General features: G+C 51.6%; 99 protein-coding genes (2 of these 99 running past the window's edge). 51 read left to right on the forward strand and 48 right to left on the reverse strand.

Annotated features, from left to right (window positions below):
• On the forward strand, nt 1-391 hold the 3' portion of the coding sequence (locus tag DFR42_RS15970) for a 5-formyltetrahydrofolate cyclo-ligase (protein ID WP_110256013.1). The gene continues 188 nt to the left of window position 1, outside the view; the window shows 391 of its 579 coding nt (coding positions 189-579); its start codon lies off the left edge, out of view; the stop codon is at nt 389-391.
• A gap of 35 nt (nt 392-426) precedes the next feature.
• Here DFR42_RS15970 and DFR42_RS15975 read toward each other — a convergent pair whose 3' ends face one another.
• From DFR42_RS15975 to DFR42_RS15985, 3 genes are all read right to left on the reverse strand, one after another.
• Nucleotides 427-3,225, reverse strand: coding sequence for a tetratricopeptide repeat protein (locus tag DFR42_RS15975; protein WP_110256014.1), 2,799 nt, complete (start codon nt 3,223-3,225; stop codon nt 427-429).
• Nucleotides 3,226-3,326: 101 nt separating this feature from the next.
• Nucleotides 3,327-4,436 carry a TatD family hydrolase gene (locus tag DFR42_RS15980; RefSeq protein ID WP_245936992.1) on the reverse strand — a complete coding sequence of 370 codons (1,110 nt, stop codon included), beginning with the start codon at nt 4,434-4,436 and terminating at the stop codon, nt 3,327-3,329.
• A complete protein-coding gene (locus tag DFR42_RS15985; protein WP_110256015.1) occupies nt 4,433-5,848 on the reverse strand; it encodes an alkaline phosphatase family protein in 1,416 nt (471 codons plus the stop codon). The genes DFR42_RS15980 and DFR42_RS15985 overlap by 4 nt, the downstream gene beginning before the upstream one ends.
• On the opposite strand from DFR42_RS15985, the gene DFR42_RS15990 reads away from it, so the two are divergent.
• The 7 genes from DFR42_RS15990 to DFR42_RS16020 all read left to right on the forward strand — a co-directional run bounded on the left by DFR42_RS15990 (nt 5,847) and on the right by DFR42_RS16020 (nt 13,869).
• Entirely contained in the window at nt 5,847-6,041 is a 195-nt protein-coding gene (locus tag DFR42_RS15990; protein WP_110256016.1) for a hypothetical protein, read from the forward strand. The two genes, DFR42_RS15985 and DFR42_RS15990, sit on opposite strands and share 2 nt — an antisense overlap.
• 264 nt (nt 6,042-6,305) lie before the next feature.
• Nucleotides 6,306-8,984 (forward strand): ferritin-like domain-containing protein, encoded by a 2,679-nt coding sequence (locus DFR42_RS15995; protein ID WP_170133551.1) that lies wholly within the window; start codon nt 6,306-6,308, stop codon nt 8,982-8,984.
• A 34-nt stretch (nt 8,985-9,018) separates the two neighbouring features.
• Entirely contained in the window at nt 9,019-10,278 is a 1,260-nt protein-coding gene (locus DFR42_RS16000) for a 3-dehydroquinate synthase (protein WP_211324326.1), read from the forward strand.
• Nucleotide 10,279: 1 nt separating this feature from the next.
• Entirely contained in the window at nt 10,280-11,536 is a 1,257-nt protein-coding gene (gene eboE, locus DFR42_RS16005; protein WP_110256018.1) for a metabolite traffic protein EboE, read from the forward strand.
• Entirely contained in the window at nt 11,533-12,480 is a 948-nt protein-coding gene (locus tag DFR42_RS16010; protein WP_110256019.1) for a UbiA family prenyltransferase, read from the forward strand. Before eboE ends, DFR42_RS16010 begins: the two co-directional genes overlap by 4 nt.
• A 22-nt stretch (nt 12,481-12,502) precedes the next feature.
• Nucleotides 12,503-13,402: an EboA domain-containing protein gene (locus DFR42_RS16015; protein WP_110256020.1), complete on the forward strand. Its 900-nt coding sequence runs from the start codon at nt 12,503-12,505 to the stop codon at nt 13,400-13,402.
• A 32-nt stretch (nt 13,403-13,434) separates the two neighbouring features.
• Complete coding sequence (locus DFR42_RS16020) at nt 13,435-13,869, forward strand: GAF domain-containing protein (RefSeq protein ID WP_110256021.1); 435 nt, start codon at nt 13,435-13,437, stop codon at nt 13,867-13,869.
• On the opposite strand, the gene DFR42_RS16025 is transcribed toward DFR42_RS16020, so the two are convergent.
• Both DFR42_RS16025 and DFR42_RS16030 read right to left on the reverse strand, forming a co-directional pair.
• Complete coding sequence (locus tag DFR42_RS16025) at nt 13,866-14,951, reverse strand: hypothetical protein (protein ID WP_211324327.1); 1,086 nt, start codon at nt 14,949-14,951, stop codon at nt 13,866-13,868. The genes DFR42_RS16020 and DFR42_RS16025 overlap by 4 nt on opposite strands.
• A gap of 99 nt (nt 14,952-15,050) precedes the next feature.
• Nucleotides 15,051-15,674, reverse strand: a complete 624-nt coding sequence (locus tag DFR42_RS16030) for a class I SAM-dependent methyltransferase (protein ID WP_110256023.1) — start codon at nt 15,672-15,674, stop codon at nt 15,051-15,053.
• A gap of 220 nt (nt 15,675-15,894) precedes the next feature.
• Between DFR42_RS16030 and DFR42_RS16035 the strand changes: the two genes are divergently transcribed.
• The 3 genes from DFR42_RS16035 to DFR42_RS16045 all read left to right on the forward strand — a co-directional run bounded on the left by DFR42_RS16035 (nt 15,895) and on the right by DFR42_RS16045 (nt 18,301).
• Nucleotides 15,895-16,347 carry a DUF1843 domain-containing protein gene (locus DFR42_RS16035; RefSeq protein ID WP_245936993.1) on the forward strand — a complete coding sequence of 151 codons (453 nt, stop codon included), beginning with the start codon at nt 15,895-15,897 and terminating at the stop codon, nt 16,345-16,347.
• Nucleotides 16,348-16,402: 55 nt separating this feature from the next.
• A complete protein-coding gene (locus DFR42_RS16040) occupies nt 16,403-17,881 on the forward strand; it encodes a GDL motif peptide-associated radical SAM/SPASM maturase (protein ID WP_110256024.1) in 1,479 nt (492 codons plus the stop codon).
• Nucleotides 17,882-18,001: 120 nt separating this feature from the next.
• Nucleotides 18,002-18,301 carry a DUF1843 domain-containing protein gene (locus DFR42_RS16045; protein ID WP_110256025.1) on the forward strand — a complete coding sequence of 100 codons (300 nt, stop codon included), beginning with the start codon at nt 18,002-18,004 and terminating at the stop codon, nt 18,299-18,301.
• A gap of 155 nt (nt 18,302-18,456) precedes the next feature.
• Here DFR42_RS16045 and DFR42_RS16050 read toward each other — a convergent pair whose 3' ends face one another.
• The 5 genes from DFR42_RS16050 to DFR42_RS16075 form a co-directional block, all read right to left on the reverse strand.
• Nucleotides 18,457-19,794, reverse strand: a complete 1,338-nt coding sequence (locus DFR42_RS16050; protein ID WP_110256026.1) for a lanthionine synthetase LanC family protein — start codon at nt 19,792-19,794, stop codon at nt 18,457-18,459.
• A complete protein-coding gene (locus DFR42_RS16055; RefSeq protein ID WP_110256027.1) occupies nt 19,791-20,828 on the reverse strand; it encodes a T3SS effector HopA1 family protein in 1,038 nt (345 codons plus the stop codon). Before DFR42_RS16055 ends, DFR42_RS16050 begins: the two co-directional genes overlap by 4 nt.
• On the reverse strand, nt 20,825-21,934 hold the full coding sequence (locus DFR42_RS16060; protein WP_110256028.1) for a phosphotransferase: 1,110 nt from the start codon (nt 21,932-21,934) through the stop codon (nt 20,825-20,827). The genes DFR42_RS16055 and DFR42_RS16060 overlap by 4 nt, the downstream gene beginning before the upstream one ends.
• A 181-nt stretch (nt 21,935-22,115) precedes the next feature.
• Nucleotides 22,116-23,261, reverse strand: coding sequence for a hypothetical protein (locus DFR42_RS29005; RefSeq protein WP_146218863.1), 1,146 nt, complete (start codon nt 23,259-23,261; stop codon nt 22,116-22,118).
• Nucleotides 23,262-23,485: 224 nt separating this feature from the next.
• A complete protein-coding gene (locus DFR42_RS16075) occupies nt 23,486-23,926 on the reverse strand; it encodes a hypothetical protein (protein WP_110256031.1) in 441 nt (146 codons plus the stop codon).
• A 50-nt stretch (nt 23,927-23,976) separates the two neighbouring features.
• On the opposite strand from DFR42_RS16075, the gene DFR42_RS29010 reads away from it, so the two are divergent.
• Nucleotides 23,977-24,213 (forward strand): hypothetical protein, encoded by a 237-nt coding sequence (locus tag DFR42_RS29010; RefSeq protein ID WP_146218864.1) that lies wholly within the window; start codon nt 23,977-23,979, stop codon nt 24,211-24,213.
• A gap of 328 nt (nt 24,214-24,541) precedes the next feature.
• On the opposite strand, the gene arsH is transcribed toward DFR42_RS29010, so the two are convergent.
• The 4 genes from arsH to DFR42_RS16095 all read right to left on the reverse strand — a co-directional run bounded on the left by arsH (nt 24,542) and on the right by DFR42_RS16095 (nt 26,780).
• Complete coding sequence (arsH, locus tag DFR42_RS16080; protein ID WP_425450885.1) at nt 24,542-25,234, reverse strand: arsenical resistance protein ArsH; 693 nt, start codon at nt 25,232-25,234, stop codon at nt 24,542-24,544.
• A gap of 10 nt (nt 25,235-25,244) precedes the next feature.
• Nucleotides 25,245-25,673, reverse strand: coding sequence for an arsenate reductase (glutaredoxin) (gene arsC, locus DFR42_RS16085; RefSeq protein WP_110256033.1), 429 nt, complete (start codon nt 25,671-25,673; stop codon nt 25,245-25,247).
• A gap of 17 nt (nt 25,674-25,690) precedes the next feature.
• Nucleotides 25,691-26,362: an aquaporin gene (locus tag DFR42_RS16090; protein WP_110256034.1), complete on the reverse strand. Its 672-nt coding sequence runs from the start codon at nt 26,360-26,362 to the stop codon at nt 25,691-25,693.
• Between the two features lie 88 nt (nt 26,363-26,450).
• Nucleotides 26,451-26,780 (reverse strand): ArsR/SmtB family transcription factor, encoded by a 330-nt coding sequence (locus DFR42_RS16095; RefSeq protein WP_110256035.1) that lies wholly within the window; start codon nt 26,778-26,780, stop codon nt 26,451-26,453.
• Between the two features lie 388 nt (nt 26,781-27,168).
• On the opposite strand from DFR42_RS16095, the gene DFR42_RS16100 reads away from it, so the two are divergent.
• Nucleotides 27,169-29,079: an ATP-binding protein gene (locus DFR42_RS16100; RefSeq protein ID WP_170133552.1), complete on the forward strand. Its 1,911-nt coding sequence runs from the start codon at nt 27,169-27,171 to the stop codon at nt 29,077-29,079.
• A gap of 67 nt (nt 29,080-29,146) precedes the next feature.
• On the opposite strand, the gene DFR42_RS16105 is transcribed toward DFR42_RS16100, so the two are convergent.
• Genes DFR42_RS16105 through DFR42_RS16135 form a run of 7 tightly spaced genes read right to left on the reverse strand, consistent with a single transcriptional unit; the run spans nt 29,147 to nt 36,814 of the window.
• Nucleotides 29,147-30,643: a helix-hairpin-helix domain-containing protein gene (locus DFR42_RS16105; RefSeq protein WP_110256037.1), complete on the reverse strand. Its 1,497-nt coding sequence runs from the start codon at nt 30,641-30,643 to the stop codon at nt 29,147-29,149.
• 9 nt (nt 30,644-30,652) lie between these two features.
• Nucleotides 30,653-32,512 (reverse strand): PP2C family serine/threonine-protein phosphatase, encoded by a 1,860-nt coding sequence (locus DFR42_RS16110; RefSeq protein WP_110256038.1) that lies wholly within the window; start codon nt 32,510-32,512, stop codon nt 30,653-30,655.
• Between the two features lie 15 nt (nt 32,513-32,527).
• A complete protein-coding gene (locus tag DFR42_RS16115) occupies nt 32,528-33,577 on the reverse strand; it encodes a TerY-C metal binding domain-containing protein (RefSeq protein WP_110256039.1) in 1,050 nt (349 codons plus the stop codon).
• A 23-nt stretch (nt 33,578-33,600) separates the two neighbouring features.
• The gene (locus tag DFR42_RS16120; protein WP_110256040.1) at nt 33,601-34,242 is read right to left on the reverse strand and encodes a VWA domain-containing protein; all 642 of its coding nucleotides are present in this window, start codon (nt 34,240-34,242) and stop codon (nt 33,601-33,603) included.
• Between the two features lie 14 nt (nt 34,243-34,256).
• Nucleotides 34,257-34,910: a TerD family protein gene (locus DFR42_RS16125; protein WP_110256041.1), complete on the reverse strand. Its 654-nt coding sequence runs from the start codon at nt 34,908-34,910 to the stop codon at nt 34,257-34,259.
• A 23-nt stretch (nt 34,911-34,933) separates the two neighbouring features.
• Complete coding sequence (locus DFR42_RS16130) at nt 34,934-35,572, reverse strand: vWA domain-containing protein (protein ID WP_110256042.1); 639 nt, start codon at nt 35,570-35,572, stop codon at nt 34,934-34,936.
• A gap of 54 nt (nt 35,573-35,626) precedes the next feature.
• A complete protein-coding gene (locus DFR42_RS16135; RefSeq protein ID WP_110256043.1) occupies nt 35,627-36,814 on the reverse strand; it encodes a helix-turn-helix domain-containing protein in 1,188 nt (395 codons plus the stop codon).
• Between the two features lie 327 nt (nt 36,815-37,141).
• On the opposite strand from DFR42_RS16135, the gene DFR42_RS16140 reads away from it, so the two are divergent.
• From DFR42_RS16140 to DFR42_RS16200, 13 genes are all read left to right on the forward strand, one after another.
• On the forward strand, nt 37,142-38,185 hold the full coding sequence (locus DFR42_RS16140) for a DUF475 domain-containing protein (protein WP_110256044.1): 1,044 nt from the start codon (nt 37,142-37,144) through the stop codon (nt 38,183-38,185).
• Between the two features lie 12 nt (nt 38,186-38,197).
• A complete protein-coding gene (locus tag DFR42_RS16145; protein ID WP_110256045.1) occupies nt 38,198-38,776 on the forward strand; it encodes a TerD family protein in 579 nt (192 codons plus the stop codon).
• A gap of 70 nt (nt 38,777-38,846) precedes the next feature.
• Entirely contained in the window at nt 38,847-39,422 is a 576-nt protein-coding gene (locus tag DFR42_RS16150; RefSeq protein WP_110256046.1) for a TerD family protein, read from the forward strand.
• 23 nt (nt 39,423-39,445) lie between these two features.
• Entirely contained in the window at nt 39,446-40,759 is a 1,314-nt protein-coding gene (locus tag DFR42_RS16155) for a VWA domain-containing protein (RefSeq protein WP_110256047.1), read from the forward strand.
• 18 nt (nt 40,760-40,777) lie between these two features.
• Nucleotides 40,778-41,500: a TIGR00266 family protein gene (locus DFR42_RS16160; protein ID WP_110256048.1), complete on the forward strand. Its 723-nt coding sequence runs from the start codon at nt 40,778-40,780 to the stop codon at nt 41,498-41,500.
• 33 nt (nt 41,501-41,533) lie between these two features.
• On the forward strand, nt 41,534-42,115 hold the full coding sequence (locus DFR42_RS16165) for a TerD family protein (protein ID WP_110256049.1): 582 nt from the start codon (nt 41,534-41,536) through the stop codon (nt 42,113-42,115).
• A gap of 7 nt (nt 42,116-42,122) precedes the next feature.
• Nucleotides 42,123-43,148, forward strand: a complete 1,026-nt coding sequence (locus tag DFR42_RS16170; protein WP_110256050.1) for an ATP-grasp domain-containing protein — start codon at nt 42,123-42,125, stop codon at nt 43,146-43,148.
• A gap of 29 nt (nt 43,149-43,177) precedes the next feature.
• Complete coding sequence (locus tag DFR42_RS16175; RefSeq protein ID WP_110256253.1) at nt 43,178-44,341, forward strand: phosphoribosyltransferase domain-containing protein; 1,164 nt, start codon at nt 43,178-43,180, stop codon at nt 44,339-44,341.
• On the forward strand, nt 44,319-45,071 hold the full coding sequence (locus tag DFR42_RS16180) for an HAD family hydrolase (RefSeq protein ID WP_110256051.1): 753 nt from the start codon (nt 44,319-44,321) through the stop codon (nt 45,069-45,071). The genes DFR42_RS16175 and DFR42_RS16180 overlap by 23 nt, the downstream gene beginning before the upstream one ends.
• Nucleotides 45,068-46,156, forward strand: coding sequence for a cysteine protease StiP domain-containing protein (locus DFR42_RS16185; RefSeq protein WP_110256052.1), 1,089 nt, complete (start codon nt 45,068-45,070; stop codon nt 46,154-46,156). The genes DFR42_RS16180 and DFR42_RS16185 overlap by 4 nt, the downstream gene beginning before the upstream one ends.
• Nucleotides 46,149-47,072 carry an HpcH/HpaI aldolase/citrate lyase family protein gene (locus tag DFR42_RS16190; protein WP_110256053.1) on the forward strand — a complete coding sequence of 308 codons (924 nt, stop codon included), beginning with the start codon at nt 46,149-46,151 and terminating at the stop codon, nt 47,070-47,072. The genes DFR42_RS16185 and DFR42_RS16190 overlap by 8 nt, the downstream gene beginning before the upstream one ends.
• The gene (locus DFR42_RS16195) at nt 47,059-47,433 is read left to right on the forward strand and encodes a hypothetical protein (RefSeq protein ID WP_110256054.1); all 375 of its coding nucleotides are present in this window, start codon (nt 47,059-47,061) and stop codon (nt 47,431-47,433) included. Before DFR42_RS16190 ends, DFR42_RS16195 begins: the two co-directional genes overlap by 14 nt.
• Nucleotides 47,434-47,456: 23 nt before the next feature.
• The gene (locus tag DFR42_RS16200) at nt 47,457-48,728 is read left to right on the forward strand and encodes a TerD family protein (protein WP_110256055.1); all 1,272 of its coding nucleotides are present in this window, start codon (nt 47,457-47,459) and stop codon (nt 48,726-48,728) included.
• 54 nt (nt 48,729-48,782) lie between these two features.
• On the opposite strand, the gene DFR42_RS16205 is transcribed toward DFR42_RS16200, so the two are convergent.
• Nucleotides 48,783-49,307, reverse strand: a complete 525-nt coding sequence (locus tag DFR42_RS16205) for a hypothetical protein (RefSeq protein WP_110256056.1) — start codon at nt 49,305-49,307, stop codon at nt 48,783-48,785.
• 158 nt (nt 49,308-49,465) lie between these two features.
• Entirely contained in the window at nt 49,466-50,470 is a 1,005-nt protein-coding gene (locus tag DFR42_RS16210; protein WP_110256057.1) for an aldo/keto reductase, read from the reverse strand.
• Between the two features lie 86 nt (nt 50,471-50,556).
• On the opposite strand from DFR42_RS16210, the gene DFR42_RS16215 reads away from it, so the two are divergent.
• Nucleotides 50,557-51,444: a LysR family transcriptional regulator gene (locus DFR42_RS16215; RefSeq protein WP_110256058.1), complete on the forward strand. Its 888-nt coding sequence runs from the start codon at nt 50,557-50,559 to the stop codon at nt 51,442-51,444.
• A 32-nt stretch (nt 51,445-51,476) separates the two neighbouring features.
• Nucleotides 51,477-51,767, forward strand: a complete 291-nt coding sequence (locus DFR42_RS16220; RefSeq protein ID WP_110256059.1) for a hypothetical protein — start codon at nt 51,477-51,479, stop codon at nt 51,765-51,767.
• A 267-nt stretch (nt 51,768-52,034) separates the two neighbouring features.
• Here the strand turns inward: DFR42_RS16220 and DFR42_RS16225 are convergent, their stop codons facing one another.
• The 4 genes from DFR42_RS16225 to DFR42_RS29245 all read right to left on the reverse strand — a co-directional run bounded on the left by DFR42_RS16225 (nt 52,035) and on the right by DFR42_RS29245 (nt 64,258).
• Nucleotides 52,035-58,781, reverse strand: coding sequence for a LamG-like jellyroll fold domain-containing protein (locus tag DFR42_RS16225; RefSeq protein ID WP_110256060.1), 6,747 nt, complete (start codon nt 58,779-58,781; stop codon nt 52,035-52,037).
• On the reverse strand, nt 58,778-60,562 hold the full coding sequence (locus DFR42_RS16230) for a hypothetical protein (RefSeq protein ID WP_146218866.1): 1,785 nt from the start codon (nt 60,560-60,562) through the stop codon (nt 58,778-58,780). The genes DFR42_RS16225 and DFR42_RS16230 overlap by 4 nt, the downstream gene beginning before the upstream one ends.
• A gap of 695 nt (nt 60,563-61,257) precedes the next feature.
• On the reverse strand, nt 61,258-63,747 hold the full coding sequence (locus DFR42_RS16235; RefSeq protein ID WP_110256254.1) for an adenosylcobalamin-dependent ribonucleoside-diphosphate reductase: 2,490 nt from the start codon (nt 63,745-63,747) through the stop codon (nt 61,258-61,260).
• A 241-nt stretch (nt 63,748-63,988) separates the two neighbouring features.
• Nucleotides 63,989-64,258 (reverse strand): hypothetical protein, encoded by a 270-nt coding sequence (locus DFR42_RS29245; protein WP_110256062.1) that lies wholly within the window; start codon nt 64,256-64,258, stop codon nt 63,989-63,991.
• A 305-nt stretch (nt 64,259-64,563) separates the two neighbouring features.
• Between DFR42_RS29245 and DFR42_RS16245 the strand changes: the two genes are divergently transcribed.
• On the forward strand, nt 64,564-69,867 hold the full coding sequence (locus DFR42_RS16245; RefSeq protein WP_110256063.1) for a two-component regulator propeller domain-containing protein: 5,304 nt from the start codon (nt 64,564-64,566) through the stop codon (nt 69,865-69,867).
• On the opposite strand, the gene waaA is transcribed toward DFR42_RS16245, so the two are convergent.
• Both waaA and DFR42_RS16255 read right to left on the reverse strand, forming a co-directional pair.
• Nucleotides 69,862-71,139 carry a lipid IV(A) 3-deoxy-D-manno-octulosonic acid transferase gene (waaA, locus tag DFR42_RS16250; protein ID WP_110256064.1) on the reverse strand — a complete coding sequence of 426 codons (1,278 nt, stop codon included), beginning with the start codon at nt 71,137-71,139 and terminating at the stop codon, nt 69,862-69,864. The two genes, DFR42_RS16245 and waaA, sit on opposite strands and share 6 nt — an antisense overlap.
• A 3-nt stretch (nt 71,140-71,142) precedes the next feature.
• Nucleotides 71,143-72,057 carry a DMT family transporter gene (locus tag DFR42_RS16255; RefSeq protein WP_110256065.1) on the reverse strand — a complete coding sequence of 305 codons (915 nt, stop codon included), beginning with the start codon at nt 72,055-72,057 and terminating at the stop codon, nt 71,143-71,145.
• 351 nt (nt 72,058-72,408) lie between these two features.
• On the opposite strand from DFR42_RS16255, the gene DFR42_RS16260 reads away from it, so the two are divergent.
• From DFR42_RS16260 to DFR42_RS16275, 4 genes are all read left to right on the forward strand, one after another.
• Entirely contained in the window at nt 72,409-73,407 is a 999-nt protein-coding gene (locus DFR42_RS16260; RefSeq protein ID WP_110256066.1) for a hypothetical protein, read from the forward strand.
• 62 nt (nt 73,408-73,469) lie between these two features.
• Nucleotides 73,470-74,315, forward strand: a complete 846-nt coding sequence (kdsA, locus tag DFR42_RS16265) for a 3-deoxy-8-phosphooctulonate synthase (protein ID WP_110256067.1) — start codon at nt 73,470-73,472, stop codon at nt 74,313-74,315.
• Nucleotides 74,316-74,401: 86 nt separating this feature from the next.
• Entirely contained in the window at nt 74,402-75,526 is a 1,125-nt protein-coding gene (locus DFR42_RS16270; protein WP_110256068.1) for a hypothetical protein, read from the forward strand.
• Between the two features lie 121 nt (nt 75,527-75,647).
• Nucleotides 75,648-75,836, forward strand: coding sequence for a hypothetical protein (locus tag DFR42_RS16275; protein WP_110256069.1), 189 nt, complete (start codon nt 75,648-75,650; stop codon nt 75,834-75,836).
• 19 nt (nt 75,837-75,855) lie between these two features.
• On the opposite strand, the gene DFR42_RS29250 is transcribed toward DFR42_RS16275, so the two are convergent.
• From DFR42_RS29250 to rfbB, 15 genes are all read right to left on the reverse strand, one after another.
• A complete protein-coding gene (locus DFR42_RS29250; protein WP_170133554.1) occupies nt 75,856-76,644 on the reverse strand; it encodes a PD-(D/E)XK nuclease domain-containing protein in 789 nt (262 codons plus the stop codon).
• A 558-nt stretch (nt 76,645-77,202) separates the two neighbouring features.
• The gene (gene waaC, locus DFR42_RS16290; protein ID WP_110256071.1) at nt 77,203-78,198 is read right to left on the reverse strand and encodes a lipopolysaccharide heptosyltransferase I; all 996 of its coding nucleotides are present in this window, start codon (nt 78,196-78,198) and stop codon (nt 77,203-77,205) included.
• Between the two features lie 176 nt (nt 78,199-78,374).
• On the reverse strand, nt 78,375-79,751 hold the full coding sequence (locus tag DFR42_RS16295; RefSeq protein ID WP_110256072.1) for a phosphomannomutase/phosphoglucomutase: 1,377 nt from the start codon (nt 79,749-79,751) through the stop codon (nt 78,375-78,377).
• Between the two features lie 25 nt (nt 79,752-79,776).
• The gene (locus DFR42_RS16300; protein WP_110256256.1) at nt 79,777-81,705 is read right to left on the reverse strand and encodes a polysaccharide biosynthesis protein; all 1,929 of its coding nucleotides are present in this window, start codon (nt 81,703-81,705) and stop codon (nt 79,777-79,779) included.
• 18 nt (nt 81,706-81,723) lie between these two features.
• Entirely contained in the window at nt 81,724-82,287 is a 564-nt protein-coding gene (locus tag DFR42_RS16305; protein ID WP_110256073.1) for a sugar transferase, read from the reverse strand.
• Between the two features lie 10 nt (nt 82,288-82,297).
• Complete coding sequence (locus DFR42_RS16310; RefSeq protein WP_110256074.1) at nt 82,298-83,254, reverse strand: UDP-glucose 4-epimerase family protein; 957 nt, start codon at nt 83,252-83,254, stop codon at nt 82,298-82,300.
• Nucleotides 83,255-83,257: 3 nt separating this feature from the next.
• Entirely contained in the window at nt 83,258-84,049 is a 792-nt protein-coding gene (locus DFR42_RS16315) for a glycosyltransferase family protein (RefSeq protein WP_110256075.1), read from the reverse strand.
• 21 nt (nt 84,050-84,070) lie between these two features.
• Nucleotides 84,071-85,492: a hypothetical protein gene (locus DFR42_RS16320; protein WP_110256076.1), complete on the reverse strand. Its 1,422-nt coding sequence runs from the start codon at nt 85,490-85,492 to the stop codon at nt 84,071-84,073.
• Nucleotides 85,479-86,726, reverse strand: coding sequence for an O-antigen translocase (locus DFR42_RS16325; protein WP_110256077.1), 1,248 nt, complete (start codon nt 86,724-86,726; stop codon nt 85,479-85,481). The genes DFR42_RS16320 and DFR42_RS16325 overlap by 14 nt, the downstream gene beginning before the upstream one ends.
• Nucleotides 86,726-87,862, reverse strand: coding sequence for a DegT/DnrJ/EryC1/StrS family aminotransferase (locus DFR42_RS16330; RefSeq protein WP_110256257.1), 1,137 nt, complete (start codon nt 87,860-87,862; stop codon nt 86,726-86,728). The genes DFR42_RS16325 and DFR42_RS16330 overlap by 1 nt, the downstream gene beginning before the upstream one ends.
• A 116-nt stretch (nt 87,863-87,978) precedes the next feature.
• Complete coding sequence (locus DFR42_RS16335; RefSeq protein ID WP_110256078.1) at nt 87,979-88,380, reverse strand: sugar 3,4-ketoisomerase; 402 nt, start codon at nt 88,378-88,380, stop codon at nt 87,979-87,981.
• A complete protein-coding gene (gene rfbD / locus DFR42_RS16340; RefSeq protein WP_110256079.1) occupies nt 88,377-89,354 on the reverse strand; it encodes a dTDP-4-dehydrorhamnose reductase in 978 nt (325 codons plus the stop codon). Before rfbD ends, DFR42_RS16335 begins: the two co-directional genes overlap by 4 nt.
• Complete coding sequence (gene rfbC / locus DFR42_RS16345) at nt 89,351-89,896, reverse strand: dTDP-4-dehydrorhamnose 3,5-epimerase (protein WP_110256080.1); 546 nt, start codon at nt 89,894-89,896, stop codon at nt 89,351-89,353. The genes rfbD and rfbC overlap by 4 nt, the downstream gene beginning before the upstream one ends.
• 3 nt (nt 89,897-89,899) lie before the next feature.
• Nucleotides 89,900-90,817 (reverse strand): glucose-1-phosphate thymidylyltransferase RfbA, encoded by a 918-nt coding sequence (gene rfbA / locus DFR42_RS16350; protein WP_245936994.1) that lies wholly within the window; start codon nt 90,815-90,817, stop codon nt 89,900-89,902.
• Nucleotides 90,814-91,881, reverse strand: a complete 1,068-nt coding sequence (gene rfbB, locus DFR42_RS16355) for a dTDP-glucose 4,6-dehydratase (protein WP_110256081.1) — start codon at nt 91,879-91,881, stop codon at nt 90,814-90,816. The genes rfbA and rfbB overlap by 4 nt, the downstream gene beginning before the upstream one ends.
• A gap of 616 nt (nt 91,882-92,497) precedes the next feature.
• Between rfbB and grpE the strand changes: the two genes are divergently transcribed.
• The 5 genes from grpE (at nt 92,498) to DFR42_RS16380 (ending at nt 100,520) form a co-directional block, all read left to right on the forward strand.
• Nucleotides 92,498-93,094, forward strand: coding sequence for a nucleotide exchange factor GrpE (gene grpE, locus DFR42_RS16360; RefSeq protein WP_110256082.1), 597 nt, complete (start codon nt 92,498-92,500; stop codon nt 93,092-93,094).
• Between the two features lie 152 nt (nt 93,095-93,246).
• On the forward strand, nt 93,247-95,190 hold the full coding sequence (gene dnaK, locus DFR42_RS16365) for a molecular chaperone DnaK (protein WP_110256083.1): 1,944 nt from the start codon (nt 93,247-93,249) through the stop codon (nt 95,188-95,190).
• A 279-nt stretch (nt 95,191-95,469) separates the two neighbouring features.
• The gene (gene dnaJ / locus DFR42_RS16370) at nt 95,470-96,588 is read left to right on the forward strand and encodes a molecular chaperone DnaJ (protein ID WP_110256084.1); all 1,119 of its coding nucleotides are present in this window, start codon (nt 95,470-95,472) and stop codon (nt 96,586-96,588) included.
• A 279-nt stretch (nt 96,589-96,867) separates the two neighbouring features.
• Nucleotides 96,868-99,846: an EAL domain-containing protein gene (locus tag DFR42_RS16375; protein WP_110256085.1), complete on the forward strand. Its 2,979-nt coding sequence runs from the start codon at nt 96,868-96,870 to the stop codon at nt 99,844-99,846.
• A 71-nt stretch (nt 99,847-99,917) separates the two neighbouring features.
• Nucleotides 99,918-100,520, forward strand: a complete 603-nt coding sequence (locus DFR42_RS16380) for a chalcone isomerase family protein (RefSeq protein WP_110256086.1) — start codon at nt 99,918-99,920, stop codon at nt 100,518-100,520.
• 182 nt (nt 100,521-100,702) lie between these two features.
• On the opposite strand, the gene DFR42_RS16385 is transcribed toward DFR42_RS16380, so the two are convergent.
• The gene (locus tag DFR42_RS16385; RefSeq protein WP_110256087.1) at nt 100,703-101,761 is read right to left on the reverse strand and encodes a tetratricopeptide repeat protein; all 1,059 of its coding nucleotides are present in this window, start codon (nt 101,759-101,761) and stop codon (nt 100,703-100,705) included.
• 501 nt (nt 101,762-102,262) lie between these two features.
• Here DFR42_RS16385 and DFR42_RS16390 point away from each other — a divergent pair.
• The 7 genes from DFR42_RS16390 to DFR42_RS16420 all read left to right on the forward strand — a co-directional run bounded on the left by DFR42_RS16390 (nt 102,263) and on the right by DFR42_RS16420 (nt 107,339).
• The gene (locus DFR42_RS16390) at nt 102,263-102,616 is read left to right on the forward strand and encodes a hypothetical protein (protein WP_110256088.1); all 354 of its coding nucleotides are present in this window, start codon (nt 102,263-102,265) and stop codon (nt 102,614-102,616) included.
• 87 nt (nt 102,617-102,703) lie between these two features.
• Complete coding sequence (locus DFR42_RS16395; RefSeq protein ID WP_110256089.1) at nt 102,704-103,339, forward strand: hypothetical protein; 636 nt, start codon at nt 102,704-102,706, stop codon at nt 103,337-103,339.
• A 7-nt stretch (nt 103,340-103,346) separates the two neighbouring features.
• A complete protein-coding gene (locus tag DFR42_RS16400) occupies nt 103,347-103,973 on the forward strand; it encodes a hypothetical protein (RefSeq protein ID WP_110256090.1) in 627 nt (208 codons plus the stop codon).
• A gap of 389 nt (nt 103,974-104,362) precedes the next feature.
• Complete coding sequence (gene modA, locus DFR42_RS16405) at nt 104,363-105,121, forward strand: molybdate ABC transporter substrate-binding protein (protein ID WP_110256091.1); 759 nt, start codon at nt 104,363-104,365, stop codon at nt 105,119-105,121.
• 15 nt (nt 105,122-105,136) lie between these two features.
• Entirely contained in the window at nt 105,137-105,811 is a 675-nt protein-coding gene (gene modB / locus DFR42_RS16410; RefSeq protein WP_110256092.1) for a molybdate ABC transporter permease subunit, read from the forward strand.
• Between the two features lie 9 nt (nt 105,812-105,820).
• Complete coding sequence (locus tag DFR42_RS16415) at nt 105,821-106,504, forward strand: ABC transporter ATP-binding protein (protein ID WP_110256259.1); 684 nt, start codon at nt 105,821-105,823, stop codon at nt 106,502-106,504.
• A gap of 22 nt (nt 106,505-106,526) precedes the next feature.
• Nucleotides 106,527-107,339 carry a TOBE domain-containing protein gene (locus tag DFR42_RS16420; protein WP_110256093.1) on the forward strand — a complete coding sequence of 271 codons (813 nt, stop codon included), beginning with the start codon at nt 106,527-106,529 and terminating at the stop codon, nt 107,337-107,339.
• Between the two features lie 48 nt (nt 107,340-107,387).
• Here the strand turns inward: DFR42_RS16420 and DFR42_RS16425 are convergent, their stop codons facing one another.
• Nucleotides 107,388-108,128, reverse strand: coding sequence for a hypothetical protein (locus DFR42_RS16425; protein WP_146218868.1), 741 nt, complete (start codon nt 108,126-108,128; stop codon nt 107,388-107,390).
• Nucleotides 108,129-108,202: 74 nt separating this feature from the next.
• Nucleotides 108,203-110,365, reverse strand: coding sequence for a gluconolaconase (locus tag DFR42_RS16430; protein WP_170133555.1), 2,163 nt, complete (start codon nt 110,363-110,365; stop codon nt 108,203-108,205).
• 163 nt (nt 110,366-110,528) lie between these two features.
• Here DFR42_RS16430 and DFR42_RS16435 point away from each other — a divergent pair, with 163 nt between their 5' ends.
• From DFR42_RS16435 to DFR42_RS16445, 3 genes are all read left to right on the forward strand, one after another.
• A complete protein-coding gene (locus DFR42_RS16435) occupies nt 110,529-111,239 on the forward strand; it encodes a glutathione S-transferase N-terminal domain-containing protein (protein ID WP_110256096.1) in 711 nt (236 codons plus the stop codon).
• 133 nt (nt 111,240-111,372) lie between these two features.
• Nucleotides 111,373-111,756 carry a YciI family protein gene (locus tag DFR42_RS16440; protein ID WP_110256097.1) on the forward strand — a complete coding sequence of 128 codons (384 nt, stop codon included), beginning with the start codon at nt 111,373-111,375 and terminating at the stop codon, nt 111,754-111,756.
• The gene (locus tag DFR42_RS16445; RefSeq protein ID WP_110256098.1) at nt 111,738-113,009 is read left to right on the forward strand and encodes an RNA polymerase sigma factor; all 1,272 of its coding nucleotides are present in this window, start codon (nt 111,738-111,740) and stop codon (nt 113,007-113,009) included. Before DFR42_RS16440 ends, DFR42_RS16445 begins: the two co-directional genes overlap by 19 nt.
• On the opposite strand, the gene DFR42_RS16450 is transcribed toward DFR42_RS16445, so the two are convergent.
• Nucleotides 113,003-113,650, reverse strand: coding sequence for an amino acid ABC transporter substrate-binding protein (locus DFR42_RS16450; protein ID WP_146218869.1), 648 nt, complete (start codon nt 113,648-113,650; stop codon nt 113,003-113,005). The genes DFR42_RS16445 and DFR42_RS16450 overlap by 7 nt on opposite strands.
• Nucleotides 113,651-113,846: 196 nt before the next feature.
• Here DFR42_RS16450 and can point away from each other — a divergent pair, with 196 nt between their 5' ends.
• The 3 genes from can to DFR42_RS16465 all read left to right on the forward strand — a co-directional run.
• Nucleotides 113,847-114,524 (forward strand): carbonate dehydratase, encoded by a 678-nt coding sequence (can, locus tag DFR42_RS16455; protein WP_110256100.1) that lies wholly within the window; start codon nt 113,847-113,849, stop codon nt 114,522-114,524.
• Nucleotides 114,525-114,607: 83 nt separating this feature from the next.
• Complete coding sequence (locus DFR42_RS16460; RefSeq protein ID WP_110256101.1) at nt 114,608-114,763, forward strand: DUF2256 domain-containing protein; 156 nt, start codon at nt 114,608-114,610, stop codon at nt 114,761-114,763.
• Between the two features lie 26 nt (nt 114,764-114,789).
• Nucleotides 114,790-115,343: the start of a cryptochrome/photolyase family protein gene (locus DFR42_RS16465; RefSeq protein WP_110256260.1), read on the forward strand. It continues 1,030 nt past the right edge of the window; the window shows 554 of its 1,584 coding nt (coding positions 1-554); its start codon is at nt 114,790-114,792; its stop codon lies off the right edge, out of view.

Genomic DNA, 115,343 nt, shown 5'->3' on the forward strand with positions numbered 1-115,343 from the left:
CTATTGGCCGATACAGGCAGAACCCGATCTACGGTCGTATTACCAGCAATTGCAGGAGCGGGGCATACAACTGGTTCTGCCGCTGGTGACAGCCAAAGACACCGCCTTGAGCTTTTTGTCCTGGCAGGCAGGGGATGCCATGACGGTGGATTCCTACGGCATTGCCATTCCTGCACATGGACGGCTGGTGGCACAGCCAGATGTCTTGCTGATACCTTGCCTGGGCTGGAATGCGGAAGGGTATCGCCTGGGGTATGGTGGTGGTTTTTATGACCGTACCCTGGCGGCTATACCAAGGCCCATGGCCATAGGTATAGGCTATGCGTGTACCCGGGCAGAGTTTGCCGCACAGGAGCATGATATTCCCATGGATTGCATTATCTCTGCCTGAGCTGGATTTTCCTTGTTGAATTTAGTTTCCCTCGTTTAATTTTCTTTATTACACCAGATTTTCCACATTTCACGATACGCATTTTCCACCTTGTGACAGAAGCCAGCTTCGTCCATCAAGGGGCTATTTTTCATTTGCATGCGCAAGCCTGCGCGTATGGCGCTGAGTTCAGGTAAATTGCTGGCCAGGGCGACAACCTTGTCCACATACTCTTCTTCTGTTCTGGCTATCCATTCTGGCCGTCCCAGACCGCTCAAGACGGTGCTGCCCAGCCTGCCCATGCTGGGGCGTGACGCCAGTGTGACAAAAGGGACGCCCAGATACAGGGTTTCAAACAAGGTTGTTCCGGAGTTGTGCGGGAAACAATCCAGTCCTATATCTATACTACGCACAATATCCCATGGTGGGCTATGAGCTCCTATCTGCAGGCGGCTAGGTTCTATTCCCAGAGCAACAAATTTGTCTTCCATGGACTTGCGCATGGCTTCGTCCTTGAAATTGCCGCTGTCTATCACCAGTCGCGAATTTTCCAGCCTCTTTAATATGCTGGCCCAGACCCGGATTACCTTATGGTTGATGCGCACGGCACGGCTAAGTGTACCTATCGTGACATAGCCATTGTTCAATGCTGGCAGAGGGCTGCACTCACCCATGCCTTCGGCCGGACGATAGACCAGAGACGGCGTGTCTACACGCCAGATTTGTTCTGCAAATAAATGATTGGCCTCCGGTGGCGCGAAAACCGCATCGGAAAGAAAATAATCGACTGCCCTCAAACCGGTGGAATAGGCGTAGCCCAGCCAGGTCAGGGATACTGGTGCGGGTTTGCGGGCCATGACACGCAAGCGGTTATTGCCAGTGTGGCCTGCGATATCCATGAGGATATCAATGCCGTCTGCGCGTATTTTTTCTGCCATGGCATCATCACTCATATTCCTGGTTGGTACCCAGTGATCTACCAGTGCGCGAAAACGTGTGCTGACATTATCTTCTGAAGTGAGTTCAGCATAGGCATAAATCTCAAACTGGCTCTTGTCATGCTGAGCCAGCAAAGGCTCAAGGAAGTGCTGTACCGGGTGACGCCGCATATCTGGCGACACATAGCCTATCTTCAAACGGCGTCCAGGTTCTCTGCTATTGGTGTGCGGGCGCCATAGCTGGTAAAGACGCGCAGCAAAGCGGCGCTCATATTCCTGATAGGCGGCAAAAATTTCCTCGGCACTCAAGTCGGGATGGTAATTCAGGGAAAACAGCAGATTGCCATAGGCTTCAGGAAAATCCGGCTGGTATTCCAGCGCCCGGCGATAGGCGGTAACTGCTTCCGGGATCATGCCCTGATCGTCGTACAAGGCACCAAGGCTATTGTGGGCATGGGCTAAATCCGGTCGGAGTTTAATCGCTTGATCGAAACAGGAGCGGGCTTCGGTCGCCCGGCCGAAAGTCATGTGCAACTGACCAAGTTCGAGCAAGGCAGGGATGGAGTTGGGGTCCAGTTGCAGGGCTTTTTGATAACAGGTCTGCGCATCGTCGTAGCGCCGCTGCTCAAAAAACAGTTTGCCCAGATAGCTGTGATAAATGGCATTGTCTTTATCAAGTTCCAGGGCTTTCCGGTAGCTGGCCTCTGCTTTGGAAAACTGCGCATTTGATGTATAGATTTGTGCAAGATTGACATGGGCCAGAGTAAATTTCGGATCATATTCCAAAGCACGCAGATTGCAGCTTTCTGCCTGTGCCAGATCTCCCTGCTCCAGAAATATCAGGCCAAGATTGCCTAGTGCATTGCTAAAGCCGGGTTGCAATTGCAAGGCGAGCTGGTAGCAATTTTTTGCAGCCTCAGTTTGCCCCTGTGCTTTTAAAACTACACCCAGGTTGTAGTGAAGGCTGGCCTCTTGCGGATGAGAGACCAGCATCTGACGATATATATTCTCAGCCTCGGCAAAACGAGATGTCTGCAAATATGCATTTAACAAGGCATCCCTGGCTGCCGTATTGGCAGGCTGGCGCGTCAGCAGGTTTTTCAATACGGTTTCTGCTTCTTGCTGTTTGCCTTGTTGCTGGTACAGATTGACCAGAAAAAAGTCAGCAGTTGTCATATCAGTCTGGCAAGCAATGGCTTGCTGGAAGCAAGGCTCAGCATCCTGGTAGCGACCCTGGGAGGCAAGTATCATACCGAGGTTGCAGCAGGCATAATAATGCTGGGGTTCCAGCTTCAATAACTCTTGATAATGATGTATAGCCTGGCTTAGCTGATCGCGCTGTTGCAAAAGTATCGCCAGATTGAAATGCGCATGTCCGAAATGTGGATTGAGTTCCAGGGCGCGCAGATAAGCCTGTTCAGCTTCCAGGTTTTGCCCTGTCAATGAGAGGCTGACACCAAGATTGAAGTGGGCAATGATATCTCCAGGCTGCTGGTTGATGACATGCTGGTAACAGGCTATCGCCTCAGTAAAACGTGACTGCCCATCAAGGCAGAGGCCAAGATTGATCCAGGTGGGCAGTGATTCTGGCTTGCTATCGAGAATGAGGCGATACATGGCCTCGGCTTCCGGCAACAGAAATTTTTCATACAGTTTGTCTGCCAGGATATCGGCAGCTAAATTTTCTGCCGGGTCCAGTTGCAGTTTTTCATAGGCGATGGCGATGGCATCACGCTGCTCTGCAAAGGCAGGCTCGGTAGTGTCACTGTTACTGTCACTGTTACTGCCATTGCTGGCAATACCCGCAGGCTCAGTCGCCGTCACAACGGGGGCTGGCGTTTCAGGAGTGGTGCTAACTTGTTGAGGTTCGGGCGTTTCTTGTGATTTTGAAAAAGTATTTTTAAGCCAGTTCAACATAAGCGTCAATCTTCTTTGCTAGTAGAAAATGAGGCTTATTTTAACCAGTAATTGTTTTAGCAGGCTAAAGTAATGACTAGCGCGCTTTTGTATTCAATGCATCAGCGGATAATATCGGGGTCCAGTATGTCTTCATCTACCCTCGGTGTTTGTCCGCGCAAGACAGAATTGCCACTATATAAAGTACGCTGGTCTATTTTCGCAGGCTGGCACCAGTGGGCTTCCTGCATTTCCTGGTTCAGGCCATAGACAGACAGAGCATTGGCATACACCACCTGATGAATGACTTCAGCAGAGATGCCGCGGCTGGCCATCAGGCGGGCAGATTTGGGAACTGCCAGCGGGTCAGACACCCCCCAGTCACAGGCAGAATTGACGATGATGCGCTCAGGGCCATATTGTCTGACGATATCGGCCAGCCTTTCATTGCCCATCTTGGTCGAGGGATAAATCGTGAAGGCGCACCAATAACCGCGGCCCAGCACTTCCTGTACGGTTTCTTCATTATTATGATCAATGACGCAGCGAGCCGGATCAAAGCCGCATTCCTCCAGCACATCCATGGTGCGTGTAGTGCCGCGTTTTTTGTCGCGATGCGGTGTGTGTATCATGATGGGTAATTCAAATTCCAGCGCCATGGCAATTTGCGCACGCAGGGCCTTGTCTTCCAGTTCGGTCTGTTCATCGTAGCCAATTTCACCAAGTGCCACTACACCTTCCTTGCCCAGATAGCGCGGCATGATATCCAGCACCGCTTCTGCCAGTGCCGGATTATTTGCCTCCTTGGGGTTGAGGCCGATCGCACAATAATGGCGTATGCCAAACTGCCCGGCGCGAAAACGTTCAAAGCCGGTGATGGTGGAAAAATAATCGATGAAGCTGCCTACATTGGTGCGCAACTGCCCCAGCCAGAATGCCGGTTCTATGACGGCGACAATACCGGCCTTGGCCATGGCTTCATAATCATCGGTAGTGCGGGCTATCATATGCGCATGTGGATCTATCATCATGCCATTACCACCGCTGGCCAGTTGCCGGAATGCGGCCTGGCCCTGCTGTAATTGCCCGGCCTGAGCCAGCAGATTTTGCAGCATCTGCGGCGTGATCGTGCCATTGCAGCAGGGGCAGGTGACGGCACGGTCGGAAAACATTTCATCCACGATGGTGCTGTCGGCGATGAAGTTTCCTGGGAATTGATTGTTGTTATTCATGTGCCTGCTCCTGAGCCTGTATTTTCAAACATGATCTTCAAAGCTATATCCTTGATATCCGCAGCATGGATTTCATTCCTGCCATCTGCCAAAGGAGCTGAGACTGGACGGTCGAGTATCAGCAATGGCCCATCGGCTGCATCATCCACTGGCCTGCCGTGCGAACCCTGCACCAGGCTGGCATCCAGGCCTATGACATTCATCAGGCTGCGAAAACCCAGCAGGCGTTTGCCCAACCGCCAGGCGACTGCCAGTTTGGGGAAGCGGATATTGGTATCGACAAACAACTCCGCCGGGTCATAGCCGGGTTTGCGATGGATTTCCACCGTACGCGCAAAGTCCGGCGCAAGTGCATCATCCTGCCAGTAATAGTAAGTGAACCAGGAGCGCTTATCTGCCATCACCACCAGTTCACCTGAGCGTGGGTGATCCAGCCCTATGGCTGCACGCTCACTGCCAGCCCAGATGTTTTCTATGCCAGCGATATTGCTGAGCAATCTGCGTACAGGTGCAATCAATTCCGGCCTGGAGATATAGACGTGGGCAAACTGGTGGTCCGCCACGGCGTAGGCGCTGGAGGCGATGGGGTCAAGCAATTCTGCTCCATCTTCTTCACGCACCACCACATAGCCAGCTTCGCGCAAGATGCGGTTGATGTGTACGGGACGGTCGACTGCCGTAATACCGTATTCAGACAAGACCATGACGCGGCGGCCAGCCTGCTGTGCATGGGCGATGAGATCGCCTGCCACTTCATCAATATCGCGCAGCGATTGTTGGACTGCCGGGTCGGTCAGGTCTGGTCCATGCCTTTGCAAGTCATAGTCCAGATGCGGCAGGTAGACCATGGTCAGGGTGGGATTTTTTTCCGTGATGGCCAGCTTGGCGGCATCGGCAATCCAGCGGCTGGACTTGATCGTGGTGGCCGGCCCCCAGAACTGGAATAGCGGGAAGGCACCGAGTTTTTGTGTCAGCTCACCCCGCCATGCCGGTGGTGTCGTATAACAGTCTGGCAGCTTGCGGCCATCTGCCTTGTAGATGGGGCGGGGTGTGATGCCATAGTCATGGGACGACGCCATGTTGTACCACCAAAACAGATTCGCGCAAGTAAACTTGGGGTCACGCGCCTTGCCAGCCTCCCAGATTTTTTCCCCGGAAACCAGCTTGTTGGATTGCCGCCAAAACCAGATTTCTGCGAGGTCACGGAACAGCCAGCCATTGCCGACTATCCCATGTTGCTGTGGCGACAGCCCGGTCATCATGGTTGCCTGCACGGTGCAAGTGACGGCCGGTGTCACGCTTTTGAGTGGCTGCATATGGCCGCTGGCAACAAAGGCAGACAACCGCGGCGTCAGCTCACCCAGCAGGCTGGGAGTGAGGCCAACGATATTCAATATCAACAAGCTTTGCATGAGTAAATTTTTGCTTATTCATACTACGTTGAAGCCTGGAAATGCAGCAAATCCTGCTGCCAGCCAGACGGATAATCACACCAGCTTACAGATGGATTGTTTCCTTATTATTAATTTAATCCCGGCTTTGCGCAATAGCTTATTGCTAAAAAGTATTTCTCAAAAGGAAATGTTGTGTGGAAAAGATATTTAAAGAAAAGATATCAAAAGGCTATTGCATATTTTGCACCATTGTTTCAATATTGGTAATTATGTTTTCTGCAATGGATATTCAAGGATGTAAGAAAGGCAGTGGATATTTCTGCCTCAATTGAGCGCAGCTTCACTGTTTTTCGGTATTACAACGGCAACCCCATGTACTTCATCAATCTGTTGAGAGCTAGCGCAAATCGTTCGTGGTCGGGACATGGTTTGCGCAAATCTGATGCCGCTTGATGCAACCACCACAGGAGAACCAATGAGCTACCTCAGTTTGCCCCGCCTGGTCTTTGCTGGCCAGTTCCAGGCCGATGTATCCACCATCAATAACGATCCCGAGCATTTCGATACGGCGCGTTTCCGCTCCAATTACCAGATGCCCGGGTCCGGTGCGACCAATGGCTGGTGGAACCCGAATGGCACAGGCTCATGGCGCTTCCGTAATTGCGTCGTCACCAGCGTGGTTTATCGTGACGGCAGCACTTGCTCTGACCCCAGTCTTGATCCTGTCATCGGTCTGGCCGTGAATGGTTCTGATAGCCGGGTAGAGGGCAAGCTGGTGGATCTTGATAGCGAACAGCAAATGGTGTCGGAAATCTGGGGCTTCTCGGTCAACCTTGGCAGCGAGGCGGCGGGCATGGGTTTCCAGAGCCGTTTTGCGGTCGCCCCGTTTGCTGATATCTGGGTTAATTATCCACCTGGCCAGCCTGATTCTTTTTTCTGCGCCTACTATCAATCGGTGCTGGAGCAAATCAAGGTCACCGGTGCCGGGCCTTCACGCTTCCTGAATGAATTGCTGGCGGAGAATAAAAATCCAGACAACTTCAGTATCAAGTTCAATGTCGACAGTTTTGACGACACCATGTCTTCCCCCAATTTTACTTTTGGCCGCGTGGTGGGCAGCATAGGTTTGCAAGAGACGAATGAACCGCGTCATTTTGTTGCCGGTCGCCGCCTGTGGGCTGTGCCAGGGCAAACAGCCAATGATGCCATAGGGCAGATCGTTGGCAATGTATTGACCCTCGATCTGGGTAACAGCCTGCCTATCAAGGAACTGGGCGGGCCGAGGGCAGATTCTGGCAGCCTGACCATCGCCCTGTTGCCAAATGAGGGCGCACCGCAATTGCTGGCCGAAGTCAATTACCAGGGCCAGCGCTGGTATGAAAGCACAGCGGGCATCGTTTCTATTCCCCTCAATAGTACGCAACTGGCAGCAGCGGCTACTACACCACTGGGCCTGGTGGCCAATGCTACCCAGCCCCTGCTGGCAGAAGCACCGAATGGACAATGGGTAAGAGCCGACAATTTCGTGTTCAGGTTCAACCCACCAGAAAACCAGGCTGTCAAATTTTATGCCACCAGCTTTGGCCAGCCGCTGGCAAATACCCAGATCAGCCTGGGTTATGACGCCAGTGCGATGGAAGGGCAGATCAAGCAGGGGCCAGTGGCTGGCCCGCAAAAAGTCGGCACACCGACTGAGGCGCTGGCTTTCCAGAACAGCATCATTACCGATAGCGATGGCACGGCCGAACTGACATTGAAAGCCACTGATCCTGGTAATCCGCGTGGCTATATTGATGGCCAGGTATATGGCATCACTTACCAGATAGGCAGCACCCAGCCCGCCATAGGCAGTGTGGGCAATGGTGCACTGAGCCTGAATGCACTGGTCTTCAGTGGCTACACCATCCCCGATAAACCAGACTGGTTATGTGATGTGCGCCCCATCTTCCAGCAATATGCTGACCTTTATCCCATCATGCACAAGATAGTTGATTTGTCGAATTACGCCAGTTTGACGAACAAGATTTTTGCACTGAAAAATGTTTTCAGGGCACCGGTTTCTGATCCCAACTACATGCCGGTGACACGTGACCTGTCAACGAAGAAACGCGAGATGCTGCAAAAGTGGCTGGATAAACCTGTCTACATGGAGCTCGATTCAGTCACCGATTTGCACCGCGCCCTGCAACAGGCGATAGAGCTGGAACATGCAACCATACCGCCTTACCTGACGGCGCTTTACAGTATCAAGCCAAATGCCAATATCGAGGTGGCGCAACTGATACGCAGCGTGGTCATAGAAGAAATGCTGCACATGGCCCTGGTCGCCAATCTGATGATATCCATAGGCGGTAAACCCAGTTTCAACAGACCCAAGTTTGTACCAGTTTATCCTGGCTCTTTGCCCGGTGGCTTGCGGGCTGACCTCAGTGTGCGCCTGCGCAAATGTTCCATCGATCAGTTGCGTGCCTTCATGAGCATAGAACAACCTGAAAAAACGGTGGAGCCTGTTCATTACCGCGCCAAGGCCGGTGACCCTGTCGATACATCGAAGTACACCATAGGCTGGTTCTATGATGAAATCAAACAGACACTGACAGACCTCAGCAATGCAGGGGAAATCTGTTTTGGCAATGCTGAGAAACAGGTCACTGAATGGCATGGCACAGGCAAGTTATTTGCCATCACTTCGCTGGCCGATGCCTGCCGTGCCATTGATGAAATCAAGCGTCAGGGTGAGGGCGCTGGAGCGCGTCATCCGGGTGATGGTGATGGCGAGTTGTCCCACTATTACAAATACGCAGAAATCGTTAATGGCCATCGCCTGGTCAGGAACGAGCATGGCTATGCCTACAGCGGCGAAAAAATCCCTTTTGATGCCGATGGTGTCTGGCCCATGATGGATGATCCCAATCTGGCGATTTATCCCCAGGGTTCACGCGCCCGCATCTTGCAGGAACAATTTGCCCGCACTTATCAAGCCTTGCTGAATGGTCTGCATATCGCCTTCAATGGCCAGCCAGAGACGCTGGGGCAAGCCGTGGGCCTGATGTTCTCGCTGGGACTGGCAGCCCAGCAATTAATGGAAACGCCCTCAGGCCTGAACGATGGCACAACAGCCGGGCCCAGCTTCCAGTTGCCTTTCCCCGGTTAAGGTTGGCGCATGTGGATAAACGAAAGGATGCATCGTGAAACTGGCTGAACTGAACCGGCTAGCCGATCTGGAAGTGCAGGCACCCGCAGCGACACGTGCTGGCTGGCAGCAGCAACATGTGCGTGTCGATTACGATTTTCCTGTGGTATCCACCCGCGATGCCTTTGATATTGCCAACCCTGATTTTCGTGCGGTAGTCAGCCTGCGTGAACCGCAGCGCAGACACAGGCTGGCGATTTTTCTGGATGAAGGTGTCGCCAGGGCCATGCCCGGCCTGGTTGAGCAAATCCTGGCCTATCTGCGCTTCCATCATGAGGCCATGGAATTAATCGGCGACATAGTCATGCTGCCCGGCGGTGAAGCCTGCAAGAATGATGCTGGCCTGGTAGAAAGCCTGTTGCAGGCCTTGTCAGCGCGTGCCATAGACAGGCATTCCTATTCCATCGCCATTGGTGGTGGTGCAGTGCTGGACGCGGTGGGTTATGCCTCGGCCATCTTCCATCGCGGGGTGCGACACATACGCTTTCCGACCACCGTGCTGGCGCAGGATGATAGCGGTGTCGGCGTCAAGAATGCGGTCAACTGGCAAGGTCAAAAAAACCTGATAGGTACGTTTGCACCGCCCTGGGCAGTCATCAATGATGCCCGCTTCATCGATATTTTGCCGGTGCGGGAAAAACGCGCTGGTCTGGCAGAAGCCGTCAAGGTCGCCCTGATACGCGACCATGCTTTTTTCCTCATGATGGAAAAACAATTGCCTGCCCTGGCCGCATTTGACAGCACTGTGCTCAACGCAGTCATCACCCGCTCCGCCAGTTTGCATATGCACCAGATTGCCCATGGTGGTGACCCGTTTGAAAGCGGCTCGGCCAGGCCGCTGGATTATGGTCACTGGGTTGCACATAAACTCGAACGCCTGACTGCCCATGCACTATCGCATGGAGAGGCAGTAGCCATAGGCCTGGCACTGGATGCCCGCTATTCCTGTCTGGCAGGTTTGTTGCCAGCAGGGGAAGATGTCCGCATCCACAAACTGCTGACACGACTGGGCTTTACATTGTGGCACCCACAATTACTTGCGCAAGATACAAAAAATGCGCAGGGCGAATTACTGGTGCTGCAAGGTCTGAGAGAATTTCGCGAACATCTGGGAGGCGAACTGACCATAACCTTGCTCGCAGCCATAGGCAGCGGGATCGAGGTGCATGAGATGGATGCAGGAATGGTGCGTGCAGCAATAGACTGGTTGCAAAGTCTGCAGGAAAATCAGGCTGTGATTGCGGGCAGAGGCTGACATGCAATTATCCCTGCCATCACAAAACGTGCACCTGACTTATTGCACGAATATCCATGCAGGTGAAAGCTGGGATGAAGTGCTCAGTAGTCTTGATGAAACCATCCCTGTGCTCAGGAAAAAACTTGAACTGGTCGAGGGCCAGGCCTTTGGCATAGGCCTGCGCCTGTCTGCACAGGCGGCAGATAGCCTCATCGTTCCTGCCAGGCTGCAAGAATTCAAGGAGCAACTGGCACGCCTGGGGGCCTATGTCTTCACCATCAATGCTTTTCCTTATGGGCCGTTTCATGGCGTCAAGGTGAAAGAGCAAGTCTACTTGCCAGACTGGCGCGATGTGGAGCGTCTGCGTTATACCAGGCAGTGTGCCTGTATCCTCGCCGGGCTTTTACCTGAAGACATGGAAGGCAGTATTTCCACCGTGCCGGGTGCTTATAAATCAGAAACACAAACAGCCGGTGCGCAACAACAGATTGTGGAGCAACTGGTTGCCGCAGTGGCCATGCTGGCCACACTGGAGCAGGACACCGGTAAATGCATCGCACTGGCGCTGGAACCTGAACCCTGCTGCTTCCTGGAAACCATGGCCGAGACCACAGCCTTTTTTTGTGGCCAGTTATGGGCTGCTGACACCATAGACAAGCTGGCAGGTTTATGCGACTGCAGTGAAGCAAGAGCCACCCGACTGATGCGCCGTCATCTTGGCGTTTGCTATGACGTTTGCCACGCCGCTGTCGAATTTGAAGACCCTGTGCATGCCATGCAAAGTCTGACTGATCTGGGCATACGCATACCCAAGATACAGTTGTCCTGCGCCTTGCGCATCCCCGTGATGCATGCAGACATGATGCATGAATTACGGCGTTTTGATGATGGCGTATATCTGCACCAGGTGGTTGTTCAGAATGGGGGGGACTTGCAACGCCATACCGATTTACCTGCTGCCCTGGCTGCGCATGAGGCAGGTCTGGCAGATGGTGAATGGCGGATACATTGCCACGTGCCGATATTCTGGGATAGTGAAGAAACGACGGCTTCCAGGCCAGGATCGAAACCTGAATCAGAATCAGGATCGAAGTTAGGATCAACCCAGGCAGATTTGCTGGCCACCCTGCAAGCTTTGCGTAAGCAAAGTTTTTCCAGCCATCTGGAAGTGGAGACTTATACCTGGGATGTCTTGCCTGCGCATTTGAAAAGTGTATCCAAAGCCCACGCAATTGCGCGTGAGTTGAGTTTTGTCATGAAAGAACTGCTGACATGAATACTGTAGTCATGAATAACAGCCGCATGGGCATTTATCTGCGCCTGGGCCGGGTGTCCAACCTGCCTACGGTATGGACCAATGTGCTGGCGGGTGCCATCGTTGCGGGCAGCATCACTGGCCGTCCTTTATCCCTCATGCATACGCTGCTGGTCATGCTGGCGATCTCGGCTTTTTATTGTGCAGGCATGTATCTCAACGATGCCTTTGACCGCGAAATAGATGCCCGCGAAAGACCGGGGCGACCGATACCTTCAGGCCAGATCAGCGCACGGGCAGTATTTGCCATAGGCTTTGTCCTGCAAGTGGCAGGCATTGCCATACTCAGCTATTACGGCACCTGGGCCATCGTCTGTGGCTGCGCGCTGGCTGCCACCATCCTGTTGTACAACGTCTGGCACAAGGGCAATCCGCTTAGCCCGCTGATCATGGGCCTGTGCCGCTCGCTCGTCTACTTTGTTGCTGCCGCCAGTGTCATGATGGTAGAACTCAATACTGCTGTTGATCCGCTGCAGACCGGCACTGTACTACTCAATACTACAGTGGTGCTGGCTGCACTGGCTATTTGGGCGCATGTGGTGGGCCTGACGTATGTTGCAAAACAAGAGAGCCTGAACCGCCTTGGCAGCCTGTGGCCCTTGCTGATACTGGCCTTGCCTGTGCTTTTGTATGGCAGCCGTTCCGTCATCACTGGGGCTGATGGTGGCCTGGCTTTGCTGATGCTGCTGGCACTGATCGTGGCAGACGTTATCGCTGTGCGTCTGTTGATTACCCGCCATATGGCAGGTTCGGTGCCAAAGGCCGTGGCGCAGTTGATTGCGGCAACATCCTTGCTCGATGCACTGGTGATTGCTATCGCCGGTGGTGGTGTTACGGCAGTCGCGTTTTGCCTCTGCGCCTTTGTCCTGACCAGGGTCTTGCAGCGTGTCATTCCCGGAACCTGATTCATCATTTGAGGCGGCCATCATGCGACATCCATCTTTAGAAGAAATGCAGGCTCTCACACCAACCGCTACGGCATTGTCGCAACTCGATATCTGGATAGCCGCACGCAGCACACCAGAAGCCTTGTTGTGGTTCCGCCTGCAATGCCAGCAGATCAGCACCGCGAAACAGGAGCGTGATGTTTATCGTGCCATGGGCATGGCTTCACGCAAACTGGGTAAGCTGGATTTGAATTTAAACGGCGATGAACTGGCCGAAGCAGGCAGGCTGCGCTCTGGTTTTGATCCCTCAGGCTGGAGTGTGGACATGACAGCCAGAGTCGCTTTCATACTCGCCAGTTATGCTGGTGATGAGGCACAATTCGCCAGGCAACTGGACAGTATCGCTGACAGTGCTGAAATCAATGAACTGATAGCCCTGTATTCCGGCTTTCCGCTGTATCCGGCAGCGATGGCGATAGAGCATCGTGCCCGTGAAGCCATACGCTCAAGCATGCGCCCCATCTTTGAAGCAATGGCGCACCGTAATCCCTATCCCATGCAGGCATTCGATGAAGCCGCATGGAACCAGATGGTCGTCAAATGTTTTTTTCTCGACAGCCCGCTGTGGCCAATACAGGGACTGGAGCAAAGAAATAATCCTGCCCTGGCCACTATCCTGATTGACCTCGCGCATGAACGCTGGGCAGCAGGGCGTGCAGTCAGCCCTGAGCTATGGCGTTGCGTGACCCCCCATCTTGATGTGCTGGGTGAAGCAGAATTGATGCGTGTTCTTGAACAAGGCAGCATGGCAGAAAAGCTGGCGATTGCGAAAAGCCTGCCAGGCCATGACAGCAAAATCTACAGGCTATGCCAGCAACAGAATCTGATCACGGCAGCGAAAGACCTGAGCTGGCAGGAACTGCTGGAAGAGTCACATTGATTGATATATTGATAGACGCAAGGAGAAGCATTATGTTTGAAAAAAACACAGAGCACCAGCAATGGCTGGAAGACAGCATCGCCAATCTCGATGCTGCCGCAGGCACTATCCATGTACAGCGCGGTGAAGACTTATACCTGAGTGCCGCCTTGCGCATACCAGAACCTGTACTCGCCATCGTCGCCCATGTCAGTCATGGCAAAGGCATGGCAGGTGCGGCGCAGTTGAGCAAGACGCCAGTGCAAACCTGCAATCTGCAAGACGATAAAAGCGGCTATATACGACCCGGTGCCAAAGCTGTTGGCGCGCAGGCGGCAATTGCCATTCCCTTGCTGAGCAAGGCAGGCGATGTGATGGCCGTGGTGGGTTTTGCGTGGCAAAAAGAAGGTGACCCGGCAGAGTGGGTGGCACAGGCACCTTTCCCCGCCAAACTGGCTGAACTGACTGCGCGTTTACAGGCGGTCTAGTTTTCAGGCAATATCAGTTTGCGCACATAGCCTTCGAGGACCACGGTTTCTCCATCTGCATTGGCGATGGGGCGGCCGGGCAAGCCCATGCCTTCGCTGATGAAGACAGTATTGCCTGCCACGCACAGGTTGGATGGTGTATCCAGATGTCTGGCAAGGCAAGTTACCGTGCGCTTGTCTAGATCAAAGCGAAGCAGGCGACCGGAATAGCGCTTGAAGCCACCATGCCAGGCGGTTTGTGGTACTTCATTTGCAGGCATGGGTTCTAAAAAATCCTCGCATAATTCCAGCACCAGCAATTGCCCTTGTTCAGTGAATGCCATGCCGGTGGCCAGCGTCAGGCCTGCTATGACTGTGCTGACTTCACCCGTAGCCAGATCGAGCCTGACGATCTGGCTGACGCCTTTTTCAAAGTTGATGCCCATCTTGTCGGCATCGCCTTGCAACTCTCCCGAGAACAGGGAAATCAATACGGGCTGATCGCCACTACCTGCTTTTGAATGTTGATCAAGGATAATCGTCACTGGTACGGCGTGTTGACCACCTGATAAATCTGCCAGCAAACCGACCACTGCTTCTGGCTGGCCATCAATGAATTCTATCGCCTGGTTGGTATCTGGCTTGACCGTCAGCCAGCTTCGTCTTTGTGGGTGATAGCAAAGCGCATTTAAATTGCCACTGCTTTGTATCAGTGGCTGAGGCGGCAAGCTAGTCAAATCAAGGATACGCGAACCGGCAACATAATCTGTCTGGCTCAACAACCAGCGACCATCACCATAAGCAATGTCCGCCAGGCCAAATATTTCATCCCTGCACATGCGTGCCTGCATATTCATGGAACGAAAGCCATCAGCAAGTACCTCGTACCTTGCATACCCGCCATCAGCATTTTGTTTGAATTGCAGCAGTCGTCCTGAGAATGGCTGACCTGCATCACCACTGCCTGCTTCCACCAGCAACAGGCTGCTATCTTGTTTGAGTTTGATGCCGCGTGGATTATTCAGACCGCGCAGCACAATGCTGGATATGCATCGCTGCTGCATCATGAGTTGCGGCACAAGGATGGGTAGCGGGTTTGCCATGTACTGAGCCTGAAATGAGTTCAATGCAGGTCAGTGTTTCACAAAAGATAATTGTGGTCAATATGATACGTATGCTTACACCTTTGTATTTTTGTAGCGTTACGATGTTGCACGTCTGAATGCCAGCCGTGTCCATGTCACTCCGCTTTGCTGGTTCAGTTTTTGTATTGACGCTGCCTCTATATGCAAAACAGGTTCCAGGTTTTGCTGAGCAGCTAGCTCTATGGTTTCTGCTGCGCTGACATCAAACATCCTTCGCCCGGCAGGCACGGGGCCATGGCGCAGCGACAGTATCAGGGTCGCAGATGCATTCATCAAACTGGCCAGTCTGGGCATGGCGCACTGGCGTTGAAGCTCGTCCAGATGCATCCACACGGCACTCAGCATGATGAGGTCGAAAGTCTCATTCCTGACGCTGAGTAATGACAAGTCTGGCAGGCTGTCATCCAGCCAGGTGATCAGAGCTGAGTCATGCAAGGCAATGCCAGGCAGGCGCAATTCACTGACCGGTTCTACGGCAACAACACGATGCCCCATCGCTGCAAAGGCCGCTGCATCACTGCCTATGCCAGAACCAATATCAAGTACACGGGCGGGTGATACCGGCAGCAGGTGCAAGACGGCAGCGTGATGTTCTTCGAAAGAAATTTCCTGCCATTGCTGTACCAGATAATCCGCCATTTCTGCATAGCCTTCGGTACCACTGACTTTATCCGTATTCATGTTCTGTTTGATGTTTCACCGGGTTGATAAGTGTAAGGCATCAGTCTGGATGATTCCTTTGTTCTTTAAATTTAATTAAAAAAAGAATAACGACATTGACTTTTCAATAATTGAAAATATACTAAGTAAGCTTGCCATATTGATAGCAGGCAGGTTTCCAGAATTCTATAGATACCCACCCTCAGTTTCATAAGCCGTACTCACCTTAAGGAGTAATTTTATGACTACCAGTAAAGAATCTTATGGCGGTTTTATCCCTCTGTATGCAGTCGCAATGAGCGATGCCATTGCCAGTGGCGACGCTGCAAAAATGAGCGCAGCACGTGATGCCGCTTTCAGCCACCTGGCAGCCGCTGCCGATGTTGCCCGTCTGCTGCCTGAGCTGGAAAGCGCGATCAAAAGCAAGGGCGGTGTCATCCGCCCTCTGTATGCAGTCACGATACAAGATGCCGTCGCCCGTGGCGATCAGGTGGAAATTGCCCGCATCAAATCTGAACTTGCTTCCTACGGCAATCTGCTCGGCGGTGCCAGTAACTCTGCCGCGGCTTTTCACCCTGTCACACCTTATGGCGTCGCCATACAGGACGCGCAGGCACGTGGCGATCAGGCCGAAGTGGATCGCCTGAAAGAGCTTGCCCAAAGCCTGCTGGCACAACTCAACGCCGGTAAATAAGCACCGCCCATGATCCCGGATGCCAGCTTGCTGGCATTTGCCACCGGAGCCAAGTATGGAACAAATTCTCGCATCTGAATCATCTACACCATTTCAAGCGTCGCAGCCCGCCAGGGCACGCACTCTGTCTGACCTCAATGGCCATACGCCTGTGCATGTGGTGTGGGAAATTACCCTCTCCTGCAATTTGAAATGCAGTCACTGCGGCTCACGTGCAGGCAAGCGCAGGGTAGGTGAACTCTCCACTGAAGAAGCTTTCTCGGTGATTGATCAACTGGCCGCTCTGGGCACGCGTGAAATCACTTTGATCGGTGGCGAAGCTTTCTTGCGCAAGGACTGGCTGCAACTGGTAGAACGCATAGCCGGTCATGGCATACGGGTAGGCATGCAAACCGGTGCCCGTAACCTCAATACTGCCAGGCTGGAAGCAGGCAAGCAGGCTGGTCTGTTTGGTATAGGTGTGTCCATCGATGGCATGAAGGATTATCACGACAGGGTGCGCGGTGTCATCGGCTCCTGGAATGATGCCCTGCGTGCCATGGAAACTGCCAGGTCCCTGGGGCTGGGTGTCAGCTGCAATACCCAGATAGGTGCAGAAACCATAGATCAGCTGGAGCCACTGTTCAACCGCATCATCGAAGCAGGTGCCACTCACTGGCAATTGCAAATTACGGTGGCCATGGGCAATGCTGTAGATAACGACCACCTGTTGCTGCAGCCACACCGTGTGCTGGAACTCATGCCCTTGCTGAACCGGCTTTACCATGAAGGCCAGCAACGCGGCCTGTTGCTGACCTTTGGCAACAACCTTGGCTACTTTGGTCCCTTCGAGCATCACTGGCGTGGCCTGGGGGATGAAACCCTGCACTGGACGGGATGTGCTGCCGGCCAGAATGTCATCGGCCTTGAAGCTGATGGCACCATCAAGGGCTGCCCATCACTGGCGACAGAAACCTATGGTGGTGGCAATGTCCGTGACACTGCCGTGGCAGAGTTGTGGAACACGTCCGAGGCTTTGCACTTTGGCCGCATGCGCAATATCGATTCACTGTGGGGCCATTGCCGCACCTGCTACTACGCCGATGTTTGTCGTGGTGGTTGTACCTGGACTTCAGATTCCCTGTTCGGCAAGCCTGGCAATAATCCCTATTGCCATTACCGCGCACTGAAGCTGGAAAAACGTGGCATCCATGAAAAAATCCGCAAAGTGGCAGCAGCGCCTGACAAGCCTTTTGCCATAGGCAGGTTTGAATTGTATGAGGAAGCCATTCCAGGCCGCCAGGTGTTACCTGCAGAACCTGAAGCAGCGCCACGCGTGGCAGAACGTACCAGCAGCAATCCCCTGCCTGAACTGGATCTGTGCCGAGGCTGCAATGAATACATCTGGCCAGATGAAACCGAGTGCCCGCATTGCCATGCCGATGTCGCCGCAGCTGCAAAAAAATACGCAGTTGAAGAAGCCAGGCGGCAAGCCGTCATGACAGAACTTAAGAGCGTACTCGACCGCTTGCAAGTGCTTACCAGCACAGCCTGATGGTCAAAGCCTGGCCATTATTTTTTTGATGGCCGGGATGATTTTGGTGTTGAAAAATATTTTCCTTAATCCGCATGGCAGATAACTGATTTTCTGCCAGCATTTCTTGAAGGAGCAGATATGGTTTCCCCAACTAACATCGCACCCACGGCCGCCTTGTATGGTGTCCCTATCCACGAAGCTATCGCCAGTGGTGATCTCAGCAAGATCGTCGCCATCCGCAACCAGGCACTCGATTATCTGGCCGCTGCATCAGAAATAGAACGTCTCTTGCCATCCCTTGAATCTGCCATGAAAGCCAAGGGTTTGCCACCACAGGCTTTGTATGGCGTTGCAATACAGGATGCTGTGACACGTGGTGACCAGGCAGAAATCGCGCGTTTGAAAGCACAAGTGGCTTATTACAGTCGTTTGTTTTAAGGTTTAAAAAGACAAACGTCAGTTTATCTCGTAGGTTGGGCTACGCTTCATCAGCCCAACACTTGGCCTAAACAAACGTAGACGTTATTTAAACGCCGAGTGTTGGGCTGATACCCCGTAGCCCAACCTACAAAATTACCATGATTTGTGACACATCAACCCACCACCTTCTCCGGCGGCGTCACAATCAACACCGAAGGCACAGCCTCAGGATTATAAAGACGCAAATAAAAATGCCCTATCCCCGCCGTCCCCAGCATCAGGTTAGGTGTCTCACCTGTACCTGCCACGCCGCAAGGCCAGGGCATGTCTGACTGGCCGTAATGCTGCCAGCCTTCCTGTCCTATTTTTTCTGCGATCTGGGTCAGGTCAGGGCGCTTCAGATATTGTCCTGCCATGATCATCAATTCAGCATTGCCGCAGGCACCATGGCAGAGTGAAAAATTACCTATGCCATGTACCCAGGCTGGCATCAGCGAACTGGCGGTAGTTTGTATGGCAGCGTTCAATTCCTGCATGAGCATGGTATCGTCCGGCATCAGGGCAACATTACGCAGGCGTGAAAGACCTATGCCGGGTGCGCCATGGCACCAGGCCATGTTATAGACAGGTGGGGCTTCAGCCTGGCTGGCGTCCATGATGCGCAAGTCCGGCCAGTTATTGTGCTGGGCGCTGAACAGGCCGCGTTCATAACGCAAGCCTTCATTGGCCCCATCCAGATAGCGCTGTTCACCCGTGGCGCGATACAGTTCCAGCAAGGCAGTGACTATGCCAGCTACGCCATGTGAATGCCCGGTCAGGTGTTTTTGTCCTGGCACATGCATGGTTTCCCATGACCAGCCAGCGTCGCTTTTGCTGGCATGCGCCAGCAAATAATCGCCGTGGCTTTGCGCCATGCTGATGAAGTCAGGGCGCTGATGTTCCATCCCCAGTTTCAACATCGCTGGTATGGCACCGGCACTGCCACCGATGACATCGATGAACATGGCATCAGGTGCCTGTTCTGCCAGGTTGGCCATTTCACGCAGACCGCGGGCGATCAGGGCTTCATTTTTTAATAATGTACCTATGCGTACCAGCACATAGGCAAAGCCGCTGCTACCTGCATAAAAACCACTGCGCGCTGCACCCTGCAGTTTGTCGGATAGCGATAAGGCCTGGTTCAATGCGCCTTCGAGTACCCGCTTTTGTTGTTTGTCAGCGCTGAACTGATGCAACTCAGCCAGGAACAAGGCGATACCGCTGGTGCCACCATACAAGTCACCGGCGAAGGAACGATAAGCGGGCACCCATGCCTGATTCACAGCTTCCATGGACCAGCCCAGCCAGTTGCAACGCGCGCCATCCCAGACGGCATCGCGGCATAAATTGCGGCCTATGCGGTCGGCCACGTCGAGATAAACTTCTTTGTACGGATTGATAACCACATTGACAGGTGCAGTCATAGGCGCAGTGACAGGTGTAGTCATAGGTACATTGATAGGTGCATTCATAACTGCAAGCCTCCGTTAAATACGGGTGTTTCAAATAAATTGACTGAATGGCGGTTCAGGTAAGGTGTGCGCATATCTATGCCATTGCTGGCAAAACGCTTTTCTACCGCATTGGCACGTGCATCCACATTCTGCGAACCCGCCAGCCATGCATCGACCATGCCCTCAGCCACCAGCCTGCATCTGTGCATGCCAAAGCTTTCACCTGTGCCAGGCTCTTCTGCCACGCCTACGCCATCGGCCAGGGTTTTACAAAACATGGGCGTGACTGGGCGCAGCTTGTTGCCCAGGCTGGCATGCAAGTCCTGTATCAGCGCAGCCACCATGGAGTAATGGCGTTTGGCGATATATAAAACCGCTGCATCAGCGCGGCGATAGGCACTGGCATCGACCAGGGTTTTATAACGGAAGGGCAGGGCATAACGGTTCAGTTGCGTAGTGAGGCCGTACAACAATTCTGCCGCTGCATGAGCTGGTGCATTGAAATAAAAACGGATGAGTTCATAGTCATCAAACTGATCAGACAGATTGCTGCCAAAGGCATAGTAAAAGCCCTGCTGCATATCAGCTGTGCCAGGATAGACGCGCAAGTTCACCAGTTCGCCTGCCACCGGAGCCATGCCCGGCCATTTGTTGGCGGCGTACTCACCAACGACTGCGGTACGGCTACGTTCACCTTTTTGTATCATGACGCGGCCATCGGGGCTTTGCTGGTAAATTTTCCAGCCGGGGTCCCAGCGGTCTGGTGTCTGGTTGGCCTGGCTCAGGTTCGGCACCAGGCTTTGTGATGGCTGTACAGGTTCACCCGCGGCATCGCGTACATAGTACATGCCATACAGGCTGGTATTGATGGCGCTGATCAGTGCCTGCACCGGATTGCTCTGGCCGTTTGCCATGGCGACAGGGATGGCTGTGCCGCCTGCAAATGCATAGCTATTCTGGCTGTGAATTTGCAAGGCCGCGTAGATGCTTTTTAATTCTTCATGTATGGTTGCATTGTTCGTGGCTGCATTGTTTGTAGATGCGTCATTCATGATGCCAACTCCCCGGCAAACCCATACAGGGCTGATGCAGCCTGGCGTGGGTTGCGTAAAATATTCTGGCTGACTTGTAATAAGATCGCTGCATGATTGGTCATGACGGGTGAGTAATACAAGGATTCAAAAGCAGTTTGCACCATGCGTGCCGCGCCGTATTCTATGCAGCGCATCAGGTAGGGGTAAGCCTGTGCCTGATCTATACCTGCCGTTTGCACATAGCTGCGCCAGAAGGCGTGGATGGACGGATACATGCCTTCCAGCGGATAGAGGGCCTTGTCAACAAAGCTGGATGGATTGAATTCCTGATACAGCGGCATGGAATATATCCATGATGTCAGGTAGGCTTGCAGGATCGCACCTATATCCCAGCTGGCATCACCATAGTCAACCAGTTCCCAGTCTATGATGCGAAATGTCAGTTCTCCATTATCGCCGGGATAGACCACACAGTTATCCCACTTCATGTCGCCATGGATGATGCTGTCATGACGCCAGCCCTGCGCCAGCCGAGCCAGGTTTTGTTGCAGGTCAGGGTATTGCCTGATGATGCTGCCTAGCTGTTGTACACCACCGCTCAGCGTATTGCCAGCCTGCATGCTGTTTTGATGAAAGCTTAAAATCCACGGCGTCATGCGCGGAAAATTCTTCAGGTCTTCTGTCTGTAAAGTCTTGCCACGCAAGGTCTGGTGATAGCTGCCCAGTGCTGCGCCCACCAGATGACCAACTTCAGCAGGAAATGACTTTTTGCGGGCATGAAATTCCGTCAGATTCTCGCCGCCGGGCAAGAGCCTTATGGTCAGGCAATGGCGGGCTGCATCATGCTCGACAAAACCGGGCATGAGGTTTGCCAGCGCTTCATAACCCTCTTTTTGCGCCATGCGATAACAGACAGCTTCGCGCTGCATGGTGGAGATTGCCATGGGCTCGACTTCCTTGATTTGCTTGACGAACAAGCCAGAGCCATCGCGCCGTATGATTTTGTAATTGCGGTTGCGGCGGCCTGCTTCTACCACCATGAAATCACCATCGACGACCACGGCGGGTGGTATCGTGCCTCGCGCCAGCAGATAGTGGGCCATATTGGAAGCGGTCAAAAACATTCCTGATACTCCTTAGGTTACAGCAAGAAATTTGGTTTGCCAGTATGCCGAAACCCCAGGTGCAAAATTTGCACTTGGGGTTTACCAAGAATGAGTCAGCCCACGGTCGGGAATATATCCCGACCGTTTTATTCAGACTGATCAAACTGCTCTGTACAGCTTTAGTTCATGCACTTTTCCGTTAGCAAAGTCCAGTTGCAGTGACATTGCCGCAAATTGGCATGTTGTGAGTAGGAATAACAGGACCTATCGTCATAGGCAGGCAAGTGTGGCCGCAAATTGGCATGTTATGGGTAGGGATAACCGGACCCACCGTCATAGGCAAGCAAGTGTTGCCACAAATTGGCATATGATTGGTAGGGATAACAGGGCCAACAGTCATGGGCAGGCAAGTGCAACCCAGCAGGTGCGTAGGTGCTACAGTTTGCGTACACACCGTGGCAGCTGTATGGCAAACAGCGGCAGCAACGGTGGGGCAATTCGGTGGTGCCGACAGCGGTGGCTGGCAACCATGCCACGCGGTATGACCGCAAAATTGTGGCGCGGCCGTGCAATGCTGGACACCGGTTGGACCGACTTGCTGTTGTGCCTCCAGAGTAGGTGGTGGGCAAACAAAGCAATGCGTAGCGGCAGTCGGATTCATTGCCTGAGCTTGTTGTGGTGCTGCCTGATAGGCGTCAACAGTGGCTGGAGGGCAAACGAAGCAATGGGTATTGGCAGTAGGATTGGTGGTTGGATGAGCCGCCATTTGTGCCTGTGGAGGAGGGCAAGCCTGCCACGCCGTATTGCCGCAAACTTGAGGTGCCGCAGTGCAATGCTGAACGCCAGTAGGACCAATCGGAGGGCAAGGCTGCCACGCAGTGTTGCCGCAAAATTGTGGAGCAGCGGTGCAATGCTGGACTCCTGTTGGACCGACATTGGCTTGTGCTGCATATTGTGGTGCAGGCGCTGCTGCACCCGCGAAATTTTGCGCTTGTGCCGGTGCAGCCAGGCCGCCATGGAGTACGGGTGTCTGCGTTTGTACGATGGTGGTATTGAAGGTCGTCGTCACCGGGATATGCGTACCCGCCTGGCATTGTATGCCGCACAGAGGGTTATTGTGGGTAACGATATGGCATATCACTGGGCTGGTGACATGCTGGCAAACCGGTCCGACCAGCGTCTGCGGCAGGCACTGAGGTGGCTGTGTCACATGGCAGATGACAGGTGAGGTATGGGGCAGGCATTGTGGTGGTTGTGTCACGATGTGACAAACCACGGGGCTGGTCTGTGGCAGGCATTGTGGTAGCAATGTCTGTATGTGGCAAATTGGTAATTGAGTAGTCATAGTAAACTCTCCTGAGAGTGGCGCTACAATTCATGAATGAAAAAAGGAACACAGAGGAAAACTACAGCAACAAACTGATGGCAACACTGCATGCCTGCAATAAAAATGAGGCAATGAAGCGCACCATGCTTCACACATTCGCATGAGAAAAAGGACATCGATCAAAGGACGCCAACCAAGGCCCCTTCACATCACGAATATTCAATTCAATGATTTCAATTTTTTTATTTAGGTGTATCCGGGCAGCCCTGCCATGCAGTGTTACCGCACTGGGCAGGGGCTTGTGTGCAGTTCTGTACACCCGTAGGTCCACCAGCCACCGCGGCCTGGGCCGCATTGGCAGCCGCTTGCCCGCTTTGTATCGGGCCACTGAAAAAGCTGAGTCTGGTGTCAGCCACGGTCTTGCCTTTGCGTATCAGTTCGGCATCTGCCTTGATCCAGACGTAGCTGGTCTCCAGTGGATTATTGGCGCTGGCAGATGCCGTGGCCGTATGTAAAATCGCCTCGCTGGGGATTTCATAATATTCATTCAGTACCGCATTCAGATAAAGGCGCGTATAGCCTTCCAGAGCGGAGTTACCCACAAAGCCATTGAGCAAAACCATATCGGGAATATTCGCCGGATCTGCTGCCAGTACCTCTACAAAATACTTGTCTTTCGCCATCACAGTTCTCCATTCGGTTGAAACTGAAACACACTCAGGGACAGGCTTTTTTGAAATCCCTGAAGCAGGTTTCAGAAATTGGGTGCAACACGATCAAAAACAGGCAGAAGCCTGGCATCTGCCTTGCAGCTAAAGCGCGCATCTGTTTATGCCAGAGAAGCAGTCAATACAGCCAATACCACCAGAAAGCGCGCCTACAACAAATCCCGGTGCCGGTGATGCAATGTCAGCTACAAAAAAAAGCGACAAAAATCCACCTGAGCTGGCTGGAGGCTGGCTCAAAATGATGTGACTGGATGGAAGTTTGCTTTGCCGGAGAGAGAAAATTTACCGCATATGCTTATTACTTTATTTGCATGTCAATTATGCAAGGTTAGTTTATTATTAATATTTGTCAAGGACGAAATGCGTAACAAATTATTACTATCTTGATTTGTCAGGAATATTGCTTTTAGAACAGGAATGCCATCGCAGGCAGGATTGAGATGGATGCTGACAACGAGGTGGTAGGCGATGCAAAAAGTCAGTCACCGGGACAATGATGGCCGTGGCTGGCACGTATGCACGTATGCACCAATGCCAAAAGTGGATGGCATTGGCGATGATATTTCTTGATCAGATACTGCGTTGATTTACTCGTTTGGCCAATTGCTCTGCAGTTTCTTTGCGTTCGCTATACCTGTCCACCAAATAAGGCGCAACGTCGCGAGTCAGCAATGTGAACTTCATCAGCTCTTCCATCACGTCAACCACACGGTCGTAATATGAAGAAGGCTTCATGCGCCCAGCTTCGTCAAATTCAAGAAAAGCTTTTGCCACCGATGATTGATTTGGTATCGTGATCATGCGCATCCAACGCCCTAATATCCTCATTTGATTGACGGCATTGAATGACTGTGAACCGCCGGAGACTTCCATCACTGCCAGCGTTTTGCCCTGGGTGGGCCGGACCGCACCAACGGACAAAGGTATCCAGTCTATTTGTGCCTTCATGATGCCCGTCATCGCGCCATGGCGCTCCGGTGAAGTCCACACCATGCCTTCAGACCATTGCGCCAGTTCACGCAGCTCACGTACTTTAGGATGACTGTCCGGTACCTCATCTGGCAACGGCAGACCGTGAGGATCAAAGACGCGAGTTTCAGCGCCCATTGCCTGCAGCAGACGAGCTGCTTCCAGCGTCAGCAGTTTGCTGTAGGAACGTTCACGCAATGAACCGTAAAGAAGCAGGATGCGTGGTGCATGACTGGCACGTGCCGGTGCAAATAATTGCTCAGCTTCCGGCAGCTGGAATAAATCCTGATGCAGGCTGGGCAACTCATTTGTTAAGGACACGATTACCCTCCTTGTCGATGACTTTTTCGCCGTCTTCCTTGATGAATTCGCTTAGCTGTGGAGCAGGCAATATATCCAGCACGACTTCTGAGGGGCGGCATAGTCTCGTACCCACAGGCGTGACTACCACAGGGCGGTTCATCAGTATGGGATGTGCGACCATGAAGTTGATGAGTTCATCATCCGTCCATTTGCCATCATCCAGATCGAGAGCTTCATAAGGCGTATCTTTTTTGCGCAAGAGTTCGCGCACCGGCATATTCATCGCGGCAATCAGCTCTTGCAGTTTTGCCTTGCCTGGCGGCTGCTTCAGGTATTCAATCACTTCTGGTTCTGCGCCACTATTGCGTATCAGCGCCAGGGTATTGCGTGAGGTGCCGCAATCAGGGTTGTGGTAGATGGTAATCGTCATATGCTTATCCAAAAAAATTAATCATGCTGGGGTTTTTTTAACGGATACAGCCAGCAAAATACTGCTGTGGCTACAGCCGCCCCCAGTAGCTGGGCAATAATGAAACCTGGTGTATCTACAGGGCGTATGCCTGCAAAAGTATTGCTGGCGGCGCGCGCCAGAGTGACTGCAGGGTTGGCAAATGAAGTTGATGCTGTGAACCAGTATGCCGCCGTGATGTAAGCAGCAACGGCAAAGGGTGTCACTGCCGGGCGGCTGCGGTTACAGGAAATGATGACGGCGATCAAACCAAAGCTGGCGACAAACTCACTCCACCATTGCGCCATGCCGGTGCGCACATGTTCCGATGCAAAAAACAGCGGTGCGTCAAACATGGCATGGGCTGCAGCGACACCAGCAAAAGCCCCCAGCACTTGCACCACAATATATGGCAGCACTTCCTTGCCAGGCATATTCTTCTGGTAAGCTTCCGACAGCGTAACTATAGGATTGAAATGCGCGCCCGATATAGTCCCAAACATCAATATCAAAGCGATCAGGCCAGCACCAGTGGCTATCGCATTCGCCAGCAAGGCGATAGCGACATTGCCTCCTGCCAGGCGTTCTGCCATGATGCCAGAACCAAGCACCACGGCCAGCAGGAATGCCGTACCCAGGCCTTCAGAAACCAGGCGTCGTGTCATGCTCATGATGGACTTTTCATTATGTGTGAGGCCAGTCTGAGGTCAATGTGACGCAGTTCATAAAATACTTTACTAAGCATAAGGGCAAGAGAATTTATTGAGGTATCACGCATTGCTGGATTTGCACTGGCGTGCAAGGATTGCCACCGCAGCAGTTCTCAGTCAGAAACCCTAGCATCTGGTTCATCGTTGACATATTTGCTGAATAAAACACAAAGCGCCCTGCCTGGCGTGAAATTACCAGGTCAGCATGTGATAACTCTTTTAAATGAAATGAAAGGGAAGAGGGCGGTATCCCCAGTTGCTCACTGATCTTGCTGGCAGCCAGACCGGCCGGCCCTACCTGCACCAGCAAACGGAATAAAGCCAGGCGCGATTCTTGTGCCAGCGCTGCCAGTGCTAGCAATACTTTTTTCGTTTCCATGATTGTCTGCTTATTTTATGCCACGCATGAATAATTGATTCTATATTTCGATAATAGTCGAAATATAGTTGTATGGCAAAGTAAATTTGATTAAGCCCAAAACTGCATGGCATTGATATGGGAAGAGGCCTGCCCGGTATCGTGCAAGGCGCCCCCTGAAATCTTGCCAGGGGGGCATGGGCCTATTGTCTATTATTAGCCTATTAAGAGCAGACGACATACAATGCCTGCTATTGCCATCAGCTCAGAGTCGGTTTTATATCTTCGTATGCAGACACTATTTTCAGCAAAGCGACCATCCAGCAAGTTAGCCATGTATGTGTTCATCGCCCTGGTTTGCATTGTACTGACGGGAAACAGCGCTTGGCAGATGTGGAAAACACATGAAATGGCAATGCATGCCGGTGATGTTGCAGCTGGCAACCTGGCACAGGCGATGGCCCAGCATTCTGGTGACACGCTCAGGGCTGTTGATGTCGCCATCCTGTCTGTCGCAGACAGGATAGAACAGGATGAGGGCTATTTGCTGCAAGCTGAAAAACTCAGGCTTTTGCTAAAGCGTGAGATGGAGAAATTGCCGCAACTCAAATTGATGACCGTGATTGCTGCTGACGGCAAGCTACTGGCATCCAGCAAACCAGACCCTGCACAGATCAGCGATCTGGAACGCGATAATCTCAATTACCACCAGACGCATGGCAGCAGTGACTGGTATGTCAGCAAATCAGCCAGACTCATGCAGGACGGTAGCTGGTCGCTGTTAATGTCGCACCGCCTCAATGACAAACAAGGTGCATATGCTGGCATAGTCCTGGCGCATATTGACGTTGATTTTTTGTTGAAATATTTTAATAGCATCAACCTCGGAAAAAAGGGCTCGATTGCCATGCTGACGGATGATGGCACCCTGATATTGCGCCGCCCGCTGATAGTCAGTGCCCTCGGTAAAAAATATGTCAATAGCCCTATCTTCCGCGAACAGCTTGCAGTGGCAAGCGCTGGCACATTTACCACCACTTCCAAGCTCGACCGGGTAGAGCGTATAGTCGGTTACAGCAGACTGGAACACTTCCCCCTGATTGCCGTGGCAGCTTTGTCCAAGGGCGAAGTGCTGGAAGCCTGGCGTTCCAGCGCCATCGTACAATTGATAGGCAATGGCGTACTCATCATCATCTTGCTGATCTTTGGTGGTGTGATTGCCAGTCAATTTGAGCGGCAATTACGGGCCGCAGCGCAGCTCTCACAGCTATCAGCGATCATAGACAGTTCTGAAGATGCCATCTTTGGTGTCAGCACAGAGGGTATTATCACCAGCTGGAATACCGGAGCAGAAAAATTGTTTGGCTATAGCGCCCGTGAAATCATTGGCAAGTCAGCCAAGTCCCTGTATGCCGATGATGAAGGGGAAGTCAGTTCCTTGCGACTCCATAGTATCGCCAGGGGTGAGCGCGTCAGTCATTTTGACAGCACAGGCCTGCGCAAGAATGGTGAGAAAATTCAACTCTCTATAGTCATGTCACCAGTACATGATGGTGAGCACAACGTCGTCGCTGCCTCAACAATAGCCCGCGATATTACCGAGCGCAAGCAAATGGATAATATGAAGGCGGCCTTCATTTCTACTGTGAGCCATGAATTGCGTACGCCGATTACCTCCATACGCGGCGCTCTGGGATTAATGGAGTCGGGGACTCTGGGTGAACTCTCACCCAAGGCCATGCAACTGGTGCGTATTGCCCACAATAACAGCAAACGCCTGACTGGCCTGGTCAATGATATTCTCGATATGGAAAAAATCACCTCAGGCTATATGCGCTTTGAAATCCAGCGGGTAGATTTGAAAGCCATCGCCATGCAGGCGATGGAAGCCAATGCCAGTTATGCACAAGAGCACCAGACTTCATTTGTGCTGACTGAATATCCCGAGTCTGCCTGGGTCATGGGTGACACTGATCGCATCATGCAGGTATTTGCCAACCTCTTGTCCAATGCTGCCAAATACTCGCCACCCAATGAGTGCATAGAAGTCCACATCAAGCACCTCGATGAAGTTTTCAAAATCGAAGTAGAGGACCACGGCGCAGGTATTCCAGAAGTATTTCGTCCCCGTATTTTCGGCAAGTTTGCCCAGGCAGAAGAGCATGGCGAGAAAAACCTGGGTGGTGCAGGGCTGGGCTTGAATATTACCAGAACCCTGGTTGAAAAAATGGGTGGCAGTATAGGCTTTGAATCCGAGCTTGGTGTGCGTACGGTGTTCTGGTTTACCTTGCCTGCATCTGAACAGCGCCGGACAAGCTAGCTGATCTGGAATGCAGTGCAAGAACGAAAATCTCTGCCTGCATCCAGATCGTCTCTATGCCCGATGTTTAGTTGAGCACCATCTGCACCACAATCAGGCGGCCACCATCCTGTTTTGACATCAGCAATTGCTTGCCATCTTCCAGCGCTATTTTTTCACCTATGGGCACCAGCGTTTTGCTGGCGACATCGGTCAGTTCAGGCATGCCTTCATTGACCAGATACCAGATGTCATTGTGATAGACGAAATAGCCAACCCGCTTTTTCTGATCATCCGTCAGGCGTTCATTGGGGACGATATTGCGGTTGATATGCCACTGGAACAAGGATTGATTGGTGTACACCATCAAGCGGTGATTGTCAGGGCGGAAGTTGGCATCCTTGCGTGAAGAATATAAATTCAGTACCGGCAAGGGACCAGAAAACGGCGTCTTGCAGAAAGGGCAAACCGCCTTCGTCTTATTGTCGAAGATATACCATTTTTGTTCGCAAGACTTATTGCTGCATGGTTGCAGTAAATCGATAGACTTGACCAGGGCATTTTCCCATTCATCTGCCGTAGGACGTGCATTTGGGTCTTGCAAGCCTTCGGTAAATGCTTTCAGTATCAGCTCAGACAGATATGGTCCGGTAATCTGGTAAGGGATCTTGCTGGTATCTTTCCACGGTAATTCAGATGGCTTGACATTGGCCAGCTTGATGCGGTTGCTGGCATCTGTAGGATGCTCGATGAACAGCGCATTCTTACCCATCGTCAATTCTTCATCCTGCTGGGCGTCAGCAGCATGTACCTTGTCACCACGCAGGGGATGGCGGAACAGCAGATACATATAGATGAGTACCGCCAGGGCATGCCTGTCAGTCACAATGGATGGCAATTTACGGTTGGGGTCATGCTTGTCCAGATGCGCCGTGGCGACACATTCCGGTGCGATGAAATCAGGCGTGCCAACCACATCCGGCGGGTATTTGCCAGGCACAACCAGGCCGTCGATATCAATCAGGCAGGCGCGTCCAGTCGACGGGTCTATCAAGACATTGCGATAACTGAGATCACTGTGAGCCAGGCCAGCCGAGTGCATGCGCCTCACCGCGCGCGCTATCATCAGGCATAGCTTGAGTTGCAGCATCCAGTCGCCCAGTTCACGCGGGTCTAGGAACTTATTGCGATTGCTGGCAGAGGCAAACCATTTACCTTCTTTTTCCTTGCCCTTGATTTGCAACATATCATTGTTGCGCGAACCAATCTTGAAGAAAAACTCAGGGTCGTAAAATGGCACGACCACACCTATCTTGCCATTGTATTCAACCATGGCGGTTGGCCAGCAAAACAGTTTTTTCCAGTAATCGCCACCAATCTGATTAAAAATCCGGTCGCGGTAAGTGCCGGTGATGACAGCGACACGTTCTTTGGTAGCGACGTCGGCTTCACCGCGAAAAAAGGCGACGACATAATTTTTGGTCGGTGAAAAATACACATCCTTCATGCCGCCAGATGCCTTGATTTCGTCGAAAAATTCAACGGTACTTCCATCAGAAGCGGTAAGGGAAACAATTTTACTCATCAGGCATCCTTAGTAAACAATTGCGATGGTGCGGTCGTCGTGATTTCCTTGTGACCAGAAATCCAGCCAGTCCAGTAATTTCTGTGCTTTTTCATCGGTTTCTTCGTCATGCACAATCGCTACCGTCGCATTCAGGTCTTGCCATAGCGCGTCCCAGTCCTTGCTGCGTGCCAGGCGTGCCTCAGTTTCAAATTTCGGGTCAGAGACGCCATCCGACATCAGGATGAAGGCGGTGACATCGTCATACACATCGAAACGCAGGCGTTTCTCCAATGCTTCAGCGGTGACTTCATCCTTGTCCAGAAAGCGCGTCTGTCCCGAGAATTCACCACTGTCCACTTCACCTAGCAAACTAACGCCTTTTGTCGCGCTATACACTCCGACAGCGCCATCGCCTACCCAATAGGCTGCGCACAAAGTGCCGAATGAAAATTTCTTGCAAATGGAAATCAATGCTGTACTGGAAAAATCCTTGGGCTTTGCATCAGCCACTTTATTGACTTCTTCCATAATTTTGACAACAGAGTGATAAGCCGCATGCGAGACTGTCAGGTATAACTCATTGCGTAGTTCTGACCACAATTTCTTGGTAAGGGCCGCATCCAGATTTTCCGTGCGCGCGCGTGAATACTTTTCAGCCGCAAGAGCGATGGAATCAGACTTGCCGGCATTCAGAGTGTTCCTGATATGCTGCAAGGCAGTGTCGCAAATAATCTGCGAACCACGACGTGAATAACTGCAACTACCAGCGCCATCTGACACGATGGCAATATTCCAGTCAGACTCTGCCAGATATTCTATGCTGAAATCATCATCGCGAAATGAACCCACATGCGCATGTGAACGACCGCGCTTGCTGGCAGCGACGATATTAAAATCCTTGCCCTTGACGAATTTTGCATCTTCATCAGGCTTCCAGTAAATTGCATCTTTATCAGAAGGCTTATTGAGCCACATGGATTTTGGATTAGGCGTCACCGTGATATTCAAGGTCGCCAGGCGATTTGATTTTTCATTGGTAAACCGGTAAGTGATGCGGATAGGGAAGTCCCCCTGAACCGCAGGTGTACCACTCAATTCTTCCAGCTCATCGTTGTATCTCAAGCCCAGTTGTTCAGGAATGACGATATCAAGTATCTGATAATTCTCGCTTTGCGGCTGGTCTGGTGTTACTTTTGAAGTATAGGCTTCCTGGCATCGCGCATTCGAGACCACAAAGCGGATATTCTTGTGATCTGAAACGATGACAGGAGCTTTCGTTGTAGGCATATCGCTGCTCGCAGTTGCCTGCGCGGTTGTCGGGGCAATTGTAGGTGCGATTGTCGGTGCGGCAGTGCCGGGCGCAGCGGGGGCCGATGCAGTAGCAGAGTCAGCAGCAGAAGCTGGGACAGGAGCAGAAGCAGTATCAATAGCCGGAGCCGGAGCAGGAGCCTGGCCGGTTACGGTATCAGGGGCAGGGCCTGTGTTGATATCGGCACCAGGAACAACTTGAGATGGTATTTTCATTGCATCACTTTCTGTATGACGCGCCAGGGCAGGGTTTTCAGGCCTGGCTTCTTGAGACTGGGTGGGCTTGGGTGGGGCGTAAGCAAGAGGAGGCAGTTCGCTAAATTCATGCTTTTTGACGCCGGCAGGCGTGGGCAAATCTCGTGGCGGGAAAAATTTCGATGCAGCAGAATGAGGATTGACCGATACAGGTATGGTCCTCTTGTAGGCATTGAAATCCTTGAGCATGTACTCCTCAAGTTTGTTGACAAAATTCTCAAAGCGTACATCACCAATGTATTGATCAATCTCGGATTTGCTGTTGCCATTTTGTTCCAGCAGTATGTGCGCATACAATCCTATCGCAGTGCTTTTTGAGCTCACAATATCTCCTGGACGCTAGCCGCGTGAACGATTGACATCAAAGCCATCGCCTTCACTATAGCCAAAATTACCCTCCTTGTTACAGGCCGGGCAAGTGGCTGCTCCCGGCCCTTTCAGGCACATGATCTGGCCACAGGCGCACATCGCAAAACCGATGGGGTTGCCGCAATGCGGGCAACCCGGGCTGCCGAGCAAGGCATCAGAATTGACGGTGCTGACCAGGGCACGCTGGTCTGAGTAATCATAATAATCTTTTTCCATGGGATAAACCCCGGTCAGATTAAACTGATCTATCTTGAATGCATGGCCTTCCAGTTGCAGATGGTTTTGCAGGCGCTCATATTTGATCAGGTAAGGCAGTTTATTGGTCGAACACTGGCCAGTGACTACGACAATATCTTCATCAACCACAGCCGCATCGACGATATCACCAATTTTTTTCATGATGGAATCATCCAGCTTGGCCAGATTGACACCCTCTACATTGCTCATGGAGACGCTGCGGCTTTGCGCAACCACCGACATGGTGACCCAGTCGACAAAGCGTTTGAAATCTTCTTCAGAATTGGTATCAAGCAGGATGACATTCTCGGTCAACTGGCGCAGTGTGCCCAGTGCCGCATGTTTGCCTATGCCTATCGCCACCAGGGTGACTTTGCTGGCATATTCAGCCTTCCAGCGTGTCATGGCCTTGCTGATGTCGTCGGTAGGTTTGCCATCGGTCATGAGATAGACTACCGGCTTCCAGTCGCCTTTTTTGTCCATGGTGCTCTTGACTACATTGCGGTCTATCTCATCCATCAGATGCATGAGGCCCGCACCCAGGGAGGTGCCGGAACCTACTGGCAAACGTGGCGGGTAGAAAAACACCAATTCCGTCAAAGGAGTCAGGGTGCGCGGCTTTCCCGCAAAGACAATGGTGGACAGATACACCGTTTCCAGTGCGTGCGGATCAGTTCTCAGCTTTGTCACAAGGCGCTCCAGGCCCTGCTGCAACTGACGCAGATTATCTCCGACCATGGACTCAGAAACGTCGAGCATCAGGAAAATAGGTAGGCGGCGCATCAAAAATCCTTGCAAGAATAATGTTAGAGAACGACCTGGACTTCTGGTGGCGGGGGCGGCAATTCCACTGCAGTAGTCGTACCCAGGCTGGTTGTACCCGAGGTGACGGCATCACTGACCCATTGGAAGAAACTGGAAAAACTATTGCTGTCCATGGTATCCAGACTGACTACAGTATCTGTCAGCGCCTTGAGTTGGTCAGGCACACTTTTAGGGCCAGCTGCACAGGCAATGATGGTGCCAAAATTTGCCTGCTTGACGCGTGGAATACTTTCATTGAATTGCAAGGTGTCCGACGGTTTGCCATCGGTCATGATGAACAACAGGGGACGCCAGTCACCCTTGGTTTCTTGCGTGGATTTCCTGACTTCGACAGCAGCCTTGTCGCAGATGAAATGCAAGGCCTCACCCAAAAATGTCGGCCCTGACTCAGGGCAGACTATTTCAGGAATGCGTACATCTTCAAGTGCAGTCATCGGCAAAATCTCGGTCACCTTGCCATCAAAAGTAATGATGGACAGGTAAACACTCTCCAGCGCAAATGGATTCTGGCGCAAGGATGCCAGCATCGCCTGTATGCCAACATTCACGGAGTGTATGGGTTCACCACGCATGGACCCAGAAGTATCAAGGGCTATATAAACAGGTAAGCGGCGTCCGGACATAGTGGTCTTTCAGTTTAAGTTGGGTCAAAGAGATAAGGACGGATGATTTGCATCAGATTGTCCGAATCCAGCGGCGTGCCTATGGCCTTGAATGCCCAGTTGTTGCCTTCACGCGCAAATTCTGCAAAAGTCAGTGCACTGCGGTTGTTGAATGAATTGTCACCACTGACGTCATAACGGCAGATTTCCTTGTTTTTGGCATCAACAGCGCGAATAAAGGCATTGCTGATCCTGCCAAAATGCTGCTTGCGCTCTTGCCCCTGATAGATGGCCACGATGAAGACGATGCGCTCATAGATAGCCGGTATCTGGTCGAGCTTGACGATGATCTGTTCATCATCGCCATCACCATCGCCAGTGCGGTTGTCGCCGGTCAGCCAGATGGCTCCTGAGGGATGCTTGAGCGAATTAAAGAAAATAACGTCACTGCCAGCAATGCTGGGCTGACCATTTTCGTCTTTGCCCAGATGCTGAATATTACCCTTGGGACCAAGCAGGACAGCTATCGCATCCAGATCAAATTCCTCTGCGGGGCCACTGAAGAGTTTTCCCAGAAAACCTTTTTTTTCTTCAGCAACGTCCCAACCAAGACCTATCGTCACTGTAGAAAGGTCATTTTCTTCCTTGCGCAGGCTGACGCCTTGTCCCTTTTTTAAACTGACTGCCATAGCTACTCCTGAAATGTAAGAAATTAAAGAACTACATTGACTTCGGGTGGTGGTGGTGGCAGGTCACTCAAACCTGTCGTTTCTTTCTTCTGCAAATCCACTTTCTGGCTGGTCGTCGCGATGGATGCGCTGACCCATTTGAAGAAAGCCTTGATGGTGTTGCTGTCAGCGGTGTCAAGCTTGACGACTGAGTCTGTGATTTGCGATAAATGAGTGGTGTTGGCATTTGGGCCAGCGGCGCAGGCAATAAAGGTGCCGACCTTGGCTTTTTTCAACTCGGCGATGCTATTGGTCATGTCATCAGTGGCTTCACCATCGGTCATCAGGAACACGATAGGCTTCCAGTCACCCTTGACTTCAGCACTGGTCACGGCCACTTCACGGGAAATACATTCCACCAGCAGGCTCAGGGCTGCGCCCATGGACGTGGTGCCGCTGGCAGTGATGCTTGGTATCTGGAATTGTCCCAGTTCTGTCAATGGCACGACTTGTTGTGCGGCATCTGAAAAAGTAATGACCGACAAATAGGCGGATTCCAGTGCATGCGGGTCTTGACGCAATGCAGCAACCAGCGTCTGCAGGCCATTGCGCACCGCTTCAATAGGCTCACCATGCATGGAGCCAGAGGAGTCCAGCAACAAATAAACAGGTAATTTTCTCATTTTTTTCTTCCTCAGGAAATGTAAGGGCTACAGAACAATTTTACGGCATTACTTCTACGACGAACTGACTGGTGAATTGAGCGCGCTCAAGCGGGCATTGAGTAGTTTAATCTGCGTACCATAATCCATTTTTTGGTAATCGAACTGATTTACAGTGCCAGTATGCGTTTTATTTTTTTGTATGCGCTTGAATTTATGCAAATGCTGGTCAAGTATCATGACCGAATGCATGACTTCATACGACCTGCGGGCAAACTGGCTGTTGATGGCACTGGCCAGGGTTTCCAGTTGCAGATGACACTCCTCTGAAATTTTTTCAAATAATGGGTATTGTGTCGCTGGAAACAAGGCCAGGGCCGACAATATATTCTTCATTTTACTTTTAATGGGCTTGGGGGGCTGCAATACCAAGGTATGCAGGCGCTGATATTCACTGGCAGATGGCTTGCCCGTCAACTGGCTGAAATGCTGCAGATACGTCGTCACTTCCTTGCTATCCGGAAAGCCTTCACGGATAGCACTGACCTGGCGCAGACAAACCCGGCTATCGAGCCGGAGCGGGATGGTGGCGGTCTTTTGAATTGCCTTGATCAGCACCGGGTCGGGCGGCACGATAATGTGTTTTGTATGCTGTGCAGCAATTAATTTATCCAGCGTCTCTTGCAGCGATGCTGCCTTGATGTTCCCCTGCATTTCATACAGCGTCAGTTCTGCCAGGTTAATCCAGATGCTGCGCGCATGCTTTAGCAGTGGGGGTGTCCATAGCAGGGCTATTTCAGGGGCAATGACAGGACTTTTGCCCTTGCGGTGATGCTGGGCTTCATTAAAAATATTGCGTATGGTTTTTTCGTCGAGCCGGTATTGCCTGGAAATCGCCGTAAATGACATCTGCAAGGCCAGATTTCCTATATGCTCGATAAATCTCTCGGTAGCACGGTGACGTTCGGAAATATGGCGAATACTTTCATTGAAAGTGCTCAGGCATTGCTGGCAGCGGAACCTGCGCCTTCTGATATCAAGGAACACCACCCGCGAACCCAGATTAACGTCGCGGATTTTGATGTTGAGCCGCCCGTAGCCTGTCACCCGGGCAGATGTGCAGCGCGGGCAAACGCTGAGCGTGTCGGAATTGGTGTCGGATGTTTCCAAACCTATGGTCAGCTCATCCTGATTGGCCTCTTCAATATGCAGTAATTCCATACCAGGCAAGGGCATTAACCAGTGATGACTTAGTTTATCCATGTTGACATCCTAGCACTGATTTTCTTTATTCACAATTACGGAATAATTTGTGTGTTAAAGAAAGTTTTTCTCCTATAGTGAGTTGCCAGAGCTTGAGCAAGCAAAGCACATCTGGATGAAAATTCAGAGTGTCATCAGGAAGTAATATTTGCTTACAGCAAAAAACTTGTAGCATAGTAAGCTTCTCCAGACGCAATCAAAATAAACAGATAAATCCGGATTGAATGGACAAAATTGCATTGCAACGGTAAATTCTTTGTTGTTTTACCTTTTTCAATTTTTATTAGCATCGTTACACTTCATTAAATTATTCTTTTAGGGAACAAAATGAAACATTTCAGGTTTTCCTTCCTCATAACGCTAGTCTGCCTGGGGCTTGCTGCTTATTGGGGTTATATCCATTCGGGCGTTGGCGGCGCTGTTACTGCCGTAAGCATCGCCGCGATTTTGGGCGTGATGGAGATTTCCCTCTCTTTTGATAATGCAGTGGTAAATGCTTCGGTTCTCAAAAACTGGAATGCGTTTTGGCAATCCATCTTTTTAACCGTGGGTATTCTGATTGCGGTATTCGGCATGCGCCTGGTGTTCCCACTGGTGATCGTGGCTCAGGCGGCAGACCTGGGTATGCTGGAAGTCTGGAACCTGGCATTGAATGATCCCAAGCAATTCTCTACGCATCTGATCAATCACCATGCTGAAGTTGCGGCTTTTGGTGGTGTGTTCCTGCTGCTGGTATTTTTGAACTTTATTTTTGATGAAGACAAAGAACTTCACTGGATGGGCAATGTCGAAGAAAAGCTGGCTGCATTTGGCAAAGTAGGTTCCGTCCCGATTTTGCTTGCCCTGCTGGTGGTGATATTCAGTGTCTCCATGGTAGAAGAAGCCAAACGTTTTGTCGTGTTGATGGCAGGTGTCTGGGGCATTATCGTCTACGTAGGCGTGGACTTCATCAGTGGCTTGCTGGAGAAGGAAGAAGAAACCGATGTCAATATCGGTGCCGTGGTCAAGGGTGGTGGTATTGGTGGTTTCCTCTACCTTGAAGTACTGGATGCATCCTTCTCTTTTGATGGTGTGATCGGTGCATTTGCGATTACCAATGACGTTGTCATCATCATGCTGGGCCTGGCGATTGGTGCGATGTTTGTGCGCTCCATGACGGTTTATCTGGTCAAGCAAGGCACGCTGGAAGAGTTCGTGTATCTGGAACATGGTGCGCACTATGCTATCGGTATCCTGGCGCTGATCATGTTTGCCAGCATGAAATACCATATCCCTGAAATTTTCACGGGTTTGATTGGTGTTGCATTTATCGTGGCGTCTTTGTGGTCATCCATTAAACACAAACGTCAATCAGTAGCAGAGAGTAAATAAACAGGAGCGTATATGGCTATCAGTTTGCAAAAAGGCGGTAACGTCAATTTATCTAAAACAGATCCTAACCTGAACAATGTGCTCATCGGCCTGGGCTGGTCTTCACGTGCCTCTGACGGGCATGATTTTGACCTCGATGCCAGCCTGTTCATGGTTGGTGAAAGCGGCAAGGTGCGTAGTGATAATGACTTTATCTTTTACAACCAGTTGAAATCCACCTGTGGATCAGTAGAACACACAGGTGACAATAAAACCGGTGCTGGCGATGGTGATGATGAAGCAATCAAGCTGACCCTGAGCCTGGTGCCTGCCGAAATCAAGCGTCTGGTGGTGGCTGTCACCATTCATGATGCGGGTGTCAGAAAGCAGAATTTCGGTCAGGTGCATGATGCCTATATCCGCATCGTCAACAATGAAACGAATGGTGAGATCGCCAGGTTTGATTTGTCAGAGGATTATTCGACAGAGACGGCCATGGTGTTTGGTGAAGTGTATCGCCACAATGGCGAATGGAAATTCAAGGCAGTAGGGCAGGGGTTTGCTGGAGGCTTGTCAGCACTGGCGACACAACATGGTGTACAGATCGCCTGATGACAAGATGTGTTAAGTGTGGTTAGCTTTTTTTTGCAATCAAATTCATCTAATTTACAAAGGAAATAAAATGGCTATTAGTTTACAAAAAGGTGGTAACGTCAACTTGAGCAAAGAAGCGCCAGGTTTGAAAAAAATCGTTATCGGTCTGGGCTGGGATCCACGTGCAACTGACGGTGCCGCATTCGATCTGGATGGTAGCGCCTATCTGTTGAAAGCAGACGGCAAAGTACGCGCTGATTCTGACTTCATTTTCTACAACAACCTGAAGTCCACAGATGGTTCTGTTACCCATTCCGGTGACAACACTACAGGCGGTGGCGATGGCGACGACGAAAAAGTACTGGTTGACCTGACACTGGTGCCTGCAGAAATCGACAGAATCGCTGTTTGCGTCACTATCCACCAGGCAGAAGAGCGCAAGCAAAACTTTGGTCAGGTAGGCAAGGCTTACATGCGCTGCCTGAATGGCGATGGCAATGCAGAAATCGCCCGCTTTGATTTGTCTGAAGATGGCTCGGTTGAAACCGCCATGATCTTTGGTGAAATCTACCGTGCTGGCGCAGAATGGAAATTCAAGGCCATCGGTCAGGGCTTCAAAGGCGGCCTGGGCCCATTGGCAAGATCCTTCGGCGTCAACGCTTAATCATCTTTAATTGAGATCCTGGTATGACACCGTTACTTAAAGGGCAGCGATTACCGCTTGCTAATATCCTGACAGATAATCGCTGCCAGATTGACATGACAGTGACTGGTCATGCCGTGGATTTTTCATGCTTTGCGCTGGATGCAGCTGACAAGCTGGTTGATGAAAGTTATATGACTTTCTTCAACCAGCCAGCTTCACCCTGTGGCGGCGTACGGTTTTCACAACTGAACGCCGTAAGCAGCTTCAACTTTCATTTGAATGTATTGCCCGCTACCATACACAGGCTGGTGATCGCCATGAGTATCGATGGCCAGGGCAATATGCAAGCGATACAGTCTGGTTCAGTGGTCTTGAAAGACCATGCCAGTTATGCGTTTTCAAAAGCAGATTTTGAAAATGAAAAGGCAGTCATGCTGGCTGAGCTTTATCGCAAGGACGGCCAATGGCGACTCATGATAGTTGGCCAGGGCTTTAATGGCGGCCTGGATGCGCTGGTACAGCATTTTGGCGGTGAAGTGGCTGCTGCCGAACCCGCAACGGCATCAAATAATGCCACTAATGAACAAAGAATTTCACTCGAAAAACGAGTAGAAAAAGAAGCGCCCCAATTAGTCAGCCTAGTGAAAAAAGCTGCCGTCTCTCTGGAAAAAGTGGGTCTGGGATCGCACAAGGCCAAGGTTTGCCTGGTGCTGGATATTTCGGGTTCCATGAATGGCTTGTACAAGTCGGGAGCAGTGCAGAAATTTGCAGAAAAAATCCTGGCGCTGGGCTGCAGGTTTGATGATGATGGCGAAATTGATGTTTTCCTGTTTGGAAAAAATGTACATCAGCCAGCGGCGATGGGCTTGCAGAATTGCCAGGCTTTTGTCCAGCAGGCTCTCCACACCTATCCGCTGGAAGGTGATACCAGATATGGTCTTGCCATGGAAGCAGTGCGCAAATTCTATGCGCCTGCCAATAATGGGCAGGCAGCAAGCCAGGTCAGTCCTGCCAAAATACCGGTGTATGTCATGTTTGTGACTGATGGCTCAACATCGGATCAGGCCTTTACTGAAAAACAGCTCAAGTGGGCTAGTTATGAACCGATTTTCTGGCAATTCATGGGCATAGGCAAGGGCAGGAAATCCAAGAGCAAAAAATTGCTGTCCTTTGCAAGTTCTGATTTTCCATTTTTGGAAAAACTCGATGAATTGCAAGGCCGCTGTATCGACAATGCCAGCTATTTCTCGGTAGCAGCACCTGATGAATTAAATGATGAGGAGTTGTATGACTTGCTCATGGATGAATATCCGCAGTGGATCAAGCTGGCCAAGAACAGCGGCATTTTAATTTAATTTTAGAAAGACTGAATCATGCCTACATTTACAACGACTGGTGACGTGGACCCATTTCTCCATGTGTCCATGAAAAGAGGTGAAAAAATCTATTGTGAATCAGATGCCATGGTCATGATGGAAGCCAACCTGGAACTCAAGGGCAAGATGCAGGGTGGCCTGATTTCCTCATTGATGCGCCGCATGGCGAATGGCGAGTCATTCTTCCAGCAACACATAGAAGCAGTCAACGGTGATGGTGACTGTCTGTTGTCGCCGGTATTACCAGGTGCGATGCAGGTAGTTGATATAGGCCCGCGTCAATACATACTCAACGATGGCGCTTTTGTCGCAGCGACCGCAGGTGTAGAAATGAAAACCCGCATGCAAAATCTGGGCAATGCCCTGTTTGCTCAGTCGGGCGGCTTCTTTGTCATGGAATCTTCAGGCTCCGGGCAAATGGTGGTATCCGGTTTTGGTTCCATGTTTGAGCTGGAAGTGGCTCCTGGAAAAGATGTGATTATCGATAATTCACATGTGGTCTGCTGGGACCATACCCTGCACTACGAAATATCCGTCACCACGGGTTCCACGGGTGGCGGCGTCGGTGGATTCCTGGGCAACATCGTCAATAGTGTGACCAGTGGTGAAGGCATAGTCTTGCGTTTTAAAGGTAGTGGAAAAGTATATATCTGTTCCCGCAATCGCGATGCTTTCGTGGAATGGATGCAAAAAGTAGCCGGTGGCCGTTCTGGCCGATAGTGGTAATCATCAATACAGAAATGGAGTAACAAGATGGCAGTGAATCTCAGTAAGGGACAAAAGATTTCCCTCGACAAAGAAGCAGGCACAACTTTGTCCAAGATCATTATGGGTTTGGGTTGGGACGCCGTGAAATCAAAAGGTTTCCTGGGCTTTGGTGGCTCTGCGCCAACCATCGATCTGGATGCATCCTGCCTGATGTTTGATGAACAAAGCAATCTGGTTGACGTAGTCTGGTTCCGTCAATTGAAATCCAAAGATGGTTCCATCGTCCATAGTGGTGATAACCGCACTGGCGAAGGCGATGGTGATGATGAACAGATCGCCGTGGATCTGACACGCGTTCCAGCCAATGTCAAAAGCCTGGTGTTTACTGTCAACAGCTTTACCGGTCAGAATTTCTCGCAGGTGGACAATGCCACATGCCGTATTTTGAATGGTGCAAATAACCAGGAAGTAGCGCGCTTCAATCTGACGACACTGGGCAACCATAGCGCGCAGATCATGAGCAAGGTATACCGCCACAATGGTGAATGGAAAATGCATGCTATCGGTGAAATCGGCTCCGGTCGTACATTCAATGATCTGATGCCACAAATCACACCTCACCTGTAAGCGATACATGCATCTTTGGTTTAACCGGACTTTTTCGTCTGTCTATGCAGCCATCGGCCTGATCAAACAGGCTGATGTGACAAACGAATTTACGATTACGTACAGTCACCCCAACCCACACGCAGCTGCGCAGCGTGTGGCAGATCAATTCTTGTCAGAGCCCAAGGATTTACGTGCTGAAGACTACGTAGACTGGTGCTTGCAAACATGTCTTGATCATAAAGTGGATTTGTTTTGGCCCGGCCATGAAGCCAGGCTGATCGCCGCCAACAAGGCGCGTTTTGAAGCCCAGGGCACACGTGTGATGAATGTGGCGACGCCAGAAGTATTACGGCTGCTCAATGACAAGGCAGCATTTTGCGCAGAAGTGCAAATGTCTGATGCCCTGCCAGCCCAATACCGCGTATTCACCAGTGTTGCTGAATTTGACGCTGCCTATGATGAATTGAAGCCACGTTTCCCGCGCTTGTGCGTGAAACCTTCCATCTCGGTATATGGCCTGGGTTTTGGCATTCTGGATGAAGAACGCAATGCCGCGCAATTATTGATTGCGGGCGAACAGTATAAAGTCGGTTTGCAGGATTTCAGACGCGGCCTGGCAGATATGGGTGAGTGCAAGCCCATGCTCTTGATGGAGTATCTGGAAGGGCCGGAATACAGTGTTGACTGTGTCGGCAATGCAGGTGAAGTAGTGGTCGCCATACCGCGCAAGAAGTCGCCAGTAGCAGGCTATGGACAAACCATAGAATGCGACCCCGTCATCATGCAGGCGGTCAGCGAACTGACCAGGCAATTCAAGTTAAGCGGCATCTATAACGTGCAGTTTAAAGAAACCCAGGGCAAGCCACGACTGCTGGAAATTAATGCACGCATGTCTGGCGGTATCGCCATGGCATGCCAGGCCGGGCCTAACTTGCCTTATCTTGCAGTCAAAGGTTTTGTAGATGGTTTTGACAAGCTGGAAATACCAGCAATAGCTCAGGGCATCCGTGTGATGGAAATTTCAGTACCAATAACGATGGCTTCTGTATGACGATCATGGCGCAACAATCATCACCCGAAATGAGTACAAAAATAAGACAGCAGTTGCCTACCGGCCTGCTGTCCGTGGCTGTGCACGAGCAATTATTCAGCCTGGACTCATTGATGGGTTTTGCCGCGCGTGCCAATCTGAAACGCGGTTTCCTGTTCCTCAGCAAGGTACTGGGCAAGCACTGGCCTGTCCGTCCCTCGCTCATGAAAGAGATACATGAAGCACTGGCGGCACAGATTGCTGCTGACTTGCCTGAGCCTGTGGTTTTTATCGCCATGGCAGAAACTGCAGTAGGCCTGGGCCAGGGTGTTTTTGAAGCATATCAGCGCATGCATCCAGAAAAGTCTGTGCTGTTCATTCACACCACCCGCTATCACGTCGCTGATTATGAATTGATCGAATTTGAAGAAGCGCATAGCCATGCACCGCGTCAGTTTATTCATATGCCCAAAGATGCGGCGATGAAAAACAAGATTATGCAGGCGCAGTCCCTGGTGATGGTGGATGATGAAGCCAGCACAGGCAATACTTTCTTGAATTTGAAAAACGCTTTCCAGCAATTCAATCCGAATATCAAGCGCCTGCATTTATCGACGATTACCAATTTCATGGGGCAGGAGAGAAACAATAGCCTGTCCGCCAGATTTGGGCTGGAAGTCACCATAGGCTCGGCGCTGACTGGTGAATATGAATTTCAACAGGGCGAATACCAGGTGCCGCACGTAGCTGCGCAAGCCTTCCAGGCTGCCGCAGATCGCGGTGCCAGCACCGAGTTTGGCCGGGTTGGCATGGAACGTGAGCTGGTGCTGGATGAGTCGCAAGTCAGTGCGCTGGCAATGGCCTTGCCGGCGGGCGCAAAAATCCTGGTGCTGGGCACAGGTGAATTCATGCATCCCGCATATAGCCTGGGCATTGCTCTCGAAGCACGCGGCCTTGATGTCAGGGTGCAGTCCACTACACGCTCACCCATCATGCAGTGGGGTGATGTCAGCAGCATTTTGCAATTTGCCGATAATTATGGAGAAGGTATTTCCAATTTCGTCTACAACGTCGCAGACCGCCAGTATGGCCAGGTGTTCTTGTGTCATGAAACCCCCGTCAATGCTGCACTGCTGGAAATAGCAAGACAGACTGGCGCAGATTTAATTCACTTCACCAAGGAGGCGCATTTTGAAAAAATTTCTCTTTGTTGATCTGGATGACACATTATTCCAGTCCATGGAAAAATGTGGCGATGCCACTGATTTGAAACCTATCGCTTTCCTCAAGGACGGCGCACCGATTTCTTATTCCACCCACAAGCAGCGCGAGTTGCTGGGCATGTTTGAACAATCGATGACGCTGATCCCGACGACGGCAAGAAACTTCGACGCCTATAATCGCGTCAAGCTCGATTTCAATAGCTATGCCATCATCAATTATGGCGGCGTGATTCTGAGTGAAGACGGACAGGCAGACTTGTCTTATCTGTCAGCCAAACAATCACAAATGCATCTGGCCCTGCCGGGTTTGATGGATGTCATGCAGCATATCGATGACTATGGCCGCAAGGTGGGATTCACTGGCAAAGCCCGTTTGATCGAGGACTTTGGCACGCCATTTTATATGGTGTTGAAAGACCCGCACAAAAAGCCAGAACCATTGGCCGAAGTGGAAAAACATGTGGTTGCCCCCTGGCTGGCATCTGATGGCAAAGACTATTATCTGCACCGCAATGGCAATAACCTGGCCGTGTTACCAAAGGCATTGAACAAGGCCAATGCGGTCTTGCATCTGAAAGCAGTTTTGTCTGAACAACACGGCGAGATACTCAGCTTTGGCATGGGCGACAGCAAGTCTGATGCCTGCTTCATGTCGCAATGCGATTACGCGATTATCCCCAGGTCCACGCAATTGGCTGGTGTTGCGCTGGAGGCTCTATGAGTTTCAGTGGAAGTTATCGTCCAGATGATGTGAAGTTCTTGTTGAAGCAACTGCCACTGATGAACTTCACCAAGGTGTCAGAAAAAGAATTGCTGATACAGACAGGGCAGCGCCATTACAGTGAAATGCTATCACCTGAAGCCTTGCCTTCGCCTGCCTACCTGCATATCTTTGAGCAGGCCTGTGCTGCCAATAATCAAAAAATGGCTGAAGACTGCGTTGCACTGGCGGCGATTATCCGTGAACGCAAAGGGCCAGAGTTGACGATAGTTTCACTGGCGCGTGCAGGCACACCGGTAGGCGTGATACTCAAACATGTGCTGGAAGCAGGCATGGGTGCCAGGGTTGCGCATTATTCGATTTCCATTATCCGTGACCGAGGGATAGACACGGTCGCCTTGCAGCATATCTTGCAAACGCATAAGGATACGTCCATCGTGTTTGTCGATGGCTGGACTGGTAAAGGCGTCATCTCCAGGGAGTTGCACAAGACCATAGAAGATTTCAATCAGGCTCATGGCACCTCGATAGAGCCGGGCTTGTATGTCTTGTCTGACCTCGCCGGTACGGCAGCATTTGCCGCAAGCAGTGACGATTATTTAATCCCGTCCAGCATACTCAATGCCACTGTCTCTGGCCTGGTCAGCCGCTCGATTTTGAATGCAGATATCGCTGAAGATGATTTTCATGGCTGTGTTTTCTATGATGAATTCCTGCCGCATGACAGGTCCATCAGTTTTGCCGATGACATTATTCAACTGGCCAGGCAGGTGCTCAAACAAGGCCAGGCATTGGATGCCAAACCGGTAGATCGTGACAAGGCAGCCGCCATCTCGCTTGCCTGCCTGCAAACCATGATGCAGCGCTATCAGGTCAGCGATATCAACCTGATCAAGCCAGGCATAGGCGAGGCCACCCGCGTGTTATTGCGGCGTGTGCCCAGAGTCGTCATCGTCAGGGACGTGAATGCCATAGATGTACAGCATCTCATCGTCCTGGCGAAAGAAAAGCAGGTTCCTTTGGAAGTCGATGTTCATTTACCTTATCAGGCTGTATCGATTATACGGAGTGCGTTAGATGGCTAATAAATTTATGGGCGCATCCCTGTATGTGCCGGCAAATCACAAGAACCTGCTGGCAATTGCCAATGGTGAATTGCTCCCGAATGCGCGCTCCCTGATCTTTTGTACAGAAGATGCAGTCTCGGAAGAAGCGCTGGGTTATGCACTCTTCAATCTGCAACTGACGCTGGAAAACATGCATCCTTCATGCAGGGCAGATCGCTTCGTCCGCGTCAGAAATACGGATGTGCTCAAGCGTGTGCTGGCCATGCATGGTTCAGAAAAATTGACAGGCTTCGTCATCCCCAAAGCCAGTGCAGAAAATTTCCATGATTACTTTGAGATGGTCAGGGACACCAAGCATCTGCTGATGCCTACGTTGGAAACCGCAGAAGTATTTTGCGATGACGCCATGCGTGACTTGCGCTCCATCTTGCTGGCGCCGGAAGTCAAACCACGCATACTCGCTCTAAGAATAGGTGGTAATGATTTGCTGGCATTGCTGGGCTTGCGCAGGCCGCGTTCGGTTTCGATTTATCAGACACCGCTGGGCAGCGTGATTGCCAAGCTGGTGGTCATTTTCAAGCCACATGGTTTTGAACTGACTGCACCGGTATTTGAATATCTTGATTTGCCTGAATTGCTGGACCAGGAAGTGATACAAGACCTGGCCCATGGCCTGGTTGGGAAAACAGCCATACATCCTGACCAGATTGAAGAGATAGAGTGCCATTACCGCGTCTCAAATTCAGACATGGAATCGGCAAGCGCCATCCTGAATGTGAATAGCCCGGCGGTATTCAAAATGCATAATGCCATGTGTGAAATTGCCACCCACAAGGCATGGGCTATCAGGACCCTGGAGAGATCAGAATTATTTGGCCAGCATTCCCACGATGTATCACTACCAGTGAATGAGGAACAAAATGCAAGTTACTAGAAAAGTGAAATTGATTATTGCAGGCTTTGCACTGCTCCCTTTCATCCTTTTTATCTTGTACACATGGGTCACCCTCAGCTTTGCTTTTTCTGAAGGTGAACGTGCCGGTTACATGCAAAAAATGTCCAAGCGTGGCTGGGTATGCAAGTCATGGGAAGGTGAGCTTGCACTCGTGACCATGCCTGGTGCCATCCCCGAAAAATTCCAGTTCACCGTCAGGGATGATGCCGTCGCCAAAAAAATCAGCGATGCCGCCGGTAAGAGGGTAGTGCTCAAGTATGGGCAGCACAAAGGCGTGCCTACCTCATGCTTTGGCGACACTGAGTATTTCGTGACTGATGTTATTGTTCCCGCCAATTAAACTCATACAGCATCAGGATCATCATGGAAAATCTCGCCAGAGGCCAGCGCCTGCCATTGTCTAATATCGTCGCTGGCACTACAGTAAGAATAGGCCTGCAAGGCCAGGGCCTGAGCCTGGACTTCGCCTGTTTTGGACTCGATGCCCAGGGCAAGCTGTCGGATGACCGTTACATGATTTTTTTCAACCAGCCCACTTCACCTTGTGGTGGTGTCGCGCTCAGCGATGTAGCTGGTGATTTGCAGGGCTTTCAGTTTGACCTGAGCAAGCTGCCGCAGACGATAGAGCGTATCGTTATCACCAGCAGCATTGATGGCAGCGGGACCATGTCGCAACTGCAGAGCGGGTATTTGCGCCTGCTGGACCAGGACATTGAAAAAGCCAGGTTTGCATTTTCTGGCACAGACTTCAGTGCAGAAAAAGCCGTCATGCTGGGCGAGTTTTATCGCAAGGATGGGCTGTGGCGTTTCATGACTATAGGCCAGGGTTTCAATGGCGGCCTGGATGCCCTGGTCACGCATTTTGGTGGCAGCCTGGCCGAAGCGGCGCCAACTCCATCTCTACCACCAACAGCGCCAGCAGAAGTCAAAAAAGTATCCCTGTCCAAGGTATCACTCACCAAGGCCGGACAAAGCCACAAAGTCTCACTGGAAAAAGGCGCGGGCGCACCCAAAAAACTTATCGTCAAGGCGACCTGGCTGGATAACGGCGATGATGCTGATGATAATGATGACCTGGACTTGCGCGTGGGCCTCTTGCTGCCAGACGGCAAGATGAAGTTCATCACTGCACCAGATGCGCCGGGCAGCTTCGCGTCCGCCCCTTATGCATTGCATCTTGGCGATACCGTCACTGCCTCAGCCAAAGAGCCTGCGACTGAAACCGTGGAAGTCAATCCTGATATCGCCAGACTCTCAGGCGGTCAGGTAGTCATGGTATTCAGCGTGTATTCTGCCCTGTCCAATGGCGCAGTTTCTGTGGCTTCCATGCGCCCCAAAATGGTCATGCAATATGGCGAGCAAATCGTCGAATGCGATTTTGATTTCAGAACATCCAAACATGCAGATGATGACACTGTGTACACCTATGTCATCGGCACCGCCATCATCAATGAAGACAGCATTACCCTGGCACCTTCAGGTAAAACCTCAGAACCCGGCAGTGAAAACACGCCCTGGATATTCATGAATGGCAACGAGCCACGCATAGAGGTAATAGGGCCTGTAGTCTTCAAGGGTAAGGAAAAGAGCAAGGAAGCCCAGTTCAATCAGGGTAATCCTTACAGATACGTGTGAGCTTGCTGTTAGCAAAAAGCCCGGCGCTTTAGTGCCGGGCCATACCGCAGCAATTTATATCTGACGGTCTTCTGCCTTGAAAGTGCCTTCTGTGATGCTCAGGATGGCTTTGGTTTTCTTGTCCCTGAGTTCAAAAGAAAATTTGCCTTCGATGACTTTACCGCTGACGGAGGTGATCTCCAGCATGTTCTTGCCATCGCGCGCATCGTATTCAGCGACAGGTTCTCCAAATGGTTGCTTGCTTTGGCCCTTGGTGAATTTGACTTCGCAGCCGTTGTTACCAAAATCCTTGGCCTGATATTTGACAGGTTTGCCATCAAAATTCCTGCAGATGATGCCCAGGCGGTCTGACAGGGTTTTTGGAGGCGGATAGGCAGATGCACCCTTGGTGACGGCAATCAGATTTAAGACACCCTTGGTTGGTATCAGATAGGTGATGCCATCATCGTCGCTTTCAAATACCTTGCCGTCGATTTTTGCGCTGAGTTGCTGCGTTATCTTGGCATGGGCCAGCAAGGCTGGCGTCAGGCTGAATACTGCCAGCGAGGCCGCAGCAAGGACAGAATGGGATAGTTTCATATGATTCCTTTGTAAATAGAACTCATTTCTAATGACTTATCATGACAATAGCATATTCGACTACTTTACTGGCTATGCATCAAAGTAGCCTGCCCTTGTCCAGGAATGCCCTATGGATCTATTCACTACCCCAAAAGCGCTGGCTTAGCTATTCACTATCACGCATTCAGGCCTTTCATGCCTTCCTCGGTATAGCGTTCTCCCGCCGCCATGCCCGGTGGCAATGCCTGAGAAATTTTATCCAGGTCGGCCTTGCTGAGTGACACCTGAGTCGCTGCCAGGTTTTCATGCAGATAGCTGATGCGTTTGGTACCGGGAATAGGAATGATGTCCTCGCCCTGCGCCAGCAACCAGGCCAGTGCCAGTTGCGCAGGAGTGCAGGATTTTTCCAGAGAGAATTGCCTGATGACTTCAACAATTGCCAGATTATGCGATAGATTTTCGTCCGAGAAGCGCGGGTTGAAAATGCGGAAATCCCCCTGGCCCAGACTACTCTTACCATTGATGCTTCCGGTTAAAAAGCCGCGTCCCAGAGGGCTGTAGGCAAAGAAGCTGGCACCAACTTCACGGCAAGCCTGCAGCACGCCAGCTTCAGGGTCTCTGGTCCAGAGCGAGTATTCGCTTTGTACCGCGGCGATGGGGTGAATCGCCGCCGCCTGACGCAAAGTTGCTGGCGACACTTCACACAGACCAATCGCACGTACTTTGCCTTCAGCTACCAGGTCGCTCAAAGTACCTATGGATGCTTCCAGTGGCGTATCAAGGTTCAGCCGGTGTATGTAGTAAAGATCGATGGCTTCAATACCCAGCCTGCGTAAAGTAGCTTCAACCGCTGTACGGATATACTCAGGGCTGTTGTCTATCCTGCGTTCGTAACGGCCTTCCTGGCGCACCAGGCCAAACTTGCTGGCGATACGCAGCTTGTCAGCTTTACCCTTGCCCTTGAGTTTGCCCTTGATAAAGCGCCCCAGCAGTTCTTCATTCTTTCCCATGCCATACGAATCGGCAGTATCAAATAAAGTGACGCCAGCTTCAAAGGCGGCTTCCAGGGTAGCGAGTGAACTGGCGTCGTCAGTATCGCCATAAAATTCAGACATGCCCATGCAACCCAGTCCCATGGCGGAAACTGACATACCACTGCGGCCTATTTTTCTTTGTTCCATGATGCTTTCCTTGTGTTGAGTGAAAACGACAGACTAAGCAGTACAAGGCATTTGTGGAATTACCAAATACGTGATACCTTTTTTGCATGAGTAAAATCAATACCCACTTATTGCAGATATTTGCAGTCACTGCACAGACACTTAACTTTCGTCTGGCGGCAGAGCAATTGCATATCACGCAGCCACCTTTATCGCGGGCGATTCAAAACCTGGAACAGCGCCTGGGCGTCAAATTGTTCTTGCGTGATACGCAAAGCGTACAACTGACAAGTGCTGGCAAACTCTTGCTGCCACGCGCACTGGCCATACTGGCGATGCTGGATGACACTGAGACTTTCATGAGCAGCCTGGTTGAACCATCCCAACTACGTCTGGGCCTGACGACCTCGGTAGAAGCGGGCAGTTTCAGCCAGTTAACTGAGGCATTGGCAATTGCCTTGCCCGGCATGTCTGTAGAACTTACTTACGATAATTCACCAAAGCTGGTCGCGGCGATCAAGGCCGGGCGTATTGATGCCGCCGTGATAGCCATGCCGACCCGGACGCTGGATTTTCCTGTGCAGTCGCTGGGCCAGCAGCCCATGATGGTGGCAATATCCAGCAAACATCCACTGGCCAACCGCCGGCAATTGTCATTGGCTGATATCGCCAGCGAGCCTGTATATCACTTTGAGCGAGCGCGCCAGCCGGCATTTTTTGATTACTGCCATGAGATTTTCAGGCGTCACCATTTTGCGCCTCGTTTCTTGCTGGAACCGAATGACCATCATGTCCTGCTAAGTGACATTGCCGCCGGAAAAGGTGTCGCTTTGTTACCTGCATCTTTTAAGGCATTGCGCCTGACTGGTGTGTCTTATCGCAAGCTGAAAGAAGGTGATGAGCTGGCACTTAAGCTGGCACTGATCACTGGAGCAAACGCGCATCCCCAGACAAATTTGTTATTCGATCTGGCTGGCAAATACCTGCAGACTTAATGCTTGAAGAAATGAAACTGGAGTAGAAATTAATGACAATGCTTTACCCCGCACTTAAAGAATTTGTCGAGAGAAAATTGCCAAGAAGTTTGAGAGAAGCTGAAAAAGCTAGCGTTGCTTCATTTTCGTTGTTGTCGAAAGAAAACATTGAGGATTTAAATGCGCTGAAAAAATCATCTGCTCTTTTTGCGATTGCGTATCTGGAATATATATTGACGGAAGATATTGCGTCGTCAGCTAATTCTTACGTTTACGATGTTTTGATCGGCAAGATGGATATCGAGGCTTTTAATAAAATTCATGGCTCCACATCAAACGTATGAAAAGCCGTTCAATTTTCAACTGAACGGCTTTTGCAATTGCTTTTCTGGTTGCCTGCACGCTTAGTCACGTAATCACAAGTTGTGCAGGTTTAGTGATTTCCTTGATCAGTTCTTCAGAGAGCAGTTGCTTATCTAAATTACCTTCCAGGATTTTTGTTTATTAGTAATCTCTACTTTTGAATAAGTCGTATCTACTTTCTTTGATTTGAATGGACCGGGCGGCTCCCCTATCGAGAAAAGAGGAACCGCCCGGAAATCAGCACTCACCTAATCCTCGTTACCGTATTTCAAACTAGCCAAACTGTGCGTTACCAGCGCAGTACCGCTTGCCAACGCGCGCACGCCAGTCACTACTGCGTAGATTGCCGTCGCGGCACCGCCAGTCGACTGTCGGAACCAGTTCGCGCCTGTCTGGGTGAACATGAACCAGGGCATGCGCGCCACGATCATGGAGACGTCCCGGATAAAATACAAACGCGTTTGCATCTTGAGATTCTCGTGTGCCTTATCCTGTTCAAGAACGGTCATCGCTTGATGGTAAATTATAGTCCGTGCGACAAGCAGGGCTATGCATGCAACAGGCGCCCACTTGGCAATCATGGCTTCTTTCTTGTCGAGCCAACTACCAGCGATCCCGCCTAGCTCGCCCAATTGCTGAGGGACAGGCGGACTCAGGACTTGCCAGACACCGCCGAGCAACGTGATTGCGTCACCCACGACCAGTACGCTGAAAACACTACACGTCATCCACTCTTTAGGTTTGACAATCCCCCAAGCTTCGGGGCTCAGTCCGCTCTCCATTCGGTCGTTGAATGCTGGCGTCCACTTGAAAGTCTGCAAACTGGAAGCGGCTATTCCAGTCGCGCCCTTTAGCACTTTCATCATTCCGCGCACACGTGCTTCGCCCTGTGACGCCGCGCCGATACCACCTGAGCTCACGCTCTTGGTGAAGAGAGCGTCGGATGCCAGGCCGGAGATGAGATTGATCGAGCGCAGCACGATGATTAAAGTTTCGCTGGACGTGTCCATTTCATATGGTTCTTTGGGTACGACGGACAGCTGTAGAGAACCTGTAGTCTTGCGTAAGGTGCGCGGTGCCTTGCCCTGTTCGGCACGCTTCATGCTCTCAACGAGGCCCCTGTTGTCTTCAGCAAAAGTGCTCATCCGGCCTGACAGCGTCGTGACGACCAGATGTGCTATATGCACTGGCACAGCAAGGCCGAGACAGACCAGATCGAGGAGTGATAGTTCCGAACCTGTGATCCATCGGTACAAATCGCTGAGGAAGGGAACCCTGATTTCTGTTTTCAGAATCTTCATTATCCAGTCCAGTCCTTCGATCAGCGCGCCACTCACAGCAGTGAGCTCCTTGATCATTAGCCGGATGCTCGTCTCTGCGCCTTTCTTCAGGGCAGCGAGAAGTTTGTCCACCATCTCGGAAAGCGATGTGTCGAGCAAGCCGGAAATCAATGACGGAATGCTGCTGATCAGATCGTCGAAAGGACTTTCGCTACTGACGGCGATAGTTGGCCCGGCTGAAGTCACACCGGTAACCGGGTTTTCCCGCGACTTTTGTATCACCATCTGCCCCTGCACACCGCGCGATTCATTGAAAGCTGGCGAGTCGCATTCTCCTGCGCTAGCCGCCCCTCCATTCACACTCTCGTTCCTCATCTTCGGTTTGACCGCAATCGCGTCTATGAGAGGCAGAAATGCAGCCTCAAGTTTTGCGGGTGACATGGCGCGCTTGGTGGCGTCAAGGCTCAGTTCAATGACACCTTTGATGATGTTCTTTGCTTCGATAATCGCCTTCCAGTTGAAGAGGGCGCGCAGGAACTCGATCGCTTTCATGATCATCACGCCGATTTGCTCGAAGAAGCCCGCGACAGCATTGGCCGCCTCGACCACCGAATTAACGACGGTATGGACCACGCTCAGCACGCCATCGACCATCTTGGTGATCGCGAGTTCGACTGTATCGGCGATGGAGACCACGATTTTCACGGCACCTTCATAGATATCCGTTGCCACATCCTTGATACCCTCCCACAGGTCGCCGAAAAAACCACGCAGCAACACGCGTTCAGGAGTCGCCTCGCCGCGTTCCTCGTCTACCTCTGCCTGCGTTTCAAGCATCTCAAAGCGCAGACCCTGATTGCCGTGCGGGTCGTTGACGGCTTCAAACACAAATCCAAGATTGGATTTGAGCGCTGCACGGGTCGCTTCGGGATTGAGCGCCTGCTGCATAGGTACGTGCGTTATGGTGCGGAAGGTCGCGACGCGGTCGCTGCCTGCAGCGCGCTGTGGTTGACGCATAGGCTGCGCATCAAAAAGTGCTCTTTCAGCACCATGCAGATTTCGCTTGGCCTGCTTGCGTGCTTTTGAACGCAGCATATGCGCATCGCCGCGCGGCTCCTTGGACGCAGCCGGATCAACTGGTTTTGCCGATGCCATTACAGTCGTGATTGCATTGGCCACCTTGTCTGCATGCGGCGCATAGTCTGGCGCGAGCAAGGCTTCACCATCGCCTTCTTTCATGCCTGGTTTCCATCGCGTGGTGCGCTTTTCCATAAAGTCAGAACCGCGCACGTTGGCAAGTTTGCGGTGCAACTCCTGATCGGCCGCGATCACTACCCGGTCATTCCTGTGCATGAAGCCAGCCCGTGCCATCAGGATGGGCGCAGTCAAGGCTGATGCATCAGAGATGATGATGACTTCGCCCTGGCTGTCGGTCGTGAGCTCTGCACTGTTCTCTTTGTTGATCGCATACGAGCGGCCCGCAACCTGCACGGTGGTTTGCTCGTCACCCCACAAGGATACAGGTTCACCGATCACGACCCCACCGTCAGGGTTGGTAACGCGGATTACTGTTCTCCAGGTCGAACGATCGCGGCTCTCGTCGATCTTGTTGCCACTGGTATAGGCATAGTCCTGGATCAGCTTGCTTTGTACGCTGAGCGTGGGTGGTGTTGCTGGCACCAGCATCTGTTCGTCCATCAGGACGTTGACGTGGAAGCGTTCATAACTCGCCATGAAACCTGCACGCAGGTCAATGGCTGGTGTGTGATCCACGCGTGAGGGCGTCACGAAGAAGGAAACTGTTCCGTCGTTGCCCGTGGTCGCCGAGAATACACGTTGCTTGCCATCTGGCGAAGCTACGCCCGGTTCGGGTTCCTCTGCTGATCGCGAGCCGGTGATGCCGTCTGAATTGAATAGAACCGATTCAGGCTGGTCGTCACGATTACGCACATACCACAGGTTCATCGCTTGCCCTGCCATACCAGTGCCGTCGGCACGGTGTACCTTGCAAGTCATCTTGTAGGTCTTGGGCTCGCCAGCGACATTGCGTACTATGCTCGCCTGGGTTGAAACGTAAGGATACGAGGGTTTCTCGAAAACCAGATCTGACAACCACCAGACCGGGTCCTGGCCCGCGCCAACGACCGTGCCGTGGTGATGGTCGACACCAGCGTCATTGACGTTCTGACGGTCGAAGTTCCAGAAGGCCAGCAGGTCAGGCTCGCTGCCGCGCAGCTTTACGTGCATGCGTGCCGCAATTTCCGCAGGCTTGAGATAGGTGTCCCACACACGTACATCCGCGATCATGCCGCAGAAGGGGCGCACCGCGTCCAGATTCGGGCCTGCTGCCGCACCGATGAAGGCTTTCAGGCCAGGTGAGGTGTGCGATGGTGCTTCCTCGACCAGGGTGCTGGTCAAATTTGGCACGGCCACGCCGTCGATATAGATGATCGCCGACTGCTCGGTCGAGCGTGAGACAGCGATGTGATGCCAGCTGCCGTCACTCAGTTTGGCATCTGCACTCAGCTTCAGCATTTTCCACTTGCCGCGTTGCAGAGAGCGTGCGTGGTAGTGCAACGTACCGTCTTCATCGATTTCGAGATTGACGTCAAACTCGCCGTTTTGTGTCGGGCATATGCCCAGCACACCACCACCTGGCCGTCGTTTGGAATCTACTTGCGCATCCGGCACGTTGACCCAGGCTTCGATACAACTGAAGGAAGGGTCCATCAAATGCAGGGTGTGTTTTGCAGCATCAACCGCTGGAATATCGACCATGGCATAAGGTTCTGCCTTGGAAGGCATGCCCAGTTCATTGAGCCCGAGTCGCAGCACCATGGTGTCGCCGAAGACGACGCTGTGTAGCGCGCCGTCTCTGAAGGCGTCAGCATCAACCGCGTCGGCGCAGCCATAGTAAGCCGTGGCGGCGGAAAATGCAGCAGGCGTTACTATGCCCTGGTTATTGAAATACAGGCCGACGCGCGCGCCTGTCACAGGATCGAGAATGGCAATCGTTCCCGAGCTTGTTGTGCAGCAAACACGTCCGGCGGCATCGAACACCGGCGCATAAACCGAATGAGCTTCATGCGTTTTGAGTGTGTGACTTGCTGGCAACTTCACGCTCCAGCGTAGCGCCAGGTCAGAGATGGCAAATCCGTAGACTTCGCCCTTGTCGGTTCCTACGACGACAAGGTCGCGGTCCAGTCTGGCGGCGATCCCGCTTATCGCGCCATTGACAGCGGCATTGGTCTGCAGAACCACAGCAGCATTATCGGCCGCAACACGTGTGAGTTTGGCGTCGCGCACGCAGAACAGCCATTCGCGGCTCGCTGCGTAGGCATCTGCGCTTACTGGCGTACTCGCCTGGTTGCCACTTGCCAGATCGATGCTGACCATCTTGAGTGCGCCCGGTGCACCACATAAGGCGAACAGATGTTTGTCGCCGAGTGTCAACTGGCGTACCGCAGCCGATACAGAAATATTGCGAACGCCGGCAGGTACAGCGAGCCGGTCAATGATACGAATTTCACCAGCAGGCGTGCCTGCCGCAAGATGTGTCTGTGTGACGGCTGGCGCGGCGAGCTGCGCATTGGTCGGTTTCATGAACCCGGCGAACGCATCGATGCGTGCGTATTCACCGCTCACCGCATTGACGCCGATAAGACCATCATCGCTGGTCAATACGAAAAAGCGACCTGAGTCTGCCACTGGTGCTGAAGCTGCACCTGGCATGTCGATCTGCCACATCCGGCGTCCATCGGCGCGACGAACGCCGTATAGCGCGTTGCTGGTGCCAAATGCAATTGCACCGCCTGTCAGCGCTGCCGCTGTATCTACCGGTTGCTGGCCGCGTGCAGCCCAGGTGCCAGCATAAGGCCAGTGACTCTGCACTTCATGCAACAGATATGGGAAGCCGGCATTGTCGAGTGTGAGGTCGGTGGGTGTCGAGGCCGCATTTTTAAAAATTGCTTTGCTGGCGTGTCTTGCGACGGCATTGACTACTGGTGTTTCCCTGCCAGGAAGATGCTTTTCTGACAGTGTCCACAGGCCTTTCAGCCGCGGTTCATTGCCAGTGAGCGCCACGTGACGGTTGTTTTGTACGGTAGCGACGTCGAGTGCGCGGTCCCAGATACGCAATTCGCGGATCAGGCCGTTGAAATGCTGTTCTGCCGGTTTGCCTGCTGAAGGCCGCGCCGCACCGATAGTGAGCGCGCTCTTGCCACCGATAGAGAGGCCTGCCTGCGAATCGTCGCGGAAGAACACGTCCAGCGACTTGCCATCAAGCAGCGCGAGCAGTGTCTGGTCACGCCGTATCAGCGCAATGTGATGCCACTCGCCATCGTTGGCATGTGTTTCGCGCGTGCGGCCTGCATGCACACGCTTCGCTGTTGCATCGACGATCGCGACGCGCAATTCACCGTTTTCGCCAAGGTTAAGACGAAAACCATGTTCTTTTGAGTCAGCCTCTGTGACGTGGCTGGAGACGATCTCGCCACCTTCGCTGGAACGTATCCACGCTTCGATACTGAAGTCTTCCATGCCAAAGTCGAACTGCTTGCCATCTGCCTGTATATCTATACAGGAACTGATACCGTCGAACAGTGCGGCATGCTGGCGCGCAAAAGGCCGCGCTTCAAGCGAGCCGCCAACGTCAGGAATAAACACCGTGTCGTTCGCGACGACAGGTGAATGATCACCCGCGATTTCGGGAAGTTCCATACGGCGTTCTATCTCGCCGGTAGACAATAGTAGCGTCGAGAGCATCCTGCGATTATCTGAGGTCACCATGACTCGGCCTGCAAGCAGCGATGGCAAACCGGGCTTGTTGAGCCTGGTGCGCCAGGCGACGCTGCCATCCGTGGTGCGTACTGCAATTACTTCACTGCTATTGCTTGCGATGAACAGGCCTGCTTTTTCAGCCAGCACTGGCGACAACCATACATCATTTGCATTCGTGGGCTTAATGGCCGAAAACACTTCAGCACCTGTCTTGACATCGAAGAAATGCAGCGACGAGCTGGCAGCGATGACGACGTCCCGGGCAACGCAGGGTTTCACGTTTGCATGCAGGGGCTCTGAAGAAATTCCGCCTTTCGTGTACTTGAACCTGTCATCGCCAAAATCGACGTTGACTGCGTGCAGCTTGCCGTCGGCCACGAAGAATACTGCGCCTTCGCCATAGCTGACAGTGCCGGGACTCAGGTCACTGATGACAAGCGGGCCAAATGCAGGCTCGCCGTTGACGGCCACAAAACCGGAAACTTCCGTGTTACCCGAATCGCCGATATGCACGGCGATGATTTTGTCCTTTGCGGCGACCAGGCCGCTGACCTGTGAGAGCCGCGGCGCTTCCCAGAGTTCCCAGTCGCCTTTCTTGTTACGCTTCTTCAATGGCTGGCCATCAGCCAGGCGCAATGCAGTAAGTTCTTCACCATCCATGAAATACACAACGCCTGCCGCCGCGACAAGATAAGGGTCATCACCGTAATGCGACTTGAACGTGTAAGGAAAACCCGGCTCGGCAACCTGTGCATCGGGCACGGGTTCTTTACCACGAAAGATGTCGATCGCGAACAGTGTGCTTCCCGCAACGCCGAGTAGACGGTCACCTGCGACAACCAGGGGTTGTTGCGGCGAGAGTGTGCCAAAGCCATCGAAACGCCATAGTTCGCCAAGGCGCTCGGGTGTGGGGAGTGCAGCAATAGTAGTGGTCATGAAAGTTTCCTCGGGAAGCGGCCGCCGCCTGTATCAAGCGGTTTAACGTAATAAATGATGATTTCGTTACCTGTCCTGCCCTTAAGCTCGGTGGTCAAGGAACGTGCTCTGGAGTCGACCGCCCGGGGAGCGGCGGAGGCGGATGTGACGGTGAATCCCAGTCGCGAGAACGGGAGGGCGGCGTCGCCATTTGCATCGGTACTTGTACTTATGCGGTCGCCATTGCTAAATTGAAGTTCTATGCGCTCGTTCGCCAGAGGGTGCGATCTGTGGTTGACTTCTGTACCGCCCCAGGCTTCCTCCGAGTATGTGTAGATAACACGCACGATTACCGGACTTGCAAGATCGCGCATGCGCTCCAGTACCTTGCGTGCGTTTTCAGCATCCTCGCTGGTGACAGCGGCACCTACCTGGTAGGAATAGAGGGCGTGTTTGCCAGCCATTGGTGGCAGCGGCAGTTCGCCTAATGCGGCGCCTGCCGCGGCAGCATCTGCATAGGGTTTCAGAATTTTTTCCTTGTGCGAGTGCCAGGATGTCGCGCCGTCTGCCAGCAGCGCAAGCAATTGCTCGCGTGTGCTGCTGTCCCGCGCAATCATATACGCATCGATCATGGAAATCGTCACCTGAGTGCGTATGCTCACAGGAGGTTTGGCTGCCGGGGAAAACGCTTCCAGCGTGCCATTGCGTATACTTTCTGCTGGTGGTGGATACCAGGCGACCGCCCTTTGGTCGGCTGCATCCACGTTGTTTGCAACCAGTACCCTGAAGCTCAGGGCGCCACCAGGCTGGCGGGGTTCTCGATCGAATTCAGCGACCATGAGAGGCCTGCCCTCAGTTTCGAGGAAGCTGCTGTAATGCGGCGTGCTGTCTTTACGTGCGCCCCATCGTTCAGGCGTGACATTACTCTTGGCGAACGAGATCAGGCGCGATGAGGTATCGGTGCAAACAAGCGCGAGCTGCCCTTTTTTGGGCAGTTCCAGCCAGCGCCATTCTTCACCCTGTGTAAGCTTGATACGTGATGCTGAACCTGGTTCATCTACAGGTAGCGCAAACACCCCGGTCTCTTGCGCATCGTTTCCCCAGAGCATGCCAGAGTCTATACGTGGTCTGATGCCGGGCTGCAGGCTGGAGCGCCCGCGGGCTCTCCATTCACCTTTGACCGCAGGCGGCAATGAATTGCCTTCAATCTCGCGCACCAGACCTTCTCCAGTCACGTAGAAAAGGCGACACGCAAATTCGTCGCTATGGGCTTCGGTTTCTGACTCTATCATCGCAAGCGCGGGCCGTGCGCTGTTGTCATGACGGGCGGTACCCATGCGCTGCAGCTTGTCATCAAGCGGATGGAGAGTTCCGTCACGGCCTATCACATAGACCAGTGCGCCAGCCTTTGCTGCCACCTGATGAGTGCGGACTACCGGCGCCGAGAAAATCATTTGTGCTGCGGCCTCCTCGGCTGCGGCCAACTGGGCGCGAATCTGGCCACAGTTTGCACCGACGAGTTGCGCCAGGTCGGCGATCATCGCGAGCAGCTTTGCCTGTTCGTCAGGCGTGCGCGGTGCGGAGGTATCGCGCTGGAATGCTTCGCAGTTTTCAAGCAGCGTGAGCCATTCGGCCTTGCGGCGTGCATGCGCCAGTGCGAGTTTCGTTTCGGTTTGCGCATTATCAAGCGTGTGCAGCTTGCTCCAGTTCACCGCGCCGTCAGCGAGTTTCCATGCAAGCTTGGGATTGAGCAAGTTGATGGCGGCCACGCAGGTGCCGTTGGTGAGCTCCCATCGACTCAATACTGGCCCGTCCTGCAAGAAAAGCTCGCCCGAATGCACGGCGAATCCGGTGATGCGTGACTGGGCCTGGATCGGCGTCATCAGGTAGGGATTCGCATTTACCTTGATGAGTGACAGACCCAAAGGTCCGCCAGCAACGACGACAGCTTTACCCTTGTCGAGGTAGGGTTGCAAGGCGGAATCGCCATAGGGGGCGATGTCGCCCGGAAGAGGAATCGGTTGCCATCTCGGTTTCATGCAGGAACCCTAGGAGGAGTTAATAGTGGTGATGCGGACTCAACACTGGTTCCCCAGGTGAGCGCGAGGGATACGATTACGGATAAACGGATATGACATTCAGCCGTGGAATGCCATTATTGCATGTATTTAAGATAATGACATGTAGTCAATTGGTTCTATTGTGTTTGCCAGTGAATACTGATAGCCCTCTGGGCTTGCGTGGTTAATTGAACCAGAAGGGGTAAATCAGCTGCTAAGCGAAAACAGGGTTGATTCGTGTGTGCAATTGTCTGGTGAAACATCAATTGCCTCACTGCCTGACTTGAATACTTTGATTAAAATAAAAAATGGGAAGTTCGAAAATTCGAACTTCCCATTCTATTTAATGCCTTTGAAGCGCAATCTGGGCTGAAATTTACAAGAGCAGTCGGCTCAGAATTTCGTAGCTTCACTCACTTAAAAGTTTCCCGCAAATATCAACCACAAGCACCAACATAGCCACAAGAAACACAACGGCTGCAGCCATCTATTTTTTGCAGGGCATGTGCGCCGCAATCCGGGCATTTTTTGCCGGTGGGGATATAGCTGATGGGGGCTGCGTTTTCGCCTTCATAGGCCAGGTCGTCCATGCCGTAGTGGTGGCTTCTTTGCTTGAACTTTTCTGCCAGCACGGTGATAGGGATCTGGTTACCAGCGGCGTCGAGGAAGCCGCGTTTCATCAGTATGCGTTGCAGCGAGTAACCGATGGCGGCGACTTCTGACTCATGGAACAGCGGTGCCTGTGAGCCATCGTCCTTGGTGATCATACCGCAGCGTACCGTACCCTTGTCCCACACCACTTCACGCATGTCTGCCAGTGCCTTGGCGATGGAACCGCCTGAACGCGCAGCCATGGACAGCAAGCGCATGCTGGCGGATATCCATTGCTGGCCGTCATTCTTCTGGCCCGCAGGCATAAAGAATTCAAACGGGCGTTCAATAGTCACGCGCTCACCACCGACCATGCCGTCTATGTGGATGAAGCTGACTGTCAGGTAGACAGTTTTCTTGCCTTCATACGTCATGTACTGCACTTTGGAAGTGACAGATTCGAGGTCGCCAAATGGACGGCCATCGAATTGTTTGCGCAGCAGGTCATCGTCAGGTATCTGCTTGACTTCTGGTGCTGGCTCAGTAGAGACAGAAAGGACGCTGCCGAGTATATTATTCGGGCGATAGGTTGCCAGGCCTTTGAGGCCAGCGCGCCAGGCATCCATGTACAGGTTCTGGAAATCTTCGTAAGGATAATCTGCCGGTACGTTAACGGTTTTGGAAATCGCAGAATCAATGTAAGGCTGCACGACCTGCAACATTTTCATGTGGTCGCTGGCAGACATATTCAATGCAGTGACAAACTGTTTTGGCAGTTTGCTGTCGTCAGATACGTCATTGCCCTGATGGCGGTACAGGCGCCATGCATGGTCAGCCACTTCATAGATTTTTGGATCGCCCGCCGCCATGCGCTTCTTGCGGTTATACACCCAGGAGAAAGCCGGTTCTATACCATTCGATGCGTTGTCAGCAAAGGCCAGGGTGATGGTGCCGGTAGGGGCAATGGACAGCAAATGGGAATTGCGCAAGCCGTGTTTGGAAATCGCATTGCGTACATTTTTAGGCAGGCGTTTGGCGAAAGTACCGGACAGGTATTTTGTGCTGTCAAACAGAGGGAACTGGCCTTTTTCTTTCGCCAGTTCTGCCGATGCCAGATAGGCTGCATCGCGCATGACTTCAGATACTTTTTGTGCGAATGCGCGACCGGCGTCGGAATCATAACGCTGGCCCAGCATGACCAGGCTGCTGCCCAGACCGAGGAAGCCCAGGCCGACGCGACGCTTGGACATGGCTTCAGCTTTTTGCTGAGGTAAAGGCCAGGCTGTAGCATCGAGCACATTGTCGAGCATGCGTGTTGCTACTGTTACGACAGCTTCAAATGCAGTGAAATCAAATTCGGCAGCATCAGTGAATGCACCCTTGATGAAGCGTGTCAGGTTGATGGAACCCAGGCAGCAGCAGCCATAATCAGGCAGTGGTTGTTCTGCACATGGATTGGTGGCTTCGATCTTTTCGCAATAGTAGAGATTATTCTCTGCATTCATGCGCGACAAAAACAGGATGCCCGGTTCTGCATGGTCGTAAGTCGATTTCATGACCTCATCCCACAGGTCACGCGCGCGCACTGTTTGATAGACCCACAAGCCATCTTCACGCTGGTAGGCACCGGCTTCTTTCTTGTCTTCACCAGGTTCCGCTTTGTGGACCAGACAGTATTCTGTATCCTTGGCCACAGCTTCCATGAATTCATCGGTAACACCGATGGAGATATTGAAGTTGGTCAAACCGCCCTGATCCTTGGAACGGATGAATTCAAGGATATCAGGATGGTCACCACGCAAGACGCCCATCTGCGCACCGCGACGCGCACCGGCAGATTCAACTGTTGAGCATGATGCATTGAAGACCTGCATGAAAGACACAGGGCCAGAAGCGCGTGAACGCGTGCCGCGTACCAGTGCATCCTTGGGGCGTATGGTGGAGAAATCATAGCCTACACCGCCACCGCGACGCATGGTTTCTGCGGCATCTGCCAGGGCCGTATAAATACCAGGCTTGCCATCGGTGGCGCTGGAAACAGAATCACCTACCGGTTGTACGAAGCAATTGATGAGGGTTGCGTGCAAGTCCATGCCAGCGGCAGAATTGATGCGGCCTGCCGGTACAAAACCATTCTTTTGCGCCCACAAGAATTTTTCTTCGTAATACGCCTGGAAGTCTGGCTGTTCTACACTGGCCAGTGCTTTGGCAACACGAGACTGCACATCATGGATGGTGACTTCATCGCCTTTGGCATATTTTTCCAGCAAGACATCGAGGGAGATTTCCTGAGGAGACATTTCCGTCAATCCTAAAATTTTTTCGTTTGCGTTCATATGAAGAAGTTTTTTCTTTGTTACTTGTTGCTGAGATAAATCTGACAGCCCAACAGTCTGGACCAGCAAATCATTCATGGAAAATGGCTGCCGGGCGCAAGCTCAGGGGCTGTGTTATAGGGAGGAAACAGGATGGCATTGCTCAATAAAAAACTATCTGTCAAAGCAACATTGTTCAATTGAAAACCGGGCACTGAGGTGCCTGCCATCCTGATGTCGGATGCCTCCATTATAAACCTCGTCAGCAGATTTTTTCTTGAGCGGCTTCAAGATAAAAACAAATTGCCAGACCAGACGTAGCAAAATTACCAAGCCAAAATTGCCCGAAAAACAGTGTGGTTTTTGTGGGGGAAGCGGTCATCCGGTTTTTGCCGGAATTTGCGCCAAAAATGCCTGAAGTTGAGCTGAAACTTGCTTGATAGTCTCTGATGCTGATATGACAAGGTGCGATTTTCCAGTACAAAAAATTCGCTAACGAAGTTGCTGTATGGATATATGTTTTTGCAAACAATATGAGTACTTTGCAATTTCTCTGGTAAATCCTGCATCACCAGGCCTTGTCATCCTGGCTGCAATTTCGCGAATTACCGACAATTCGCTACAAACTGTAAAAATCTGATGGTTGGAAAGATATATCTGTGTTTTATTGATGTCTGAATAACATATACTTAACTTATAGGACTTACGCAAAATTGTCCCAGCAAGGCGTAGCGACGAAGACAGTACTTTTTAGTACGGCTAGGCGCTGCAACGCAGCTGGGGCGGTTTTGCGTAAGTCCTCACTTAAAAAAACAAGTATATTCAGAGGAAAGATAAATGAGGCAGGACAGTGTGGCCGGGCGATACCTAAACCCTCAGTTGTTGTTCGCTTTTTTCTGCCTGCTGTGTTTTGTTTCCCTGGGCTTTTGCCTGCCAGTTTCTGCGGCCAGCGTACAAAGCCTGCGCTTTGAGCAAGTCGGGCGCGACCAGGGTTTCCAGCATGAATCGGTGCAATCCATGCTGCAAGACCGTCAGGGCTATATGTGGTTTGGTACCCAGGGCGGCCTGCATCGCTATGACGGTGCCAAGGTAGTCTTTTTCCGCCATGACCCCAACCGCCCGGACAGCTTGGCAGATAACTGGGTATGGGCCCTGCATCAGGACGACAAGGGCAGGATCTGGGTAGGCACGCGCAATGGCGGCCTGCATCGCTATGACATGGCGACCGAGACCATGGTCAGGTATAAACCCAATCTGGCAGATATCCGCAGTTCTGGCGGCAATCAGATACAGGCTATCATCAGCGACAGTGCGGCCGGGTTATGGCTGGCGACCGGCGATGGGCTGGCGCATTTTGATCCTGACAGCGGGCGTTTCCAGATTTTGCGCCATGATGACAAAGACCCCGCCAGTATCGCCAGCGATCAGTTGAATGCCCTGAGCCTCGATAAAGAGGGTAATTTGTGGGTAGGCACAAACGCTGGTTTGAGTGTCATGTATCGCGGCAAGACTGTGTTTGAGAATTTCCGCCTCGACAATGACTCTAAGCCCGACCCGCGTCACAATAATGTACAAAGTCTGCTTAATGACAAACAGGGTAATTTGTGGATAGCCACGGCAGCCGGTCTTGAAGTATGGAACAAGGAACGCACCAGCAAACGCCGCCTGGGCCAAGCCGATGGCCTTGATCCCGGCCCTGTCACTTCTTTGCTCGAAGACCGCGACGGCATACTCTGGATAGGCACGGATGATGGCCTCAAGCGCTGGAATCCCGAAGTCCGGAGGTTCACTTCCTACCGCCATCATGCCAGCGACAGGCATAGCCTGGCTGACAACCGCGTCACTCGCTTGTTGCAAGACCGTTCCGGCACCTTGTGGGTAGGCACCTGGCTGGGCGGTGCCAGCCGCACCAGTCTGGCCAGCGGTGGCTTTGAGCGCCTGCTGCATTTGCCGGGCGAAGCAAAAACCCTGAGCAACAATACCGTTTCTGCCATTACCAGCAAGGATGATGTGATCTGGATAGGTACTGGCGATGGCCTGAACCGGCTGGAAAAAGCCAGCGGCCAGATACGTGCCTACCATCACCAGGCCAACCGGGCAGACAGCCTCAGCAATAGCAAGATCAGGGCGCTCAAGCTGGCACCCGATGGCAAGCTCTGGGTGGGTACGCAAGATGGTTTGAACCTGTTTGATCCCGTCACGGAACGTGCCACGCATTTCCAGAATGACCCCAAAAAGCCTGACAGTCTCAGTTCCAGCATCGTGCATACCCTGGCGTATGACAAGCAGGGTAACTTGTGGGTGGCCAGTGATGATGGCCTCAATCTCATGCAGGACGGCAAGTTCCGTCGCTATATGTCCAATCCCAAAGACAGCGACAGCCTCAGTCATGGCCGCGTTGTGTCGCTGTTGTTTGACCGTCGTGACCGCTTCTGGGCAGGTACCTTTGGTGGCCTCGATAAACTGGACCGTAGCACGGGCCGCTTTGAGCATTATCGTCATGAACCGGATAATCCCAACAGTCTCAGCCATAGCCGCGTTTATGCTGTCTATGAAGACAAGGCTGGTGTGATCTGGGTGGGTACTGCCAGTGGCCTGAACCAGATGGTGCAGGGGGCAGATGGCAAGATCAGTTTCATCCGTTATGGCGGCGGGCTAGGCAATGATGCAACTGCCGGTTTTGCCGAGGATGATAACGGCAATCTGTGGATCAGTACCGATGGTGGTCTGTATAAGCTGGGGCCAGACCGCAAGGCAGTGAAAAAATATTCTGCTGACGATGGCTTGATCGATGGCACCTACACGGTAGGTGCCAGTTACCGGGATAGCGATGGCGCATTGTACTTTGGCGGCTTTCAGGGTATGGCCTGGTTTTATCCAGCTGCCATCCGCGACAATACCAATAAGCCAGTAACGACGATTACTGATTTCCTGATTTTCAATCAGTCGGTGCGTGGCGGTAAATTGCCCCTGGGTGTCAAGATGGATGGCAATATCTCGGATGCCAAATCGATTACCCTGTCTTATACACATAGCGTAGTGTCGATAGAATTTGCAGCCCTGAATTATTCTGACCCCCTGCATTATCGCTATGCCTACAAGCTTGATGGTTTTGATAAAGACTGGGTAGAGATAGATGGCACCCACCGCGCCGCCAATTACACCAACCTTGGGTCAGGAGAATATATTTTCAGAACCAGGGCAGCGACCAAGGATGGCGAATGGAATGATGAAGGTGCCAGTCTGCTGATCACCATCACGCCACCATTCTGGATGGAATGGTGGTTCAGGATTATTGTCAGCCTGGTTTTGCTGGCCCTGATCTATGCGATTTATCGCTGGAGAGTAGGGCGTTTTTCTGACCAGCAAAGCCTGCTGGAAGAACTGGTCAGGCAAAGAACCGCAGAGGCTGACAGGGAGCGCAAGCGCCTGACTGATCTGACCGACGTCTTGCCATTGTCGGTCTACCAGTTCCGCGAACGGCCTGATGGGCACAGGGAATATGCCTATGTCAGCGAGAACGTCAAAAACGTCATGGGCGTGCCCGCCGCTGATATCCTGGCCGACAAGTCTGCGCGCTGGCGCACGACGCTGGAAGAGGACCGGGAAACCGCCGAAGCCTGTCTGAAACGGGCAGTAGATGGCCGCACTTCCAGCAACTTCCATCAGCGCGTCCTGGTCGATGGCAAGGTACGCTGGCTGCGCTCGCAAACCGTGGCACCCAAGCGTGTCAATGGTGACTGGATATGGAATGGTTTCTGGATAGATGAAACCGAAACCTATCTGCAAAAAGATGAGCTGCGCGAAGCCAAGGAACAAGCCGAGCAGGCCACGGTTGCCAAGTCTTATTTCCTGGCGAATATGAGTCATGAAATCCGCACGCCGATGAACGCCATCATCGGTCTTTCGCACCTGGCCAAGAAAACCCGTCTGACTTTGAAGCAGCGTGACTATATCGATAAAATCCACAGCGCCGGTACGTCCTTGCTGGGAGTGGTGAATGACATCCTTGATTTCTCCAAGATAGAAGCAGGCAAGCTCGATATTGAATCTGCTGAATTTGTACTGGCGGATGTCATTGATGACGTTGCCACCATCGTCAGCCATAAGGTCGCAGAAAAAGATATAGAGCTGGTGTTTGATATCGACACCCATGTGCCGCATAGCATGCGCGGTGACCCCTTGCGTCTGGGGCAGGTCATTACCAACCTGGTCAACAATGCCATCAAGTTTACTGACCAGGGCTCGGTCATTATCCTCGTCAAGCAGGTGCAGGCAGAAGTCGACAAGGTGCAACTGCAGTTCAGCGTGCAGGATACTGGTGTGGGTATGACTGAGGAGCAGCAACAAAACCTGTTCCAGGCCTTCACCCAGGCCGATAGTTCAACCACGCGCAAATATGGCGGCACGGGCCTGGGCCTGACGATATCGCGGCACCTGGTGGAACTCATGGGTGGCTCTATCTGGGTAGAAAGTCAGGTGGGTGTGGGCAGCACTTTCCACTTCAATTGCTGGTTTGCCTTTGCCACTGCTGCGCCGCTGACGCAGTTGCCGCCGCATATACAAAACCTCAGACTGCTGGTCGTTGATGACCATGATGTGGCACGTCAGCATTTGCAAAAACTGGGGCAACAACTGGGCCTGACCGTGAATGCCGCCAGCAGCGGCAAGCTGGCACTGCATATGTTGAGCGAGGCTCGGGTACATGGTCACCCCTATGACTTGCTGCTGCTCGATGCCCATATGCCTGACATGGATGGTGCCGCCACCATGCATGCCATCGCCGCCAGCATGGGTAAGGAAGCGCCGCAAGTGGTCATGCTGACCACCATGAACTTTGATGAAACCACCATGCAGGCCAGGACATATGCGCCAGTTGCTTACCTGTCCAAACCCACGGGCATGGCAGGCTTGCTGGAAATTCTGTTACGCATCCGTGCCGACACGCTGGAAACACCAGTCAATACCGCTGCTGAACACCGTAGTGATTGCCGCTTTGAAGGCATGCGTGTCTTGCTGGTAGAAGACAATCACATCAACCAGCAAATTGCCGCAGAACTGATGACTGAGGCAGGCATCATCGTTGACGTGGCAGACAATGGCCGCATCGCCATCGACAAGCTCAACCATGGCAACCCTTACGATATCGTGCTCATGGATTTGCAAATGCCTGAGATGGATGGCTATGCTGCCACCACCGTGATCCGCTCTTACCCGGAATGGCTGGACTTGCCCATCATCGCCATGACCGCCCATGCCATGAATGAAGAGCGCCAGCGCTGCCTTGATACCGGCATGAACGACCATATCGCCAAACCCATAGACCCGGACAGCTTCTTTGAAACCCTGAGCCGCTGGTGTGGTCACCGCATGCCTGATTATCAGATCGATGTACCTGTGAATACCGGCAGCCAGCCGCCAGCCGCAGCGATGCCAGCGAAAACAGCAGCGCCAGTAAGCAAAGCTGAGCCTGCGAAAGCAGAAGTGCCGCAACATGATCTGACCATACCAGGCGTTGATGTTGCTCCTGCCTTGCGCCGTTGCGGTCAAAATCTTGACCTGTATCTGCGCCTGTTGCAAATCTTTGTCGACAGCGCCGCATCCACGCCAGACAAGATCAGGCTGGCACTGGAAAAAGGAGACCGAGGCACCGCAGAACGCGAAGCACATACCATGCGCGGTGCTGCTGGCAATATCGGTGCAACGGCGCTGGCAGCCGTATCAACCGAGCTGGAACTGGCGATAGAAAAATCAGAAGAAAATGAGGCGCTGATACAAAAATTCAGCGCTGTCAGTGCTGAGTTGATTGATGCCCTGAAGCAGGCTTTGCAAGAGCAGGCGGAGAAAGAGGCAGAGAAGGAAGCACAGAAAGAAGCAGTTAAAATTGAACCGCAAGCCAAGGATGCTGATGCAGCAGAAATAGCCCAGCTATTTGCCACGCTGCGCCAGTATCTGGAAGACTCGGACAGCGAAGCCCTGGATTATTTCAATATCCACCAGCGCGACATGCGCAAGGTGCTGGGGGCGCGGGCAGACGAGTTTGCGCTGTCGCTGCAAGTCTTTGATTTTGAAATCACACTACAGATACTGGACAGAGTCGCACCTGCAGGTATGGCCCCGATAGGCAGCAGTAATTTATAAATACTTCTCCAGCATCTGCATGGTGCGCGCAGTCGCCCCTTGGTGCTGCAGGAAGAAGGTATAGGCTGCTGCACCCATGCGCTGGCATTGTTTTTCATCTGCCAGCAAGGAATGCGCTTGCTGGAACAGACTGAGTGCGCCATCAACGCGGAAAGCTGCGCCGCTGGCAATCGCCTGCTCGGTGATTTCAGAAAAATTAAAGGTATGCGTACCCGTCAGCACAGGCTTGCCCATGGCGCAGGCTTCGATGAGGTTATGTCCACCCAGCGGCACCAGGCTGCCGCCAACAAAGGCGATATCACAGGCGGCATAGTACATATACATCTCACCCATGCTGTCACCGAGTATGACCTGTATGTCTGTTCCTATGGGGGCGATCTCTTCATGGTTCAGGCTGGAGCGGCGCAGATACCTGATGCCATGCGATTCCAGCAGGCTGGCCACATGATCAAAGCGTTGCGGGTGGCGTGGCGTGATGATCAGCAGGGGGTTGGTTTGCAGTAAAGGGACTTGCTCGACAAAGGCTTGCAGTATCAGTTCTTCTTCGCCATCACGGGTACTGGCGCACAGGATCACCTGGCGCTCACCAAAGCTGCGGCGCAGGGCTGCACCGCGCTCACCCATCAATGGTGGCGGCGTCACATCAAACTTCATATTGCCAGTGACACCCGGCTGCTCTATGCCCAGCTCATGCAGGCGCAGGGCATCAGGATTCGATTGCGCTGCCACGCTGCTGATGGCACGTGCCGCAGGCAAGATCAGCGAAGCCAGGCGTTGGGCCTTGCGTAAAGACTTTTCTGACAGACGAGCATTTACCAGCGTCACCGGTATGGACTTTTCCTGGCACTGGGCGATCAGGTTGGGCCAGACTTCTGTCTCTATCAGTATGCATAGTTGCGGCGAAAAATGCCGCAGGAAGCGTACGATCATCCAGTTGATGTCATAGGGTAAAAACGCCTGTTGCAGCCGCGGGCCTACATCGGCAAACAGCTTGCCGCCAGTTTCACGTCCGGTGGCGGTCATGTGCGTCAGCAGGATGCGGTGCTCAGGGCAACGTGCCAGCAGGGCGCGTATCAGCGGTTCTGCCGCACGAGTTTCACCGGCAGAGACGGCGTGCACCCAGATCGTTGGAATGTTTGCATAAGCCGGATAAAAACCCAGACGCTCGCCTATATGCTGGCGATAGCCTGGCTCAAGGCGGCCACGCCACCAGAGGCGGAACAGGGCAAACGGCAGGGAAAGACCCCATACCAGGGAGTAAAGAAGACGCATGCTTTATGTCCGACGGAAATTCACCAATACAATACCACCACAGACCAGCACTGCACCCAGCGCAAAGCGCGGGCTAATGGGATCGTGCATAAGAATGACACCAGCGGCAACGCCGAACAAGGGTGTCAGGAAAGAAAAGACAGAAAGACGCGAAGCCAGATAACGTCGCATCAACCAGAACCAGGTCAGGTAACTGGCAAAGGCAATCACCACCGTCTGAAAAAACAGACTGACGATGCTGGTCATATCCCATTGCGTGGGCAGGCTCTCGCCGCGCAACATGACAAATACCAGCAAGATCGCCGCGCCTACCGCCAACTGGTAAAACAGCGTGGTCGTTGGTTCAGCTTCAGACAGGCTGGACTTGCGTATGGTAATCGTCGTTGCTGCCCACAACACGGCTGCCGCCACGCCAAAGCTGTCACCGATGAGCATATCAGCCATATCACGCTGGCTGCTGCCTGATGTATCAAACAAGGCACCAGAGAAAGCGACTGCCACGCCAGCAAAGGCCGACAGGATACCCAGCCACTGTGTTGACTGCAAACGCTCAGCCGGTATCAGCCAGTGCAGGCCCAGCACGGTAAAGATAGGGGCGGTATACAAGAACACCGACATATGTGAAGCCGTCGTGTATTTCAAACCCAGCGATATGCATAAAAATTCGATGGCAAACAGAACACCCGCCGCAATACCAGGCCAGACATGTTTGTCACGCAGGGAAAATGGAATCTTTTTGATAAGTATCAATAACAATACCAATACCGCCGCCAGCCCCGACCGCAAGCCCAGTTGCATAGTGGCACCAATCACTGGCGCAGCCAGCTTGACAGCCACCTGCTGCAAACCCCAGCACAGGCAAAGCAAAAGCATAAGCGAAATGGCAAAACCATCAAGATTTTTACGATGAGCGGACATCTGGCTTGGGGAGTGTAGGCGAAGAGGTGGGAATATACCTGAAAACGGTGTGCAGGGGTGCATGTCTTGCTTGGGGATTTACTCATCCCTTTCAGGGCAAGCTCGGCATAGGGGTGGAGTTTTGTAGTAAATTTAATAAGTGGGCATTCGACAGTAAGCCGTCCCCACCCTAAGCCTCGCTCTTTAAGGGGACTCATTAGTAATTTTCAGTTCTTTCAGATTGCTTAAAATAGCAATCTAGTTGCCTTCACTGCAACACCATACAAAATCACCCCCATAAAATGATATCCTATGCCTCTTAAACAACATGCAAGGACATGTTGAGCCTTCCACTATCATGGACATGAACAGATGAGTACAGACCTCTTTTGGCAAGCACTGGCAAATGCCCAGCCACAATTACAGCAAATGGAAATCCGCGATGTCATGGAAGCCATCAATGCATTGCTGGAACCCCATTTCCCCAAGCTGGCTGCTGAATTACAAGGCAAGACTGAAGACGGCGTATATGACCTCATCATCACGGCGCATGGCGCGACCGAGCATTTTCAGGATGTCATGAGGCTCACGCAGACAGCACCCAAGCTGGCCATGTTCCCCAATGTCATTGCCTTCAGAGCGCGCACCGAAATGGGTGAGTTTGGCATGTCCATGGACAATTTCAGCCTCAGCCCGTCAGATATTCTGGTCAGTCATTATGCCGACGCAGGCAGGGTGGGTTTGCAATTATGGTTCGCCAAACCGATACCGCAAGACATGGTTGACCATGCGAGGAACATGTCCTTCATCCTGCTTGACCATGCCCTGGGTGAATACGATTTCGCCATCAAGATAGGCCCGGTGGACTTCATGGAAGAAGAGTCAGCACAGGAAACTATCAGCCTGGCCAGCTTCCCGGCAGTGCTGGACAGCTTCTGGCGCGATGAACTCAAGCATACCGCCCTGTTCCCGACAGGCGACTATGAATGGACAGGCTTTGAGCTGGTCAGCAATACCGACCCCGACGACAAACTAGTAGTACAACGCAATGAATCCGCCATGGCCCTGGTGGGCAGGGCCGACATGCTGTGGCGCTTGCAGGTTGATGTCGAGTTGAACAACAAAGAAGACCTGGAAATCGCACGCGAATTTGAAGACCAGCTGGAAACCCTGCTCGCGCAAACCCAGGAAGGCATCACCAGCCAGATCACCCTGCATGGCAATGTGCGCAGCATGAACTGGCAAGTCAGCGATGCAGAAACTGCCGTGGCCAGGGCGCATAAACTGGCACAAAATTTTTCTTCGCTGGAGTTTGATATCAACAGCGAATTTGATCCGCAGTGGCAAGACTACCTGCGCTGGGTATCCTGAGCATATTCAGCATATCCAAAATACCGATAAGTCCGCACACACTATTAAGAACTGGAATCATCTTGACTACCGTAGCCATCACCCCACAAATTCAAGCCAGCAACCAAAGCCCCTTCGTCCTGTTCGGCGGCATGAATGTGCTGGAATCCAAAGACATGGCCTTGCGTGTTGCTGAAGAATACGTGCGCGTCACCAGCAAGCTGGGCATCCCCTATGTTTTCAAAGCCAGTTTTGACAAGGCCAACCGTTCATCCATCCATTCTTACCGCGGCCCCGGTCTGGAAGAAGGCTTGAAGATATTCGAGGCCATCAAGGCAGAATTTGGCGTACCCCTGATTACTGACGTGCATGAGCCATGGCAAGCCGCACAAGTGGCAGAAGTAGTCGATGTCCTGCAACTGCCTGCCTTTCTGGCACGCCAGACCGACCTCGTGGTCGCGCTGGCCAAAACCGGTCGCGTCATCAACATCAAGAAGCCACAATTTTTGAGTCCTTCCCAAGTACAAAACATCGTCGAAAAATTCAGGGAAGCAGGCAACGACCAACTGATACTCTGTGACCGTGGCACCTGCTTTGGCTACGATAATTTGGTAGTCGATATGCTCGGTTTTGCCGTCATGAAAAAAGTGACGAACAACCTGCCCGTCATCTTCGACGTCACCCACGCCCTGCAACAACGCGAAGCTGGCGCAGCAGCCTCAGGCGGCCGCCGCGAACAAATCGTAGAACTGGCCCGCGCAGGTATGGCGACAGGTCTGGCTGGCCTGTTCCTGGAAGCGCACCCTGATCCGGCGCAAGCGAAGTGCGATGGCCCCAGCGCCTTGCCGCTGGACAAGCTGGAACCTTTCCTGGCGCAGTTGAAATCGCTGGATGACTTGGTGAAGTCGTTTGCCAAATTGGAGATTTAGTGTATGTAAAAATGCTAATAAATATTGAGTAGTGAAACTCACTAAAGTTAGCGATAACCAGATTTTTTTTGCGCGGAGGCATTGAGATGATTACCATACATCACTGGCTTCAAGAAATGGCTATATGTAAAGCGACCGATCTTTGCGAGCGGCCATTCCCAATACTTATACCGGGAATGCATCCTATAGATATCGAGGGTGCATTGATTCGAATAGAGCCTAAACAGGCTATCCCAACTAGACTTGGTGACTCAAATCCATTTACTGTTTCGTTAGTTTGTTATCCAGATAAGGTAAACGGTCCTGAGTTCGACATATTTAGGCATGAGGCAATTACAAAAGAGTTTGGCGCGATTTTGTCGATCGTAATTAACAGACGAATCTTATCTCCAACTACATTTCCCGCATCTGTTAGTGGTGAAAATAGCGTGACTTTCATGAGTATGCAGTCTGCCGCAGATAGAAGCGTTGATGGTCCAATACCAGAAAATATTGCACCAATGTTGACAAGTTTCTTCGCAAAAATTAAAGATATGCCAGAAGATATTTGTGAAACGCTTAGTGCAGCATCTAGTTTGCACCATTCAGCATTGCAATTGTTTGGACAGGATTTAAGATCGGCGTATTTGTTGTGTATTTCTGCACTTGAGCATCTATCAAGAAAATTTGGTAATCCCCCTAGCGATTGGAGTGATTGGGATGTAGCTAATAAATGGGACGCTTTTTTCTCAAAAAATGGAGTGGATTCAATAGTTGCTCAGGCCTTCCGAGATGAACTCATGCGAGACCGACACTTACGACTTCAGGCTACATTCACAAGATACATAATTGATTCACTCTCCGAAAATTTTTGGAACGACGAATACGATGAATGGCTGTATGGAATCGATTTGTCACGCCAACAATGGCTTGCCCCAAATAATTATTCTACAAAAAAAATGTCAGATTTCATCCCGCGTGACCTTGATATTCTTTATAAGATGGCGAAATCATCATATAAACTTCGCAATGATCTCGTTCATAACGGAAAGCATATTTCATTGAAGGAAGTTATTTTGCCATTTACTGACGGGATTGACTCAGATGCCCCGTTCCCTTTCTTTATAATACGTCGAATTCTGAGAGATATCATATTGCAAGAAATTAATAAGTACCCCGAATCTCAAACTATGCCGAAATTTACAGCTCACCACAGGACATCAACTGAATAAGTTTGATGAGTGTAGAAGTAAACTTTGAATACGCTACACATAAAACGCGAGTTCAAATAAGAAGTACAACAGATGTCAAATGAATCTACTTTGAAAATTCACTATTGAAAAAGGAATTGCAATGGAAAAGCAAAGTCTTAAAAAGCAAATTCTATTTGGTGCAATTTTCGGATTGATATTTTCTTACTCTGCAATACTAAAAAACTCTGAAGCAGAATTGAATTTATACGTTATTGGAGAATTAATTGGGGGAGCGATAGGTGGTGCGGTTCTTTATTGCATTTTATATCGGTTTTGGCCGAAAAAATAAGCTGATTTAAGTAGGGAAATTAAAACTTTGGGCCAACTATTGCTCGCACTTTTAATGTTCCGTTGTGTGCCTCGAGATCTTTTTCTAGTCCAACAGGATTTCCAACTCTCCCCTCTGGATCATAGATGAAACAGACAAGCAAACCACAATCTGGATGACGTTGATACCTAGCAATATCAACGAGTAATTCGGCACCCAAGTCAGGTGTCTTTAAAGATTGACGAGTCTTTTTGACTTCTATGATTACACGTTCTTGTTTGAGTAAAAAATCGACTCTTGATGAGCCACCAGCATAACTCGGCGTCCATTCTTCAGGTCGTATGTCATCAAAATGCAATTTCAATAATGCGTGCAAAAGATCTTGAACATCATACTCATCTTCAATTTCCAGAGTTTTTCTTCCTGAATGTCTAGCACGGAGTTGTCGGGCAACGGTATGAAATTTAAGGCAAATTCGTTCTAGCAGTGACAAGATATCTGGAGCCGAAATATCTTCTTCATCTTCGAGTTCATAATCTTTAATTTCATCAATTAAAGATGACAAGATTGCGCGTGCTTTGCTTAATCCATCGATATATGCTCTAAAGAAATCAGAGTCAGTAGTATCATCCGTATAATAAAATAAGCTGTACGAAATATCCGAAAAGTCTTTGAAGTGTCTACTTTTATCGCCAAATATTTTTTGTATTGCGACCTCTGTATCTCGCTGCCATTTTGTAAAAGCCGGGCTACTTGAATTATCAACTCGTATACTCTCAATTTCATCACGTTGACGGATCAGTATTTCTATTGCTCTTGAGGCTTTCATTTATCTATCCTTAGCTTTGTTTTCTCTACTGACACAATCATGTTGTGCAGACAATGAAACTTGTTGGTCATAATAGCAAGTTTCATTTGGTTGGAGAATAATAGGCTTGAAAATATGAATAGGGATCGTGTTGACGTTGGGGGTGTTGTTGTTTTTGAAGTTCGCAGTTCCGATGTGTCGATGCCTTTGATGCGAGGCAGAAAATGGAAAAAGAAAGGCCGATGTTTGAGCGTAGCGAGTTTTCGGACTTTCCCATTTTTTGACTTGCAGCAAAGGGGACCCCGAAGGGGCAGCGACGCCTCGGTCGCCTTTTTTCGCTTACCTTTTTTGGCGAAGCAAAAAAGGTGAGTAGCTGCCGGGCTACCCCCGGCTGGCAATCGTGAACGACGTGGGCAGGTATTTGTGGAAACTAGTTCTTAAAGTACACGATTCTGAAATTAATACACCATTTGAAGTGCTAAGAACGCCACTGGAGCACCAGCCCGCTGGATTCCAGCCAAAAGCACGCTGGAGTAACGTTACTAAGTAGACTGACTATTTTTAACCGTCAGGTTATTGCTATGCGCCAGTTGCTCTCATTAGAACTCTAATCGCATCGCGAACCTCGTCAACACTCGCAGACTCCCCATTATCCCCAAGATTAATAATCCTGTCCGACCAGTTCCCCTCAGTCTTCCAGCGCGGTGAAGCGCAATAGATTTCTATGGTCGGGGTTTCGTAAGCTGCAGCGATATGCGTCAAGCCAGTATCGACACCGATGGCAAGGCGTGCCTTTTGTGCCAGCAGAGTTGCTGCCTGCATGGAGAGTGCAGGCAAGACGCTGGCGTTTGGCATGACGGCGGCCATGGCTTCTGCCTCAGCTTTTTCAGCAGAACTGCCCCAGGGCAGCAGTATCTGTAATTCGTAGTTTTTTAATTCTGCGGCAATCGCCTGCCAATTCTCACGCGACCATTTCTTGGCTGCACCTGCGGTGCCATGGAAGAACACTGCATATGGTGTAGACGGTAACCATGTGCGTTGATCGACAGGTATATTCGGTGCCTGCAAGCCAAAGCTAGCGGGCGTGTTGACTGTATAGCCGCCAGCTGCGGCAGCAACCAGGCGGCCGCGCAAGACGGCGTGGGTGCGCTTGTCTACTGGTACGCTGATGTCGTGGAAGATTCTGGAAATGCCTTCATAGCCTGAGCCCTCAGTACCATTGGCCAGGCCAACTTTCTTGCCGCCTTTGACTGTCTTTGCCAGACCCATAATGATGCCGGTTTTGAGCAAGCCCTGGGAATCAAGCACCAGGTCATAATGCTCCTGCCTTAACTGGCGAAAGAAATTCCTGATCTCCTGTCGCGTTGCCGCCTGCCCCAGGCTCTTGCGCCAGCGGCGCAGGGCGAAGGGGAAGACCTGGTCTACACCAGGATTCAGTCGCACCAGCTGCACATAGGCTTCTTCTACCACCCAGTCTATGCGAGCCTGCGGAAACTGGCGACGCAAGTCATCCACGATGGGCATATTATGCAAAACATCGCCCAGCGACGAGACACGAACAAGAAGAATTTTCACGATAGTAAATGCGGGTGAAGACCAAGATGCTCACCACAGAGGCACAGAGACACAGAGGGGGCACAGAGAAAAACCAAAGGCGTGAAGAGCTTTGCTAAGCACTCTCACCTTAAAAGATTTCCTCTTGTTTTTCTCTGTGTCTCAGTGTCTCGGTGGTGATCTTTTCGGTCTTGAAGTTAATACGGCAATTTCGCATCTGGCTTCACAGCCAGTACAGCCTGCTTCATTGCGCCCTGTATGCGTGCCAGAGCTTCGGGGTTTTCGGCTTCGAAGCGCATGACAATCACAGGAGTGGTATTGGATGAACGGGCCAGGCCGAAGCCGTCCGGGTATTCCACACGCAGGCCATCGATGGTGATGATTTCGTCAGAGCCAGGGAAGCTGGCATTTGCCTGCATGGCCGCGATGATCTTGAAGTTTTCGCCTTCGGCCAGTTGCAATTGCAGCTCTGGTGTTGAAGTCGATTGTGGCAAGTTGTTCAGCGTGGCTGTCATGTCGGCTACGCGGCTGACGAGTTCCAGCAAGCGTGCGCCAGCATACAGGCCATCGTCAAAACCATACCAGCGGTCCTTGAAGAAGACGTGGCCGCTCATTTCACCACCGAGAGGCGAGCCGGTTTCGCGCAGCTTGGCCTTGACCAGGGAATGGCCGGTTTTCCACATCAGCGGTATACCGCCACGGGCTTTTACCCATGGTGCGATATGGCGTGTGCATTTAACGTCATACAAAATTTGCGCGCCGGGGTTGCGTGTCAATACGTCTTCGGCAAACAGCATGAGCTGGCGGTCAGGGTAAATGATCTGGCCATCCTTGGTGACGACACCAAGACGGTCGCCATCGCCATCAAATGCCAGGCCGATTTCTGCATCGGTGGTTTGCAGGCAGCGTATCAAATCTTGCAGGTTTTCCGGGTGGGCTGGATCAGGATGGTGGTTGGGGAACGTGCCATCGACTTCGCAAAACAGTTCTATGACTTCACAACCCATGCCGCGATACAACTCACCGGCAAAAGCACCAGCCACGCCATTGCCACAATCGACGGCAATTTTCAATGGGCGGGCGACTTTGACATCACCGATGATGCGCTCAAGATAAGTCGCCTTGATATCATGCGTGCGGTAGTTGCCACTGCCTTGTTTGAAATCTTTATTCAATATGGTCTGGTACAGCGCCTGTATGGCATCGCCATAAATCGCTTCGCCAGCGAGCACCATTTTGAAACCATTGTAGTCAGGCGGGTTGTGGCTGCCTGTGACCATGATGCCGGACGTGGCACCCAGTACATTGGTACCAAAGTAGACCATGGGGGTGACAACCACGCCCAGGTCGATGACATCAACGCCAGTCGATTGCAAACCCTTGGCCAATGCCGTGATGAGGTCAGGGCCGGACAAACGGCCATCGCGGCCTATGACCACGGCTTTTTCACCTTTGGCGATGGCGGCGCTACCAAAGGCCTGGCCTATCAGGTGGGCAACTTCTGCATCCAGGGTTTTGTCGATGATGCCGCGGATATCGTAGGCTTTGAATATGCTGGGGGAGAGTAGGGACATGATTATTTTTCTATAGTAAAAAGATTCAGTGGAGCAGCACTGTGGCTTTCTGCTCTTCAGCGCCAACTTGCTGGGCTTGCCAGATCAGGTCTTCAATACCGCATTGTGGTTCATATTCTGCCACTATTTGCAGCAGCAGGGCGCGGATTTGCGCATAATCAAAGGCGGTGCAGGCAGTATTTAATTCTTGCAACAAGGCATTGAGTTGATCCCATGGCAACTCATTTTCCTGAGCGCGCATGATGAGCGGGTGGGACGTACCTTCGACGTTATCGCCTATCAGCAATTCTTCATAGAGTTTTTCACCCGGACGCAGGCCCACATGCTGGATTTCTATGGTGCCGTCTGGCGTGCTTTCACTCTTCACTTCCAGCCCACTCAGGTGCACCATGCGGCGAGCCAGATCGATGATGCGCACAGGCTCACCCATGTCGAGCACAAACACATCGCCACCTTCGCCCATGGCACCGGCCTGCAAGACCAGTTGCGCAGCTTCAGGGATGGTCATGAAATAGCGGGTGATCTCTGGATGGGTCAGGGTGATGGGCCCACCTGCCATGATCTGCTTGCGGAACAAGGGGACGACAGAGCCGGATGACCCCAGTACATTGCCAAAGCGCACCATGCAAAAACGCGTATGCTGCTGGCGGCGTGAACAGGCTTGCAAGATCAGTTCGGCCAGGCGTTTGGTGGCGCCCATGACATTGGTCGGACGCACCGCCTTGTCAGTAGAAATCAGCACAAAATTCTTGACCTTTGCCGCCATCGCCGCCTGTGCGACGGACAGGGTGCCAAACACATTATTGCGTATGCCTTCAGCCGGGTTATGTTCTACCAGTGGTACATGCTTGTAGGCCGCAGCATGGTACAGGGTTTCAACTTCACAGGTGGTGAAGATGCGGTCGAGCTTGGCGCTGTCGAGTATGGAACCCAGGAAGGGTAAAATCTCCACATCCAGCTTCAGTTGCTGGCGCAGGCCAGTCAGTTCCTGTTCGATTGCATACAGGGCGTATTCCGACATTTCCAGCAAGACCAGTTTGGCCGGGCGCTGGCGCAATATCTGGCGGCATAATTCAGAACCTATGGAGCCACCAGCACCCGTCACCATGACGCGCTTGCCAGTGATGCAGATACTCAGCAGGCGGGCATCGGGCTCAACCTGATCGCGGCCCAGCAAATCTTCTATCTCTACTTCGCGTATATCCTGCAAACGCAGTTCGCCATTCACCAGGCTTTGTATCGATGGCGTGACCTTGATTTTCAGTTTCAACGGTTCTAGCTGGTCGAGCACCTGCTTTTGCCGCGTCTTGCTAATGCTGGGCATGGCCAGCAAAATTTCGCGTATGTCGTGGCGTTCGGCCAGTTCTTTCAATTGCTCAGGCGCGAATACTTTGACGCCGCCTATGGTCGAGCCTTGTACTGATTTGCTGTCGTCGATGAAGGCTACACAGACATATTCGCCTCCGGCACGCAGGGCCGTTGCCAGTTGCGCACCGGCTTTGCCTGCGCCATAGATGGCGATGCGGCTGGCGTTTTCTGTCATATCGGCTTGCAGCAGCCAGGCCCTGGCCAAAAAGCGGCTGGCACCGACATACAGGATGGAACCTGCCCAAAAGAAACCAAACACGGCACGCGACAGTGGCGTGATGTGCAGCATGACAGCTACAAAAGCCAGGAAGAGTACAGACAGACTGACCCCTATCATGACCACGCTGATGATTTTCTGGTCGATGAAACGGATGACGGCGCGGTACAAACCTATGCGTATAAATACTGGTATGGCAATCAAAGGGACTGAAATGATGAGCCAGAAGTAATGATTGAACAGGCCGGCATTAAAGGCCTCATAGCGCAACCATATCGCCAGGATAAAAGTCAGCGGCAGGAAGAGCGCATCTGCCAGGGCAGCGACTACCTGTTTTTGCAGCCGCGGCAGATTCAGCAAGGATTGCATCATGATAGTTTCATCCTTTTAATGGGTAACACCATCACGACGCACCACCTTGTAAAAGGTCAGGAACAGGATGCGGATATCCAGCATGAAAGACTGATGCTGCAGGTAATACGCATCCAGGTCGACTTTGACCGGGATAGGCAATTCATCCCTGCCATTGATTTGTGCCCAGCCAGTCAGGCCAGGCGGGATAGTATGTACTTGCTTTTCTGTGCGCAGGGCAATCAGATCATCCTGATTGTACAGGGCCGGGCGGGGGCCGACAAAACTCATGTCGCCATTGAGTATGCTCCACAATTGCGGCAATTCATCGAGGCTGGATTTGCGCAGGAAAGAACCGATGGGTGTCAGGTATTGATCGGGATTCGTCAGCAGATGCGTGGCAACTGCCGGTGTATCGATGAGCATGCTGCGAAACTTGGGCATCTTGAAGATGACATTATTGCGCCCGACCCGGTCTGACCAGTAGACGATGGGGCCGCGGGAAGTCAGCTTGACGCAGATGGCGACGATGATCAGGGGGATGATCAAAAACAGGCTGGCTGTCAGGGCAAGTAGGAGATCGAAAAGACGCTTTAACATAATCACATATTCATTCAGAGGGTAGTGCTGCTGCAGTGGCCTGCAAGCCTTGTTCTACGGTATGGGGTGGCGACCAGGCAAGCAGTTTCCTGGTCTTGCTGATATCGACTTGCAATGACTGGCATAAGCGCCCGGCGACACTTTTCTTGCCCAGCATGCTGGCGGCGAGTGTCAACAAGCTGGCCGGAAAAGGAAACAGCCTGGATTTCACCTGCAAGGCTTGCGCGCACAGGCGAAATAGTTCTGTCGTCGACAAATCCCTGCCGTCCGATGCCAGGAAAATCTGGTTGCGGGCAGCAGGATGCAAACGGCAATGCAGGATGAGATCAACCAGGTTACCCAGATACACCAGGCTGCGCTGGTTATGGATACTGCCCAGCGGCAAAGGCAGGCCACGGCGTATGCCACGCAACATGCTCAGGAAATTGGCCTTGACGCCAGGTCCGTAAACCAGAGGTGGACGTATGATGGTGACGGCCATGCCAGTTTCGCTTGCCAGTTGCAGCAAGGCCTGCTCGGCTTCCTGCTTGGAAATGCCATAGGCATCTTGCGGCATGGGCGCATCGTCGGCAGTGAACGGTTGACCTGCCGTGGTGGCCTCACCATTCACCTTGACTGAACTCAGGTAGATAAATTGTTTGACCCCGGCAGCGGCAGACTGGCGTGCCAGTTGCAGGCTTGCAGCAACATTCACGGCACGGAATTGTGCCAGTGGATCATTCGCTGTCTCTTGCATGACATGTACCCGCGCTGCGCTATGGATGACGATGTCCACGCCTTGCAGATGTGCTGACCAGTCAGTGTCGGCGCTCATGTCGCCAATCAGGGGATTGCGCATTTCTGTGGCCTGCCAGTTCAGAGGACGGCGAGTTGGGCAAACCAGGCTGGCATCAGCAGCCAGGCAGGCGCGGGCAAGAGCCTGGCCGACAAAGCCGCTGGCACCGGTCAACAGGATTACTTGCTTCATACTTTATTTAGGGGCCGACAGGTTGGACCGCCTGTCATAGACAAAATAGCGACGCGACAGAAATTTCAAAAAGCTGCGGAAAAACCAGCTGGCATGGCGTGATACCAGGTTGCGGTTCTTGTGGGCTGCGGTATGGGTGGCATGCAATTGCGGATAAAAGCGCACACCCTTGCCCAATAACTGGCGCGAGCGGTAACAGATATCCACATCTTCAAAATACATGAAATAGCGGGTATCAAAACCTTGCAGCGCCCTGTAGTGGCGTGCATCAAAGGCCAGGAAGGCGCCCGAGGCCCAGTCCACATGGCAGGCATCGGTCATGCTTTGCTTGTCATAAGGCTCGGACAGGGAACGCACGGCGACCATGCGCAATAAGGAAATCACATTCGGGAAGCGGCGTATATTCGCATCCACATACAAGTGCTGCTCATCACGGTAGAGGTTGATGGTGGCAACGGGAAAAGCATCGCGCCGCATATTCTCGACCAGGGTGGTGATGGTGTCGGCACTGATGGTGATGTCAGGGTTCATGACGATGAAGCTGTCACCCTCGGCAAAACCGACGCTGTTACTGATCAGGTCAAACAGGTAATTATTGTTTTCACCAAAACCCAGACCGGGCTTGTCGTCGGTGTAGGAGATACCATGTTGCAGACAATAGGCTTTCAGTGCGGGGGAAGGATGGTTATCCTTGATCCACACATGCATGTCCGCTGCTGCATCGCGCAAGCCACCCATGCCGCTTGCGATAAGCAGGTTTTCATGGCCGTGACTGACGATTGCGACATGTATCATATTTAGCTAAGTGATGCTGCATTAAGTCTTGTGACCAAGCTGCCGACTCTGTATCCAATACTTTAAAAATAATACGCCCAATTTCCAGTCTGGCAAATTATGGATGGGCGGCGTGAATAATTTCCTTGTGTACCAGATTTTCTCATAGAAATCGCAGTTTATAGGTGCCGGATTAAGCCACGGGGGTTGTTTTTCTTGTGAATTCAGCATTTCAGCCTGGCTGATGCGTCCTGCCACCTGTTCTATACCATGTACTTCCCTGATCTTTTGCAGTATCGCAAGCTGGTCTATACCAGGGCGCTGCTGCTGTCGCAGATAATGATCCATGTCATCAAGCAAGCTTTCCTGGCTGGCAGATTTGAGCTGGTCTGCCGGTGAATAACCGTGTGCGCCAGTCAAAATGCCAAAGCAGGGCAAGCCCTTGACGGCCATTTCCGGGAAGGCCGTGCCACCCGTCAGCGGGAAGCTGTCGACATAGACACTGGCATCGCGCATGCAGACCAGATAGTCCTGATACGCCATGCGCTGATGGAATATTACTTGCGCACCCATTTGCCGCGCAGGTTTCCACCACCACCAGTTGGTTTTCAGGTTGGGGCCTATCAGCATGAGTTTGCGCCCTGTCCTGGCTTGCAGGCGTACGGCAAAATCAGGGAAGGAATAGGCACCGCCGGGTTTGAACTTGTAGGCCGAACCAGCACTGGCGATATGGCCTGTGGTGTTTTCAGACCGCGTTACTGTGCTGTCTGGCAACTTCAATGGGATGCCAGCGAACACGCATTTATCGTGACTACCACGCAGCTTGCTGAGTTCCCAGCCGTAATAACTGAGTTCCAGCACCACATCGGCCATGCCATGACCATAAGAGAATACATGGTCAGCATGGTTATACATATAAATCCGGGTGCCGCAGAATTGCCTGGCCATGCCAGCAGCGATGACCGCTTCCATGTCATACGGGTGTATATGCAGCACGACTATTTTGTAGCGGGCAAAGTGATTCAATAATGCCTGTATCTTTTCCTGTCTGTTGCTGAAACGGGGCAGGCAGATGCAGGGCTGGCTGGGCGTGCTGAGTTTCGCCCAGGTTTCTGGCGGTGCTTTTTCTGTCACCAGTACGGCAGAGTCCTGCAAAGCCTGGCTGGCGATCAAATGCTCAACCACTCGAGTATGGCCGCTGCTGGTATATGCCTGGCTCAGCACATGCAGATAAGTCGCCTTGAATTCTTCTTGGGCCGGAGCCTTGAAGAGATGCTGGTAACGTTGCAGCAGCGCCAGTTCCAGTTCCGGCAGGGCATACTGGCCCAGATCGTTTTTCCACAACAGCTCACCAAGGGCACAGGCGCGCCGCACGCAGGTATCCAGCCCGTCAGCCGCCAGCACACGGTCTGTGCAATCCTGGATAAAGTTGGCGAGCTTGAGTTGGTGTTCAACGGTAGGCATATTTTTTCAAAATCCAGGCGATACATGCCCAATACAATACATAGTTAATGCAAAAAGCAATGACTGCACCCTGCAAGCCAAATGCCGGGGTCAGCAGATAAGTCAGGGCCACCAGCGACAGGCTGAAGACAATCTCGGTAATCACATAAGGCGTCGTCAGCGCCCGGCCCAGCATGACAAAGCCCAGCACCCAGCTACCTATCTTGATAAAGTCGCCCACCAGTTGCCAGGCCAGTAGCTGCAACATGGGGCGAAATTCTTCAGTGAACACCAGCCACAGCATGAGGTCACGCAAAAGATAGACCATGACTGCACCCAGTGCTGTCAATGGCAAAACGAAGCGATACACGCGGGCGATTTCTTTTTTTAATTCTGCTGCAGCCTTGATTTCTGCCAGGCGCGGCAGGTAATACACCGTTAGCGTGGTCGTGATAAGCATGAGATAAATATCACTGATGCGTGTCACTGCCTGCCAGTAACCGGCCTGCTGCCAGCCAAAATCCTGCACCAGCTGGTTGCGTATCAGCATCTGGCTCAGTGGCACCACGGTGGCCGTGACGATGGCCATCAAGGCATAGGCGCCGAGCTTGCGCAGCATGTCCCTGTCAGCCTTTGCAAACAGCATGCCCAGGCTGAACCACTTGCTGCGCAAGCAGAGGACGAGAGTAATGATGGCGACGAAAGACTGGTTCACTGCCAGCGCCACCAGAGCACCATACAGACCCCAGACACTGGCCAGCCACCAGGTTGCCAGCAGGGTGACTATGCTGGTGGCGATATTGGCGCCTACATAGGCCGCCACTGCTTTCTTGCCATTCAAAATCGCCAGCAACAGCGTATTCAAGACAAACAGCACCAGGCTGGCGGCCAGCCATAAAAACACGCTGCCATACTGCGCATTTTTTAAGAGCAATACCGCCAGTTGCTGGTGAAATACCGCAATCACGGCAGAGGTGGCCAGTGAACAATACAGCGAGATACGCGCAGCACTGGCCCAGACCTTGTGCTGGGCGGTTTCATCATCGCCATGTTCGGCGGTGTACTTCGTGACGCCAGTCGAAATCGCCCCGCTGGCAAAGGATAAAATCATGGTCACGGCATTCTGGAACTGGCCGATGACGGCATAGCCGCCCGGCCCCACATACACGGCCAGCAATTTGTTCAGGCCCAGCATGGTCAGCATTCTGACCATGACGGCAATCGCATTCAAGAGGCTGGTACGTACCAGTGTCATTATCTGGTAACTGAGGTAGCCGACTCAGCTTGCAGGACAAAATCGCGCACGGCGGCGATGACGCGGCTGACATCTTCCGGTGCAAGATATGGGTCTAGCGGCAGGCTCAGTTCTTCTGCATGGATTTGCTCAGACAGTGGGAAACTGCCCACACGCAGTTGCAATTCAGCATAAGCCGGTTGCAGATGCGGCGGGATAGGGTAGTGCACCAGGCTGCCTATGCCAGCATCCTGTAAGTGTTTTTGCAGGGCATCACGTTTGGCATGACGCACGGCATAGATATGCCAGACTGGCTCAGACCACTCAGGCACAAAGGGTATCACCAGGCCAGGCAAGTCTTTCAAGCCTTCCTGATATTGCTGCGCCAGCGCGCGACGCTGTACATTCCAGCCATCAAGCCTGTGCAGTTTTACCCGCAGCAAAGCTGCCTGCAATTCATCAAGGCGCGAGTTATAGCCCTTGACTTCATTATGGTATTTGATTTGCGAACCATAGTTGCGCAAGACTTTTAATTGCTTGGCCAGCTCTGCATCATTGGTGGTGACACCACCCGCATCGCCCAGCGCACCGAGGTTCTTGCCCGGATAAAAACTATGAGCAGCAGCATCACCCAGGCCACCAGAGACACGCCCTTTATATGTCGCGCCATGCGATTGCGCCGCATCTTCTATGACTTTCAAACCATGTTCGCGGGCGATGGCGATAATCGGGTCCATATCTGCCAACTGCCCATACAGATGCACGACCATGATGGCCTTGGTTTTTGGAGTAATGGCCGCCGCGATTTTTGCAGGATCGATATTGTAGGTAGCCAGGTCCGGCTCCACCGCCACTGGCGTGGCACCCGCATACGACACCGCCAGCCAGCTGGCGATATAGGTATTCGAAGGCACAATGACTTCATCACCTTCGCCTATGCCATAGGCACGCAAGATCAGATGCAGCGCATCCATGCCATTGCCAACACCAACGCAATACTGGCTGCCACAGTAAGTAGCATATTCAGCTTCAAAGGCTTCCAGCTGCTTGCCCTGGATAAACCAGCCGCTATCAAGCACATCATTAAAAGCCTGATTCAACTCTGCACGCAAATCCTGATGCTGAGGCTTGAGTTCCAGATAAGGTAAAGATTTCATGTTATCCATTCGTCTAAAGAATGAAGACTACTGAGTGAACTCATAGAGATTTTCTCTTGTGAATTTCTCTGTGTCTCTGTGCCTCTGTGGTGAGAGGTTTTTTGTGAATTACAAATTCAGGTCGTTTCTAAGAACTTCAAAAACTCATCATACTTGCGCAAATAATCTGCCTCGTCATAGTGCTGGTCAGCAAACACCAGCAAGACGCAATCTTCTGTGAAATTTTTCATTTCATGCCAGATGCGCGTACCGATATAAACACCTTTGGCCGGGGAATCAAGTTCGAGTTCTACGCGCTCTTTGCCATCATCAAACACCATGGTGCAGGAGCCGCGTACGGCAACGGCCACTTGCTGCAAGGTCTTGTGGGCATGAAAGCCGCGCTCAACACCTTCCAGCGTACCAAAAATATAGTAGACCCTGGCGATAGGAAAAGGGATGTCCTGGTTGGCCTCGACGGCGACTAGGCTGCCGCGCTCATCACCGAGCACGCGCATAGGTATCATTTGCAGTTTCACTTGGCCTGACCTTGAGCTTGAGTTGTTGAGTGTAGTGGTGCAGAAGCAGGAGCCTGCACACTTTGCATGCAGGCGTCCAGGGTGCTGCGCCAGTCTGGTATGGACAATCCAAATGCAGCCTGCAATTTTTCTGTGCTCAATAAAGAGTTATGCGGGCGACGCGCAGGCACAGGATATTCACTGGCTGGTATGCCACTGATCTGCGGCGCAGCCTTGCCCAGTTTGTTTTGCTGGTCTGCCAGTTCTATGATGGCGGCGGCAAATTCAAACCAGTTGGTCGCGCCTGTGGCACTGAGGTGATACACACCACCAAATTGCTGCCACCAGCTCACCGCGTCTTTCGATCGCTGCAATTGTGCCAGTATCTCGCAAGTAGCAGCAGCCAGCCAGTCAGCCGAATTGGGGGTGCCCCACTGGTCGTTGACGACGCGCAATTGATCGCGTTCACGCGCCAGTTTCAGCATGGTCAGGAAAAAATTCTTGCCAAAGTTTGAGTACACCCAGCTGGTGCGCAAGATCAGGTGCTGGCAGCCGCTGGCGATGATGGCTTGTTCGCCAGCCAGCTTGGTTTTGCCATATACATTCAAGGGACCCGTCGCATCAGTTTCTGCATAAGCCTGCCAGTTACCTGCTGCATCTGCCTTGTCTCCGGCATACACATAATCTGTCGAATAATGGATGAGGCCCGCACCCAGCTTGCGTGCTTCTTCTGCCATGATGGCGGGTGCTGTCACATTGATGGCATGGGCCTTGTCTGCTTCATTCTCTGCGAGATCTACCGCGGTATAAGCCGCCGGATTGATGATCAGGTCCGGCTTGAAGTCAGTGATGCACAGTCGCAATTGCGCGGCGTTGCTCAAATCCAGTTCTGCTCTTTGCGGCGCATGGATGATGGCAGTTGCAGGCAAGCGTGATAAGTGTGGCAGGAGGGCATGACCCAGTTGCCCACTCGTGCCTGTCAATAATATCCTCATGCAAAGACCTCAGCCTGGGCCAGGGGTTTGCCCAAGGCGTCTTTTGCTGACAGCAAGGGTGCATCTGTCAAAGGCCAGTCTATGCCCAGCGCAGGGTCATTCCATAACAGGCAACGTTCATGTTCAGGTGCCCAGTAATCAGTGGTCTTGTACAAGAATTCTGCACTCTCGCTCAGGACCAGAAAGCCGTGGGCAAAGCCTGGCGGTATCCATAACTGTCGCTTGTTTTCTGCCGACAGAATTTCTGCCGTGGCCTTACCAAAACTGGGGGAGGACTTGCGCAAATCAACGACGACATCAAACACTTCACCCGCAGTGACGCGCACCAGCTTGCCCTGGCTTTGCTGTATCTGGTAATGCAAGCCGCGCAAGACATTCTTTGCCGACTTGGAGTGATTGTCCTGCACAAAAGCCGTGGTGACACCAGTCAGCTCAGCAAAGGTTTTGGCATTGAAGCTTTCATAAAAAAAGCCGCGGTCATCACCGAAAACCCTGGGCTCCAGCAGCAAGACATCCGGTAGTCCGGTTTCTATCACTTTCATGTATCAATACGCTTTCTTGTTCAATAGTTGCAGCAGATACTGGCCATACTCATTTTTCTTGAGCGGCTGTGCCAGTTTTTCCAGCTCGGCATCACTGATGTAATGACGGCGGTAGGCAATTTCTTCAGGGCAGGCAACTTTCAGGCCCTGGCGTTTTTCTATGGTGGCGATGAACTGGCCAGCTTCCAGCAGGGATTCATGGGTGCCGGTATCCAGCCAGGCCATGCCCCTGCCCATTAATTGCACATCCAGTTTGCCCTGCTTCAGGTATTCATTATTGACATCGGTGATTTCCAGCTCACCACGCGCCGATGGCCTGATATTCGCCGCGATATCACAAACCTGATTGTCATAGAAATACAGGCCAGTGACGGCATAATTGGATTTTGGCTGCTGCGGTTTTTCTTCTATGCTGATGGCATGGCGTTTGTCATCAAATTCAACGACGCCATAACGCTCAGGATCTTGCACATGATAGGCAAATACGGTGGCGCCTTCTTGCTGCGCATCCGCCTGACGCAATTGCGATTCAAAATCATTGCCATAATAAATATTGTCGCCAAGTATCAGGGCAGTATTGGCGTTGCCAACAAATTCCTTACCTATGATAAAAGCCTGGGCCAGGCCATCAGGCGAGGGCTGCACGGCATAAGTGATTTGTATGCCCCATTGATTGCCATTGCCCAGCAGCTCGGCGAAGCGCGGCGTATCCTGTGGTGTGGAAATGATGAGGATATCGCGTATCCCCGCCAGCATCAGCGAGGTCAGCGGGTAATAAATCATGGGTTTGTCATAGACAGGCAGCAATTGCTTGGAGATAGCCTGGGTCACAGGATACAGGCGCGTGCCTGAACCACCAGCCAGGATGATGCCCTTGCGTGCGGATGTATTGCTCATGTTTTTACTGACCTGACTGCTCATGCTTCTTCCTCATCTTCATATTGCAGTGCTACCCATTTCAGGTATTCGCCCGACTGTACCTGTTTGGTCCATTCATCATTGGCCAGATACCATTCCACGGTTTTTCTGAGACCGGTAGTGAAAGTTTCTTGTGGCTTCCAGCCCAGTTCTTTCTCTATCTTGCGGGCATCAATAGCATAACGGCGGTCGTGGCCGGGTCTGTCGGTGATATGTTTGATCTGGTCCTTGTAGCTGCCCTGGGCCTTGGGTTGCAATTCATCCAGCAGTTCACACAGGGTATGCACGACACTCAGATTGGTTTGCTCATTCCAGCCACCAACATTATAGGTTTCCCCCAGCCTGCCTGCTTCCAGTACCCGGCGTATGGCCGAGCAATGGTCCTTGACATACAGCCAGTCACGCACTTGCAGGCCATCGCCATAGACAGGCAAGTCTTTGCCAGCGCGGGCATTGGTAATCATCAGGGGGATGAGTTTTTCAGGGAAATGGTAAGGACCATAATTGTTGGAACAATTGGTCGTCAGCACCGGCAAGCCATAGGTATGGTGGTAAGCCCGCACCAGATGGTCAGATGCCGCCTTGGTCGCAGAGTAAGGGCTGTTTGGCGCATATGCCGTGGTTTCGCTAAATGCCGCATCGTCTGCTGCCAGCGTGCCATAGACTTCATCGGTAGAGATATGCAGGAAACGGAAGTTTTCTTTATCTTCGCCTTCCAGGCTTTGCCAGTAAGTGCGTGCGGCTTCCAGCAGGCTGAAAGTGCCATTCACATTGGTAGTGACAAAAGCTGCCGGGCCAACAATCGAGCGGTCTACATGGCTTTCTGCCGCGAAATGGATGATGGCTCTGGGTTGATATTCAAAAAACAAGCCGCACAGATGTGCACTGTCATTGATGTCACCTTTGACAAAAACATGACGTGCATCATTATTCAGGCTAGCCAGATTATTCAAATTGCCAGCGTAGGTCAGTTTGTCGTAATTGAGGACAGACTCATCTGACTGGGCCAGCCAGTCCAGAACAAAATTGGCACCAATGAAACCCGCGCCCCCTGTGACAAAAATCATGCCTCACTCCTGTAAAAATCTCTGATTTGCGCTGAATTGTACGCAACAGGCGATTTTACTTGAGAAGAGGCCAGTTTCGTTGACGGGGCTGCTTAAACTATGTGTTTATTTGATGCAAGATGGCAATAAATTCGCGTTTTTTTTGTAAAAAACCTATGCCAGTAGATTCTATACATGAGCAAAACTTGCCTGCACTGCAAGAGCAGGCAGGCGCAGCGCAAGATCAAAAACGGATATTGATCTTGTAAGTATTGCAATTTGGCCGCATGCCCTCAACTCAGGAGGCCATGACATTACTTTGCGACAGGCATATCCATGCAACGGTGGCAACAGTGTAGGCGAGCAAGAGTAAAGAGATCAGAGAGAGTTTCATGATGGCAACCTTATTTGGTGGTGTCCTTGACATTATTTTAGGACGCGCTTTGCCATATGCCAGTAATGAATTGTTTTAGTTTTGTTACGAGATGTGTTTATTTGTACCTTGAATGTATCTTTATGTGCCCCCAGATTGCCGCAAATCAGGGAAGTTCAGGATTTTTTAAGATAAAGCCTTGAAATCGTAAGGGTATATCCCCAATTGCAGGGGCAATGTATGTTTTTGATCGGGAGAGTAAGTATGCAAGAGCAAGAAAACCAGCAAGCGGAAAAGGTAGAAATAAAAGAAGCCGCGCCGGAAGTTCAACTGGACAGTATTGTTCAGGGTGAAACAGTGCAGACCTCTGCACCAGAAGCGCCGCAGGCAGCACCTGCACAAGACACTGCCGAGCAAGTCATCGCCAAGCTTGAAGCAACAGTGCGAGAACTGCAAGATTCCTTCATGCGCGCCAAGGCCGAGGGGGAAAACATCCGCCGCCGCGCCCAGGAAGATATCAGCAAAGCGCATAAGTTTGCGATTGAAGGCTTTGCCGAAGCCATGGTGCCAGTCAAGGATAGCCTGGAAATGGCCCTGAAGATTGATACACCATCCATAGAAGCGCTGAAAGAAGGCGTGGAAATGACATTGAAACAACTCAGTGCAGCATTTGAAAAAAATCGCCTTACTGAAGTGAACCCGGTCCAGGGTGACAAGCTTGATCCTATGAAGCATCAAGCCATCTCCATGGTACCTGCCGAGCAAGAAGCCAATACAGTGGTGACTGTATTGCAAAAAGGTTATACCATTGCCGACCGTTTATTGCGTCCGGCTTTAGTGACTGTAGCGCAAGGAAAGTAAGAAAAGTGTAAAAAACGCGCAAAAAGTGGCTTGAAAAGCGTGTTTTTTACCATATATCCGAAACAGACGAGTTTGTTGCAGCCAATTTCAACCAATAAAGCGCACTGACTCACCAACATTGACAAAAAAATCTACATTCTAAGGGAATTATCATGGGAAAAATGATTGGTATTGATTTGGGTACAACCAATTCTTGCGTTGCTATCATGGAAGGCGGCCAGCCGAAAGTGATCGAAAATGCAGAAGGTGCGCGTACTACGCCTTCCATTATTGCGTATCAAGAAGACGGCGAAATCCTCGTTGGCGCATCTGCCAAGCGCCAGGCTGTAACAAATCCCAAGAACACACTGTTCGCGGTGAAACGCCTGATCGGTCGTAAGTTCGAAGAAAAAGAAGTGCAAAAAGACATCGGTCTGATGCCTTATTCCATTTCCAAAGCTGACAATGGCGATGCATGGGTTTCCGTGCGCGACAAAAAACTGGCTCCTCCGCAAATCTCTGCAGAAGTTTTGCGCAAAATGAAAAAAACCGCCGAGGACTACCTCGGTGAAGAAGTGACAGAAGCAGTCATCACTGTTCCTGCTTACTTTAATGATGCACAACGTCAGGCAACCAAAGACGCTGGCCGTATCGCCGGTCTGGATGTCAAACGCATCATCAATGAACCAACTGCTGCTGCGCTGGCCTTTGGTCTGGACAAAAAAGAAAAAGGCGATCGCAAGATTGCTGTATATGATCTGGGTGGCGGTACTTTCGACGTCTCCATCATTGAAATCGCTGACGTAGATGGCGAAATGCAATTCGAAGTATTGTCCACCAACGGCGATACTTTCCTCGGTGGTGAAGATTTCGATCAACGCATCATCGATTACATCATCGACGAATTCAAAAAGATCAATGGTCTCGACTTGTCCAAAGACCCTATCGCTTTGCAGCGTATCAAGGCATCTGCCGAACGCGCAAAAATCGAATTGTCGAGCTCGCAACAAACCGAGATCAACGAGCCTTACATCGCCATGGCAAATGGCGCACCTGTGCATTTGAACCTGAAAATCACACGTGCCAAGCTGGAAGCCCTGGTTGAAGAACTGATCCAGAAAACCATCGAGCCTTGCCGCATGGCGATCAAGGATGCAGGCGTGAAAACAACTGACATCGACGACATCATCCTCGTTGGTGGTATGACACGTATGCCTAAAGTGCAGGACGTGGTCAAGGAATTCTTCGGTAAAGAACCACGTAAAGACGTGAACCCTGATGAAGCCGTTGCCGTTGGTGCAGCGATTCAAGGTTCTGTTCTGTCTGGTGATCGTAAAGATCTGTTGTTGCTGGACGTGACACCTTTGTCCCTGGGTATCGAAACCCTGGGCGGCGTCATGACCAAGATGATCCAGAAAAATACGACTATCCCGACCAAGTTCAGCCAGGTGTTCTCTACTGCAGACGACAACCAGCCTGCAGTGACGATCAAGGTTTATCAGGGTGAGCGCGAAATCGCTGCTGGCAATAAAGGCCTGGGCGAATTCAACCTGGAAGGTATTCCACCAGCAGCACGTGGCACGCCACAGATTGAAGTGACTTTTGACATCGACGCCAATGGTATCTTGCACGTAGGTGCAAAAGACAAAGCCACTGGCAAAGAAAACAAGATCACCATCAAGGCCAACTCTGGTTTGACCGAAGATGAAATCCAGAAAATGGTGAAAGACGCTGAACTGAACGCGGAAGAAGACAAAAAGGTCAAGGAACTGGCCGAGTCTCGCAATCAGGGCGACGCTCTGGTGCACTCCACCAAAAAAGCGCTGGCTGAGCATGGCGACAAACTGGAAGCTGGCGAAAAAGAGAAGATCGAAGCCGCCATCAAGGAACTGGAAGATGTATTGAAATCCGGTGACAAGGCTGAGATCGACACCAAGCTGGGCGCATTGTCCACAGCATCACAAAAGCTGGGTGAAAAAGTCTACGCCGACATGCAGGCACAACAAGCGGCTGCAGGCGCTGCTGCTGGTGGTGCAGGCGCTGCCGGTGCAGATGCCAAACCTGCAGATGATGATGTTGTTGACGCTGACTTCAAAGAAGTCAAAGACAACAAGTAATGCCTAGTTTGACGGGTTTGCGCCCGTCATGACGCGCCGGGTGGCTCGCTTTGCGGTGCCGGCCCGGCGTTTGCGCTTCGAACCTGTTTACGATCTGTAGCGAGCGCGCGTTAGCAGGGGGAAGAGCAGCGCAAAAAGCGGAATGTACTTAAGTACATGAGCATTTTGAGCAGCGCATGAACCCTGATCACGCACGCGCAGTAAGATCGTAATCAGGTTCTTAAGTTTGATGCTTAAGTTTTCACTTAAGTTCAAGAACAATACTGAGGTTAACAAGAGATGGCGAAGCGTGATTTTTACGAGATTCTGGGGTTAGGCAAAAACGCCACCGAAGATGAAATCAAAAAGGCCTATCGCAAAATGGCGATGAAGTACCATCCGGACCGTAATCCGGATAACAAGGTCGCCGAAGAGAAATTCAAGGAAGCCAAAGAGGCTTACGAGATGCTTTCCGACAGCCAGAAGCGCGATGCCTATGACCGTTATGGTCATGCCGGTGTCGACCCTAATATGGGTGGCGGCGGTGGTGGCGGTGCAGGTGGTTTTGCCGATGCCTTTGGCGATATTTTTGGTGATATTTTTGGCGGTGGCCGTCGCAATGCAGGCCCGCAAGTGTATCGTGGTGCTGATTTGCGCTATAACCTGGAAATCACGCTGGAACAGGCTGCCAACGGTTTCGATACCACCATCCGCGTACCTAGCTGGGATTCTTGCGATACCTGCCATGGCTCTGGTGCCAAGCCAGGTACTTCACCTGTTACCTGTACCACTTGCGCTGGCCACGGCCAGGTACGCATGCAGCAAGGCTTGTTCAGCATACAGCAGACTTGCCCTAAATGTCATGGCACAGGCAAGATGATTCCTGACCCTTGTACTGCCTGCTCCGGCGTTGGCCGTATCAAGCGTAACAAGACTCTGGAAGTCAAGATACCGGCAGGTATTGACGACGGCATGCGCATACGCTCATCCGGCAATGGTGAACCGGGCGTCAACGGTGGCCCGCCAGGTGACTTGTATGTGGAAATCCATATCAAGCAGCATCCGGTATTCCAGCGTGAAGGTGATGACCTGCATTGCGAAATCCCGATTTCCTTTGTCAAGGCAGCGCTCGGTGGCGACATCGAAGTGCCTACCCTGAGCGGCAAGGCATCTTTCACCGTGCCTGAAGGCACGCAGTCTGGCAAGACTTTCCGTCTGCGCAGCAAGGGCGTCAAGGGTGTGCGTTCCGGTTATGCCGGTGATCTGTTCTGCCACGTTGTCATCGAAACACCGGTGAAGCTGACAGAAAAGCAAAAAGAACTCTTGCGCGACTTTGAAAAGCTGACGGTAGAAGGTGGACCCAAGCACAATCCGCAAAGCAAAACATGGATGGACAAGGTCAAGAAGTTTTTTGAATAAGTCGGTTTAATCCAACACCAAAGCCTGCCAATCTACCTTGGCAGGCTTTTTTGTTGTTGGCGGGGATAGAATGTGTTTGTTATGTCTCAAGTGCTGAATTCTGTCATATTCCGCAATGGATTACGGTAGCATTCTGATACTATTGTGAGATGCAGCTATCCCCTTGTTTTGTGTAAGTGCAGGAAGATATCAGGCCGGACGCCGGTCAGCATTTGAAAGCCGTCTCACGCCTATTTCAAAACGTATTTCAGGACATATTCCAGTACACCTAGGGCCTTGATGGATAAATCATACATAGGCATGTCATCCAGATATCCCAGATTATTTGCGCTGGGAGCTGCATTGATTGTGTTTTTTGGTTTCTGGGCTGTTGACAATAACGAGCGCGAGCTGGCTATCCAGAAGCAAAAAGTCGAGATCATCGAAAAGCTCGTGGTCTTGCGTGCCAAACTGGGCACAGGACTAACCTCCAATATTTCTGCCGCAAGGGTCCTGGCCGTGACCTTTGCCACCAAGCCGGATTTGTCTGAGCAGGAATTCAAGGTGCTGGCAGCAGAAGTGGCCAACGCCAATCCCAGCATTCGTAACCTGGTCCTGGTCAAAGGCACTGTCGTCAGCTATGTCTACCCGTATAAGGGTAATGAAAAAGTCCTCGGTGCTGATTATCGCAAGCTGCCACAGCAATGGCCGGTCTATCAACGCATGATGGAAGAGCGCAATATACAAATTGCCGGGCCGCTGACCCTGGTGCAGGGTGGGGTGGGGCTGGTCGTGCGTATCCCCGTATATCAACATGAGAGCCGCGATGATTTCCTTGGTTCTATAGCCATGGTGGTCAACTACGAGGCGCTGCTGGAACAAGCCGGTGTCGCCCAGATGCAAAAGGAAATCAAGCTGGCCATACGCGGGCGCGATGCCAAGGGTAGCAATGGTGAAGTCTTTCTTGGCGATGGTAGCCTGTTTGGCAGCGACGCCGTTACCCAGAGCATCATGTTGCCAGGTGGCAGCTGGGAGCTGGCAGCAGTGCCGCTGAATGGCTGGCAGGGCACCACCAGATTATCAAGATTCATAGAAGTCTTTGGCCTGGTGGTGTGCCTGATGGTCTGGATCATCAGTTACCAATCCATCGTCAGACAAAGACAGCGTGAGCTGAATGCCCAGAACCTGCGCGAGAGGGAGGCTTTGCTGCGCCTGCGCAATGAAGCCCTGAGCGCCACTTCGCAAGGCGTGATGATCGCCGCCAGTGATGGCCATATCAATTACGTCAACCAGGCGGCCTGCCATCTGAGTGGTTATGTCCAGGATGCCTTATATGAAAAACAGCTCGCAGATTTGTTTGCACCTGAAGTGGCTGCCATGCTGGCAGAAGAGGCGACCGACAAAAAACCGCTGACACTGGAATATGCTCGCCCCGTTGAAAACGGGCAGCAACTCTGGCTGGAATTATTGCTGACGCCAGTGTACGACCAGCTTGGCCAGCTACAGCAATATGTGGCTTTGCTGCGCGATATCACCGACAAGAAACTGGCAGACAAAGAGCTGGAAATTGCCGCCATGGCCTTTGAGACTGAAGAAGGCATACTCATTACCGATGCCCGCCTGCAGATATTGCGTGTCAATAAAGCCTTTACCCGCATCACCGGTTATGAAGCCAGCGAGGCCGTAGGCGAGAGCATGCGGCTCTTGCAATCAGGCCGTCATGATGAAGCTTTTTATACCCAGATGTGGGACGAAATACGTCGTAATCATCGCTGGCAGGGCGAACTGTGGAATCGCCGCAAGAATGGCGAGATTTATTCAGAACGCCTGGTCATCTCCGCCGTCCTGGGCAAGGATGGCAGCGTGACCAATTATGTAGGTTCTTTCAACGATATTACCGAGCACAAGGTCTCGGAAGAGAAAATCCATCAACTGGCTTTCTTTGACCCGCTGACGGGTTTGCCAAATCGTCGCCTCTTGCTTGACAGGCTGGCACGTGCCCTGGCCATGAGCCGCAGGCACCAGCGTTATGGCGCCATCCTGATGATAGACCTGGACAACTTCAAGACCCTGAATGATACCCAGGGCCACAATATGGGCGACATGCTGCTGACTCAGATAGGCAAGCGCATCCATGCCTGCGTGCGCGCAGACGATACCGTTTCGCGTACCGGTGGCGATGAATTTGTAGTCTTGCTCGAAGGCTTGCATGAAGACTTGCAACATGCCGCCAGCCTGGCCGAGCATGTGGCTGAAAAAATTCGCCTGACCCTGAGCCAGACCATTAACCTCGGCCATATCGATTATGAAAGCTCGGGCAGCATAGGCATCACCATGTTTGGGGTAGAAGCAGTAGGCATCGATGAATTATTGCGTCGCGCCGACATGGCCATGTACCAGGCCAAGGCCATGGGCAAGAATAATGTGCGCTTCTTTGATCCCAGCATGCAGGCGGCGCTGGAATTCCGAACCGCCATGGAAACCGATTTGCGCCATGCCCTCATGCACCAGCAATTCATCCTGCATTATCAATTGCAGGTCAGCGCACTTGGTGACCCTATAGGGGCAGAAGTCTTGCTACGCTGGCGGCATCCTGGCCGTGGACTGGTGTCACCGCTGGATTTCATCCCCCTGGCAGAAGAGACTGGTCTCATCCTGCCCATAGGTCTGTGGGTACTGGAAACCGCCTGCAAGCAAATTGCAGTCTGGGCCAGCGACCCTGTCAAATCCGGCATGCAACTGGCCGTGAATGTCAGCGCCCGCCAGTTCCGCCACACTGGCTTTGTCGAAGATGTCACACGTATCCTGCATGAGACTGGTGCCAACCCTATCTTGCTGAAACTGGAATTGACAGAAAGCGTGGTGCTGGAAGATGTCAGCATTGTCATCGAAAAAATGCACGCCATTAAAAAACTGGGTGTCGGTTTTTCCATGGATGATTTCGGTACCGGTTACTCGTCCCTGTCTTACTTGCAGCGCCTGCCACTGACCCAGCTCAAGATAGACCGCAGCTTTGTCCATAATCTGCCAGATGACGTGAATAATGCCAACATCGTCCGTACCATCATCAGCCTGGGCGGCAGCCTGGACTTGAATGTCATTGCCGAGGGCGTAGAAACCGAACAGCAGCGCGAGTTTTTACTGCAAGCCGGCTGTCTGGCCTATCAGGGTTATCTGTTCTGCAAGCCCATCCCCATAGAGGAATTTGACGAGTTTATTTCGAACCGGCAATACCTGAAAAAACCCGACAGCCCCAGGTCTGAAATTCAGGTAAGCTAGTGCTGCGGCCTACGTAACCCAAAGCGAAGGCGAGTAGTTTACAAGTGGTATTAAAATAAAAGGGGAGACAAATGCAATTGAATACAACCGTAAAGCGTCTGGCAGGACTGGCGCTGGCCTTGTGCATGACGATGCAGGCTGGAGCCACAGAAGTAGCTGGTATTAAATTCGATGAAAGCATACAAGTTGCCGGTACTGAGTTAAAACTCAATGGTGCAGGCATACGTTACAAGGCCATTTTCAAAGTCTATGCAGCGGGACTGTATCTGAAAGAGAAAAAGACCACAGTACCAGAAGTACTGGCATCACAAGGTCCACGTCGCGTGACTATCGTCATGCTGCGCGACCTCAGCAATGAAGAATTCGGCCGTGGCTTCATGACCGGTATTCAACAAAATACTGACAAGGCAGAAAAATCCAAGATGACCATGCAATTCATCCGTTTCGGTGAATTGTTTGCCTCCGTGCCTGAACTTAAAAAAGGCGATGTCATGACCAATGACTGGATACCCGGTGTTGGCACGGTAGTGGCACTGAATGGCAAAAAGATGGGCGATCCTTACCCGGATCTCGCTTTCTACAATGCCTTGCTGCGCATCTGGCTGGGTGAATCCCCGGTAGACCGCAGCCTGAAAAAAGCCATGCTGGCTGAGGAAGATACACGCGGTCGTTGATACTTCAGTGCCGGTAACAGATAAAAAGCGCATGGATGCAAATCCTTGCGCTTTTTTAACACCTGTACCATTCGCGCTTCAGTCGTCATGGGGCGCTGAGCAACTTGTAGCATGAACAAAAAAGGGGCGGTCTTACACACATCAAAGACACGCTCAGGCATACTACCCTGGCCCTCACTTAATCAAAGCGGTATGGCAGAACCATTTTTGATTGAGATAGCCAGTTGCTGGGCCTGATTTTTTTCGGCATCGGATAAAGTCTCTCCTACCTTATCTCTGTATTCGTCCGCCCAGAATGCGCCGCCTATCGAAGGGTCTTCCTTGTGTTTCTGGCCAGACAGGACGAATAATGCATAGGCTGTAACTTTATTAGGTGTAACGCCCTGGCCATTCATGTACAACTTTCCCAAACGGAACAGAGCGCCACCGCTCCCTTGACTGGCAGCCATGGCGTACCATTTGGCAGCACCTGTATAATCATGTTGCGCCAAGTCTTTTCCTCGAACGCGAGTTGGAGCTATCCCCTGATCAATTTGAGATTTGTACTCAGCCCAGTTGTCAGGCGGAATATAATCTTCCGGACGTCGTTCGTCGGTCACTTCGGCCAGCAAGCCCATATGGTATTGTGCATCCGGGTCATTTTGCGCCGCAGCGGCTTCATACCATTTAGCGGCTTCTGCAGGTTTCGCACTCCTGCTGTATTTTCTGGCGAGCAGCAACTGTGCGGGTAAATCTCCGCTCTGAGCAGCCTTTTCAAACCAGTATTCTGCTTTCACAGGATCGGCAGCAATATACTTGCCATTCACACCAGGAAACTGTATGGACGACTGGTGCACAATCCCAAGATAGAGATAAGCCTTGACCTCGCCCTGTTCGGCCAATTTTGTCAAAACGGGTAGTGCCAAATCATAACGTTGCTGATTTATATGCTTCCTGGCCTGCTCGAGTTGGGCTGAATGAGGGGCGGTGGTAACGGGTATTGATCGATGCTTATACTTCCAAACTCCCCCGGCGATGATCATCACCAATAGAACACTCCCCAAGAATTTCAGTGATTTATTCTCATTCGCTGCCTTTCCAGATGCCGTGCTCGTTCTATTCATTTTCTGCCGCACGGCAGGTGTCTGATTTGACTGGACCGACATCATCTTGATGTAAGCGATCCCACAGGAGGGGCATTGCCATTCAGGAGCCTGTTCTTCAGCTTGCCGCTGATAGGCGCATTTTGGACATGTGAGCATAAACAAAAAATAGAGTGGAGGGAATAAACGACTATTCAGAATCTAGTGCGAGTGGCTACATCAAGGCCGCTTATTGTCCTTGCTCTGACGAAAAAAAGGAAATTAAATTATAGGTATTTTTGTCCGCGACGAGATGTATGGAAAGACAGATTTGATCCGGTGCTTATCAGGTTTTAAAAACACAGGTGTGTCGTGCAATGTCGAAAGCCGAGGCCTTGCTTTCATGTATTTACTTAAAAATGTTATGTTGAAATCATAAACAGACCTCTACGATTAGAATTTGCCGGTGCGTTGTGTCACGCATCGTGGTGACAGGCGGGAGGATATCTATCTGGCTCAAGAAGGCAGGCAAGTCCTGCTCTCGTGTATTTTGCGAAAATATGCAGTGTTTGATTTTGCTCATGCAACCTGAGATTAGAATTTACGTGTGGTTTATATACCAGCAATTTTTCTCTAGCAGGCTACTTAATCCGATTTTATTGAAGAATTCCAGAAATATTTATGTCCAGGATATCAATTTCAATTGCTGAACCATGCCACAATATTGATGCTATTAAGTTAATAAGAGGCGTGACGGGTATTTCGTTAATATCGATAGAGAAAAGGCTTGCTGCCGGTAAAGCAGGTTTGTTCTATACCGCAGAACTATTTTTAAATGATCATGTGGAAGTCGATCGAAATATCAGGCTGCTCGTTAATGGACTTGAAAAACTTGGTTTGCCCATCTTCGTTGCTGAGATAGCTTACGACGAGTCGTGGGAAAATATAGCAAATCTGGATGATGTCAGGATAAGCGCAGACGATCTGATGGCTGAGTTGGATAATGCAAAAGGACAATTTTCATCCTTGGATTAGAACAAAACAGGATCAAAAAAAATAAGAAAATGAGTCAATAGCTTTGCTTGTGCAGGGTGCATATTGCTACGTACGAAAAAATAATACATGAAATTTTTTAATCACATTTTAGGCATATTCGCTGTTTATTCTGGCGTATTCGTCGCACCGAATTGCCTGGCTGAATCCATAGAAAAAAATTTCATTCATACAGGCCCAATCACGCAAGACAGTTTCAATCATTTTCAGTCTGCGGTGAATGCCGGAAATGTCCCGGGCATAGAATTGCATGATTCAAACGGTGCTTCTGACTGGGCCCCACTTCTTATCAAACAATATGGTGAATTAATCGTGCGACATCAATTGCCTACCTACGTTAAAGGCAATTGCTCTTCTGCTTGCGCTGCTATTTTTTTATTTGGAAAGAAAAAAATCTTTTTAGCCGCGAATGAAGGGGGAAAAACATTTCTTCATTTTCATCCAGTTGCTTATATATTTAATGATGAGACTGACATTAACTCTACGCAGGAAATCATTCTTGAAATTTTACGTAATAACCCGGATTCCCCAGACTTAAAAGTCCTGGATTGGATGTACAAAGTAAAAGATCGATTTGGCGGTGTTTTGGTTTTCAGGGATATCAAAAAAACGGGTGGGCAGATTTTTTTTCAGGAAAAGTATGGCGCTGGCCTCGTCCCTCTTTCGCCTTACACGATAGATAAACTTGGCATAACGATAGAATGACGAAGACATGTTTTTAATCAGAATATTGAACATTATTTTTTTAATTGCGCTTGCATTTCAAATTCCTGTGGCGTTTGCAGATGAAGCCTATGTGATTGACGGCATTCTTGATGATGAAAAAGTCTTGAAAATTGAATCGGAAATTTCGACACTGCCCAATATTAAAACGATAGAGTTTCGCAATTGTTATGGCATGAAGAGCAAAAACATCAATCAATTGGATAGATTGGTGAACCTGTTTGACGGAATGAAATTGAATACGGCGGTCAAAGGAGTTTGTGCCAGAGAATGTGCGCTTTTATTTATGCTCGGGAATAACAAGACCTTACTGAAGCCAGATCCTGGCAAGGTGACGGTTGTCGTATTGCATTCTCTGTTAAGTGATGACAATGAGTTCCTCGTTAATGAGAGTAAAAGAATTTTTGGTTTGATAGAGAAACACAGTGCAGGAAAAATTCCAGCCAGTTTTTTTGACAGGCTTTTTGAAGTTGGAGATGATATCGGCGGTATAGCGATTTATCGGGAATCCAGTTCCTCTGATACGAATGCTTTTTTTAGCACTGGAAGAAAGAGCAAACCTGTTCCAGTGCCTGGTTTTGTTTTGGATAAACTGGATATAAAGAAAGAACAGTGATCAGGCTTCATTAGTCAGACAGTGCATTGCTTCAGTTCAAAAACCATGACTTGGTTCATGGCAAGCCATTGTTGAGCAATGTCGCTCTGGCACAAAGCTGCCATCCAAAGCCAGTATTACCCACTAGTGACCCTTAAGATGGCAATCGCGAATACCCTGTCGGGAGAGGCAGGCAGTCGCTAAGATTCAGATTTTTGCCCAAAAGACAATTTTGTAAACTCTTGCGGTTTTGCCCACACCTCATGGAATTGCATGACTTTTGCGCAGAGATGTCAGGAATTGAGTATTTTCGTGACGCATATCAAGTATTCAAATCTGCTTATTTCTCAGTCGCTATATATAAGTGTATATTACGCTTCTTGTTCGACACTTATTCTTCTGGATACCTCATGCAAATCAAGACCATGGGCAAACTCATTGCCAGCATTGCTTTCTGCACAATTTCTGCTGCCAGCCTTGCCGCAGAAGTCACAGTCTCTGCCGCTGCCAGCCTGACCAATGCCTTCAAGGAAATCGCACAAAATTATCAGTCGCAATATCCTGAAGCCAAGGTCTCGCTGAACTTTGGTGCGTCCGGTGCGCTCTTGCAACAAATTGCCAAAGGCGCACCGGTTGATGTGTTTGCCTCGGCAGATCAGGAGAGCATGGATGAAGCGCAAAAGCAGGGACTGGTGATTCCTGCCGACCGCCGTGATTTCGTTAAAAATACCCTGGTGCTGATTGCGCCCGTAGACAGTACCTTGTCCATCAAGCGCCTGGAAGACCTGAACCAGGCTGGCGTCAAGCGTATTGCCATTGGCAACCCAGCCAGCGTGCCAGTCGGGCGCTATACCCAGCATGCGCTGACGGCTGCAAAACTCTGGCCTGCGCTGGAAGCCAAGGCCATCTATACCCAGAACGTGCGCCAGTCGCTGGACTATGTTGCCCGTGGCGAAGTCGAGAGTGGTTTTGTCTATGCCACAGATGCTGCCATCATGAAGGACAAGGTCAAAGTGGTCATGGATGTAGCGCTGGATATGCCTGTCACTTATCCTGTTGCTAAAATCAAGGCCAGCAGCAATGCTGAAGAAGCCAAACGCTTTATCGCCTTTTTGTTCTTGCCGCAAAGTCAGGCTATCCTGACGAAATACGGTTTTCAGAAGCCGTAAAAAATAAGGTTATAGATGAATCCAGCATGGACAGCCCTGCTATTGTCATTGAAAGTCGCGGGCTGGGCCACGCTGCTGAATTTGATTTTTGGCATAGGCGTGGGGTATCTGCTGGCACGCAAACGCTTTCCTGGCCGTGACCTGCTCGATACCATACTGACCCTGCCCATGGTCATGCCACCGACGGTACTTGGTTATTACCTGCTGGTCTTGCTGGGGCGGCGTAGCGCGCTGGGTGCATGGCTGCAAGATCATTTTGGTTTCAGTTTCATTTTTACCTGGCAGGGCGCTGTCATTGCCGCAGCCATCGTTGCTTTCCCGCTGGTATTCAAACCGGCAAGGGCTGCCTTTGAAGCGGTAGATGGACAACTGGAGCAGGCCGCCAGAGTATTGGGTACTCCTGAAATGGCAATCTTTTTCCGCGTGACTTTGCCACTGGCATGGCGCGGCATACTGGCGGGCGTCTTGCTGGCCTTTGCCCGCGCCCTCGGTGAGTTTGGTGCAACCCTGATGGTGGCGGGCAGCATACCCGGCAAGACTCAGACTTTGTCGATTGCGGTTTATGAAGCAGTGCAGGCCGGGCAGGACGATGTTGCCAATACCCTGGTCTTGCTGACCTCGGCAGTCTGTATTGCAGTCTTGCTGCTGGCGGGCAAGCTGGCACCTGGCCGCATCGCCAACCGCATGTGAAAGGACATGATGCAATTTGACCTGCACATACACAAGCGCCTGCAATCTGGCCAGCGCAGTTTTGAACTTGATGTCGTGGTTCGCAGCGACAGCCAGCGTCTCGTCATACTCGGGCCGTCCGGTGCAGGCAAGAGCCTGGTGCTCAAAGCCATTGCCGGTTTGATGACACCCGATACTGGTTATATCCATGTGGCGGGTAATACCCTGTTCGACCAGACAGCTCGCATCAACCTGCCGCCACAGCGTCGGCAACTGGCTTATCTGTTCCAGGACTATGCCCTGTTCCCGCATCTGAACGTTGCACAGAATATTGCCTTTGGTCTCAGTCAGGGCTGGCGCAACCCATCTGCCAAAGTGCAGGATGAAAAAGTAGACTACTGGCTGGAAGCCCTGCAGATAAAAGCCCTGGCCAGGCAAATGCCACATGAATTATCAGGCGGACAAAAACAGAGGACAGCCCTGGCCCGCGCCCTGATCGCCGAGCCGCGTGCACTTTTGCTTGATGAGCCTTTCGCTGCCCTCGACCAGCCCCTGCGCATCAGTATGCGAAAGGAGCTGGACACGCTGCAAAGGCAGTTGAATATCCCAATGATACTCATCACCCATGATGCAGAAGATGCCCAGGTGTTTGGTGAGCAGGTATTGAATTTGCAGGATGGCAAACTCGTTGATAGCACAATATATGCTGCATGACAGCCAAAAAGGGCATTAACAGATGAATGCAAAGAATAAAGAAATTACCCTGCAGGGCTCAGTCTGGATGACAGTCGACGGAGAAAACCTAGGCGGGCAAAGTCGCATCGCCCTGCTGGCCCAGCTTGCCGAGAGCGGCTCTATCACCCAGGCCGCCAAGGCAGTCAAAATGAGTTATAAAGCTGCCTGGGATGCCATCGACACCATGAATAATCTCGCAGGTGAACCCCTGGTGGAACGCCTGACAGGTGGCAAGGGCGGCGGTGGTACAAGACTGACGAAGCGCGGCGAACAACTAGTCAATAATTTCAGGATCATAGAACAGGAACACCGCGACTTCATCGCCCAGCTAGACCGGCAGGCCGTGGGCATTGCCGACGACTTTTTACTCATCAGGAAAATGAATATGAAAACCAGCGCACGCAACCAGTTCCTCGGCAAAGTCAGCCAGGTCAAACCCGGTGCCATCAATGATGAAATTGAACTTGAAATAGCCGGCGGCCAAAAGATTGTCGCCATCATTACGCATGAAAGCACGCAGGAACTGGGTTTGCAAATCGGGGCAGAAGCCTTTGCGTTGATCAAAGCGTCTTCCATCATACTCATGGAAGAAGACCGCAAAGCCAGGCTCTCCGCCCGCAACCAGCTCACAGGCAACATCAGCCGAATTCTGCCAGGCGCAGTCAATACCGAAGTGGTGGTCGAATTGGCAGGTGGCGCGACTCTGGCTGCCATCATCACCAATGAAAGTGCGACCAGCATGGGCCTCGTCGTAGGCGGCACGGTGACAGGTTTGTTCAAGGCTTCGAGCGTGATTTTGGGCGTGGCGGGTTGATTGCTGGCTGATTTTCAGTGCGAGAGGTGCCAGACCTGGCACCTCACTTCAACGAATAGCACGGGATTGTGTGGTCCGGATAATTTTTCCAGAATACGCGTTGACCAGTATGGATTCCATCTGTGTACTGTAGCCGTTGTCCGATAATATCTTGGTATATCTCCAAGCGAGAGTATCAAGTTCTTTATCGTATTCGAGCCTGACAGTCATGTTTTTCTCGAACATGCTTTTCTTGATGAGGACCTCATTTTCATTGTACTCGAGCTTGTAAGCCATGTTTTTTTCATGAAACCCTTTTTTGGCGATGACGCCCATTAATTCTTTGAAAGAATGAAATACTTGTTTTTCTGTTGAGTTGGCATAAGCGGGCAGATTAATTTCTTCTATTATACTTGCGTCTGATCTGAGTGAAATTTCAACAGGAAAAATGACTTTGGGTGTACCAGGCAGTTCAAAATCGAATTGCAATATATAGGCTGGAATTTCCCATTGATAGTCCTTGGAGTCTGGTTCTTTTTTACGTAACTCTTTTGCGTTTATCACCTGGCCACCTGCAAATTTCAAATGTGCATATTGCGCTTCGCCCAGGCGTTTTTTCAGGTGCTGAATAAGTTTTGCGGCTACAGGCTGTGGGATATCTGCCAGCGATTTTGGTTCTTTCGGTTCGTATTTTCCGAAATAAACACTACCATGTCCACCCGACTCAGGAACAATCTCTGCAAATGCAGGGCAAGTTAGCTGCATCAAAACAGCGAAGAAAAGTAAGCGAGCTATGTGAATATGCTGCATCGTGAAGAATTGGTAATATCTTTAATGTGGTAGGTAATTGTTCAGCGCTTAGTTACTGTGTGCTTACAAAAGCATTACTCCACCGTAAATCTCAAATCACGATTATCCTTCGCCACATTCCCCGCAAAGTCCGCCGCATGGATACGCAAGACATAATTGCCAGGCGCCAGCTTGCTGACATCCCAGCTGCCTTTTTTAGCAATGCCATCCTTGACCGAATTGCTGGCCATGTACAAAAAGCGGGTTTTCTTTGCGCCATGCACCGTGATGCCGCTTTCTTCTGCATACAATAATTTGACCATTTCACGGTCAGGTGGCAGGGCATTGAATTCCATGGTCATACGCGGGCTTTCATAGCCGGGCACGGGGCTGCCGTCGGTGTACAAGAGTTGATAACCCAATTGGTACAAGCCCAGACGACGGCGCTTGGCGTTGCCGTCTACCTGGTCATAGGTATCAACGACGATGCCATAATCCTTGACCTGGCTAGACAGGAGCAGTCGGCCTTGCTGTTTGTCCTTGATCTCTTTACCGCTGCCATCAACGATAGTGATGTCTTCTATCTCAGGTGCGACGGTATCTACCAGGCCGGGGAAGTTCAGTTGCAGCGGATTGATTTTGAGGCCCGCGTGATTATGTTCCAGATGCACATGGAACATGCGGTTGATACTGCCCAGTGCGTCGCCAGTCTTGAAGCGGGTGCCGCGCCTGACACGCACTGCATAGGCTTTGCCTTCTGCATTAGTCTGTAGCTGAAATTTATCGTCATCAATCAGCACATCTTTGGCAGTGCGCCCTACCTTCATGTGAATGTAAGCCATGCTGTCTAGCTTGATGCCTTCGCTGAGACCAGAGTAGCCCCAGCTACTGCTGGTGCCGCGCACTTTTTCGCTGGCGATGGCATACACGGTTGTGCCCATGTTTGCCTGCACATCAAGTCCTCCATGGAAGTGATCACGGCTTTCGCCATCATAGTTGCCACGTACTTCACCCATGGTGCCGACGACTTCATGCGGTGATTTTTGTGGCTTGATGGGCCATGGGTAGGATTTGATCTCGTCATCAAGACGGGTATTTTTTATTTCCTGCATAGTGGCTGGCGCTGCCGGTTTTTGTCCGGCCATGCTGTCAGGCATGCCTTTGCTATGCAGGCTCACCAATTGCAGGCGGGCGGAATCGCTGACCAGCAGGCCACCTTTGCCATTCAGCGCTATGCCAGTCGGCTGCAAGAAGCGTATGGCCTTTTCATCCCCAGCTTCAAAATTGATACCCACACCAGTCACGCCACGCATTTCACCTGTGGGAGAAATCTGTATGATGCGCCCCTTGCCGCCTTCGCCCACGTACAGATGATCGTCGTATGTCGAAATGATGCTCAAAGGGCGGCGCATCAGGGGCTTGTCTTCATCATCCAGTGCACGGGCCAGGGTGGTAACTAACCCATCCTTGCTCAGCCTGCGTATGGCGTCATTTTTGCTGTCGGTGATGAGGATGTCGCCCTTGCTATTGATTGCCAGCCCTGTAGGCGTATCAAACAGCGCAGCGGCCGCCTCGCCATCCAGATAGCCAGAGCCATTGCCTCCGGCGAGTGTGCTGACCTGGCCATCCGGGCTGATCTTGCGTATGCGGTCATTATAGGTATCGGCCACATAAATATTGCCAGCCGCATCCACGGCTATACCAACCGGGCCATTGAATTGTGCCTCAGCACCTGTACCATCACGATGGCCGGGTTCGCCATTGCCTGCCAATGTCGTCACCATGCCTTCAGGGCTGATACTGCGTATCGCGTGATTGCCTGTATCCGCCACCAGCAAATTACCCTTGCCATCCAGCGCAATGCCAGACGGCGTATTGAAAGCTGCCAGATCAGCCTTGCCATCGGCAAAGCCTTCTACAGAACCAGCATAGGGCGCAACTGCACCATCAACGCCGATCTTCAAAATCTGGTTATGTTCACCCGCATCACTGACAAAAATAGTGCCTTGTTTGTCTATAGCGACCGCATAAGGGTCAGAGAAATAACTGCTGTCGACATCGGGTACACCTGCGTGCACGTCCAGTTCGGCTTGCCAGTCAAAGGAAGTCGGAGCAGGTTTGTTGATCACGCCCACTTTCGCCAGCAGGTCTTCAGGCGCAATATTGCTGCTGCTTTTGCTCAAATAGCGTGCCAGTCCCAGGACGATGGCGATCAATGCGATAACAAACAGCAGTCGTATAAAAATGGTCCTGAGCATGGGGCTAATCATTGGATTACGGCACAAGTCGTGCAGCTTAGCCCAAATACCTGACTCTTGCCATCAGCTATATTGCAGCCCTGCGCAGAAATTTCATAAATGGATTAGCATCTGGTTTCTGCGCCTCAAGGCTGCCTTTAGATCAACCCAGGAAGGAAACACCATGTCCAGCTCTGTCATCAGCAATTTTCCCATCAATCAAAAATGGCCAGCACAACATCCTGAACGCCTGCAACTGTATTCACTGCCGACACCGAATGGCGTCAAAGTCTCCATCATGCTGGAAGAAATTGGCCTGCCGTATGAAACACATCTGGTCAATTTTGAGACCAATGACCAGACCTCGCCAGAATTTTTGTCGCTGAACCCGAATAATAAAATCCCCGCCATCATTGACCCGCAAGGCCCAGGCGATAAACCACTGGCCCTGTTTGAATCCGGTGCCATCCTGCTGTATCTGGCAGACAAGACCGGGCAGTGCATCCCCACTGATGCGGCAAAGCGTTATGAATGCATACAATGGCTGATGTTCCAGATGGGTGGCATAGGCCCCATGTTTGGTCAGCTTGGCTTCTTCAATAAGTTCGCAGGAAAAACTTACGAAGACAAACGCCCGCGCGATCGTTACGTGGCAGAATCCAAACGCCTGCTGTCTGTAGTCAACCAGCGCCTGACTGATCGCAAGTGGATCATGGGTGATACCTACACTATCGCAGACATTGCCATCTTCCCCTGGATACGCAATCTCATTGGCTTTTACGAAGCGGGTGAACTTGTGGGCATAAATGACTTCCCGCATGTGCAGCGCGCCCTGGCCGAGTTTGTCGGGCGTCCTGCGGTGCAAAGAGGCTTGTTGATACCGGCGCGCGGATAATAAAACTTCATCTTGTATTGTTATCCGATTAAACCTATAAAATATTTTTGGCGCTTTGTCGATTTGCCTGTATCCCAAACGTCATTGTCATGACGGCGCATCCTGCCCGTTGACTATTGAAGAGGAGAAAGTCATGCAATACATGTTATTGATCGCTGCAAATGAAGCCGAAGAGCAACAAATTCCTGATGCCGACATGGTACAGATGATTGCCGCCTATGGTGCCTATACTGAAGCGTTGATACAGGCAGGCGCGCTGGTAGCTGGTGAGCGTTTGCGTGAGTCGACCAAGGCAACCACGGTACGTGTGCGTGAAGGCAAGACCACGGTGCTGGACGGCCCTTATGCCGAGGCCAAGGAACAACTGGGTGGCTTTTACATCATCGATGTGGCCGACCTCGATGCAGCCTTGCACTGGGCGGCGCGTTGCCCGGGTGCTGCTTATGGTTCTATCGAAGTCAGACCGATCTGGCCTACAGAAAACATGTCTGGCGACGAATGCACGGCAGCAGCCTGACTGTTGCTGGCGAAGTAGAAAAGGCTGCGAAGGTAGCACAGGCAGCCGAGGCAGCCGCCCGTAACAGTTATGGGCGGCTGGTTGCTATCCTGTCGGCACGTTCGCATGACGTGGCCTGGGCAGAAGATGCCCTGTCCACGGCTTTTGAAAATGCCCTGCAATACTGGCCGCAGACTGGCATACCGGCAAAGCCAGAAGCCTGGTTATTGACCGTGGCCAGACGTGCCATGATCGATGGTGCCCGCCAGCGGCAAACCCGGGCAGCAGCCTTGCCAGATTTACTCTTGCTCAGCGATGAGTTGATGGAGGAGGTCGACAGCGCTGCTATACCCGACCAGCGCCTGGCCCTGATGTTTGCCTGCGCCCATCCAGCCATTGATGCCAGCATGCGGGCACCGCTGATTTTACAAACCATACTGGGCCTGGACGCGGCAGCCATAGCCTCAGCCTTTCTGGTGTCGCCCGCCACCATGGCACAAAGGCTGGTGCGGGCGAAAGCCAAGATACGTGACTCTGGCATTCCCTTATTGATACCCGACCAGAGCGTCATCACAGCAAGACTGGATGCCATCAACGATGCCATCTATGCCGTTTATACCGCAGGCTGGGCAGATCTTGCAGGCGCAGAAGGGCAAACCAGTCTGGCAGATGAGGCCATCTGGCTGGCCGATTTATTGGCTGCCCTGAAACCGGATGAACCAGAATCCCTGGGTTTGCTTGCACTCATGCTGTATACAGAATCACGACGGCCCGCCAGGCGTGATGCCAGTGGTGAGTATGTGCCACTGGCTCAGCAAGATACCCAGCTCTGGGATGGCAAACTGATACACGCCGCTGAAAAAATCCTGAAACGTGCCAGTGTCTTGCAACAGGCAGGGCGTTATCAACTGGAAGCCGCCATACAATCTGCCCATGTTGCCCGGCGCTTTAGTGGGCAGACGGACTGGCCAGCCATAGTGCAACTCTATGCGCAGTTGATGCGTATGACTGATTCGCCGGTAGTCGCCATCAACCATGCCATCGCCGTGGCAGAAACCCTTGGCCCGCAAGTAGCGCTGGATATATTGCCCACGGTACAGGTACAGCCGCGTCTGCAAAATTATCAGGCTTACTGGGCGGCGCGGGCGCATTTGCTAAGAAGTGCGGGTGAGGTGGAGCAGGCCCGACAGGCTTATGATATTGCCATAGGGCTGGAACCGGATGCAGCAGTACGGCGCTTTTTACAAAAACAGCGCTCCAGTCTGGATCAGTGATTTTTGCGTAACATGATTTCCAGCTTGTTTGCCAGGGCCGCATGTTTTTTATGCAGGTAGTGGTAGAGCGGGGTGGTGCTGATTGCTGGTGTCAGCATATGTACCGTGCCTTCCAGCCCCATTTCTTTCACCAGCTGCAAGCCAGCCTGTTCATCAATGACGATCAGCTCTACTCTCTTATTCAACATTTGCCGGAAGGCTGCCTTGATATTTTGTTCGGCATGGCCGGTACTAAACCCCTGGGTGTTTTGTTCTATAAGCTTGGTGCCGGTTTCATATGAAAAACTGTGTTCACGCAAACTGTCCCAGCCCTTATCAACATCTATGCTTTTACTCAGGGCAAAAGCGACTGTGTTGGTGGTCGCCAGTGGCACCAGAATTTGCAAGAGATTAGGGTATTCCACACTCAGCCCTGCCTTGCGCATGAGTTCACCATCCAGTCGTCCGTTATTTGATTCTTGCAAGGCGCGGTTGCCGGGCAGGTTGACGAACTCAAGCTGCACGCCCAGCTTTTTATATTGTTCAGTCAGATAGGCAGCCGCGGCTTTTTCCATGGGGCCACCCTGACCAAAAGTGGCAATACGCAAGCTTTTTTGCTGCGCCTTGGCAGTGACAGGGGCTGTGACGCCGAGGCAAAACATGCCAAATGCATAAAGCCAAATTACGATTGTCTTGCCTGAGATCATGCCTGAACTCCATCTCCATCACTGGAAGTTTGTTTCTTGCAAGGATTGCCATGTCAGATCGACCATGCCAGATTAGCATGTCAGGATATATTATGCAGGCAAACGCCAATACGGTTAGAATCTCGCCTGTCTAAAATAAATGGGCGAGAGCATGAACGCAACAAGCAACACTGGATTGACTCCACAGCAATTATTTGAAAACAACCGCAACTGGGCTGCTGCCATTACGGCAAAAGATGCTGATTTCTTCAAGAAACTTGCTGCACAGCAAAGCCCTGAATACTTATGGATAGGCTGCTCTGACAGCCGCGTTCCAGCAAATGAATTACTTGGCCTCTTGCCCGGCGAATTATTTGTCCACCGCAATATTGCCAACGTCGTTGTTCACTCTGACCTGAATTGCCTGTCTGTATTGCAATTCGCGATAGAAGTGCTGCAAGTCAAACATATCATCATCTGCGGCCATTATGGTTGCTCAGGTGTACATGCCGCATTGACCAAGCGCCGTGTTGGCCTGGCCGATAACTGGTTGCGCCATGTACAGGACGTGCATCAAAAGCATGAAAAATACCTGGGTGAGGCACTGTCTTTGCAGCAACAAAGCGAACGCCTGTGCGAATTGAATGTCATTGAACAAGTCGTCAACCTGTGCCAGACCACCATCGTGCAAGATGCCTGGGACCGTGGTCAGCCAGTAACCGTACATGGTTGGGTATATGGCTTGCGTGATGGTTTGCTCAGTGAACTGGGCATGACAGTCAGCTCTGCTGACGAACTGGCACCGCATCTGGAATCCAGTCTGGCACGTTATGATGAAGTAGCAAAATAAGCGGTAAGCATTATAGATGGCTGCATAATGCAGCTATCTACACATTTGCATGATCGCGGTATCTTCTTGCAGAGGCTATCCAAATGAAGATGCGAAAAAAATCAGACTTGCCCAGCAAACTTTGCCAGACTTGCGGCTTGCCATTCAACTGGCGCAAAAAGTGGGAGAAAGTCTGGGACGAGGTCAAGTACTGTTCCCAGCGTTGCCGCAGCAATGGTAATAGCAAGCCTCAGGCTTGAGCGCTGTTACCAAATTGGAATACGCCATGCAATCTGCTGTACCCAATATATCCACTGCATCCAAAACCGCCACTACAGCCGCGACGACTTTGCGCCTGATCCTGGGTGATCAGCTCAATCCTGAACATAGCTGGTTCAGTAAAATTTCTGACGATGTGGTTTACGTCATGATGGAAATCCGTCAAGAGACAGATTACGTCCTCCATCATGCGCAAAAAATTATCGCCATCTTCGCCGCCATGCGCGAGCTGGCTGAGCAACTCCGGGCTGCTGGTCATCGCCTGCATTATCTGGCGATAAATGATGCGGACAATACGCAATCACTGGCAGCCAATCTCGACTGGCTGCTGGCACGTTATCAATGCAGCCAGTTTGAGTATCAGGAACCTGACGAATTCAGGCTCGATGCACAACTTGCAGCTTACAGCGACGCCAGCAAGATCAACTGCCGCATGCGCAGCAGTGAACACTTTTTTACCCGCCGTGATGAAGCCGCCATCCTGTTTGAAGGCCGCAAGAAATGGTTGATGGAAAATTTCTATCGCCACATGCGCGTCAAGCATCAGGTCTTGCTGGAAGA

The sequence above is a fragment of the Undibacterium pigrum genome (genome assembly GCF_003201815.1).
GTDB classification, from domain to species: domain Bacteria; phylum Pseudomonadota; class Gammaproteobacteria; order Burkholderiales; family Burkholderiaceae_D; genus Undibacterium; species Undibacterium pigrum.

What these genes read in the sequence shown, in the direction of transcription:
- modA (WP_110256091.1), top strand. Translation starts at nt 104,363, where the DNA reads ATGCAAATCAAGACCATGGGCAAACTCATTGCCAGCATTGCTTTCTGC.
- DFR42_RS16160 (WP_110256048.1), top strand. Translation starts at nt 40,778, where the DNA reads ATGCCTACATTTACAACGACTGGTGACGTGGACCCATTTCTCCATGTG.
- DFR42_RS16430 (WP_170133555.1), bottom strand. Translation starts at nt 110,365, where the DNA reads ATGCTCAGGACCATTTTTATACGACTGCTGTTTGTTATCGCATTGATC.
- DFR42_RS16210 (WP_110256057.1), bottom strand. Translation starts at nt 50,470, where the DNA reads ATGGAACAAAGAAAAATAGGCCGCAGTGGTATGTCAGTTTCCGCCATG.
- grpE (WP_110256082.1), top strand. Translation starts at nt 92,498, where the DNA reads ATGCAAGAGCAAGAAAACCAGCAAGCGGAAAAGGTAGAAATAAAAGAA.
- DFR42_RS16050 (WP_110256026.1), bottom strand. Translation starts at nt 19,794, where the DNA reads ATGAATGCACCTATCAATGTACCTATGACTACACCTGTCACTGCGCCT.
- DFR42_RS16300 (WP_110256256.1), bottom strand. Translation starts at nt 81,705, where the DNA reads ATGCAATCCTTGCTGAATCTGCCGCGGCTGCAAAAACAGGTAGTCGCT.
- DFR42_RS16130 (WP_110256042.1), bottom strand. Translation starts at nt 35,572, where the DNA reads ATGAGAAAATTACCTGTTTATTTGTTGCTGGACTCCTCTGGCTCCATG.
- waaA (WP_110256064.1), bottom strand. Translation starts at nt 71,139, where the DNA reads ATGCGTCTTCTTTACTCCCTGGTATGGGGTCTTTCCCTGCCGTTTGCC.
- DFR42_RS16450 (WP_146218869.1), bottom strand. Translation starts at nt 113,650, where the DNA reads ATGTTTTGCCTCGGCGTCACAGCCCCTGTCACTGCCAAGGCGCAGCAA.
- DFR42_RS16420 (WP_110256093.1), top strand. Translation starts at nt 106,527, where the DNA reads ATGAATGCAAAGAATAAAGAAATTACCCTGCAGGGCTCAGTCTGGATG.
- DFR42_RS16010 (WP_110256019.1), top strand. Translation starts at nt 11,533, where the DNA reads ATGAATACTGTAGTCATGAATAACAGCCGCATGGGCATTTATCTGCGC.
- DFR42_RS16270 (WP_110256068.1), top strand. Translation starts at nt 74,402, where the DNA reads ATGATTACCATACATCACTGGCTTCAAGAAATGGCTATATGTAAAGCG.
- DFR42_RS15975 (WP_110256014.1), bottom strand. Translation starts at nt 3,225, where the DNA reads ATGTTGAACTGGCTTAAAAATACTTTTTCAAAATCACAAGAAACGCCC.
- DFR42_RS16415 (WP_110256259.1), top strand. Translation starts at nt 105,821, where the DNA reads ATGCAATTTGACCTGCACATACACAAGCGCCTGCAATCTGGCCAGCGC.
- DFR42_RS29250 (WP_170133554.1), bottom strand. Translation starts at nt 76,644, where the DNA reads ATGAAAGCCTCAAGAGCAATAGAAATACTGATCCGTCAACGTGATGAA.
- DFR42_RS15995 (WP_170133551.1), top strand. Translation starts at nt 6,306, where the DNA reads ATGAGCTACCTCAGTTTGCCCCGCCTGGTCTTTGCTGGCCAGTTCCAG.
- DFR42_RS16170 (WP_110256050.1), top strand. Translation starts at nt 42,123, where the DNA reads ATGCATCTTTGGTTTAACCGGACTTTTTCGTCTGTCTATGCAGCCATC.
- DFR42_RS16380 (WP_110256086.1), top strand. Translation starts at nt 99,918, where the DNA reads ATGCAATTGAATACAACCGTAAAGCGTCTGGCAGGACTGGCGCTGGCC.
- rfbC (WP_110256080.1), bottom strand. Translation starts at nt 89,896, where the DNA reads ATGAAAGTGATAGAAACCGGACTACCGGATGTCTTGCTGCTGGAGCCC.
- DFR42_RS16155 (WP_110256047.1), top strand. Translation starts at nt 39,446, where the DNA reads ATGACACCGTTACTTAAAGGGCAGCGATTACCGCTTGCTAATATCCTG.
- rfbB (WP_110256081.1), bottom strand. Translation starts at nt 91,881, where the DNA reads ATGATTTTTGTCACAGGGGGCGCGGGTTTCATTGGTGCCAATTTTGTT.
- DFR42_RS16190 (WP_110256053.1), top strand. Translation starts at nt 46,149, where the DNA reads ATGGCTAATAAATTTATGGGCGCATCCCTGTATGTGCCGGCAAATCAC.
- DFR42_RS16375 (WP_110256085.1), top strand. Translation starts at nt 96,868, where the DNA reads ATGGATAAATCATACATAGGCATGTCATCCAGATATCCCAGATTATTT.
- DFR42_RS16390 (WP_110256088.1), top strand. Translation starts at nt 102,263, where the DNA reads ATGTCCAGGATATCAATTTCAATTGCTGAACCATGCCACAATATTGAT.
- DFR42_RS16105 (WP_110256037.1), bottom strand. Translation starts at nt 30,643, where the DNA reads ATGAGTAAAATTGTTTCCCTTACCGCTTCTGATGGAAGTACCGTTGAA.
- DFR42_RS16205 (WP_110256056.1), bottom strand. Translation starts at nt 49,307, where the DNA reads ATGAAACTATCCCATTCTGTCCTTGCTGCGGCCTCGCTGGCAGTATTC.
- DFR42_RS16260 (WP_110256066.1), top strand. Translation starts at nt 72,409, where the DNA reads ATGAGTACAGACCTCTTTTGGCAAGCACTGGCAAATGCCCAGCCACAA.
- DFR42_RS16185 (WP_110256052.1), top strand. Translation starts at nt 45,068, where the DNA reads ATGAGTTTCAGTGGAAGTTATCGTCCAGATGATGTGAAGTTCTTGTTG.
- DFR42_RS16220 (WP_110256059.1), top strand. Translation starts at nt 51,477, where the DNA reads ATGACAATGCTTTACCCCGCACTTAAAGAATTTGTCGAGAGAAAATTG.
- DFR42_RS16120 (WP_110256040.1), bottom strand. Translation starts at nt 34,242, where the DNA reads ATGTCCGGACGCCGCTTACCTGTTTATATAGCCCTTGATACTTCTGGG.
- DFR42_RS16090 (WP_110256034.1), bottom strand. Translation starts at nt 26,362, where the DNA reads ATGAGCATGACACGACGCCTGGTTTCTGAAGGCCTGGGTACGGCATTC.
- DFR42_RS16175 (WP_110256253.1), top strand. Translation starts at nt 43,178, where the DNA reads ATGAGTACAAAAATAAGACAGCAGTTGCCTACCGGCCTGCTGTCCGTG.
- DFR42_RS16330 (WP_110256257.1), bottom strand. Translation starts at nt 87,862, where the DNA reads ATGAAATCTTTACCTTATCTGGAACTCAAGCCTCAGCATCAGGATTTG.
- DFR42_RS16200 (WP_110256055.1), top strand. Translation starts at nt 47,457, where the DNA reads ATGGAAAATCTCGCCAGAGGCCAGCGCCTGCCATTGTCTAATATCGTC.
- DFR42_RS16275 (WP_110256069.1), top strand. Translation starts at nt 75,648, where the DNA reads ATGGAAAAGCAAAGTCTTAAAAAGCAAATTCTATTTGGTGCAATTTTC.
- rfbA (WP_245936994.1), bottom strand. Translation starts at nt 90,817, where the DNA reads ATGAGCAGTCAGGTCAGTAAAAACATGAGCAATACATCCGCACGCAAG.
- DFR42_RS16255 (WP_110256065.1), bottom strand. Translation starts at nt 72,057, where the DNA reads ATGTCCGCTCATCGTAAAAATCTTGATGGTTTTGCCATTTCGCTTATG.
- DFR42_RS16135 (WP_110256043.1), bottom strand. Translation starts at nt 36,814, where the DNA reads ATGGATAAACTAAGTCATCACTGGTTAATGCCCTTGCCTGGTATGGAA.
- DFR42_RS16100 (WP_170133552.1), top strand. Translation starts at nt 27,169, where the DNA reads ATGGCAATGCATGCCGGTGATGTTGCAGCTGGCAACCTGGCACAGGCG.
- DFR42_RS16315 (WP_110256075.1), bottom strand. Translation starts at nt 84,049, where the DNA reads ATGATACATGTCGCAATCGTCAGTCACGGCCATGAAAACCTGCTTATC.
- DFR42_RS15985 (WP_110256015.1), bottom strand. Translation starts at nt 5,848, where the DNA reads ATGCAAAGCTTGTTGATATTGAATATCGTTGGCCTCACTCCCAGCCTG.
- DFR42_RS15980 (WP_245936992.1), bottom strand. Translation starts at nt 4,436, where the DNA reads ATGAATAACAACAATCAATTCCCAGGAAACTTCATCGCCGACAGCACC.
- DFR42_RS16115 (WP_110256039.1), bottom strand. Translation starts at nt 33,577, where the DNA reads ATGCGCCGCCTACCTATTTTCCTGATGCTCGACGTTTCTGAGTCCATG.
- arsC (WP_110256033.1), bottom strand. Translation starts at nt 25,673, where the DNA reads ATGACGATTACCATCTACCACAACCCTGATTGCGGCACCTCACGCAAT.
- DFR42_RS16325 (WP_110256077.1), bottom strand. Translation starts at nt 86,726, where the DNA reads ATGACACTGGTACGTACCAGCCTCTTGAATGCGATTGCCGTCATGGTC.
- DFR42_RS16310 (WP_110256074.1), bottom strand. Translation starts at nt 83,254, where the DNA reads ATGAAGCAAGTAATCCTGTTGACCGGTGCCAGCGGCTTTGTCGGCCAG.
- rfbD (WP_110256079.1), bottom strand. Translation starts at nt 89,354, where the DNA reads ATGAGGATATTATTGACAGGCACGAGTGGGCAACTGGGTCATGCCCTC.
- DFR42_RS16245 (WP_110256063.1), top strand. Translation starts at nt 64,564, where the DNA reads ATGAGGCAGGACAGTGTGGCCGGGCGATACCTAAACCCTCAGTTGTTG.
- DFR42_RS29005 (WP_146218863.1), bottom strand. Translation starts at nt 23,261, where the DNA reads ATGACTACTCAATTACCAATTTGCCACATACAGACATTGCTACCACAA.
- can (WP_110256100.1), top strand. Translation starts at nt 113,847, where the DNA reads ATGAACGCAACAAGCAACACTGGATTGACTCCACAGCAATTATTTGAA.
- DFR42_RS16125 (WP_110256041.1), bottom strand. Translation starts at nt 34,910, where the DNA reads ATGGCAGTCAGTTTAAAAAAGGGACAAGGCGTCAGCCTGCGCAAGGAA.
- dnaK (WP_110256083.1), top strand. Translation starts at nt 93,247, where the DNA reads ATGGGAAAAATGATTGGTATTGATTTGGGTACAACCAATTCTTGCGTT.
- DFR42_RS16440 (WP_110256097.1), top strand. Translation starts at nt 111,373, where the DNA reads ATGCAATACATGTTATTGATCGCTGCAAATGAAGCCGAAGAGCAACAA.
- DFR42_RS16215 (WP_110256058.1), top strand. Translation starts at nt 50,557, where the DNA reads ATGAGTAAAATCAATACCCACTTATTGCAGATATTTGCAGTCACTGCA.
- DFR42_RS16040 (WP_110256024.1), top strand. Translation starts at nt 16,403, where the DNA reads ATGGAACAAATTCTCGCATCTGAATCATCTACACCATTTCAAGCGTCG.
- DFR42_RS16060 (WP_110256028.1), bottom strand. Translation starts at nt 21,934, where the DNA reads ATGTTTTTGACCGCTTCCAATATGGCCCACTATCTGCTGGCGCGAGGC.
- DFR42_RS16235 (WP_110256254.1), bottom strand. Translation starts at nt 63,747, where the DNA reads ATGAACGCAAACGAAAAAATTTTAGGATTGACGGAAATGTCTCCTCAG.
- DFR42_RS16385 (WP_110256087.1), bottom strand. Translation starts at nt 101,761, where the DNA reads ATGCTCACATGTCCAAAATGCGCCTATCAGCGGCAAGCTGAAGAACAG.
- DFR42_RS16020 (WP_110256021.1), top strand. Translation starts at nt 13,435, where the DNA reads ATGTTTGAAAAAAACACAGAGCACCAGCAATGGCTGGAAGACAGCATC.
- DFR42_RS16165 (WP_110256049.1), top strand. Translation starts at nt 41,534, where the DNA reads ATGGCAGTGAATCTCAGTAAGGGACAAAAGATTTCCCTCGACAAAGAA.
- DFR42_RS16025 (WP_211324327.1), bottom strand. Translation starts at nt 14,951, where the DNA reads ATGGCAAACCCGCTACCCATCCTTGTGCCGCAACTCATGATGCAGCAG.
- dnaJ (WP_110256084.1), top strand. Translation starts at nt 95,470, where the DNA reads ATGGCGAAGCGTGATTTTTACGAGATTCTGGGGTTAGGCAAAAACGCC.
- DFR42_RS16195 (WP_110256054.1), top strand. Translation starts at nt 47,059, where the DNA reads ATGCAAGTTACTAGAAAAGTGAAATTGATTATTGCAGGCTTTGCACTG.
- modB (WP_110256092.1), top strand. Translation starts at nt 105,137, where the DNA reads ATGAATCCAGCATGGACAGCCCTGCTATTGTCATTGAAAGTCGCGGGC.
- DFR42_RS16030 (WP_110256023.1), bottom strand. Translation starts at nt 15,674, where the DNA reads ATGAATACGGATAAAGTCAGTGGTACCGAAGGCTATGCAGAAATGGCG.
- DFR42_RS16305 (WP_110256073.1), bottom strand. Translation starts at nt 82,287, where the DNA reads ATGTTAAAGCGTCTTTTCGATCTCCTACTTGCCCTGACAGCCAGCCTG.
- DFR42_RS16095 (WP_110256035.1), bottom strand. Translation starts at nt 26,780, where the DNA reads ATGGAAACGAAAAAAGTATTGCTAGCACTGGCAGCGCTGGCACAAGAA.
- DFR42_RS15990 (WP_110256016.1), top strand. Translation starts at nt 5,847, where the DNA reads ATGAGTAAATTTTTGCTTATTCATACTACGTTGAAGCCTGGAAATGCA.
- DFR42_RS16435 (WP_110256096.1), top strand. Translation starts at nt 110,529, where the DNA reads ATGTCCAGCTCTGTCATCAGCAATTTTCCCATCAATCAAAAATGGCCA.
- eboE (WP_110256018.1), top strand. Translation starts at nt 10,280, where the DNA reads ATGCAATTATCCCTGCCATCACAAAACGTGCACCTGACTTATTGCACG.
- DFR42_RS16045 (WP_110256025.1), top strand. Translation starts at nt 18,002, where the DNA reads ATGGTTTCCCCAACTAACATCGCACCCACGGCCGCCTTGTATGGTGTC.
- DFR42_RS16145 (WP_110256045.1), top strand. Translation starts at nt 38,198, where the DNA reads ATGGCTATCAGTTTGCAAAAAGGCGGTAACGTCAATTTATCTAAAACA.
- DFR42_RS16055 (WP_110256027.1), bottom strand. Translation starts at nt 20,828, where the DNA reads ATGAATGACGCATCTACAAACAATGCAGCCACGAACAATGCAACCATA.
- DFR42_RS16015 (WP_110256020.1), top strand. Translation starts at nt 12,503, where the DNA reads ATGCGACATCCATCTTTAGAAGAAATGCAGGCTCTCACACCAACCGCT.
- DFR42_RS16425 (WP_146218868.1), bottom strand. Translation starts at nt 108,128, where the DNA reads ATGCAGCATATTCACATAGCTCGCTTACTTTTCTTCGCTGTTTTGATG.
- DFR42_RS16035 (WP_245936993.1), top strand. Translation starts at nt 15,895, where the DNA reads ATGACTACCAGTAAAGAATCTTATGGCGGTTTTATCCCTCTGTATGCA.
- DFR42_RS16460 (WP_110256101.1), top strand. Translation starts at nt 114,608, where the DNA reads ATGAAGATGCGAAAAAAATCAGACTTGCCCAGCAAACTTTGCCAGACT.
- DFR42_RS16400 (WP_110256090.1), top strand. Translation starts at nt 103,347, where the DNA reads ATGTTTTTAATCAGAATATTGAACATTATTTTTTTAATTGCGCTTGCA.
- DFR42_RS16075 (WP_110256031.1), bottom strand. Translation starts at nt 23,926, where the DNA reads ATGGCGAAAGACAAGTATTTTGTAGAGGTACTGGCAGCAGATCCGGCG.
- DFR42_RS16320 (WP_110256076.1), bottom strand. Translation starts at nt 85,492, where the DNA reads ATGCCTACCGTTGAACACCAACTCAAGCTCGCCAACTTTATCCAGGAT.
- DFR42_RS16445 (WP_110256098.1), top strand. Translation starts at nt 111,738, where the DNA reads ATGCACGGCAGCAGCCTGACTGTTGCTGGCGAAGTAGAAAAGGCTGCG.
- DFR42_RS16225 (WP_110256060.1), bottom strand. Translation starts at nt 58,781, where the DNA reads ATGACCACTACTATTGCTGCACTCCCCACACCCGAGCGCCTTGGCGAA.
- DFR42_RS16395 (WP_110256089.1), top strand. Translation starts at nt 102,704, where the DNA reads ATGAAATTTTTTAATCACATTTTAGGCATATTCGCTGTTTATTCTGGC.
- DFR42_RS16140 (WP_110256044.1), top strand. Translation starts at nt 37,142, where the DNA reads ATGAAACATTTCAGGTTTTCCTTCCTCATAACGCTAGTCTGCCTGGGG.
- DFR42_RS16295 (WP_110256072.1), bottom strand. Translation starts at nt 79,751, where the DNA reads ATGTCCCTACTCTCCCCCAGCATATTCAAAGCCTACGATATCCGCGGC.
- DFR42_RS16150 (WP_110256046.1), top strand. Translation starts at nt 38,847, where the DNA reads ATGGCTATTAGTTTACAAAAAGGTGGTAACGTCAACTTGAGCAAAGAA.